The organism is Bacillus sp. SH7-1 (assembly GCF_008042405.1).
Lineage (GTDB): Bacteria > Bacillota > Bacilli > Bacillales > Bacillaceae_G > Bacillus_A > Bacillus_A thuringiensis_N.
Window position 1 is genome coordinate 344,619 of the sequence record NZ_QNUD01000005.1, and the last position, 82,808, is coordinate 427,426.

An 82,808-nucleotide genomic window follows, 5' to 3' on the forward strand; every position below is an offset into this window, starting at 1 on the left:
GAGTGGACAAGAGCTTCGTCTTGGTGAAAAAATTGCTACTCGATTGGCTCATAAGTAAAGAAAAGATTTTATAACTGTAAGCAAGAGTTATGGACAAAGATGCTTAATGATGAAGTTCCCGAGATGGGAGTACTTGTTTATTCGAGAGCCATCGCAGGATGGCTCTTTTTACAAGTTAGCTAATTAAAAATTCACTTTATATGTAATTAAGACGATTTGACCAGCTTGTCCTCTAATGAGCGTCTAATAATTTCTTGTTTTATAAGTAAAATGAAGTCGGGATTTAATTTTAGTTCTTTTGCTTTATAATAAGACTCAGTGAGTAACTCAGTAGATAACTGTTCCATATGCTTTGTTTTCAAGGTGAGTCACCTCCTAATAATATAAGGATTGATTCGTTGTTGCATTTAATGTACCAAAAAAATATGACAGTCACAAACGAGTGGTTATCCACATACCTAGGTGGATAAAATGTGTATAGATTGTTAGTAAATTCCAAATTCACTGAAAAATTAATGTGGAAAATGTGTACAATCTTATCCACAGGTTAAATATCGAAATATGTTGTCGAAAAATTTTTATGAAAACTCCTCAAAGAGGTGAAAGAAATTGAAGCTATTTTTACCAAATGAATATGTGAAGAATGTATATCATGTTCAACCAGAAGATTTGAAAAAACGTGGAATTAAAGGCGTTATTACTGATTTAGATAACACTTTAATTGAATGGGATCGTCCAAATGCAACGCCGCAACTTGAAGAGTGGTTTTTGAAAATGAAAGAGCTAGGCATTCAAGTAACGGTCGTTTCAAATAATAATGAGCAACGAGTAAAAGACTTTGCTGATCCATTAGGTATTCCATTTATTCATAGTGCGCGTAAACCATTTGTTCGTGCATTTAAGCGTGCGATGCAAGAGATGCACCTGCAACCAGATGAAGTTGTAGTAATTGGGGATCAGTTACTAACAGATGTTTTAGGTGGAAACCGAGTGGGACTTCATACAATTTTAGTTGTACCGGTAGCACAAACGGACGGATTAGTAACGCGCTTTAATCGGAAAATTGAACGAAGAATTATGAAAAACATGAAGAAAAAAGGTTTAATTAACTGGGAGGAATAGAGTTTGACTGAAACAATTAAATGTATTGGTTGCGGTGTAGAAATTCAAACAGAAGATAAAAATGAAGTAGGATATGCTCCGGCCTCATCTTTAGAGAAAGAACAAGTAATTTGTCAACGCTGTTTTCGTTTGAAGCATTATAACGAAATTCAAGATGTATCATTAACAGATGATGATTTCCTACGTATTCTAAATGGAATTGGAAATTCGGATGCGTTAGTAGTTAAGATTGTAGATATTTTTGATTTTAATGGTAGCTGGTTACCTGGCTTACATCGTTTCGTCGGAAATAATAAAGTATTACTTGTTGGGAATAAAGCGGATTTAATTCCTAAGTCAGTAAAACATGATAAAGTAAAGCATTGGATGCGTTATAGTGCAAAGCAGCTAGGATTAAAGCCAGAAGATGTCTTTTTAATTAGTGCAGCGAAGGGACAAGGGATTGCTGAGCTGGCAGATGCTATTGAGTATTACCGTGGCGGAAAAGATGTTTACGTTGTTGGATGTACGAATGTAGGAAAATCAACATTTATTAATCGTATGATTAAAGAATTTAGTGATGAGACTGAAAATGTAATTACAACATCTCATTTCCCTGGAACAACGCTTGATTTAATTGATATTCCATTAGATGAAGAATCTTCTTTATATGATACGCCAGGTATTATTAACCACCATCAAATGGCTCATTATGTTGGAAAAGAAAGCTTAAAGCTTATTACACCAACAAAAGAAATTAAGCCGATGGTGTTCCAATTAAATGAAGAACAAACATTGTTCTTTAGTGGACTGGCACGTTTTGATTATGTAAGTGGTGGTCGTCGTGCATTTACTTGTCACTTCTCGAATCGTTTAACAATCCATCGTACAAAGCTTGAGAAAGCAGATGAATTGTATAAAAATCATGCTGGGGATTTACTAAGCCCACCAACACCAGAAGAATTAGCAAATATGCCAGAGCTAGTGAAATACGAGTTTAATATTCGTGAACCAAAAACGGATGTTGTATTTTCTGGATTAGGATGGGTTACTGTGAACGAACCAGGAGCAAAAATTGTTGCACACGTACCAAAAGGAGTAAGTGTTTCATTACGTAAATCTTTAATTTAATATGGAGAGGGATTTATGAAACAATTATATGGTGTAATCGGAAATCCAATTGGACATTCATTATCACCCGTTATGCATAACGATGCATTTGAACACTTGAATATGGATGCCCATTATCAGGCGTTTCTTGTTAAAGAGGAAGTGCTAGGGGAAGCAGTAAGAGGTTTAAAAGCATTAGGTATTTCAGGATTTAATGTAACAACTCCGCACAAAGTTGCTATTATGGATTATTTGGATGAGACTGACCCGCTAGCAAAACAAATTGGTGCAGTAAATACAGTGGTTCATAAGGATGGAAAATTGATTGGCTACAATACAGATGGAATTGGTTTTGTCCAAGCACTGCAGTCAATTAGTAGTGAACCACTTCAAGAGAAACGTATTTTATTGATTGGCGCAGGTGGTGCTAGTCGAGCTATTTATTATTCTCTTGCTCATGTAGGTGTGAAAGAGATTGATGTAGCTAATCGTACAGTAGATAAGGCGAAAGAACTTATTGCTGCATGTACGGCTACTGTTCATTCTGAGGCTTTATCGTTAGAAAAAGCCTCAGAAGAACAAGGGAATTATGATATTATCATTCAGACGACAACAATAGGTATGCATCCACGCGTTGAACATACGCCATTACAAATTTCTTCGTTAAAAAAAGGAACGATTGTATCAGATATAATCTATAATCCATTTGAAACGAAAATTTTATGTGAGGCAAAAGAGCAAGGTGCAGTGATTCAAAATGGTATTGATATGTTTGTTTATCAAGGGGCGCTTGCATTTGAAATGTGGACAGGGCGTGTACCGAATATCGATAGAATGAAACAATTAGTTATAAGAAAGCTTGGAGGCTAACATATATGTTAACAGGAAAACAAAAAAGATTTTTACGTGCACAAGCACATCATTTAACACCAATTTTTCAAGTAGGAAAAGGTGGAGTAAATGAAAACATGATTAAACAAATCGCAGATACTTTAGAAGCTCGTGAGTTATTTAAAGTAAGTGTGCTACAAAACTGTGAATTCGATCGTCGTGAAGTTGCAGAAGAACTTGCAAAAGGCGCACGTGCTGAAATCGTTCAAGTAATTGGAAGTACAATCGTTTTATACAAAGAATCTAGAGAAAATAAGCAAATTAAGCTTCCTCGATAAAAAGACAAGCATATGCTATTTTTATCGCTAGTGCGTAATGATGTAGAGAGCGAAACCAATTGAACTTTTATTAACAGTAAACTCTCTTCGAATAGAAATGAAGAGAGTTGCTGTACGTAAAAGGAAGGGGCGTTTCTTTTGAGGAAAATTGGCATCATTGGCGGTACATTTGATCCGCCACATTATGGGCATTTGCTAATTGCAAATGAAGTATATCATGCTTTGAATTTAGAAGAAGTATGGTTCTTACCGAACCAAATTCCACCGCATAAACAAGGGCGGAATATTACAAGTGTAGAAAATCGCTTACAAATGTTAGAGCTTGCGACTGAGGCAGAGGAACATTTTTCTATTTGTTTAGAAGAGCTAAGCAGGAAGGGCCCATCTTATACGTATGACACTATGTTACAATTGACGAAGAAGCATCCGGATGTGCAGTTTCACTTTATTATTGGTGGAGATATGGTTGAGTATTTACCGAAGTGGTATAACATTGAAGCGTTACTTAATCTTGTAACGTTTGTTGGGGTTGCAAGACCTGGTTATACATTGTGTACACCTTATCCTATCACCACTGTGGAAATTCCGGAGTTTGCAGTTTCTTCATCTTTATTGCGTGAGAGATATAAAGAGAAGAAAACATGTAAATATTTACTTCCTGAAAAAGTACAGGTATATATCGAGAGGAATGGGTTGTATGAAACGTGAGAAAGCACTTCATATTGTCAAACAACAAATGCATGAAAAACGTTATATACACACAATTGGTGTAATGGAAACAGCAATTGAACTTGCTAAGTTATACGGTGTGGATGAAAAAAAGGCTGAAGTTGCAGCTATATTCCATGATTATGCGAAGTGTAGAGCGATTTCAGAGATGGAAGAGATCATTAAAAGTGAAGATTTGCCGAAAGATTTACTTTGTTATAACAAAGAGTTATGGCATGCACCTGTTGGGGCATACTTAGTAGAAAAAGAAGTCGGCATTACAGATCCTGAAATCCTGCAAGCTATTACATATCATACAAGTGGTCATGAGAAAATGACGATGTTAGATAAAGTAATTTATGTAGCTGATTACATTGAGCCTGGGCGAAAGTTTCCGGGGGTGGAGGAAGCTCGCAAACTCGCATATACGGATATAGATCAAGCTTTATTATTTGCGTTAAAGAGAACAATTCAATTTTTAATGGAAAAAGATCAAACGATTTACCCATTAACATTCCAAACATACAATGCAGTTATCAAGGAGGAAATTAGTAAATGAAAGATAAAGATTTATTAGTATTAGCAGCAAAAGCAGCTGATGATAAGAGAGCAGAAGATATGGTTGTCCTAAATATGCAAGGTATTTCACCAATTGCAGATTATTTCATTATTTGTCACGGTAACTCAGATAAGCAAGTGCAAGCAATTGCACGTGAAATTAAATCAAAAGCACATGAGTTCCAAATCGACGTACAACGTATGGAAGGTTTTGACGAAGCACGCTGGGTGTTAGTTGACCTTGGAGATGTAGTTGCCCATGTATTCCATAAAGATGAGCGTAATCACTATAATTTAGAGCGTCTTTGGGGCGATGTGCCGCGTGAAGATATTACAAACGAGCTAGACCAATGAAATACGAACAATTTGCATTGTTGTACGACGAACTAATGAATGATGTTCCTTATGATAAATGGGTGGAATTCACAGAGGAAAGTTTACAGCAAGCGGATATGAAAGAGGCGAAGATTCTTGATGTAGCATGCGGTACTGGTAATGTAACACTTCCGCTTGTACAAAAGGGTTACGATTTAATCGGTGTCGATCTTTCAGAAGAAATGTTAACGGTCGCTCAGCAAAAACTAGGTGGGGAAGGATATTTTATTCCTTTTTACCAACAAGACATGCGAGAGCTTGATGTTCCGGGTGAGTTTGACTGTGTAACTATTTTTTGTGATTCATTAAATTATGTATTGCAAGAAGATGGAGTGCAAGAAACATTTCGAAGAGTGTTTCATCATTTACGTCAAGATGGTTTGTTTTTATTTGATGTACATTCTTTATATAAAATACATCATGTATTTCAAAATGAAACATACACAGTGAATGGAGAAGAAATATCTCTTATTTGGAATTGCTTCCCTGGTGAAGAATCAAATAGTGTAGAACATGATTTAACATTCTTTGTTCAAGATCCAGAAGAAGATGTGTACCATCGTTTTGACGAATGTCACGTGCAACGTGCATATCCGGTTGAAGAGTTAACGAAATGGCTTGAAGAGGCTGGTTTTACAGTGCTTCGTGTAACTGGTGACTTTGAGCGACTTGAAGTTACAGAACAAACAGAGCGTATTTTCTTCATGGCGAAGAAAAACGGATAAAACAAAAGCAACCGAGAAGGTTGCTTTTGTTTTGTAAAGAAGCTGTAATTTTAGTTCTAGGATAATAAGAGGATGATATACGTGAAGTGTGAAAATGCTAGTTTAAGTGAAAATGTAATGTAAAAAATTTAGTGTTTATAAAAAGGATTTGGAATGGCGATGACGTATTTATTATGTGTGTTTATTGAATTGCTGATCAACACATTTTAAATCTTCATCAAATTTCTCATGTGTCCGCTCGATTAATTTATGAAACATATCCCCAACATGTTCTTCTAAAACCCGAATACCTTCTCCTGTAACGCCGCCTTTAACACATACTTTTTCTTGTAAAGTAGGCAATGTGAAAATCTCTTTTTCGAGTAGTTTCCCCATTCCAACGACCATTTCACTTACTAAAGTAGTGGCTTCTTCATGTGTAATATTTGTTTTATCTACAGCAGCGTTAATGAAACATTGTAATAAATAACTAAAGAATGCAGGGCCGCAGCTTGCTATATCAGATGAAACGCGTGTTATATCTTCTTCTATTACAAGGGGAGTAGAAATGTTTTTGAATAGGCGAAATAGTTTTTGTTGCCACTCTTCAGAGCATTTACTTCCGAATGTAAATAGTGATGCGCCAGACAGGGCGCGGTTTGTAATGCTCGGAATAATACGTGCAACGTGGCAAGGTACAAGTGTCTCTAATTGTGATGGAGATATTGGACTTGTGATAGAAACTAAGCACTTTTCATCAGAAAAATGTTCAGCATATTTTTGTAGGATTGGATATATATCTATCGGCTTTACGCAAATAAAAATAAGGTGTGATCGTTCGATTACTTCATCAATAGTTTTGGCTATATGAACAGAAGGGTATTTTTCCTTTATATGATATGCTTTGGCGGGCGTTCGATTAATGATTGTAAGGCACGAAGGTTTGACAGCACGGGTTTCTAAAAATGCATCGATTAGTATATTCCCCATGTTCCCTGTCCCTATAATTCCTATGTTCAATGTTTCATCCCTCCTTCGTAACAGCTTTCTCCTAAACAATATGAATGATGTTATAAATTTATGATTAGAGGTGTAAAATGATGTGGGATTTTCCGAAGAAATGGTTAGGATTAGTAGCTATTATTGGACTTGTACTTTTTCTTCTTTTCTGGAAAACGAACCAGCATACAGAACGATCAGTCATTGCGACGGATGTGCAAACGAAAGAGATAGAGAAAAAAAGTAAACCGAAAGTATCGGATACAAAGCAGCAGAAAAAAATAATTATAATTGATATGAAAGGAGCTGTTGTTAAAGAGGGCGTGTATGAAATGAAAGAAGGGGACCGGGTCAAGGATGCTATTGAAAAGGCAGGTGGTTTTTTGCCCGAGGCAGATAGGAAGAAGGTAAATTTAGCGCAAATGGTACAAGACCAAATGATCCTTTATGTGCCGAATAAAACCGAACAGGTGCAAGAAGGAGCTGCTGTTTCAAAGGAGGAGGGGAAAGTGCAAATAAATGCAGCTTCTAAAGGGCAACTTGAAAAAATTACAGGCATCGGTTCTAGGAAAGCAGAAAGTATTTTGAAATATCGTGAGGAACATGGTCCGTTTCAGAAAATAGAAGATTTGTTAGAGATTGATGGGATTGGTGTGAAGTCTCTGGAAAAAATAAAAGATCAAATTATTATTCCATAAAAGATTGACGAAGTTTTTCTTCATTCGCTACACTACAAGTAGACAAAAAAGTAGGTGAAAAATATGGAGCGAATTTCATGGGATCAATATTTTATGACACAAAGCCATTTACTATCTTTGCGTAGTACATGTACAAGGCTTGCGGTAGGAGCGACAATTGTTCGTGATAAACGAATTATTGCTGGTGGATATAACGGTTCAATTAAAGGTGGTGTACATTGTATAGATGATGGATGCTACGTCATTGATAATCATTGTGTTCGTACAATTCATGCGGAAATGAATGCTTTATTACAATGCGCAAAGTTTGGTGTGAAAACGGAGGACGCAGAAATTTACGTTACGCATTTCCCTTGTTTACAATGCTGTAAGGCAATTATTCAAAGTGGTATTACAGCAGTTTATTATGCACAGGATTATAAAAATCATCCGTATGCCGTAGAATTATTTAAAAAAGCGAATGTAACAGTGAAGCACGTTCCACTAGAATATGATATTGCAGCGCTAGAGGATCAAAAGCGTCATATGGAGTTAAAAGAACTATTTGCATCTTTAGAAAAAGAGAACTTATCAATGGAAGAATTACAACATGTATTCACGAAAGCAAAAATGATGCTATAAGGAGTGAGTATGAGTTGCATGGACAATGGGGCTATGTTGCAATCTCATTTATAATAGGGATTGCAATCGCCTTTTTCTCTTCGGTTGTACTGCTGACGTGTTGTTTCGTTTTTTATGTTTTCTTTTGTTTATATCGTACTTCGCATAAAACCTTCTTTTTTTGTATTATAGCGTGTTTTAGTGGCGCTATGTACACTACGTATGTTCAAGAGCAAAACAAGCCTCTAGGAGATCCCTACGGACTTACAAGAGGGGTGATACAAAGTACACCTCTTATTAACGGGGATCGCTTATCATTTCAAGTTGAAGATCAGAATAAAAATATAGTGCAATTAAGTTACAAAATTAAATCAGCCTTGGAAAAGAAACAACTGCGACGATTACATGCAGGAGTATCATGTATATTCGAAGGTGAGAGAAAAGAACCGCAAATAGCCCGTAATTTTCATGGTTTTAATTACCGTGATTATCTGTATAGGCAAAATATTCATTTCACATTTGATGCTACATATATTTCTGAATGCCATAAAACATCATTGTCACTTGTGCAATGGATTCTTCTTTTGAGACAGCAAGTAATCTCGGGAGTTACAGAACTGTTTCCAGAGCAATCAGGTGCTTTTATGAATGCGTTAGTATTTGGTGATAGACAACAAATGACATTTGAAATTGAAGAGCAATATCAACAATTTGGTCTTGTACATTTGTTGGCGATTTCAGGATCGCATATCGTATTGTTAATGGTGATTGTGTATTTTATTTTGCTAAGAAGTGGTGTGACGAGGGAGCTAGCAACAGTATGTCTTATCTTCTGTATTCCTATATATATGATTTTTGCAGGAGCATCACCGTCTGTTATAAGAGCTTCTATAACAGGAGTTTTGATGTTGATTGCTTTCATGTGTTCTCTCCGTTTGTCTAGCTTCGATGCTTTAAGTATAACGGCTATATGTATGCTTATATATGATCCATATCTTATTTATAATATTGGGTTTCAATTTTCTTTTGTTGGTAGTTTTGCTTTACTTTTGTCTGCCCCGTTTTTGCTAGAGAGTAGTAATGGAGTGATCCGAAATTCTATTTATATTTCTCTTATTTCACAGCTCGTTAGTACTCCAATTTTGTTATATCACTTCGGTTATTTTTCTCCATATAGTATTTTTCTGAATATCCTATATGTTCCGTTTTTATCCCTTGTTGTATTACCGTGTAGTATTGTTATTTTGGTATGTATACCAATCATTCCATTTCTTGCAAAAGGACTTGCGAATGTACTATCAATAGGTTTGAATCTTTCTAATGATTTTTTAATTTATTGTGAAAACTTATCATATACCTGCCTTAATTTCGGGCAAACACCTATACTTCTTGTAGCTCTATATTGTGTGAGTATAGTTAGTATATTGATGGTTTGGGAAAGGCGAATATCGAAGGGGATTATGTTTATAGCTTCAGGTATATTTCTTTTTATTTGTACATGTCATTATGTATATCCGTATTTTCGGGAAAGCGGAAGTGTTACATTTCTTGACGTTGGACAGGGAGATGCAATATTAATTCGCCTCCCGTACGATAAAGAGATTTACCTCATTGATACCGGTGGAACAATTCGTGTAAACAAGGAAGAATGGCAGCAGAAAAAGCATGAATTTTCAGTTGGAAATGATATTTTAATTCCCTATTTACAAAAGGAAGGTATTAAAACAATCGATAAATTAATCGTAACGCATGGAGATGCGGACCATATAGGTGCTGCGGAAGAGTTATTATCAAATATAACCGTAAAAGAAGTTGTATTTGGCCGAAAGCAACAAGATGCAGTATTAGAAACAGTAATAAAGAAAAAGGCGTTAGAAAAGGAAGTGAAAATAAGGGAAGTGGGAGAAGGGGAGAGTTGGAGCGTAAATGAAGCGGAATTTTTTGTACTAGCTCCAGCGGGAAAAGAAAGAAGTGAAAATAACGCTTCAATTGTAATATGGGCAAAATTAGGAGGGATAACGTGGCTGTTTACAGGTGATTTAGAAGAAGAAGGAGAGAAGGTTTTAGTAGCTACGTACCCAGATTTACGGGCGGATGTTTTAAAGGTTGCTCATCATGGGAGTAACACGTCGTCTATAGTGCCTTTTCTGAGCGCCGTACAGCCTAATGTAGCGATTATTTCTGCCGGTGAGCGTAATAGGTATGGGCACCCTCATAAGGAAGTTATAGAGCGTTTTGAGAAGATGGGGATTGAAATATGGCGCACGGATAAGCAAGGTGCTATTTCCTATATTTTTAAAGGGGAACACGGAACCTTTCATAGCAAAATCACATATGATGAAACACATAATAGATAAAAAGAAGACTGCCGGTAAGCAGCAGTCTTTAAGAACCAATAAATTTAATAACAGTTGCAATGATGAAAAGTGTTGCGAAAAAACCAAATGAGACGATAAATCCTACCCCTGAATCAATAGCGTCATTGCGTTTACTTTGAACGTTTTGTTCAAAATCATTCATTTAGAATCCCTCCCCAACATTCCACTTTAGTATAAAATATTGTCAGAAAAAAATCTACAATTTCCATATGAAGAGGAATCGAGTGTTTTTACTACTTTTAAATCAGGAAGTAACGTGAGTTTTTTGTTTCCAAGCATGTTAACAGTTGGCACTTATACTCGGATTTTTATTGTGAATAATAAAGGGAAGGTGATTACCGCACACCAATAAGAAACCCGGGGCTTATTGCGTGGCGTTTAATATAAATAAAGGGACGGGGTTATACAGCCCGTTCCTTTGTACTTGTAAAACAAAAGCTAGGGCATTAGTATAAATATATATTGCCAAGTTAGGGAGTAGGAAAAAGTATGAGTAGTGATATACATAAAAAGATTAAAAAGAAGCAGTTTGCTCCGTTGTACTTACTGTATGGAACGGAAGCGTTTTTTATAAATGAAACGATAAAGCTTATTACAACAGAAGCGCTTGAAGAGGAAGATCGTGAGTTTAATGTTGTGACATATGATTTAGAAGAAGCGTATTTAGAAGATGTGGTTGAGGATGCACGTACACTTCCTTTTTTTGGAGAACGTAAAGTGCTATTAATAAAATCACCACTATTTTTAACTTCACAAAAAGAAAAGTTAGAGCAAAATATAAAGATTTTAGAAGAATATATTGGGGAGCCTTCTCCATTTTCTATTCTTGTTTTTGTTGCGCCTTACGAAAAACTGGATGAACGAAAAAAAATCACAAAATTATTAAAGAAAACATCGGATATAGTAGAAGCAAATGCGATGCAGGTGCAGGATGTTCAGAAGTGGATTGTTGCTCGTGCAGATGAAGTGCATGTACATATTGATAATGCAGCTGTTAGTTTGTTGTTAGAGCTTGTAGGAAGTAATGTAACGATGTTGGCTAAGGAAATGGACAAGTTAACTTTATATGTCGGTATGGGCGGAGAGATTACACCGAAACTTGTTGCCGAGCTTGTGCCAAAATCAGTTGAACAAAATGTGTTTGCTTTAACAGAAAAAGTTGTGAAAAAAGATATCGCGGGTGCGATGCAAATTTTGGATGGATTATTTACGCAGCAAGAGGAACCGATTAAATTGCTTGCGTTATTGGTAAGTCAATTCCGCTTGCTGCATCAAGTGAAAGAGTTACAGCAACGTGGTTATGGACAAAATCAAATTGCTTCTCATATTGGAGTGCATCCATATCGTGTAAAGTTAGCGATGAATCAAACGAAGTTTTTCTCTTTTGAAGAACTAAAGAAAGTGATTATAGAATTAGCGGAAGCTGATTATAGTATGAAGACAGGAAAGATGGATAAGAAGCTTGTGCTTGAGTTTTTCTTAATGCGGTTAAATCATATGTGATGATACGAAAAAAGTTCACGTTACTTGGTAACGTGAACTTTTTTGTATATAAAAAAACGACCCAAATGGATCGTTTTTTAAACGCCTTACGCGTTTACTTGTTTCGCTAAGCGAGATTTTTGACGAGCTGCAGCGTTTTGGTGGATAAGACCTTTACGAGCTGCTTTGTCAAGTTTTTTAGAAGCAGTTTTGAAAGCTTCTTTAGCAGTTTCAAGATCGTTATTAGTAACTAAAGCTTCTACAGTTTTAACAGCAGAACGCATGTCAGACTTGATAGAAGCGTTATGTGCACGACGCTCTTCGCTAAGTTTAGCGCGTTTGATAGCAGATTTGATGTTTGCCATACTTTTCACCTCCCTGGTGCAATCGAATGACTCGATTCTTACATAGAACAAGTGATATTCTATCAAACGGTGAAGAGAATTGCAATAGTATATCAATGAAATTTCACGTAAAGGAAAGAATGACCTTATATAACTTTGGGAAATCTAACGATATTTACTATGAATTACGGAGGAGATACGATGAAAGAACCATTAGATTTAAGTAAATATAGCGTTAGAACTGACCTTGCTGTAGAGGCGCATCAAATGTTGCAAGAGCGCCAAGAAGAACAAAATGGAATACAAGGAGTTATTGTAAAAGAGAGGGAAGAAGAAGGTGTTACCATTACAAAAGTAACAATTGATGAAGTTGCGTCTGAATCGATGGGTAAAAAACCTGGAAATTATTTAACGCTTGAAGTACAAGGTATACGTCAACAAGATACGGAACTGCAACAAAAAGTAGAGCGCGTTTTTGCGAAAGAATTTTCTTGTTTCCTAGAAGAGGTTGGTGTTACCAAAGAAGCGAGCTGCTTGATCGTCGGTCTTGGGAATTGGAATGTAACACCAGATGCACTTGGACCGATAGTTGTAGAAAATGTATTGGTAACGAGACATTTGTTTCAATTGCAGCCTGAAAGTGTAGAAGAAGGGTTTAGACCTGTTAGTGCAATTCGTCCTGGGGTAATGGGGATTACAGGAATTGAAACAAGTGATGTTATTTATGGGATTATTGAGAAGACAAAGCCGGACTTTGTAATTGCAATTGACGCGTTAGCTGCCCGTTCTATTGAACGAGTAAATAGTACGATACAAATTTCTGATACGGGAATTCATCCTGGATCGGGTGTTGGGAATAAACGTAAGGAACTAAGTAAAGAAACATTAGGAATTCCTGTTATTGCTATTGGTGTTCCGACTGTAGTTGATGCCGTTTCGATTACAAGCGATACAATTGATTTTATTTTGAAGCACTTTGGAAGAGAGATGAAAGAGGGACATAAGCCATCAAAATCTTTATTACCTGCGGGATTTTCATTTGGAGAAAAGAAAAAATTAACAGAAGAAGATATGCCGGATGAAAAAAGCCGAAATATGTTTTTAGGTGCTGTAGGTACGTTAGAAGATGAAGAGAAGAGAAAATTAATTTATGAGGTGCTATCCCCTCTTGGTCATAATTTAATGGTAACCCCAAAAGAAGTAGATGCTTTTATAGAGGATATGGCAAATGTAATTGCAAGTGGTTTAAATGCAGCGTTGCACCATCAAATTGACCAAGAGAATACAGGGGCATATACACATTGATGGGAAGGGCTGATAGTAGTTTAAGCCACTTTACGCTTTTGTGTATATGTAGCGCAATCTTATGCTTGCTTATGATGATAGCAGGAGTTGCGCTTGCTAATCATGGCTTGAAAAGTATGAAAGGTTATCAACAACTGTCGTATGAACAAATAGCTCATATGACTGGAACAGAGGGGGCGGATGCTGAATCGGAAATTTCGGGAAGTTCGTTTTCAACAATTGAGAAACAAAAACAATTAGAAAGTTTAAGGAGTTTTAATGTCGTAGAAGGAATTGGTATGGCGATAGCAAGTGTTGCTTATGAAATGACAAAGTTTGGGACAGATATAGTTGTTGGGAAAGTGAAAGAGATTTTTAGTTAAGAGTAGCAGCAAGAACGGTTGTCTTATCGTTTCGTACGACAGCCGTTTTTTAATTTGAAAAAGGTTTGTCTCTTATGGTTTGTTCGCATAAGATATAGATAGAATGATTTGTATCGTAAGCAGCACGAGTTTTCATTGAATCTTTGCTGCTCTATTGATATAATCAGTGCTAGTGTATATTGGCGAGACTATTAGGAGTTGAGAACATAGATGAATAAAGAAGAAAGAGCAAAAAGACAATCCAAAATTCGTAATTTCTCTATCATTGCTCATATTGACCACGGAAAATCAACGTTAGCAGACCGTATTTTAGAGAAAACAAACGCGTTAACACAACGTGAAATGAAAGCTCAATTGCTTGACTCTATGGATTTAGAGCGTGAGCGTGGTATTACAATTAAATTAAACGCAGTACAATTAAACTATACAGCAAAAGACGGTGAAGAATATATTCTTCACTTAATTGATACACCAGGGCACGTCGACTTTACGTACGAAGTATCACGTAGTTTAGCGGCTTGTGAAGGCGCAATTCTTGTAGTGGATGCAGCACAAGGTATTGAAGCGCAAACATTAGCGAACGTATACTTAGCACTTGATAATAATTTAGAGATCTTACCGGTTATTAACAAAATTGACTTACCAAGTGCAGATCCAGAACGCGTACGTCAAGAGGTAGAAGATGTAATTGGTTTAGATGCATCAGAAGCTGTACTTGCTTCAGCAAAAGCTGGGATTGGTATTGAAGAAATTTTAGAACAAATTGTTGAGAAAGTACCAGCACCAACAGGTGATTCAGAAGATCCGTTACAATGTATGATTTTCGACTCTTTATATGATCCGTATCGCGGTGTAATTGCTTATATCCGTGTTGTAAATGGAACGGTAAAAGTTGGCGATAAAGTACGTATGATGGCAACTGGTAAAGAATTTGAAGTAACAGAAGTAGGTGTGTTTACACCGAAGACTACGCAACGTGACGAGTTAACAGTAGGTGATGTAGGTTTCTTAGCAGCATCGATTAAAAATGTTGGTGACACACGTGTTGGTGATACGATTACACACGCGAAACGCCCAGCTGCAGAGCCGTTAGCAGGTTATCGTAAATTAAACCCAATGGTATTCTGTGGTTTATATCCGATTGATTCTGCGCGTTACAACGACTTACGCGATGCGTTAGAAAAGTTAGAGTTAAACGATTCTGCACTTGAGTTTGAACCAGAAACATCTCAAGCGCTAGGATTTGGTTTCCGCTGTGGTTTCTTAGGACTTCTTCACATGGAAATCATTCAAGAACGTATTGAACGTGAATTTAAGATTGATTTAATTACAACAGCGCCAAGTGTTATTTATAAAGTTTATTTAACAAACGGTGAAGATGTTATTGTTGATAATCCATCTAATATGCCAGATCCACAGTCTATCGATCGTGTAGAAGAGCCGTTTGTGAAGGCTTCAATTATGGTTCCGAATGACTATGTTGGAGCTGTAATGGAAATTTGCCAAGGTAAACGCGGAACATTTATTGATATGCAATATTTAGATGAAACACGTGTTACATTAACGTATGAAATCCCGTTATCAGAAATCGTATATGATTTCTTCGATCAGTTGAAATCAAATACGAAAGGGTATGCATCATTTGATTACGAGTTAATTGGTTATAAACCATCTAAACTTGTGAAAATGGATATTCTTTTAAATAATGAACAAGTGGATGCTCTATCATTTATCGTACACCGTGATTCAGCGTATGACCGTGGTAAAGTAATCGTAGAAAAATTAAAAGAATTAATTCCGAGACAACAGTTCGAAGTGCCGATTCAGGCGACTATCGGGAACAAAGTTGTAGCGCGTTCTACAATTAAGGCGATGCGTAAAAACGTACTTGCAAAATGTTACGGTGGTGACATTTCTCGTAAGCGTAAACTTCTTGATAAGCAAAAAGAAGGTAAAAAACGTATGAAGTCTGTTGGTTCTGTAGAGGTACCGCAAGAAGCGTTCATGGCTGTACTGAAAATGGATGACAACTAATATTTACTTGTTATATAAAAAAAGAAGCCGTTTATACGGCTTCTCTTTTTGTATCATTACTTTTTAGACATCTGAGTATCTCTCAATTACAATAGTGAGAGATGCTTTTTAGTTCATACAGAGTTAGGAGTTTGTTAATGTCCGAAAATATTCGAAAAGATATTCATGAGAAGATACAAAATGGTAATTTTAATTGTGAAAAGGAATTGACCCTTTCTATTATTAGCGGGAAGTGGAAAGTTGTGATACTGTGGCATCTTGGTGTAGAAGGGCCGCATCGTTTTAGTGAATTACAACGATTATTCCCAAGCATTTCTCATAAAGTTTTGTCGAACCAATTAAAAGAGTTAATGGAAGATGGGATTGTTGATCGAACAGTATACCCAGAAATTCCTCCACGAGTGGAGTATTATATGACGGAATTAGGCATGTCGCTTTTACCAATCGTTGAAATGATGTATGATTGGGGAAAAATGCGAATGGAACAAATTCGTAATACGTTAGAGAAGTAAAGAACCCTCCCGAGTGCGGAGGTTTTCTTTTTAGAAAGGTAGGAGTTATATTTGGTACAAGCTGCATATATTCATATTCCGTTTTGTCAGCATATTTGTCACTATTGTGATTTTAATAAAGTGTTCATTGAACGCCAACCGGTTGATCAATATTTAGAGTATTTAGAGAAAGAAATAATAAACACGGTTCAAAAAGTGCCGTTTGATAGTATGAAAACGATTTTTGTTGGTGGGGGAACTCCGACAGCGTTAAATATGGAACAGACAAAAAAGCTACTCGATATTATTAATCGTCGTTTGCGTCCGTTTGCTCCGAATTGTGAATTAACATTTGAAGCGAATCCAGGTGACTTACCGAAAGAGAAGTTAAACGTATTGCTAGAAGGTGGAGTGAACAGAATTAGTTTTGGTGTGCAAACATTTCGAGATGAACTGCTTGAGAAAATTGGACGCAAACATACAAGGGAAGATGCCTTTGTAGCGATTAGAGAAGCACAGGAAGTAGGCTTCAAAAATATTAATATAGATATTATTTATGCTTTGCCAGGACAAACGATAGAAGACGTAAAGGAAACATTAGATATTGCTTTTACGCTTGGTGTACAACATTTCTCGGCATATTCATTAATTGTGGAACCGAAAACAGTGTTTTATAACTTAATGAATAAGGGGAAATTACGTCTTCCAGGTGAAGATCACGAAGCGAAAATGTACGAAATGGTAATGGATGAAATGGAGAAACATGGTTATAAGCAGTATGAAATTAGCAATTTCTCAAAAGGTGATAATGAAAGTAGACATAATCTCACATACTGGAATAATGAAGAGTATTATGGCTTCGGAGCTGGGGCTCATAGTTATGTAAATGGAGAGCGTATCCAAAATGTAGGGCCACTGAAGCAATATTTCAAGAAAATTGATGAAACGGATTTTCCATATTTAGACGTCCACGCAGTGACGGAGAAAGAAAGAATGGAAGAAGAACTGTTCTTAGGGCTTCGAAAAACAAAAGGTGTATCTAAAATGGCGTTCCAAAAGAAATTTGATATGGAGATGGATCAAGTTTTCGCGAAGCAGTTGCAAAGTAATCAAGAACAAGGGTTGCTTGAAGAGAGAGACGGATACGTGCGTTTAACACGAAAAGGAAAATTATTAGGGAATGAAGTGTTCCAGTCATTTTTGATTGATTAAATAAATGTTCTATAAACGTGAAAAAGTTTCATTATTTCGTGACGTTTCCGTTGACAATTGAATGTCAATTTTGGTAAGTTATTAATAGATTTAGCACTCGAAGACAAAGAGTGCTAACAGAGGTGATGATGAGATGCTTACGGAACGTCAGCTCTTAATTTTACAAACAATTATTGATGACTTTATTGGATCAGCGCAGCCGGTTGGTTCTAGAACGTTGGCTAAAAAAGATGAAATTACATTTAGTTCAGCTACTATTCGAAATGAAATGGCGGACTTAGAAGAATTAGGTTTTATTGAAAAAACGCATAGTTCTTCTGGCCGTGTTCCTTCTGAGAAGGGATACCGATTTTATGTAGACCATCTTTTAGCGCCGCAAAACTTACCGAAAGCTGAAATTGTACAAATTAAAGATTTATTTGCTGAAAGAATTTTTGAAGCGGAAAAAATTGCACAGCAATCGGCTCAAATTCTATCAGAACTTACGAATTACACGACCATTGTTCTTGGGCCGAAGTTAAGCACAAATAAACTTAAAAATGTACAAATTGTGCCGCTTGATCGTCAAACTGCAGTCGCTATTATTGTAACTGATACAGGGCATGTACAAAGTAAAACGATTACCGTTCCGGAATCTGTTGATTTATCAGATTTAGAAAAAATGGTTAATATTTTAAATGAAAAGCTATCTGGTGTACCGATGGAAGAACTGCATAATAAAATCTTTAAGGAGATTGTTACAGTTTTACGTGGGTATGTTCATAATTACGATAGTGCAATAAAAATGTTAGATGGTACATTTCAAGTTCCGTTATCGGAAAAGATATACTTTGGAGGAAAAGCAAATATGCTTTCGCAGCCAGAGTTCCATGACATTCAAAAGGTTAGATCTTTACTTACCATGATTGATAATGAAGCCGAATTTTATGACATTTTGCGTCATAAACAAGTCGGGATTCAAGTGAAGATTGGTAGGGAAAACTCTTCGACGGCTATGGAGGATTGTAGTTTAATTTCTGCAACATATTCGATCGGCGAAGAGCAACTTGGAACAATTGCTATTTTAGGTCCTACGAGAATGCAATATTCTCGTGTAATTAGTTTGTTACAGTTATTTACGAGACAATTTACTGATGGACTTAAAAAGTAAATGAGAGTAATACATTCGCTCAAGTGATGAAATTTTCATTGCTGTGTGTAATATATAATGCTTAGGTAATCATGCTATGCATGATACCTAATACCTTTTAAGGAGGTGAATATTGTGGAAGAGCGTAACGAACAAGTGGTAGAAGAAGTAAAAGAAGCGCAAGTTGAAGAAGCTGTCACGCCAGAAAACAGTAAAGAAACTGTAGAAGAAAAAAGTGAGGCTGCTCTTTTACAAGAAAAAGTAGATGAGTTACAAGCGAAACTAACGGAAACGGAAGGTCGCACATTACGTCTACAAGCTGATTTTGAAAATTATAAGCGCCGTGTCCAAATGGATAAACAGGCTGCTGAAAAATATAGAGCACAAAGTCTAGTTTCAGACATCTTGCCAGCTCTTGATAATTTTGAAAGAGCAATGCAAGTGGAAGCGACTGATGAGCAAACGAAATCCTTATTACAAGGTATGGAAATGGTGCATCGTCAATTGTTAGAAGCGCTGACTAAAGAAGGTGTGGAAGTGATTGAAGCTGTTGGTAAACAGTTTGATCCTAATGAACACCAAGCTATTATGCAAGTGGAAGATAGTGAATTTGAATCAAACGCGGTTGTGGAAGAATTCCAAAAAGGTTATAAACTAAAAGACCGTGTGATTCGCCCATCAATGGTAAAAGTAAATCAATAATTTACATAAAACTAGGAGGATTCGCCATGAGTAAAATTATCGGTATTGACTTAGGTACAACAAACTCTTGTGTAGCTGTTATGGAAGGTGGAGAACCAAAGGTTATCCCAAATCCAGAAGGAAACCGTACAACACCTTCTGTTGTAGCTTTCAAAAATGAAGAACGTCAAGTTGGGGAAGTTGCAAAGCGCCAAGCAATTACAAACCCAAATACAATCATGTCTGTTAAACGTCATATGGGTACAGACTACAAAGTAGAAGTTGAAGGTAAAGATTATACACCTCAAGAAATTTCTGCAATCATTTTACAAAACTTAAAAGCTTCTGCTGAAGCATACTTAGGTGAAACAGTAACGAAAGCTGTTATTACAGTACCTGCATACTTCAACGATGCAGAGCGTCAAGCAACGAAAGATGCTGGTCGTATCGCTGGTTTAGAAGTTGAGCGTATCATTAACGAGCCAACAGCAGCAGCACTTGCTTACGGTTTAGAAAAACAAGACGAAGAACAAAAAATCTTAGTATATGACTTAGGTGGCGGTACATTTGACGTATCTATCCTTGAGTTAGCAGACGGCACATTCGAAGTTATTTCAACTGCTGGTGACAACCGTCTTGGTGGAGATGACTTTGACCAAGTTATTATTGACCATTTAGTAGCTGAATTCAAAAAAGAAAATAACATTGATTTAAGCCAAGATAAAATGGCACTTCAACGTCTGAAAGATGCAGCTGAAAAAGCGAAAAAAGATCTTTCTGGTGTAACACAAACACAAATTTCGTTACCGTTCATTAGTGCTGGAGCTGCTGGTCCATTACACTTAGAATTAACATTAACAAGAGCGAAATTCGAAGAGATTTCAGCAGGTCTTGTTGAAAGAACGTTAGAGCCAACTCGTCGTGCATTAAAAGACGCTGGTTTTGCTCCAAGTGAATTAGATAAAGTTATCCTTGTTGGTGGATCTACTCGTATCCCAGCTGTACAAGAAGCTATTAAACGTGAAACTGGTAAAGAACCATATAAAGGTGTAAACCCTGATGAAGTTGTAGCATTAGGTGCTGCAGTTCAAGGTGGCGTACTTACTGGTGATGTAGAAGGCGTACTATTATTAGATGTAACTCCACTTTCTTTAGGTATTGAAACTATGGGTGGCGTGTTCACGAAATTAATCGAGCGTAACACTACAATTCCAACAAGTAAGTCACAAGTATTCTCAACAGCTGCTGATAACCAACCAGCAGTAGACATTCACGTATTACAAGGTGAGCGTCCAATGTCGGCTGACAACAAAACATTAGGTCGTTTCCAATTAACAGACCTTCCACCAGCACCACGTGGTATTCCACAAATCGAAGTAACATTCGATATTGATGCGAACGGTATTGTTAACGTACGTGCGAAAGATTTAGGAACAAGCAAAGAGCAAGCTATTACAATCCAGTCTTCTTCAGGTCTTTCTGATGAAGAAGTAGATCGTATGGTACAAGAAGCAGAAGCAAACGCTGACGCTGACCAAAAACGTAAGGAAGAAGTTGAACTTCGTAACGAAGCTGACCAACTTGTATTCCAAACAGATAAAGTTGTAAAAGATTTAGAAGGTAAAGTGGATGCGGCTGAAGTTGCAAAAGCAACAGAAGCGAAAGAAGCATTACAAGCTGCGATTGAGAAGAACGAGCTTGAGGAAATCCGTGCGAAAAAAGACGCTTTACAAGAAATCGTACAACAATTAACTGTTAAATTATACGAGCAAGCTCAAGCAGCTGCAGGGCAAGCAGAAGGTGCGCAAGGAGCACAAGATGCTGGCGCGAAGAAAGATAATGTAGTAGACGCTGAGTTTGAAGAAGTAAAAGAAGATAAGTAATAATAAATAAGTAAGATGACAAAAAGTCAAAGTCAAGCGTGCCTTGGCTTTGACTTTTTTCACGAATGAGAAGGAATGTGTGAGGATCTTAAGTTTTTTATTTTGCATACTGTAAGTGAGGAAACTTTGTTGCAAAGCACTTTCTTTCGGTGTTAAAATTACGTTTATGTGAAAGATTCGGGGGTTGTAAATTTATGAGTAAACGAGACTATTATGAGGTCCTTGGACTTAGCAAGGGTGCTTCAAAAGATGAAATAAAAAAAGCGTATCGTCGTTTGGCTAAAAAATACCATCCAGACGTAAGTAAAGAAGAAAATGCAATTGAAAAGTTTAAAGAAGTACAAGAAGCATACGAAGTATTAAGTGATGATCAAAAGCGTGCGCAATACGATCAATTTGGTCATGCTGGTGCAAATCAAGGTTTCGGTGGCTTTGGCGGCGGAGGAGACTTCGGCGGTGGCTTCGGTTTCGAAGATATCTTTAGTTCATTCTTTGGCGGCGGTGGCGGCAGACGTCGTGATCCAAATGCTCCGCGTCAAGGTGCTGACTTACAATATCAAGTCACTTTAGATTTTGAAGAAGCTATTTTTGGTAAAGAGTTAAATGTCGAGATTCCAGTAGAAGATCCATGTGATACTTGTAAAGGTAGCGGAGCAAAACCGGGAACTTCAAAAGAAACATGTAAACATTGTTCAGGGTCAGGTCAAGTAAGTGTAGAACAAAATACACCGTTTGGTCGTATTGTAAACCGTCAAGCTTGTGGTCATTGTTCAGGGACTGGTCAAATGATTAAAGAAAAATGTACGACATGTCATGGTTCTGGTAAAGTTCGTAAACATAAAAAAATCAACGTTAAAATTCCAGCGGGTATTGATAACGGTCAACAAATTCGTGTATCTGGAAAAGGTGAAGCGGGTGTAAATGGCGGGCCAGCAGGAGATTTATATGTTGTTGTTCATGTAAGAAGTCATGAATTCTTTGAGCGCGAAGGAGATCACATTATTTGCGAAATGCCATTAACGTTTGCGCAAATGGCACTTGGTGCTGAAGTAGAAGTTCCTACTGTTCATGGGAAAGTGAAGCTGAAAATTCCAGCAGGAACACAAACAGGAACAGAATTCCGCCTAAAAGGAAAAGGTGCTCCGAACGTACGTGGATATGGTCAAGGAGATCAATATGTAGTCGTGCGTGTTGTTGTACCGACGAAATTAACATCACATCAAAAAGATTTATTACGTGAATTTGCAGGACAAGAAGAGCAGGATGATAGTTTATTCGGAAAGCTTAAACGTGCTTTCAAAGGGGAATAATGGAAATAAAAAATGGAGTTGGTAAATTGTGAAATGGTCAGAAATTAGTATTCATACAACAGAAGAAGCAGTAGAAGCTGTCTCTCATATTTTACATGAAGCTGGTGCTAGTGGAGTTGCGATTGAGGACCCGGCGGAGTTGACGAAAGAGCGCGAGCAACAATATGGTGAAATTTATGCATTGAACCCAGATGAATACCCGGCGGAAGGTGTGTTAATAAAAGCATATTTCCCGCAAACGGATTCTTTACATGAAACAATTGCAGGTGTAAAATCATCTATTGATGTGCTTCCATCTTACGACATCGAAATTGGTACTGGAAATATTACCGTTAACGAAGTCAATGAAGAAGATTGGGCTACTGCTTGGAAAAAATATTACCATCCAGTACAAATTTCTGATACATTCACAATTGTACCGACGTGGGAAGAATATACACCATCTTCTCCGGAAGAAAAAATTATTGAATTAGATCCAGGTATGGCGTTTGGAACAGGAACTCATCCAACAACAACGATGTGTATCCGTGCTTTAGAAAAAACAGTACAGCCAGGTGACGCTATCATTGATGTAGGAACAGGTTCTGGTGTACTGAGTATTGCAGCAGCAAAACTAGGTGCGTCTTCTGTTCAAGCATATGATTTAGATCCCGTTGCGGTTGAAAGTGCAGAAATGAATGTACGTTTAAATAAAACAGATGATATCGTATCTGTTGGACAGAATAGTCTTTTAGAGGGTATTGAAGGTCCTGTTGATTTAATCGTAGCTAACTTATTAGCAGAAATTATTCTTTTATTCCCTGAAGATGCAGCGAGAGTTGTGAAGTCAGGCGGATTATTTATTACATCGGGCATTATTGCTGCGAAGGAAAAAGTAATTTCTGAGGCGCTAGAAAAAGCTGGATTTACAATTGAAGAAGTGTTACGAATGGAAGATTGGGTAGCAATTATTGCACGAAATGCGTAATATAGATTTTAGTCTATAATGAAAAGGAGAGTCTCTCACTATAAGGTGAGGGACTTGCCGTTTGTTATATGAAAAATGATAACGTTTCGTTCTTTTCGTAAGTATTGACTTACGAAAGGAACGAAACTCTACTAAGGTGATTATATGCAACGTTATTTTGTAGAAGAGAAATATGTAAATGAGACAAGTATTCGCATTGTAGGTGATGACGTACATCATATCGCAAGAGTGATGCGTATGTCAGCTGGTGATCACATTTATTGTTGTGTAAACGGAAAAACAGCAGTGTGTTCAATTGATGAAATTACCAGTGAATTTATTAATACGGCTATTGTAGAATGGGTAGAGGCGTCAAGTGAACTTCCTGTTTTCGTGACGATTGCAAGTGGACTGCCAAAAGGAGACAAGCTAGAGTTAATTTTCCAAAAAGGAACAGAGCTTGGGGCAGCTGCATTCTTACCATTTCAAGCATCTCGCTCTATCGTAAAATGGGATGCGAAAAAAGCTGATAAAAAAGTTGAGCGTTTAAGAAAAATTGTGAAAGAAGCTGCGGAACAATCACATAGAAGTGAAGTTCCAGAAGTACATGCTCCGGCATCGTTTAAACAATTACTTTCAATGAGTGGTGAGTATGATGTTTGTCTTGTTGCTTACGAAGAGGAAGCAAAACAAGGCGAGAAATCTAATTTTGCGAAAGCTTTAACGACGATGAAACCAGGTCAAAAGCTATTGATTGTATTTGGCCCAGAAGGCGGTTTAGCTGAGGAAGAGATTACAGCGCTTCGTGAACATAAATTTGTACCATGTAGTTTAGGACCAAGAATTTTAAGAACAGAAACGGCGCCGTTATACGCGTTAAGTGCTGCTTCGTATCATTTTGAATTGATGGGGTGATGATCAATGTCAACTGTTGCGTTCCATACGTTAGGTTGTAAAGTAAACCACTATGAAACAGAAGCCATTTGGCAATTGTTTAAACAAGGTGGTTATGAAAGAACAGAATATGAAAAGAAAGCTGATGTATATGTTATTAACACATGTACAGTAACGAATACTGGGGACAAAAAAAGCCGTCAAGTAATCAGACGTGCTGTGCGTCAAAATCCAGATGCAGTTATTTGCGTAACGGGATGTTATGCACAAACATCTCCAGCTGAAATTATGGCGATTCCAGGTGTGGATATTGTAGTTGGTACACAGGATCGTGAAAAGATGTTAGGTTACATCGAAGAATTCCGTAAAGAGCGTCAACCAATTAATGCTGTCCGCAATATTATGAAAACACGTGTGTACGAAGAACTTGATGTACCTTATTTCACGGATCGTACACGTGCGTCTTTAAAAATACAAGAGGGTTGCAATAACTTCTGTACATTCTGTATCATTCCTTGGGCGCGTGGTTTAATGCGTTCTCGTGATGGAAAAGAAGTTATTAAACAAGCACAGCAATTAGTAGATGCAGGCTATAAAGAAATCGTATTAACGGGTATTCATACAGGTGGATACGGTGAAGATATTAAAGATTATAATTTAGCTGGGTTACTTCGTGATATGGAAGCGGAAGTAGGCGGATTAAAACGTCTTCGTATTTCTTCTATTGAAGCGAGTCAGATTTCAGATGAGGTAATTGAAGTGTTAGATAAGTCTGAAGTAGTTGTACGTCACTTACACATTCCGTTGCAATCTGGATCTAATACTGTATTAAAACGTATGCGTCGTAAGTATACGATGGAATTCTTCCAAGAGCGTTTAGATCGTTTGAAAGAAGCGTTACCAGGTCTTGCGATTACATCAGACGTAATCGTTGGTTTCCCAGGTGAAACAGAAGAAGAATTCATGGAAACATACAATTTCATTAAAGAGAATCGATTCTCTGAGTTACACGTGTTCCCTTACTCAAAACGTACAGGAACACCTGCAGCACGCATGGAAGATCAAGTTCCTGAAGATGTGAAGAACGATCGTGTTCACCGTTTAATTGAACTATCTAATCAATTAGCGAAAGAGTATGCGTCACAGTTTGAAGGCGAAGTACTTGAAATTATTCCAGAAGAGCAATTTAAAGAGGGCGACCGTGAAGGGTTATATGTAGGTTATACAGATAACTACTTGAAAATTGTATTTGAAGGGTCAGAAGAATTAATTGGTAAACTAGTGAAAGTGAAAATCACGAAAGCTGGTTATCCATATAATGAAGCGCAATTTGTTCGTGTTCTTGAAGATGATGTGAAAAAAGAATCAGCAAGCGCATAAAGTAAAACTTTAATCAGCGTGGGATTCATTCCCCGCTGATTATTAGCCCGCACCAATCGGGCTTTTACGGGCAGCCCAATCCCCACCTAATTTCTTTGTTTTCGCTGAATTTTGAGGTGGGGGTCTTACTGCCCGGCAAATAGCGGGGTAAAAAAGCATGCAAACGGAAACAATTTGCATGCTTTCTTTTTTTAGTGGATACGTTAAGTACCGAAAATGTATGAAATGAGTAGGTGTTTCGTACATTCCTGTATGAAAAAAGGTGTAATGACAAAAATATAGTTGTCTTCAGGTAAAAGAATAACAGCTATCTGCATAGTTTTTGAAAAAGGAAGAGCATCTATTCTTCTTTTATTCTGCCAAATAGTTGACCTGAAGTGATAAAATGTATTATAATCGTAAAAGACATGCTGAAGAAGTGTTTCTTTTTGCATGCTGAAGTTAGTATGTAAGTGTGATGTTTCGGAGGGAGGGAAAGAGAATGTCAAAAACAGTCGTTCGTAAAAACGAGTCTTTGGAGGATGCACTTCGCCGTTTTAAAAGATCGGTTTCTAAAACTGGTACACTTGCTGAAGCAAGAAAGCGCGAGTTTTATGAAAAACCAAGTGTAAAACGTAAGAAGAAATCTGAAGCGGCAAGAAAGCGTAAATTCTAAGAGAGGGTGTAAGTTATGAGTCTTCTCGGTCGTTTAAACGATGATATGAAACAAGCGATGAAGAATAAACAAAAAGAAAAATTAACCGTCATTCGTATGGTTAAGGCTGCTTTACAAAATGAAGGTATTAAACTGCAACATACTCTTACTGAAGAAGAGGAATTAACAGTTTTAGCTCGTGAAGTAAAACAGTATAAGGACTCCCTCCTTGAATTTAAAAAAGCTGGTCGTGAAGACCTTGTTGATAAACTGCAAAGTGAAATTCAGATTTTAAGCGCATATTTGCCAGAGCAATTAACGGAAGAAGAATTAGCGAATGTAATTAAGCAAGTTATTTCTGAAGTTGGTGCTACTTCTAAAGCAGATATGGGTAAGGTGATGACTGCTGTTATGCCGAAAGTAAAAGGTAAAACAGACGGATCACTTGTGAATAAGCTGGTTATCCAGCTATTAGCATAAAAAAACGTCTCATTTCGTATGAGACGTTTTTTTATGCTTTTTTTCAGTTTGGACGTGATATTACAAGCTCTTTTTTCATACATATGGGATGAGAGGGGGTCTTTTGAGATGAAAAAATTAGAACAAATGAAGAATTGGTTAACGAAGCAAATAGACCTGCCAGTGGATGTGCTAATGGATCTACCTCGGATCACGCTTGTTGGGCAAGTGCATATCTATATAGAAAATCATCGAGGTTTATTAGTGTTTTCAGATAAAGAAGTAAGATTGTTGTTAAAGCATGGTCAATTATTAATTAAGGGGCAGTCCTTTGTTATTAAAACAATCCTTCCGGAAGAACTTTTGCTGGAAGGGATAATTGAGCAAGTGACATTTTTAGAAGACGAAAAGAAAGGGAAGTGAGGGAAACTTCCGTATGTGAAGTTTTTCTTCTTTATTCTAACGATTTGACCCTACTATTTATGGACAATAAAACTTTGTATTTCATTTTCGTACGAGCTATTTTGCTAATTAAAGTGAAAAGTAGTGTGTCTACTTTTGGAAAGGTAGTGAAGGCAGTAGATGAAAAATAAATGGTTTATAAAGTGGCTTGGATATGTAAAGGTACGAATTGAAGGTAGAGGAGCGGAACGGTTCGTTAACGAATGTGTACGTAGAAATTTATTAGTTTGGGACGTTAAGAAGATTGCTGATGAAACGTTAGTTTTTTGTATGTTATTACGAGATGTGAAAAAAATCAAGCCGATTTATAGAAAAAATGAATGTAAATTATACTTTATTGGACGTTATGGTTTTCCTTTTTTGAATAAGCGCTTAATTAAAAATAGTGGATTCTTAATTGGTTTTTTAATTTTCTTTTTTGGCATGATTGCATTATCAAATATGGTTTGGAAAATTGAAATTACAGGAGCGAAACCTGAAACAGAATATATATTGATGAAAGAATTGGACAAAATGGGTATTAAAAAAGGAAAATTACAATTCCAAATGCCTAGTGTAGAAGATGTACAACGTCATTTGACAGACAATATTAATGCGATTACTTGGGCAGGACTAGAAATAAGGGGAACGACGTATCACTTTAAAATTGTTGAAAAAAATGAACCGAAAAAAGAAAAGGAACAAAGACCGCAAAATTTAGTGGCAAAAAAAGAAGCGATTGTTACAAAAACATTTGTTGAAGTAGGAAAACCAGTCGTTCTAAAAAATGATCATGTAGAAAAAGGTCAGCTTCTCGTATCGGGGGTATACGGTAATGAGGAGAGTCAGACGATTGTTTCGGCGAAAGGTATTGTATATGGAGAAACGTGGTATACATCAAATGTGAATGTGCCACTAAAGACACAATTTCAAGTATATACTGGCAATACGTATAATGAGCATTATCTTAAATTGGGGAGTACGAAAATAAAAATATGGGGATTTCGACATGATAAGTATAAACGCTCCCGTACGGAAAGTGTAAAGCATGATGTGAAATTATTTGGTTTTACACTACCGATTGCATACGAAAAAGATATAGTGCGAGAAGAGGAAGAAGCGAACCGGGAATATACAGAAAAACAGGCAATGAAAGTAGCGAAAGAGATGGCTGAAAAAGAACTAAAGAAAAAATTGGATGAACATGCTATGATTGTAAGTGATAAGATTTTGAGTAAAGAGGTTGAGGCGGATCAACTAAAAGTCACATTGCATTATACTGTGATTGAAAATATTGCAGAGCCACAACCAATATCCGAATCCGATATTCAAGGAGACTGAGTAATGGCAGAACAATTAGTAGAAATGAACCAACAATTGGAAAATACTAACGAAGCAATCGCTCTTTTTGGAGTCAATGATGCTCATTTAAAAGTAATTGAAAGGGAACTGAATGTATCGATTGTAACTAGAGGTGAAACTGTTCATGCATCTGGAGCAGTTGAAACTGTGACACTCGTAGAAAAAATCTTACAGCAATTACTTGTTGTTATTCGAAAAGGTGTGTCAATTACAGAAAGAGATGTTGCGTATGCAATTCAGCTCGCACAACAAGGGAAAATTGCTCAATTTGAAGAGTTATATGAAGAAGAAATCTTTAAAACGGCAAAAGGTAAATCCATTCGTGTAAAAACAATGGGGCAAAGAAGATACATTCATGCAATGAAGAAGAATGACATTGTATTTGGAATTGGACCTGCTGGGACGGGGAAAACATACCTAGCTGTAGTAATGGCTGTGAGAGCTTTAAAGCAAGGGTATGTAAAGAAAATTATTTTAACGAGACCGGCTGTAGAAGCAGGCGAAAGTTTAGGTTTTTTACCAGGCGATTTGAAAGAGAAGGTAGATCCGTATTTACGTCCGTTGTATGATGCCCTGCACGATATTCTTGGACAAGAATATACGCAGCGTATGATGGAGAGAGGTGTAATTGAAATTGCGCCTCTTGCTTATATGAGAGGGCGTACGCTGGATGATTCATTTGTTATTTTAGATGAAGCGCAAAATACAACGGGTGCACAAATAAAAATGTTTTTAACAAGATTAGGTTTTAGTTCTAAAATGGTTATTACGGGAGATCCTTCACAAGTAGATTTACCAAAAGGGGTAAAATCAGGGCTTTCGCTAGCTTCTAACATTTTATCTGGTGTATCAGGTCTTTCATTCATTACATTAGAACAAACGGACGTTGTGAGGCATCCACTGGTGCAACGCATTATTGAGGCATATGATAAAATGGAATGATCCTATTTGTCAGGGTCATTTCTTTTTGTATTAAGGTTGGCGAACGGCACATTTTTTACTATCATAAAAGATAAGAGAAATAAACTATAGGTACTGGTGTATAAAAATGTTACCTAAAAGTATTGTTGGCTAGAAGAAATGAAAGCTATAAATAGTTTCACTTTATTTCTGGAGAGGAGAAGGTATTGAAATCATGTTAAGATCTCAAGAAATTTCTAAGTGGTTTCGTAATTTACAACATTCGAAAAAACTAAGTTGGATTTCTTACGTTTTATTAGGAGCAGTGCTGTTCTTTGCGCTTATGAATAATGTGAAACCAGAGCAATTAGATGTTGATATGTATTCTATTGCGAAAAAAACAATTCACTCTCCTATTAAAATTGAAGATAAGGTTATAACGGACAGAAAAAAACAAGAGGCCGCTCAAAAAGTCGGGGATCAATATACATATAGAAGTGAATATAAACAAAATAGAGTAGATATTGTAAATGATGTTTTTGCCAAGGTGAATGAAGTAATTCAGGAGATGAAAGCTGCTGGACCTGAAGAGCAAAAAAAGATGACCGATGCTAATAAATTAGAAAAGTTGAAGAAGAAGTTGCCATCTAATTTAACAAAGGAATTATCTGATGAGAATTTACTATACTTTATTAATTCAGAACCGGATCAATTAGAATTAGCAAAGAACGCGGCTTTAACGTCTGTTAGTGTTATTATGGGCGGAAATATCAAAATGTCCGAAGAAATAGCAGCAAAAGAGCGATTTGTTAATGAAATGAAAAGCCTTAATGTGAATAGCGGATTGAAGGAAGCTGTTAATGCGCTAGGATCATATGCGATTACAGCAAATTATTTTTATGATCCGGCTGTAACGAAAGAGAAGAAGAAAGCGGAAGAGGATTTAGTCCCACCTGTTTATATTCTTCAAGGACAAGTTATTGTTAGAGAAGGCGAAACAATTTCAAGTGATATGTATAATCAGTTGAAATTAGTCGGTTTATTAGAGAAAGGTAATAGTTTTCAGCCTTATGTTGGATTAGCGGTGCTCATTGGTGTGTTACTATACTTTATGCATAAGCAGTTTGAAGTATTTTTACAGCGGAAAAGAGAAGATAGACCGTATATTTTAGCGTATATTACAATTTTGTCTATCACGATTGTTTTAATGAAAATTATTAGTTTGTTTCAAAAGCTTGAATATGCAGGAATTGCGTATGTTGTCCCGGTTGCGATGGGAACAATACTTGTAAAACTAATGATTGGCGATCGATTTGTATTTTTAACAAGTATGATTTTTTCTGTGTGCGGAAGTATTATGTTTAATGAAGGGGTAACAAGTACACTGAATTATAGTGTAGGTATTTATGTGTTACTAAGTTCATTATCAGTGAGTATTTTCTTAAGAGAAAAAAATCGTCGTACGATGATTTTGCAAGCTGGTATACTCGTTTCTATCTTAAATGTAGTCGTCTTGGCGGCGTTATTATTATTACGTAATGGGAATTTTTCACCTCTTGAAATTGGTACGCAATTATTAATGGCTTCACTTTCAGGGATTATCTCTTCCGTTTTAGCTATGGGGATATTACCTTATTTAGAAAGTGGGCTTGGAATTGTATCAAGCATGAAGCTTATGGAACTATCAAGTCCGAATCATCCGCTTTTGCGTAGAATTTTGTTAGAAGCACCAGGAACATATCATCATAGTGTAATGGTAGCGAATCTTTCTGAAGCTGCTTGTGAAGCAGTTGGAGCAAATGGTGTATTAGCGCGTGTAGGGGCATATTATCATGATGTAGGAAAAACAGTACAACCGCAATTCTTTATTGAAAATCAGATGGGAATTGAAAACCCGCATGATAAATTAGATCCTGTGACGAGTAAAGAGATTATCATTGCTCATGTAACAGATGGAGTAAGAATGCTCGAAGAATACCATATTCCGCAAGAAATTATTGATATTGCTGGACAACATCATGGTACAACGCTCCTTAAATATTTTTATTATAAGGCGATTAAAGAAGATAAAGAAAAATATACAGAAGAGATGTTCCGTTATCCGGGATCAAAAGCAACTTCTAAAGAATCGGCAATCGTTGGTATCGCTGATAGTGTTGAGGCGGCGGTGCGTTCTATGAATCATCCAACGCCAGATCAAATTAATAATTTAGTACAAAGTATTATTAAGGATCGCCTGCAAGATGGGCAATTTAGTGAATGTGATTTGACATTTAAGGAACTACAAATCGTTGGACGAACGTTATGTGAAACGTTAAATGGTATTTTCCATTCGCGTATTACATATCCGGAACCACCGGAAGAGAAGGAGAAAGAATGAGCTTATTAATTGATTTTATTGATGAAACAGAAGAAGTGAAAGAAGAATATGTGAATTTAATTCGTGAGATATTAGGAAAAGCAGCTCAAATGGAAGAAATAGAGGATGGTGCGGAGTTATCAGTGACATTTGTAGATAACGAACGCATTCGCGAGATTAATCGTGATTACCGAGATAAGGATCAGCCTACTGATGTCATTTCCTTTGCTATGGAAGAAATGGGAGAAGGGGAAATGGAAATTGTAGGTGTAGAGATGCCACGTATGTTAGGTGACCTTATTATTTCTATTCCGAGAGCGAAAGAACAAGCTGAAGAGTATGGACATTCTTTTGATCGTGAACTTGGCTTTTTAGCATTACATGGCTTTTTACATTTACTTGGTTATGACCACGTGACAGAAGAGGATGAAAAAGAAATGTTTGGAAGACAGAAAGAAATTTTAGATGCATTTGGATTAGGGCGATGAAAAAAGGAAAACTTATAGATAGTTTTGGGTATGCTATAGCAGGTGTATTCTTTTGTCTTCGTCATGAACGAAATATGAAAATTCATTATTTAGCCGCAGTCATTGTTATATGCTGCGGCTTTTATTTCCATATTACGAAAGTAGAGTGGATGGTATTACTTATTGTAATAGGAATTGTAATGAGTTTAGAGATGGTAAATACAGCTGTGGAAAAAACAGTAGATTTAGCGACTACCGATATACATCCGTTTGCGAAAATTGCAAAGGATGTCGCAGCGGGAGCAGTTTTATTGTTTGCTATAATAGCTGTTATAATTGGTGCTATTATCTTTTTACCGTATGTGGTATAGTTGCATTCCAAAGTTTTTATTAAGCTTTGGAGGTGCCGTAAAGGCCTTTAATAAGAGAGTGTATCTATTCACAGCTGTGAACAGGAAGGATGCGGGAATATGAATAGTAAACAATTAATTCAAGAAGCAATCGAAGCGCGTAAACAAGCGTACGTACCATATTCTAAATTTCAAGTAGGTGCAGCATTATTAACACAGGATGGAAAAGTATATCGTGGATGTAATGTTGAGAATGCATCATATGGCCTATGTAACTGTGCAGAAAGAACAGCTTTATTTAAGGCGGTTTCTGAAGGAGATAAAGAGTTTGTAGCTATCGCGATTGTGGCGGATACAAAGCGTCCAGTACCTCCTTGTGGAGCATGTCGACAAGTTATGGTAGAATTATGTAAACAGGATACGAAAGTATACCTGTCAAATTTACATGGTGACGTTCAAGAGACAACAGTCGGAGAATTGTTACCAGGAGCATTTTTAGCGGAGGATTTACATGAATAGAAAAGGTTATAAATCAGGTTTTGTCTCTATTATTGGCAGACCGAATGTTGGGAAATCTACATTTTTAAATCGTATTATCGGCCAAAAAATTGCTATTATGAGTGACAAACCACAAACAACTCGTAATAAAATTCAAGGCGTATATACAGAAAATGATTCACAAGTAATTTTCATTGATACACCAGGAATACATAAACCTAAACATAAACTAGGTGACTTCATGGTGAAGATGGCTCAAACGACATTAAAAGAAGTTGATATCGTTCTGTTTATGGTCAATGCAGTCGAAGGATTTGGTCGTGGTGAGGAATTCATCATTGAGAAGTTAAAAGAAACGAAGCAACCAGTATTTTTAGTCATTAATAAAATTGACCAACTTCATCCAGAACAATTATTAGAGTTAATTGATCAATACCGCAAACTACATGAATTTGCAGAGATTGTACCGATTTCTGCATTAGATGGTAATAATGTGGACGCTTTAATTGGAACCATTAAAAAGTATTTACCAGAAGGGCCACAATACTACCCAGATAATCAAGTAACGGACCATCCAGAGAGATTTATTATTGCAGAGCTTATTCGTGAGAAAGTACTACATTTAACACGTGAAGAAGTACCGCATTCTGTGGCTGTTGTTATCGATGCAATTCAAAAACGCGAAGGCGGGGCAGTTTATATCAACGCAACGATTGTTGTTGAACGTCCGTCGCAAAAAGGAATTATTATCGGAAAACAAGGGAAGATGTTAAAAGAAGTTGGTAAGAGAGCTCGTTTTGATATTGAAGCATTACTTGGTTCTAAAGTATTTTTAGAAGTATGGGTAAAAGTGCAAAAAGATTGGCGCAATAAAATGTCTCAGCTTCGTGACCTTGGTTTCCGCGAAGACGAGTACTAAAATAGGGTAAAGCTGTAATCAGCGGATGTTTTGTTCATCCGCTGATTATTGGTTTTATGAGTTTTAATAAATTAGGAAAAATTTTTCTCACATGAAAATGGACAAAATGGGTCAATTTAATAACAACAAAGGAAATTGGTTTATAGGCTACGCTTATTGAGAAAGGTGGATTCTTATGCTAGATTTTACCTGGAAGTTTTTCTCCAAAACAGGAAGCATTGAAACGTATTTGCTTTTGAAAGAAATGGAAAAAGACGTAAACGATGAGATGGATCAACATGAAGAGGAGCTAGCGCATCTAGACTCTCCAATTTCTTGACCCGTTTTGTTCAAACCTTGGATGGTGACGAACATGTTTCAAAAAGTTGAGGGCATCGTTATCCGTACGACAGATTACGGAGAAACGAACAAGATTGTTACAATATTCTCAAGAGAACTTGGTAAGGTAAGTGCAATGGCAAGAGGAGCGAAAAAACCGAAAAGCCGGTTAGCATCTGTTTCGCAACTTATGACACATGGTCATTTCCTTATACAAATGGGATCTGGACTTGGAACTTTGCAACAAGGCGAGATTATTTCAAATATGAAAGAAATTCGCGAGGATATATTTTTAACTGCTTATGCATCATTTATTGTTGAGTTAACTGATAAAGCAACAGAAGATAAAAAACATAATCCATATTTATTTGAGATGTTATATCAAACGTTGCATTACATGTGTGAGGGTGTTGATTCAGAAGTATTATCATTAATTTATCAAACGAAAATGCTTCCGGTATTAGGGATGCGCCCGTACTTTGATACATGTGCGATTTGTCATCAAGAAACAGATTTTGTCGCCTTCTCTGTCCGAGAAGGCGGTTTTCTGTGCTCGCGTCATGCTGAGCAAGATCAGTATCGTATACCAGTGGGAGAAGCTGTTCATAAATTATTACGTCTTTTCTACCACTTCGATTTACATAGACTTGGCAATGTATCAGTGAAGGATAGCACAAAAAAACAAATGCGTTTAGTGTTGAATACATATTATGATGAATATTGCGGGATTTATTTGAAATCAAGACGTTTCTTAGAACAACTTGATAAGTTTCAAATATAATTTGGGGCCGTATATGGTCCTTTTTACATCCTATCTTTTTCGAATAGCATATTTAGTATATAATATTTAAGAGATAGTATAACTTTTTTCGTTGTGCATTAAAGGTGGTGATTATCATAGAGCTGAATAAACGGCAGGAACATATCATTCAGATTGTAAAAGATCACGGTCCTATTACAGGGGAGTCAATTGCTGCGCAATTGGGATTAACACGTGCAACGCTAAGACCAGACTTAGCAATTTTAACGATGGCTGGTTATTTAGAAGCGCGTCCACGCGTAGGTTATTTTTATACGGGAAAAACTGGGGGACAGCTATTATCTGAAGCTGTTAAGAAAATTAAAGTACAAGATTATCAATCTAGACCAGTTGTAATTGATAAAAATGTATCAGTATACGATGCAATTTGTACGATGTTTTTAGAGGATGTAGGTACATTATTCGTTGTAGATCAATCGACTCTATTAGTTGGTGTTGTATCTCGTAAAGATTTATTACGAGCTAGCTTAGGAAAGCAGGATTTAACCTCTCTTCCGGTTAATATTATCATGACAAGGATGCCAAACATTGCGATGTGTCGTAGAGAAGATTCTTTATATGATATTGCGATGGAATTAATAGAAAGACAGATTGATGCGATGCCAGTTGTAAAAGATACGAAACAAGGTTTAGAAGTGATTGGACGAATTACAAAAACAAATATTACACGTGCGTTTGTAAACTTAGTAAATAACGAATAAGTGTAATTTGTTTAAAGTGAGGTAATGTAATGGATAATAAAATCGTATATGTCGTATCTGACTCTGTCGGAGAAACGGCTGATTTGGTTGTTCGAGCAGCAATGGGGCAATTCCCATTTGCTCCTGATATTAGACGTGTACCGTATGTAGAAGATACAGGGACATTAAAAGAAGTGATTTCGATTGCTAAGAGCAATCAAGCGCTTATTTGTTTTACGTTAGTAAAACCTGACATGCGTCAGTATTTAGTGACAGAGGCTGCAAAAGAAGGCGTAGAGGCGTATGATATTATCGGACCTCTAATCGATCAAATTGAAGAAATTACAGGGCAAGTGCCGAGATACGAGCCGGGTGTTGTTCGTAGATTAGATGAAGAATATTTTAAAAAGATTGAAGCAATTGAGTTTGCTGTAAAGTATGATGATGGTAGAGATGCGCGCGGTATTTTAAAAGCGGATATCGTGTTGATTGGGATTTCGCGTACATCAAAAACGCCACTTTCTCAATATTTAGCGCATAACAAACGTTTGAAAGTTGCCAATGTACCACTTGTACCAGAAGTGGATCCACCTGAGGAATTATATCAAGTGGCAAAAGAAAAATGTTTCGGTTTGAAAATTACGCCAGATAAGTTGAATCATATTCGAAAAGAGCGATTGAAATCACTTGGACTAAGTGACGGTGCAACATATGCCAATATTAATCGTATTAAAGAAGAAATTGATCACTTTGAGAATGTAGTTGGTAAAATAAATTGTCAAGTAATTGATGTATCGAATAAGGCGATTGAAGAAACAGCTAACATTATTGTGAATGCAGTGCAAAACCAAAAAATGTTTTAGCACATTTACCAAAGGTGAATGTGCTTTTTTCGCTCGTGAGAAACACAATGCCTGTTGATTTCGTAATAGATTATAGCAGAGTGGTTATACTTATATTCTTCTGTCATTTTATTATGTTAAAGGTAAGGTTTCGTTATCCTGAAATAGAAGATGAAAAAATAAAGGGATATGTAGCGTAGTTGAAGAAAATATATTATAATAAAAAATTGTGATAAAAACCTATATTTTACGTTTAGACTTTAATTTTTCAGAATAAACTAGGGATAGGATTTACGAAAAGACATGTAATTACGTTAAATCGACAAAATCTATACAAGAAAACGCACATTATGGAAGGATTCGCAGAAGGGATGTAGAATACAGAAATATGCAAAACATCAAGATCGTATGAGTTGATGCAGATGCATATCCTGTGAAGGCTGAAAATTGTGCAAGCTGGAACGAAATTTCATGTCGAAATTTTGTTTGTCACATCGTATGCTCATCGTTTAAGGAAGCGGCAAGGGAAATTGGATCTATGCAGATACTGAATAAGCTAAAGTTGATTTCTTTATATGTATCAACATGCAAAAGAAACAGATCGCGTGATCACATAGTATATAGTGCTTGCTAGTCTTCTTGTAAAAAAGTGCGTATGTATTGTCTCTAGGAGGTACATTTGTAATAGATGAGCAAATGGATACAATTTTATATAGTAGGTACGTATCTGCGAAGTTGCGCAGAAAAGGTCTGCAAAATCGTTTGATAACGTGATCGACAACACTTTCTAATAAGTTTAGAAAAATATTGTCGAATTATAAAGGAATTTTTAAATTTATATCGAATACAAATTACGACACGGAGATGGAGTTATGGGGAACAGAATTCCCGAAGAAGTTGTTGAACAGATTCGGACGTCATCCGATATTGTAGAAGTGATTGGTGAATACGTTCAACTTAGAAAACAGGGGCGTAACTATTTCGGCCTTTGTCCATTTCATGGTGAGAATTCTCCTTCATTCTCTGTTTCATCTGATAAGCAAATTTTTCATTGCTTCGGATGTGGAGAGGGTGGAAATGTATTTTCCTTTCTAATGAAAATGGAAGGACTGGCTTTTACCGAGGCTGTTCAAAAGCTAGGTGAAAGAAATGGAATTGCGGTTGCAGAGTATACATCAGGGCAAGGACAACAAGAAGACATATCTGATGACACTGTCATCATGCAACAAGCTCATGAACTTTTGAAAAAGTATTATCATCATTTATTAGTAAATACAGAAGAAGGAAATGAAGCACTTTCGTATTTGTTAAAACGTGGTATTACAAAAGAGATGATTGAGAAGTTTGAAATTGGTTATGCGTCACCTGCTTGGGATGCAGCAACGAAAATTTTGCAAAAAAGAGGTTTATCGCTGTCAAGTATGGAACAAGCTGGTCTTCTCATAAGAAGCGAGAAGGATGGTAGTCATTATGACCGCTTCCGTGGAAGGGTTATGTTCCCGATCTATACGTTACAAGGTAAAGTGATAGCGTTTAGTGGAAGGGCGTTAGGAGATGACACTCCGAAATATTTAAATAGCCCTGAAACACCGATTTTTCACAAAAGTAAATTGTTATATAACTTCCACCAAGCGAGGCCGTTTATTAGAAAACGTGGACAGGTGGTCCTTTTGGAAGGATATGCTGACGTACTAGCTGCAGTAAAAAGTGGTGTGGAAGAAGCTGTTGCGACAATGGGAACAGCTTTAACTGAAGAACAAGCAAAACTTCTGCGACGTAACGTTGAAACTGTTGTTCTTTGCTATGATGGTGATAAAGCAGGGCGAGAAGCGACGATGAAAGCAGGGCAATTATTGTTGCAAGTTGGTTGCCAAGTGAAAGTTACATCCTTGCCAGATAAGCTTGATCCTGATGAATATGTGCAACAATATGGGACAACTGCTTTTGAAAATCTTGTGAAATCAAGTATAAGTTTTGTTGGTTTTAAAATAAATTATTTGCGTTTAGGGAAAAATTTGCAAGATGAGTCTGGCAAAGAAGAGTATGTGAAAAGTGTTTTAAAAGAGTTATCGTTGTTACAGGATGCGATGCAGGCAGAATCATATTTGAAGTCATTATCGCAAGAATTTTCGTATTCAATGGAAACACTTTTGAATCAATTGCACCAATATCGCAAAGAACAAAAGGTACAGCAAAAACAAGTAAAGCAGGTTTCTAAGCCGTCTCAAATTGTTCAAACAAAACCGAAGTTAACAGGTTTTGAAAGGGCAGAAAGAGAAATTATTTACCATATGTTGCAAAGTCCAGAAGTGGCTGTTCGTATGGAATCCCACATAGAAGATTTTCATACAGAAGAACATAAAGGGATTTTATATGAACTATACGCATATTATGAAAAGGGAAATGAACCTTCAGTCGGAACATTTTTAAGTTGGCTCTCTGATGAAAAGTTGAAAAATATTATCACTGATATTTCGACGGATGAATTTATTAATCCAGAATACACAGAAGAAGTGTTGCAAGGCCATTTGGAGACGCTTAGACGTCATCAAGAAAAACTTGAAAAGATGGAAATCATCTTCAAGATAAAACAAATGGAAAAAACAGATCCTGTAGAGGCTGCTAAATATTATGTAGCATATTTACAAAATCAAAAAGCGAGAAAATAGCTTTTTTGATAAATTTTTAGTATAATGAATGTTTGTATCTCGCGTAAGGAGGGGAACAGATGGCTGACAAACCAGCTCGTTCTAAACAAATTGAAACTGAAATGACCCTTGAGCAAGTGAAAGAACAACTCACTGAGCTCGGAAAAAAACGTGGCGTTCTTACATATGAAGAGATTGCAGAACGCATGAATGGATTTGAAATTGAATCCGATCAAATGGATGAATACTATGAATATTTAGGTGAACAAGGGATTGACTTAGTTGGCGACAATGACAACGACGAAGGCCCTAATAATCGCCAAATAGCAAAATCGGAAGAAGAATTTGACCTCAATGATTTAAGTGTACCACCAGGGGTTAAAATTAACGATCCTGTTCGTATGTATTTAAAAGAAATTGGTCGTGTAGACTTACTATCTGCAGAAGAAGAGATTCGACTTGCAACGCGTATTGAAGAAGGCGATGAAGAAGCGAAACGTCGTCTTGCAGAAGCAAACTTACGTCTTGTAGTAAGTATTGCGAAGCGCTACGTGGGCCGTGGTATGCTTTTCTTAGACTTAATCCAAGAAGGGAATATGGGTCTAATTAAAGCGGTTGAAAAGTTCGATTATCGTAAAGGTTTCAAATTTAGTACGTATGCAACTTGGTGGATTCGCCAAGCAATTACACGTGCGATTGCAGACCAAGCAAGAACAATTCGTATCCCAGTTCATATGGTTGAAACGATTAATAAGTTAATTCGTGTACAACGTCAATTATTACAGGATTTAGGACGCGAACCATCTCCTGAAGAGATTGGTGAAGAAATGGATCTTGCTCCAGAAAAAGTACGCGAAATCTTAAAAATTGCACAGGAGCCAGTTTCTCTTGAAACACCGATTGGTGAAGAAGATGACTCCCATTTAGGTGATTTCATTGAAGACCAAGAAGCAACATCGCCTGCGGACCATGCAGCGTATGAATTGCTAAAAGAACAATTAGAAGATGTGTTAGATACACTAACAGATCGTGAAGAAAATGTTCTACGTCTTCGTTTTGGTTTAGATGATGGACGAACTCGTACGCTTGAAGAAGTTGGGAAAGTATTCGGCGTAACGAGAGAACGTATCCGTCAAATTGAAGCGAAAGCACTTCGTAAATTAAGACATCCAAGCCGTAGTAAGCGTCTTAAGGATTTCTTAGAATAGGCTACCTTTAAGTTTACTTCACCTTTGTGAAGTAAACTTTTTTATTTTGTTAATTTTTGTTAAACTTTAGCTATCGGCAACGATTACAATTTCTTGTAATTTATTTTACAGAATTGTCTTTTGATTTGCAAATGCTCATTTTTCGATTTTTCGATTAATTTTGTTTATTCTATACAAAAATATATGTAGAAAAGTGAAAAATATGATGAGAAACGTTAATAATTATCGAAATAATAAGCGATATAACAATAAAAAACAATAAACTGAATTTATGGAATATTTTTAACGATTAGTAGTTTACTCTTTTCTGATAGAGCGTTTTCAAGTACAATGGAAATAACTGAATCATCTAACTATTTAGGGGTATAGAGGGGGGAGAAGAGATATGAAACGTAATCCGCTGATTCCGTTCGCTCTTATTGCAGCATTGGGTATTATCGTTATGTTTGTATTTTCATTTGAGGGGCTAAATAAATCTAAAGAGTTAGCTGATGCAAAAAATGGCGGGAAGCCAGCACAAACAGCATCAAAGCCAGAGGATATTGTAAAGCAAAGCTGTACGAGCTGTCACGGTGATCAGTTACAAGGGGCGGTAGGACCTAATTTACAAAAAATTGGTGGGAAACTTTCAAAGGATGAAATTAAAGAAATTCTTTCGAAAGGAAAAGGAAATATGCCACCGAATATAGTTCCAGCTGATCAAGCCGCTAAAGTAGCTGATTGGTTATCGAAGAAAAAATAAAGTTCCGTATTACAAGCCTTTTGCTTATGCAAAGGGCTTGTTTTTCTATATTTTCTAAAATACGATGAATGATGGAGATGTGAATTGTTGTTATGGGCTTGCAACAACTACTATAAATTCATTATCATGGAGACAGACTGACAAGAGAAGGAGTAATGGAAATACATGAATGAAGTAAAGCTTTCAAAACGATTAGAAGAAGTTGTGCGTGAAATACCAGAAGGATCTACAGTTGCTGATATTGGATCGGATCATGCGTATTTACCGTGTTATACAATTATAAATAATATTGCTACAAAAGCAGTTGCAGGAGAGGTTGTAGATGGACCATTTCGCTCTGCGCAAGCAACTGTAGCTGAAAGTGGCTTACAAGATAAAGTAGATGTGCGTAAAGGGAATGGATTAGCTGTTATCGCGCCAGGAGAAGTAGATGTAATTACGGTTGCCGGAATGGGCGGAGCGTTAATTCGTGATATTTTAGAAAGTGGTAAAGAAAAATTAGAAGGTGTAACACGTTTAATTTTACAGCCGAATATTGCAGCGCATCACATTCGTGAATGGTTTATTGAGAATGGATGGGAGCTTATCCATGAAAAAATTGTAAAAGAAGATGGGAAAATTTACGAGATTTTAGTAGGGGAACGAGGAAATATCACGGTTCCTTATTCTGAAAATAAACAGGCTGAATTGTTTATGGGACCATTTTTAATAAAAGAAAAAAGTGAAGCTTTCGTTGAAAAGTGGGAAGGAGAATTAAAAAACTTCCAAAATATTTTAAAGCAGTTAGAACGTGCGGCTGATTCTGAAGAAACAAAAGCGAAGCGTGCGGAAGTAGAAGCGAAAATGAAAATGATAGGGGAGGTTTTATCATGAGTAAAATTCCAAATGGCCATGAAATTATTTCTTTATTTGAAAGTATGTATCCGAAACATTTGGCGATGGAAGGAGATAAGATTGGCCTGCAGATTGGAGCGCTTAATAAACCCGTGCAGCACGTATTAATTGCGTTAGATGTAACGGAAGAAGTTGTGGATGAAGCAATTCAATTAGGAGCGAATGTCATTATTGCGCATCACCCTTTAATTTTTAACCCGCTAAAAGCGATTCATACAGATAAGGCATATGGGAAAATTATTGAAAAGTGTATTAAAAATGATATTGCCATTTATGCAGCGCATACGAATGTGGATGTTGCTAAGGGCGGGGTAAATGATTTACTTGCTGAGGCGTTAGGATTGCAAAATACAGAAGTTTTGGCACCGACATACGCTGAAGAAATGAAAAAAATCGTTGTGTTTGTGCCAGTAACTCACGCGGAAGAAGTACGAAAAGCATTAGGAGACGCAGGTGCTGGTCATATCGGCAATTATAGCCACTGTACGTTTAACAGCGAGGGTACCGGTACGTTTGTACCTCAAGAGGGAACAAATCCTTATATCGGGGAAACTGGGCAGTTAGAACGCGTAGAAGAAGTGCGAATCGAAACGATTATTCCAGCTTCACTACAGCGAAAAGTGACTAAAGCAATGGTAACGGCACATCCATATGAAGAAGTGGCATATGATGTGTATCCACTTGATAATAAAGGTGAAACGTTAGGGCTTGGAAAAATAGGCTATTTACAAGAAGAAATGACACTCGGACAGTTTGCGGAACATGTAAAGCAATCATTAGATGTAAAGGGTGCACGAGTTGTGGGGAAATTAGATGAAAAAGTGCGTAAAGTAGCTGTACTTGGTGGCGATGGTAATAAATATATCAATCAAGCTAAATTTAAAGGAGCAGATGTATATGTAACAGGTGATATGTATTATCATGTTGCTCATGATGCGATGATGCTCGGTTTAAATATAGTTGACCCAGGACATAACGTTGAAAAAGTAATGAAGCAAGGTGTACAAAAGCAATTACAAGAAAAAGCGAATGTAAAGAAACTCAACGTACAAATTCATGCTTCGCAGTTACATACAGATCCATTTACATTTGTATAAGAAATAAAAACCGTTGCTCATATAGGCAACGGTTTTTATTATTGTTCTTTTTTCACTTTTACACGAGGTAATATTTTTTGTAACGGTACTTTTCGAACTCTCTCCCATGTAGCGGGATTCATTGGATCATACTGCTCTAAGAAAGCAATAACTTCTTTTGTAATTGGTGTTGGAGTAGAAGCGCCTGCTGTAACAGCTACGTTTTCTACACCTTGTAGCCATTCTAATTTGATTTCACTTACGTCTGCAACGCGGTATGCTTTCGTACCAGCGATTTCTTGTGATACTTGTGCTAAACGGTTTGAGTTGTTACTTTTCGGATCACCAACAACAATTGTTAAGTCTGCAACATCAGCTTGTTTAGCAACGGCTTCTTGGCGAACTTGAGTTGCTAAACAAATTTCCTTATGGAATTCAGCTGTTGGGAATTTCTTCTGAATGTCCTCCATTAAATGTTGAACATCCCATTGACTCATCGTTGTTTGATTCGTAACTAAAATTTTATCCGTTGGGATTTCTAATGTTTTTAAATCATCAGCTCTTTCGATAAGATGAACGATGTCAGGTGCAATACCGACCGCGCCTTCTGGTTCTGGATGATTTTTCTTGCCGATATAAATAACATGGTAACCTTCAGCTTTTTTTGCTTCAATAAGGTCATGTGTTTTTGTAACATCTGGACAAGTGGCATCAATTGTTGTTAAACCTTTTTCTTTTGCACGTTGTTTAACTTCTGGAGAAACACCGTGTGCAGTGAAAATAACAGTACCAGAATCGATTTTATCTAAAATCTCTAATCGACTTGGACCGTCTAATGTAATGATGCCATCTTCTTCGAATGCATCTGTTACATGTTTGTTGTGAACGATCATACCTAAAATATAAATAGGTCTTGGTAATGATGTATCTAATGCGGCGTTACGTGCAATAACCATCGCATCCACAACACCGTAGCAATAACCACGAGGGGAAATTTTAACAATTTTCATATGAGTAATCCTCTCCTTCTAAACAAGGGATACTTTTGTGCATAGTCTTTTACATTATAAAGGAGGAGTGGATAGAAAACAAAGGATTGTTACACATACAGTTTTGGTTTTGTTGCTATTTTTTGAACGGGCTCCTCTCGTACTTCTTTTTCTATGGCTGGTTCAATCACTATTTTTTTTCTTTTTCTTTTTTTGTGTGGAGGAGGTGAAGTTGCTACCTCAACCTTTTCTGTCAAATCTTCAGTTTGATCTTCGGCTGGATCTTCTTCCGTACTTTTTCCAGAGGTGAGGATTTTAACAATGCTTGGTAGGTTACGCATAATGGGACCGTACTGTTCGACGACAGGACTTACAGATTGAACGACTTGGGATACTTTTTCTATATTGTTTATCATATTAGTTGGATTCGAAATTAAATTTGCAAAAAAACTGCCTATACCGCTGCTTGATGCTGCTGTAGTTGCTGCACCGCCGCGCGTTTCATTTGATTCATACATTTGAGGGGGGATCATTTGCTCGGGATGCTGCTGCATGTATGGTTGATATTGCTGTTGATATTGCTGTGGGTATTGTTGTTGATATCGCTGTTGGTATTGTTGTTGATATTGCTGTTGGTATTGCTGTTGATATTGGGGTGGCGGTTGCTGGTGTTGGTGCATCATTGGTGTCTGCCCTTCTATTTGTCGATAAGGCGGAACCATTTGCATGAAAGATTCGGTTGGATCGTGTTTTTTAAAGAGTTTAGCAAGGAACCCTTTCTTTTTTTGTGCCATCGGTGGTAGTTGTGGAATTGGATATGGTGTATAAGGTCGTTGGCCTGGATTCGGATACATTTGCCTTGTGGGAGATTTTGGAAACATGTGAGAAATCCTCCTTTCTTCAGTTAGGTATATACACATACAATATGCAATAAGAGGGAAGAAGGTTAGTTTTTGAATTAAAAACCTAAACTAAAGATGGATTTTACTTGTAGATTTCGATATAATGTAGACTTGACTGATTTGTGCGCGCAGTAGAAATTTAGAAAGAAGGTGTAACTTATGACACAACAAACTTTTACACAGTATGATTTTAAACCATTTTTAATAGATGCAGTTCGTGAACTACGCTTTACAGAGCCGACAGGAATTCAACAGAAAATTTTCCCGGTCGTGAAAAAAGGTGTAAGTGTAATTGGACAATCCCAAACAGGTTCTGGGAAAACACATGCATACTTACTTCCTACATTAAACAGAATTAATCCAAGTCGTGAAGAAGTACAACTTGTTATTACAGCGCCTACTCGTGAGTTAGCACAACAAATTTACGAAGAAATCGTGAAATTAACAAAGTTCTGTGCGGAAGATCAAATAATTACAGCACGTTGTTTAATTGGTGGAACTGATAAACAACGATCAATTGAAAAGTTGAAAAAACAACCTCATATTGTAGTTGGAACACCAGGACGTATTAAAGACTTAGTAGAAGCACAAGCGCTATTTGTTCATAAAGCAAATACGATTATTGTCGATGAAGCAGACTTAATGCTTGATATGGGATTCATTCATGATGTAGACAAAATTGCAGCACGCATGCCTAAAAACTTACAAATGCTAGTTTTCTCTGCAACAATTCCTCAAAAACTAAAACCGTTTCTGAAGAAATATATGGAGAATCCAGAGCACATTCATATCAATCCAAAACAAGTTGCGGCTGGAAATATTGAGCATTATTTAGTACCTTCTAAACATCGTAACAAAATCGATTTAGTGAATAAAATGTTGCTACAATTTAAACCGTATTTAGCAGTTGTTTTCACGAATACGAAGAAGATGGCGGATCAGGTTGCTGACGGATTAATGGAACGTGGTCTAAAAGTTGGACGAATTCACGGAGATTTATCACCGCGTGATCGTAAAAAAATGATGAAACAAATTCGTGATCTTGAATTCCAATATATTGTTGCAACTGATTTAGCAGCACGTGGTATTGATATTGAAGGAATTAGTCATGTTATTAACTACGAACTTCCATCAGATTTAGATTTCTTCGTTCACCGCGTTGGAAGAACGGCACGTGCAGGCCATTCAGGTATTGCAGTGACAATTTATGATCCAGCAAACGAAGAAGCGTTAGATAGTTTAGAAAAACAACGTAATATTGAGTTCAAGCATGTAGATTTACGTGGAGATGAGTGGGCGGATTTAGGTGAGCGTCGTCGTCGTAAGAGCCGTAAAAAGCCAAATGATGAACTTGACGTTATGGCAACAAAAGTTATTAAAAAGCCGAAAAAAGTAAAACCAAACTATAAACGTAAACTTGCAACGGAACGTGACAAAGTGAAGAAAAAATATAGCAATAAAAAAAGATAAGGGATTTCCCTTATCTTTTTTTTACCCAGCTATTTGCGAGAGTCGTAATCAATATGGATAGAAAATATTGATTACAGTTTCACTGAATCCAGCCAATTTAAATGAAGAGTATAGTCTGTTTAAATAGTCATATGAATTTGTGTAGTGCGTTTTTTGTGAACAAACAATTCACTACATATTTCTACAAATTATGCTATCATTAAATCTATTGTATATTGAAGAGGTGATTGTATGTTAAAGATTGGATCTCATGTTTCCATGAGTGGTAAGAAAATGTTATTAGCAGCAAGTGAAGAGGCTGTTTCATACGGTGCAACGACGTTTATGATTTATACAGGTGCACCGCAAAATACAAGAAGAAAACCAATTGAAGAATTGAATATAGAAGCAGGAAGAAAACATATGGAACTAAACGGTATTGAGGAAATTATCGTACATGCGCCATATATTATTAATGTCGGGAATACGACGAAGCCAGAAACCTTCCAATTAGGTGTGGACTTCCTTCGCATGGAAATTGAAAGAACATCGGCATTAGGTGTGGCGAAACAAATCGTTCTTCACCCAGGTGCGCACGTCGGTGCAGGAGCGGATGCTGGTATTCAACAAATTATTAAAGGGCTTAATGAAGTATTAACGCCAGAGCAGACGGTTAATATTGCGTTAGAAACGATGGCAGGAAAAGGAACAGAGTGCGGTCGTAGCTTTGAAGAAATTGCAAAGATTATTGATGGTGTGAAATATAATGAGAAGCTATCTGTATGCTTTGATACGTGTCATACGCACGATGCAGGATATGACATTGTAAATGACTTTGACGGTGTATTAAACGAATTTGATAAGATTGTCGGTATTGATCGTTTGCAGGTACTGCATATTAATGATAGTAAAAATGTACGCGGCGCAGGAAAGGACCGTCATGAAAATATCGGTTTCGGTCATATCGGTTATAAAGCGTTGCATCATATTGTGCATCATCCGCAGTTAATGCACGTACCGAAAATTCTTGAAACGCCATATGTAGGTGAAGATAAGAAAGATAAGAAGCCGCCATATAAATTAGAAATCGAAATGCTGAAAAATGGTACTTTTGATGAAGGGCTTCTTGAGAAAATTAAAGCGCAATAAGCAATAAGGAGGGGACTTTCCCCTCCTTATTTTAGTAGTTGCTGAAATAAAGTATTTACTTGTTGGGCAGTAGCAGGGGAGGTTACTTTTGCAATTTGTTTTAAGAGCTCTAGTCGTTCGTCATTATCGTAAATATTAATATTCTTTCCTTTCATAAGTACAACAATTTGATCAGCTTGTGCAGTCGTAATGGAAACTTTATATTCTTTACTATATTTCAATAACTCTTTTGTAGAAATATGATTCAATTTTTTATTTACAAGTTGTTTAATGAGGTTCATCGAGTTATCCTCCTTCACACGTTCTTCTATCGAAATATATGAGTACGTAGCTTGTACATATTCGTATAGAGTTTCTTTTTTCATGAGAAAAAGAAGCGTATGTTATAATAAAAGGACAAAACTATAGAAACAGATTATAGGGAGGACTTATGGAGCAAAAGCAACATCGAAAAGAAAGTGTTATCCATCTTATGTATCGTTTAGTTATGATTATTTTTGGGGCAGCATGCGCGGCGGTAGCGATTGAACTATTTTTAATGCCAAATAAAATTATTGATGGTGGAATTATTGGTATTTCTCTTATATTAGATTATCTTACTCCTAATATTTGGTGGTTAAGTTTTTCTACTTTAGTCGTTATTCTCAATATCCCATTTATGTATTCGGGTTATAAGCAAATCGGAAAAACGTTCATGCTATCTTCGGCGTTCGGTATTGTAGCTTTAGCGTTTATTGAATCAACGTTACATGCTGTTCCGCCATTTACAACAGAGCCAATTTTAGCGACAGTGTTTGGTGGTCTTATTTTAGGTCTTGGTGTAGGGCTCGTTATTCGTCATGGTGGATCAATGGACGGAACAGAAATTATGGGTATTTTATTAACGAAGAAATTACCTTTTTCCGTTGGCGAATTTGTAATGTTTGTGAACTTATTCATTTTTGCGTGGGCAGCATTTGTATTTGGTGTTGAACAAGCTATGTATTCTGTTATGACGTACTATATCGCATTCAAAACAATTGATACAGTCATTCAAGGTTTAGATGAAACGAAAGCAGTTTTAATTGTATCAGATCAATATGAGGAAGTATCAAATGCGATTTTACATCGTCTTGGCCGTGGAACTACAAAGCTTGTAGCGAAAGGTGGTTACACGGATAAAGAAAAAGAAGTTATTTATGCCGTTGTAACGCGTCTGGAAGTGACAAAGTTAAAATCAATTGTGTATGAAATTGATGCGAATGCATTTGTTACGATTATGAGTACACAAGAGACAAACGGTGGTAAGTTTAAATCGGCCATTCACTAAAAGATTAATTGTAATATTTTTCGAAAGCAGAGAATTTTTCTCTGCTTTTTGTTATAATAGTAAGGTTTCTTGAAAAAGTAGATATATTTTATGCAGATTGGTTTACAACTATAATAAGCTGTACTATAATTCAAATAGATATAAATCGGAATCATTCTGAATTAAAATAGGTGAGATGCTATGAATAATGTATTAGAAATAGAAGGATTGTCATTTCGATATGAAGATCGAAATGTGTTAGAAGATATTAATTTGCAAGTTCCGAAGGGAGCTTTTTTAGGTTTAGTTGGACCAAATGGTTCTGGGAAATCAACCTTGTTAAAATGTTTATTAGGCGTTTTAAAGCCGAAACAGGGAAGTATTCGTTTGTTTGGTGTTGATAGTAAGAAGTTTAAAGAATGGAACAAAGTTGGTTATGTATCGCAAAAGGCAAATAGCTTTAATTCTGGTTTTCCGGCAACTGTTTTTGAAGTTGTATCAATGGGACTCGTTTCTAAAAAAGGGCTGTTTCGCTTTTTTACGAAAAGCGATAAGGAAAAGGTAGAAAAAGCGATTGCTGATGTAGGAATGAGTGAGTTTCAGGGGCGTAATATCGGAGAACTTTCTGGTGGACAGCAACAGCGTGTATTTATTGCTCGTGCGCTCGTTAGTAATCCTGAATTACTTATTTTGGACGAGCCTACTGTTGGGATCGATGTGAAGAATGTAGAAAGTTTTTATGAGATATTAGAGGATTTAAACAAAAGGTTAGGAATCACATTAATTCTCGTTACGCATGATATGGGAGCTGTTACCGAGAAAGTAACGCATGTTGCATGCCTAAACCAACATCTACATTTCCATGGAAATGTAGAAAAGTTCCGAGAGTTAGAAGATGCAGAAATGTCCGTTTTATATGGACACCATGTTCATCGTTTAGAACACGAGCATGAGCATCACGGGAGGATATAATGATACAAGATTTTTTACAATATGACTTTTTACGTAACTCTTTATATGCAGGGATTTTAATAGGACTTGTTGCACCGCTTATCGGTGTATTTGTTGTCATTCGCCGTATGTCACTTATTGCAGATGCATTAAGTCACGTGACATTATCGGGTATTGCTGCAAGTTTATTACTAGAAAAAACAATTTTCACAGGGGGATTTTTAAATCCGTTATATATGGGGATGATTTTTTCTATTGGTGGGGCGTTACTTATTGAAAAATTACGTACTGTATATAAACATTATCAAGAATTAGCGATTCCAATTATTCTTTCAGCAGGAATGGGGATTGGTGTTATTTTTATTTCACTTGCAAATGGATTTAACACAGATTTATTTAGTTATTTATTTGGTAGTGTAAGTGCTGTAACAAGTACGGATTTAATAATCATCGGCATTGTAGCAATTGTTGTTATTGTAACGATTACTCTATTATACAAAGAGTTATTTTTACTATCGTTTGATGAGGAATACGCTGTATCAACCGGTTTGAGTGCAAAGTGGATTCACTTTATTTTCATTATATTGGTTGCGCTTGTCATTGCAGTATCAATGCGTGTAGTAGGGGTTCTTCTCGTATCATCGTTAATGACGCTACCAGTTGCAGCGAGTATTCGTATTGCTAATGGATTTAAACAAACAATTTTCTTTTCCATTTTATTTGGTGAAATTGCAGTAATTGGTGGAATGTTTGCTTCGTATCAACTTGATCTAGCACCAGGTGGTACAATTGTTATGATAGCAGTTCTTATTTTAATTGGTGCGATTTTATGGAAGAAGAAAAAAACTGCATAAAGTAGGGATAGATATGAATCTAACAGAAGCTTTACGCCTAATGAAAGATAAAGGATACAAACATACTGGGAAAAGGGAAGAAATGCTCAGGTTATTTGCAGCTCACAATCGTTATTTAACGGCGAAAGATGTTTTAGAGCATATGAAGGATGATTATCCAGGTCTTAGCTTTGATACAATATATCGTAACTTAACGGTGTTTGCTGAAATTGGTGTTTTAGAACAAACAGAATTAAATGGTGAAAAACATTTTCGTTTTACATGCTCTATTATGGAACATCATCACCATTTTATTTGTTTAGATTGCGGGGGAACGAAAGAAATCACTTCCTGCCCGATGGATTTTATGAATAAAGATTTTAACGGTTATGAAGTAACAGGTCATAAGTTTGAAATATACGGCCGTTGTCCAAAATGTGCAAAGTAAAAGCTCGTCAGTTATATAACTGACGAGCTTTTTTACATAGGAAAAAGGTTGCTCACCAACATTGTGGGCAACCTTTTTTTTATTGTTCTTGTGCTTCTTTTTCTTTTTCTCGTTCAGCAGCCATTTCAGCAGCAATTACGTCGATTTCTTTTTTCAGTTCTTCTACCATTATCTCTTCTGGTACTTTACGAACAACTTGCCCTTTGCGGAATAATAGACCTTCTCCACGTGCACCGGCAATACCGATATCAGCTTCACGAGCTTCACCAGGACCATTTACAGCGCAGCCAAGTACTGCAACTTTAATTGGTACTTGCAGTGTAGAGATGTATTCTTCCACCTCGTTGGCAATGCTAATTAAATCAATTTCAATACGACCACAAGTTGGACAAGAAATAAGTGTTGCTGCATTAGATGCAAGGCCGAATGACTTTAATAGTTCACGCGCAACTTTTACTTCTTCAACTGGGTCAGCACTTAATGAAATACGTAATGTATTTCCGATACCTTTATTTAAGATTGCTCCAAGACCAGCGGCGCTTTTTACAGTTCCGGCAAATAAAGTTCCAGATTCTGTAATACCTAAATGTAATGGATAATCAAAAGCACGTGCAGCTTTTTCGTATGCTTCAATTGCTAAATTAACATCAGAGGCTTTCATAGATACGATAATATCGTGGAAATCTAAGTCCTCTAAAATTTTAATGTGATGTAAGGCGCTCTCAACCATACCATCTGCAGTTGGGTATCCGTATTTTTCTAAAATGTGACGCTCTAATGAACCTGCGTTTACACCAATACGGATTGGAATACCGCGTTCTTTTGCTGCATTTACAACAGCTTCTACTTTATGGCGACGACCAATGTTACCTGGATTGATACGTACTTTATCAATGCCGCCTTCAATTGCTTTTAAAGCAAGGCGATAATCAAAATGAATATCAGCAACAAGTGGAATGTTGATTTGTTTTTTAATATCAGCAATAGCATTTGCTGCGCGTTCGTCTGGAACAGCAACACGCACGACTTGACAGCCAGCTTCTTCTAAACGTTTAATTTCAGCAACTGTTGCTTCAACATCATGTGTTTTTGTTGTTGTCATACTTTGTATAATTAATTCATTATTACCGCCAATTGTTAAATTACCGACTTTAACTGGACGTGTTTTTGTACGATGAGTCATTTCATTCACGAATAGATCGCTCTCCTTATAAAAGAAGTTTCTTATTTAGTCCCTTATATCAATGATAGTATACGTGATACAGGGCTACAGAAACCGAAGTGCTCGGTTTCACTTTTACTATTGTATCAGCGCCTTTATGTAATTGACAAGGATTAAGTGATTGCTTATTGATATAAAGGGAATTTATAAGACTTTCCAATTTGTATTTTTGTAGCAGATGTACTTTTGTTTAGTTCTTTAAAGTCATCAATTACCTTTTCAATAGAAGGGATTTTTTTCTTGTTAATTTGTTCAGTGATAGAAAGAACTGTCTCACCTGTTTTGACTTCAATTGTTTTATAAGTTGCATTTGTTTCTTTTTCTGCTTTGTTCTCTTTATTTTGTTTTGTATTTGTACTTTCTTGTTTTATCGTTTGGGCCGCATTTGTTTTTTTATATGAACTTAACATCGGTAAAGTGCCGATTTTTATATCGTAATAAAATATATAACCAAGAACAAGCACGAATAAGAATATACCTAATCTCTTCATATTCTTCACTCCTTTGCTAGGAATATATGCTTGTCCAAAAAAAAAATGCCTATTTAGGCATTTTTTTCGGTCTTATTTTTCTTTCGGTTTTGGAACTTCTTTAATCGTTAAGTATAGAACAATTAAAACAACTGCGATATAAATGAATGTTGAACCAGGTACAACGATTTTGAATAAATCCATAATCATAAAGAAGATTGTTGGAATTGTGTAGCTGTAAGCAGTTAACGTCCATACTTGCTTATAAGATAATTTACGTTGACCACTCATAGCAGAACCTATAAACGCAAGTAAAGTAATTCCTAAGAAAGTAATAAACAATTGGAATAGGTATACTAACACGCCGATAACGGCTAGTAAAATTGGATAAATACTATCGAATACAGAAATGAAATCTTGCAAATCTTTTTTCTCAAGAGATGTCCCTAATAAATCATTATAGGAGTATGTTTGGGTTTGACCATTTCCTATAGAAACTACTTTATCTTTCAAAATAAATAAACCAGTTTTATTTTGATATTTTTCGATATCTGTTGTATTTGGATCAAATACGAAAAGAGCATCTCCCTCTTCTTTTTGAATAGGTTGTTCAATATCAGCTTTTAGTTCACCATTTTCGATTTTAAAATCAGGTAAATCTTTTTCAATTGCTTGATTTACCATGGTAACACTATCTTGGATAAAGCTACCGTAAAAGAATGTTCTTGGAATAGTAGTGATTAGACAAAGTAGCATAATATACAAAATGGTTTTTCCGATTTTTTGAAAACGGAATAGCGCCATATCTTTAGGCGAATATACGCTTTTGGCTAATTGGGTAAATATGGACATAGATTCACTTCCTTTATGTATGTATAAAATCATTGTAACGTAGGAATCTAGGGAATCTCAAGATATATTATATTTACATATAGTGGAGATAACTAAATTTCTTTTATTAATTTTCTTCTTTTAAATGAGAAAAATACAATTGACACTTTTCTTTTCTATATGGTAAATTTATCTTACATTTCTTAAAGGATATATCCGATAGGAATTCCTTTATTTGAAGTATTGTTACATACATAATTGTGGACCCTTAGCTCAGCTGGTTAGAGCAGACGGCTCATAACCGTCCGGTCGTAGGTTCGAGTCCTACAGGGTCCATATCCATTTCACATGTTTATTATGTCAGCAGGAAGCTTCCTTGTAGAAGGGAGCTTTTTTTATGAAATATATGAGCATTTTAATTGAAAAGAAGTGGGAATTTTGCTACTTTAATGATAGCAAGACAATGTGATTTATTTGTTTGCACCCTATGGCAATTAGGGTAGAATGAAGTTGTATGTCACTTAAGTGGCAATACATAAACTGGGAGGAATATAACAATGGCAAAACACGAATTACCAAATTTACCTTATGCGTATGATGCTTTAGAGCCTCACTTTGACAAAGAAACAATGAACATCCATCATACTAAACACCATAACACGTATATCACAAACTTAAACGCTGCTTTAGAAGGTCATGCAGAATTAGCTGACAAAAGCGTAGAAGAATTAGTTGCAAACTTAAACGAAGTACCAGAAGCAATCCGTACAGCAGTACGTAACAATGGTGGCGGACATGCTAACCACACATTCTTCTGGACAATCTTATCTCCAAACGGCGGCGGACAACCAGTAGGTGAACTTGCAACTGCAATTGAAGCGAAATTCGGTAGCTTCGATGCATTCAAAGAAGAATTCGCAAAAGCTGGCGCAACTCGCTTCGGTTCTGGTTGGGCTTGGTTAGTAGTAAATAATGGTGAGTTAGAAGTAACAAGCACGCCAAACCAAGATTCTCCTCTAACTGAAGGTAAAACTCCAGTTATCGGTTTAGATGTTTGGGAACATGCTTACTACTTAAATTACCAAAACCGTCGTCCAGACTACATCGGTGCATTCTGGAACGTTGTAGATTGGAACGCTGCTGAAAAACTTTACCAAGAAGCAAAATAATTGTAATAACGATAAAAAAAGCTAGGAGAGTGCTCCTAGCTTTTTTCTATGCTTTCCTTTTACATAATTGAGCTTGTCTTTGGAAGACTAGAACATGAAGTAAAGGAGAGTTGTGTATGAAGTGGAAACATATAATTGGTGACGTTGAAGTGAATCGGGATTTAGTGTTATTGCTCCTTATTGGAGGTTTATACACGCTCGCAATTTCTTTATCGAATACGTTTGTTAACATTTATTTATGGAAACAAACACAAAATTATGTGAATCTTGGCTTGTATAATTTGGCCAGCGTTGTATTACAGCCTCTCACATTTCTTATAGGTGGGAAATTAGCGAAGCGTATTGATCGCTCAATCTTGTTAAGAATAGGCGTAGGAACGTTAGCGATTTTTTTTATCGTTGTTTTAGTAGCCGGAAAAAGTGCTTCTCACTATATTTTATTAATGGGGGCTCTTTTAGGAGTCGGATATGGTTTTTACTGGCTCGCGTTTAACTTATTAACATTTGAGATTACAGAACCAGAAACAAGAGATTTCTTTAACGGGTTTCTTGGACTTCTTACATCCTTCTCTGGCATGATTGGACCGATAGCAGCTGGATACACAATTTCGCGTATGGAAAAATGGAGTGGCTATACGGTCATATTCTTTCTTTCATTAGTGCTATTTGCAATTGCTGTTGTTTTAAGCTTTTTTTTATCTAAGAGAGAATGTGAAGGTAGCTATGAGATCACGCAAGTTTTGAAAGAGCGACGAATTGATAAAAATTGGGGAAGAATTACACGTGCTCATTTTTTCCAAGGATTGAGAGAGGGAACATTTATTTTTGTTATTTCAGTATACGTGTACTTAGCAACCGATAGTGAGCTCGCATTAGGAAAATATAGCTTAGTGAATTCTGCTGTATCATTTGTATGTTACTACTTAGTCGCTCGTATGTTAAAGAAAGAGTGGCGAAAAAAAGCAATTTTACTTGGAGGCATTATTTTATATGCGGTTGTATTTTTAGTTATATTTAATGTTACATACACAAAATTACTTATTTATGCAGCATGCATTGCGATTGCATACCCTATTTTACTCGTTCCGTATGGATCGATGACATATGATGTAATTGGTAGAGCGAAAAATGCGAGAGAGTGGCGTGTAGAGTATGTAGTTGTCCGAGAATTATGGTTAAATGCTGGAAGAATTTGTTCAGTATTAAGTTTTTTATGTGCTGTATTATTCTTTCCGCCTGAAAAGAGTTTACCTTTTTTACTATGTATTTTAGGTGCTGGACATTTTCTTATTTATTTTGCAGTTAAAAATGTCAAATATGATGAGGGAAATGCGGGGAAAACAAGTGTTGTAGCGCAAGGAACCACGCAGAACCAAACTGAACCAGAAGGTTAACTTCTGGTTTGTTTTATGCTAGAATAGAAAAAGATGTAAGACAGCAGTGAGGACACCTGTACGAGGGTGTCCCTTTCACATTACATAGCTGTTGGTAGAGGGGGTTTGTATGAGCAAGAAGCAGAAACAACAAAAGAAAAAGACTCACGTTCCTTTTCGGTTAAACGTGCTGTTTTTCTGCGTGTTTTTAATGTTCTCCGCGGTTATTGTAAGGCTTGGATATGTACAAATTGTTCGCGGTGAGGAATATAAGAATGAAGTGGAGAGGAAAGAGAACTCGACGATAAGTAATCCTGTACCACGTGGGAAAATATTTGACCGTTATGGGCGAGCTGTAGTAGATAATGCAGCTGTTCGTACGATTACATTTACAAAAATGAAAGGATCAACTGCAGAGGCTCGTTTAGAAACAGCGAAGAAGCTAGCAGATTTGATTGAAGTACCGACAGATAAATTAACTGATCGCGATAAAAAAGATTATTGGCTTGCTATTCATAAAGAGGAAGCCAAAGAAAAAATTACGAATAAAGATCGTCAAGAGTTGAAAGATAAGAAAATTGACGATAAAGAATTAGATGAGCGTCAACGAAATCGCGTGACAGAAGAAGAAGTGAATCAATTATCCGCAAAAGATTTAGAAATATTAGCGATTAAAAGCAAAATGGACGGCGGATATGCAATGACACCACAAGTCATTAAGAAGGATGCAACAGATAAAGAATATGCGATTATTAGTGAAAAGTTAGCGGAATTGCCAGGAGTAGATACAAGTGTCGATTGGGAACGAAAATATGCATATGATGGTGATTTGTTCCGAAGTGTACTTGGTGGTGTAACAACTTCTGATGAAGGCTTACCGAAAGAGCGTTTAGATTACTATCTTGTCCGTGATTATAATCGAAATGACCGCGTAGGGAAAAGTTATCTTGAGCAGCAATATGAAGATAGCCTGCACGGTACGAAAGCAGAAGTGAAAAATATTACAGATAAAAACGGTAATATTTTAGAAACGATTAATGTATCAAAAGGGCAAAGTGGTAATGACTTGAGCTTAACAATCGATATGGAATTACAAAAGCGTGTAGAAGAAATTATCACGAAAAATTTATTGAGATATAAAGGCGGACAACCTCTTTTAGATCGTGCATTCGTTGTAATGATGAATCCGAAAAATGGTGAAGTTTTATCTATGGCTGGGAAACAGTTAGTGAATGAAAATGGCGAAACGAAAGTACAAGATTTCGCATTAGGAACGATGACAAGTTCATATCCGATGGGATCGACTGTAAAAGGTGCGACAGTACTTACGGGGTATCAAACAGGCGCGATTAAACCGGGTTCCTCTCAACTCGATGAACCAATCGTATTGAAAGGAACACCGAAGAAATCTTCTTGGAAGACGATGGGATATATTAATGATCTGACAGCATTAAAAATGTCTTCTAACGTATATATGTTTAAAACAGCGATGAATATCGCAGGTGTTCAATATGTGAGAGGTGGTACGTTAGATATACCACAAAAAGCATTTGATACGATGCGTTATTATTTCGGACAGTTTGGACTTGGTGTGAAAACAGGTATTGATTTACCGAATGAATCAGCCGGCCAAACAGGTAGAGGAAATCAGCCAGGTTTCCTATTAGATTTATCAATTGGACAGTATGATACGTATACACCGCTTCAATTAGCACAATATGTTTCAACAATTGCAAATGGTGGTTACCGTATGCAGCCGCAAGTTGTGAAAGAAATTCGTCAACCTTCAGTGAAACAAGACGAAGTTGGAAAAGTTGTTCATTCAATGGAACCGAAAGTACTAAACCGTATTGATATGCCTGAATCACAAATTAAACGTGTTCAGGAAGGATTTAGACAAGTATTTAACGAATCTGGTGGTACAGCTGCGAAATACTTTACAGGTGCACCATATAAAGCTGCTGGTAAAACAGGTACAGCTCAAACTGTGTATGGCGGAGATCAAGAGATTGGTAGAAAGGCAAACGGTGAGCGTAAAGAGACATATAACTTAACTTTAGTAGGTTATGCGCCACTTGAAGATCCTGAAGTAGCATTTTCTGTTGTTGTACCTTGGGTAGATGATAAATCAGGTATTAACGGTTATATTAGTCGTGACATTATGGACGCGTACTTTGATTTGAAAAAGCAAGAAAATGGTGAAGCTTCAACAGATGAAAAAGACAATAAAAAGAAAAATAAAAATGTAGATCAAGATGATGAATAAAAAGATTGTAAAAAAAGCACACTAACTGAAAAGTTAGTGTGCTTTTTTTTATGGTTCATGCATACGTTTTAATAAAGTGGACAAGCATATAATAATATCGAAAAATTAAGAGGCTTCACAAATGATACGTATGCATATCCTCTAGAGGATAATTGTTTTATAGACCAATCATCAATGAAGATGCACAGTGGCTACGGATTAAAATTTTACTTAATGTTGATTCTTGTGGAACTTTACAAAACTTTTACAAACAATTAAAACCGAATTAATAGTTTAGCAGTATTCTTATATCTGTAATCCTGTTATTTCCGGTTACTTCTAGGAGGAAGAACACGTGAAATGGATAAGTGCATCGATTAAAGTTTTCATGCTGTCGACAAGTTTCCTTTATGTTGGCACGGCTACTGCATTTGCTGTGAATGAAATGGGAGAAGTGAGAGTTGATGGATCCTCAACAGTTTTTCCTATTATAGAAGCAGTAGCGGAGGAATATACAAAGGTGCATCCGAACGTGAAAATTTCCATCAGTGTTTCTGGAACAGGAGGAGGATTTAATCGTTTCAGTAAAGGAGAAGTGGATATAAATAATGCTTCGAGAGTAATGAAACAAGTGGAAGAAAATGAAATGAAGAAAAACTCCATTCAGTTTACACCGTTCGAAGTAGCTTACGATGGTCTTACGATCGTTGTGAACCGCCAAAATAATTGGGTAGACAATATGACGGTAGACGAGTTACGTCTATTGTGGAGTGAAGATGAAAGCGAAAAGCGATGGTCACAAATTCATTCATCATGGCCACGTGAACAGGTGAAGTTTTATGCGCCAGGTGTAGACTCTGGTACGTATGATTATTTTCAAAATGTCATCTTACAAAATAGTCGCATTGTAAAAAAAGTCTCTTTGTCTGAAGATGATCAAGTTATTATGCAAGGGGTAATGAATGATAAAAATGCCATTGCTTTTGTAGGATATGCTTATTATATGGCCAATCGAGATAAGGTGAGAGCAATCAAAGTGAATGGTGTACTTCCGACGAAAGATACCATTCAATCAGGTAAGTATAAGCCATTATCTAGGTCGCTATTTGCTTATGTGAATGATGCATCTATCCGAAATAAAATGAATGTAGCAAATTATATTGAGTTTATGATTCGGCATGTTGGTAATCTCGCCGAAGAGGTAGGATATGTAAAATTACCAAAAGAAAAATACAATGAACAGCTGCGGATGTTAACAGAAATAAAAAGGTAATGTCAGGGTGGAAAGGGGTTTTCATCTTTGGCTTATAATGACAAAAGTCAAATTACATTTTCTGTACAACATTTGATTGAAAGAAATACAAAACAAAGAAAAAAAACGCAGCGAATCAATCGAATAGTTCCGTTATTACTAAAAATAATTGCTAGCGTATCTATTGTGACGACACTTGGAATTATTTTTACGTTAGCAAATGAAACAATGATGTTTTTTCAAAAAATACCATTACACTCCTTTTTGACGGAGAAAGAATGGTTACCTTTTTTTGAAGATCCTAAATTCGGTATATTACCACTTATATGTGGAACGGTCCTTGTAACCGCAATCGCCATGCTCGTAGCAATTCCTATCGGTTTAGCGTGTGCTGTATTTTTAAGTGAATATGCTTCAAACAGTGCAAGGAAAGTATTAAAACCGATGTTAGAACTATTAGCAGGTATCCCGACAATTGTATATGGTTTTTTTGCATTAACAGTTGTCACACCGCTTTTACAACGGATTATACCAGATTTACAGTTTTTTAATGCGATTAGTCCAGGTATTGTTATTGGGTTTATGATGATACCTACAATTGCATCTCTGTCTGAAGACGCAATGAGAGCTGTAGCGAAAGGAACGAAAGAAGCTTCGTTAGCACTTGGAGCAACTCGGTTTGAGATGGTAAAACAAGTCGTGTTTCCTTCGGTTTTTACAGGGATTATGTCAGCGATTATATTAGCCGCTTCCAGGGCAATCGGTGAAACAATGATAGTTGTAATTGCAGCGGGATCCACACCGAATGTATCGCTCGATCCGACACACTCTATTCAAACGTTAACAGCCTATATTGTGCAAGTGAGTTTAGGTGATGCTCCACATGGAACAATTACTTATTACAGCATGTATGCTGTAGGTGCAACGTTATTCTTTTTTACTTTTATAATGAACATCATTTCGCAGTCTATTATGCGCCGCTTTAGGAGGCTGACATAATATGCGAATGTTGAATCATAAAAAAATACAAGAAAATATGGCATCACGTTTTTTAAAAGATCGAGTTTACAAATTGTTATTTTATATAGCAATTTTGTTTTCAATAGTAATACTACTTATTTTGCTTTTTCAAATTTTTGAAAAAGGTATAAGTTACCTTTCGTTAGATTTCTTTACAAACTTCGCTTCGCGTAATCCGAAAGAAGCTGGGATTGCTGCAGCTTTGTCAGGAACAATATTATTTATGAGTATTGTTATACCAGTCTCCTTTATATTTGGAGTCGGAACTGCTCTTTATTTAGAGCAATATGCGAAGGAATCTATATTTAAAAAGGTAATAGAAATTAATAATCAAACGTTAGCAGGTGTACCTTCCGTTGTATTTGGATTACTTGGCTTAACTATTTTTGTATATGCTCTTCATTTAGGTGAGAGTATCATTGCGGCTGCACTGACGATGAGTTTACTCGTCTTACCGACAGTTGTTGTAGCGAGTCAAGAAGCGATACGATCTGTACCAAGTTCATTATTAGAAGCTTCTTACGGATTAGGTGCTACGAAGTGGCAAACGATGTATCAAATTGTATTGCCATATGCTTTCCCAGGAATTATAACGGGTTGTACGTTAGCGATATCGAGGGCGATTGGAGAAGCGGCACCGTTATTAGTTATCGGGGCACTTGCATTTGCAAATTATGTTCCATTTAGTATGTTTGATAGATTTACAGTTTTACCAATTCAAATTTTTAATTGGATGAGTAGACCGCAAGAAGAATTTCAGTATGTAGCAGCTGCTGGGATGATTGTTTTGTTAGGTTTGTTGCTCTTTATCAATATATTTGTCCTATGGTTACGAAATCGAAAATAAGTTGGAAATGGATGAAAGGGGAATTCAAATGGTAGCAACAGTAGTAAATGTACAGGTGAAAAACGAGGAGAAAATCGAGACTGCGCCAAAGAAAGTAGTATTTGATACGAAAAACTTAAATTTATGGTACGGAGAAGACCATGCTCTAAAAGATATTAACTTAAGCATTCATGAGAATGAAGTTACAGCAATTATCGGGCCAAGTGGTTGTGGTAAATCAACGTACTTAAAAACATTAAATCGTATGGTAGAGCTAGTACCGATCGTACGAACTACAGGTGTAATTGAATATAGAGAGCGCAATATATTTGATAAAGCGTATCCAGTTGAAGAATTAAGAACACATGTAGGAATGGTGTTCCAAAAGCCAAATCCATTTCCGAAATCTATTTATGAAAATGTAGCATATGGCCCGAAAATCCATGGTGTTCGTGACAAGAAAACGTTGGATGAAATTGTTGAAAAAAGTTTACGTGGAGCAGCGATTTGGGATGAGTTAAAAGATCGTTTGCATGATAATGCATACGGTTTATCCGGTGGACAGCAACAACGTCTATGTATTGCACGTTGTTTAGCGATTGAACCAGACGTTATTTTAATGGATGAGCCAACATCAGCACTAGATCCAATTTCAACATTAAAAGTAGAAGAATTAATTCAAGAGTTAAAGAAAGATTTTAGTATTGTTATCGTAACGCATAATATGCAACAAGCAGCACGTATTTCAGACAAAACCGCCTTCTTCTTAAGTGGGGAAGTTGTGGAGTATACAGATACAAACAAATTATTTACGACACCTTCAGATAAGCGTACAGAAGATTATATTACAGGCCGATTTGGTTGATATCACTAGCAAGGCTAAGAGCCAATGCCCTCTTAACGGAGGGCATTTCTTATTTTACCTCATTTCGATAGAGAAGTAATACTTCTCCTATCTTAAGGATTATTACATGTAGGCTAGATAGGAGATTTATATATATAATGGCACATAATATTGAGGGGGAAGAAACAATGGTAAGAGAACAGTTTCAATGTGATTTAAAAACATTACAGCAAAAGGTGATTGAGCTTGGCGAACTAGCGAGAGAAGCTTTATTGCTTGCTATGGAAGGTCTTCATAAAAAGGATGTAGAGAAAGCATTAGAGGTAATAGATGGTGATTATCGTATGGATACTTTAGAAGAGGAAATAAATGACCTTGCGCTTATGCTTATTACGAAGCAGCAACCTGTAGCAAGTGATTTAAGAAGGATTTTCATTTCAATTAAAACAGCGACAGATTTAGAGCGTATTGCAGATCATGCTGTTAATATTGCGAAATCAACAATTCGCCTAGGGGAAAAAGAAGTGGCTGTTAGTCTGCACAATCTTGATGAGATGTTTACAATTGCAAATAAGATGTTACAGTTAGCGTTAGAAGCATATGAGCAAGAAAATTTAACTTTTGCGAAACAAATTGCCGAAATGGATGATTCTGTTGATGAAATATACGGGAAAGCAATTCGTGAATTTATATCTTCAGTTCCAGAACAACCAGAGGCAATTACACAAATTACACAATTATCCTTTGTAGCGAGGTATATTGAGCGTGTAGCAGACCATATTACAAATATTGCTGAAAATGTTTTTTATTTAGTAAAAGGAAAGCATTACTTATTAAATGAATAAAGAAAAAAGCAGGTGAAACATCACCTGCTTTTTTTTGTCAAAACATGACAAAAAAAGCTCGTTGTTTCCTTTAGTTTATGATGATAAGATGTATCATAATATAATGGAAAAAATAGGACATATATGTTGTTCGCTTAGTAAGTAATATTTTACTAAGTTAATAGTAAGCGCTTTCTTTAGGCGTTTAAAAGGTACATGTATATAGGGAGTTTTACCGCCTGTCAAAGCACGAGTGGTCAGGGCTCATAATCAGTGCGAGAGGAACAAACCCCACACTGATTAAAGTTTTATTTTATACTGCTAGTTAATGCGGGGTAGATAATATACATATCGTATATGAAGTTACTGAACATTATATAAGTGGAGGCTGAAGTATATGAAGGGGGTTATTTTAGCTGGAGGAAAAGGACGACGCCTTAGACCATTAACATGTAATACTCCAAAGCCGATGTTGCCATTATTAGAAAAGCCAGTTTTGGAATACAATATTGAATTATTACGTCAGCATGGTATTCGTGACATTGCAATTACTGTTCAATATATGAGTACAGCCATTAAGCAATATTTTGGTGACGGTAGCAAATGGGGCGTTAACTTGTACTACTTTGAAGACTCTCCTCCGCTTGGAACTGCAGGGAGTATTAAACAAGCGGAAAAATTTTTAGATGAAACGTTTGTTGTCATAAGTGGAGATGCGTTAACTGATTTTCAATTATCAGAAGGAATTACGTTTCATGAACAAAAGAAAAGAATGGTAACTATGTTTGTAAAAGAAGTAGAAAACCCACTCTCATTCGGTTTAGTTGTAATGAACAAAGAACAAGAGGTTACACGATATATAGAAAAACCGAGCTGGAATGAAGTGGTCTCTAATATTGTGAATACAGGTATATACATTATGGAGCCAGAAATTTTTTCTTACATACCGCCCCGGAAATTTTTTGATTTCAGTCAAGATGTGTTTCCGTTATTAGCAAATAAGAACGCATTATTTGCATATTTGTCAGAAGGTTATTGGTTAGATATCGGTACATTTGATCAATATCGTCAAGCACAATTTGATTTGTTAACGAAAAAATTGCAAGTACCTATTCCTTACACAGAAGTATTGCCGATGGTATGGATGGGAGAAGGCGTCACGATTGGAAAAGGAACGAAAATTCACGGCCCTTCTTTTATTGGAGAAGGAGCAAAAATTGGTGCAGGAGCTATAATTGAACCGTACTCTATTATCGGGAAAAATAGTATTGTTTCAAGTTATTCTCATCTTCAAAAAAGTATTGTTTTTGCAAATGCGCACATTGGGAAGTATTGCGAGCTATTGGAAACGACAATAGGAGAGCATACAATAGTTGAAGATGACGTTACACTGTTTCAAAAAAGCATTGTAGCGGATCATTGCCATATAGGGAAAAGTACGGTAATTAAGCAAAAGGGGAAACTATGGCCATATAAGGCAATTGACAGCTATTCGATAGTAGGATCGGCTGGTGTTCAAGAAAGTGAAAAGAGTGCAGGATGGTTGCAAAAAAGTCGCATTGTAGGAAGAGGTAATGTTGAGATTACTCCTCAATTTATTGTAAAGGTTGCGATGGCGTACGGATCCCTTTTTGCTAAAGGAGAAAGTATATTAATCGGGAGTCAAGAACATGTAGAAACGACTTCTTATAAAAATCTCTTTCTTCATGCGATTCATGGTATTGGGATTCATACGATGGAATGCAAAGAAATGAACGAGTCGCTTTTTCAGTATAGTATCCAGGACTTGCAATGTGCAGGTGGGGTTTTCATTCAAGTGGAAAATGAAAAAGAGGTTGTTATAAAGTTGTATGGTAAGGATGGGGTACAATTAACGTATAAGCAGCAAAAAGCGATAGAACAAGTATATATGTCTGAGTCGTTTTATTACGCTTGTGAGAAGCAAATGGGACGGAATAAGCTAGTCCACGTTTCTTTACATGATTATATAGAGGCTGTATTAGAACGCATTGATATTGAAAAAATACAAAAACAGAAGTTTCATCTTCTTATTAATAAAAGAAATGATATGTTACAACATTTACTTATGCTCTTTTTGCAAAGGCTCGGATGCACAGTTACGTGGATTTATGCGGGCGAGCAAAAGGATCATGTGAAAGCCTTGATGAAATCAAGTAAAGCAAATATGGCACTTATGTTTTCGGAGCAAGGAAATTATTTCGAGTTATATGATAATCATAGTAATATTTACCAAGGTACAGATTTTGAAGAGGTAGATATTCCAGATCTATTACTTGAATCGGCAGGAAGTATTTACCCAATGTCTTTGAAATTAGGAGAATGTTACCTTCTATTTTATACGCAGGATGAAAAGAAGTCGTTTCAATCGAGATGGAAGAGAGATATTTTATATCGAATAGGAAAATTATTTGAGCTAATAGCATTGCAGGGAAAAACATTTCTCAGCATAGTAGAGCAATCGCCTCCACTTTATTTACTGTGTGATGAAGTTGTATGTTCATGGAATGAAAAAGGGAAAGTAATGAGGAAATTATTAGCTGATATGGAAAGAAAAGAAGAAGGTATATTTGAAGGAGTACAGTTCAAATATACCGAAAAAGAGTGGTCTTATATCGTTTCTGACACAAAACAACCGAAATTTTTAGTGTATTCGCATGCTAGAAACCCAGTAATAGCAAGGGAAAACATGAAAAATCTTATAGAAAAAATTAGACAATATCAAAAGGTGTAGAATTTTTATTTTAAAAGTGGTATTATAGTATAGTCTGATTTAAGTTATTAGTACTGGAGGGAAATAAGAATGCGTGTGAATATTACTCTAGCATGTACAGAATGCGGAGATCGTAACTATATCTCAAAGAAAAACAAACGTAACAACGCTGAGCGTATCGAGCTTAAAAAGTATTGCAAGCGTGACAAGAAGTCTACGTTACACCGTGAAACAAAGTAAGCAGTAGGAATATTTTCCTACTGTTTCTTTTTTTATTCGATTCCTTTGTTAAAAGTGATACACTATCATCATAGAGTAAAGTGTCACTGTAAGGGGGAAAGATGTGTGAAAGAAGAGAAAATACGTTTGCGTAAACAAATAATAGAACACATGAATTCTTTATCAGAAGAACAGTATGCAACTTTATCAGAGCAAATTGCATTTTCGTTGTATGCCCAAAAAGAGTGGGCTGAGGCTAAAATAATTGGAATTACTCTTTCAATGGAAAATGAAGTGAATACATATCCTATCATCGAAAAAGCTTGGGAAGAAGGAAAGAAAGTTGTTGTTCCAAAGTGTAACAAAGGAACGCGAACGATGTCTTTCCGACAAATTAGTAATTTTGATCAATTAGAAACAGTGTATATGAATTTACGTGAGCCGATTCCAGCGCTTACGGAAGAAGTGAATGCGGATGAAATTGATCTTCAAATCGTACCAGGCGTAGTTTATACAGAGCGAGGAGAGCGAATTGGATATGGCGGTGGCTATTATGATCGTTATCTCGTGCATTATAAAGGGAAAACGCTATCATTAGCTTATGATTTTCAAATGGTAAAACATATTCCAGTAGAGCCATTTGATAAAAATGTCGAAAAAATTATTACAGAAAAAGGAACAATGGTTATAAATGGGCTTGTATAGACAAATAAAAATTGACGAGTCTTTTTCTTCTTGATTATAATAAAATATGTGAACGTTTTCTTATTATAATTTTTTATAGTAAGTGAGCATAGAGGGTGATGAAATGATATCTATTTATGATATTCAGCAATTGCTAAAGAAATTTGGTACGATTATTTATACGGGTGATCGAATTGCAGATTTACAATTAATGCAAGATGAATTGCGTGAATTAAATCAATCACAGCTAATCGATCCACAAGACTATCAAACAGCTTTATTTTTATTGAAGCAAGAAATTCAAAAAGAGCTAAATAAGAATTAGATAAAGGTAGGTAAGCAACATGGAAGAGAAATGGTTAGTTGGTGTTGACCTTGGTGGTACAACGATTAAATTAGCATTTATTAATGTGTATGGTGAAATTTTACATAAGTGGGAAATCCCTACGAATACAAATGAGCAAGGAAAACATATTACGCTTGATGTAGCGAAAGCTATTGACAAAAAGTTAGAAGAGTTAGGTGAATTAAAAAGTAAGTTAATCGGCATTGGTATGGGAGCTCCTGGTCCTGTACACGTGGCGTCTGGAATGATTTATGAAGCGGTTAATTTAGGATGGAAAAACTATCCGTTAAAAGATTTATTAGAAGTAGAAACAGGATTACCTGTTGTTATTGATAATGATGCAAATTTAGCAGCGCTTGGTGAAATGTGGAAAGGTGCTGGTGAAGGAGCAAAAGATTTAATTTGTATGACACTTGGAACGGGTGTTGGCGGCGGTGTAATTGCCAATGGTGAAATTGTACACGGCGTAAGCGGTGCTGCTGGTGAGATTGGACACATTACAGTCGTTACAGAAAATGCTTTCCCATGTAATTGCGGGAAGTCTGGTTGCCTAGAAACAGTAGCATCTGCAACGGGTATTGTACGTGTTGCTATGCAAAAAATACAAGAGACTGATAAAGAGAGTATTTTACGTTCTATGTTAGCAGAAGAAGGGCGTATTACATCAAAAGATGTATTTGAAGCACATGGACAAGGTGATGAACTAGCTGGTGAAGTAGTAGAAAAAGTAGCTTCTTATTTAGGATTAGCTGTAGCGAACCTTTCTAGCACGTTGAACCCAGAGAAAATTGTTATTGGTGGAGGCGTTTCTAAAGCTGGAGATGCACTACTAGAGCCAATTCAACGTTATTTCGAGCAATATGCTTTCTCACGTGCTGTAAAGAGCACGAAGCTAGCTATTGCAACACTTGGTAATGATGCAGGTGTTATCGGAGGAGCGTGGCTTGTAAAAAAGCACAAATACGAAGCGAAGATGATATAAGTTGTGAACTATGAAAAGAGGAAGGGGAAACCCTTCCTCTTTTTGTGCGAAATCTTGATGAAGAATAACATGTAAATGAATTAAGCTGCTGGTGGGTACCCGTTATATAGAACAGTCATGATTGTAAACCATCCGAAAACGAGTACAGTTGCAATTGCAAAGCCGCCCGCGAAAAAATTCTTTTCGCGAAGTGTTCTAAGCGTAGCAAATACAGCTAACAGAGTGACAAGCGTAAAAATAATAACAAGGCCCATACAATATCCTCCTCTGTCTACCCATTCCTTAATATGAGTTTTTGGAATATTTACTCTTTTATATTGTACATGTTTTAAAAATGATTGTCGAGATAGCATCCTTTCTTTTCCTAAGAGAAAAAAATGTTGTATCATTGAAAGTAAGTTTAATAATTGGAGGAGATTTTCATATGAAATGGATACAAATGCCGTTAGGCCCATTACAAACAAATGCTTATATTTTAACGAATGATCAAAATGAGTGTATTATCTTTGATCCTGGTCATGAAGGAGAGAAGCTTGTTACATATTTACAAGAAGAACAATTAAAGCCACTAGCTGTTTTATTAACACATGCTCACTTTGATCATATTGGTGCTGTTGATGCGGTAAGAGACGCTTTTCATATTCCTGTGTACGTACATAAAGAAGAAGCAGATTGGTTAGGCGATGCAACTGTAAATGGCTCTCAAATTTTTATGATGAATCGCAGCATTACAGCAAAACCAGCAGATCATATTATTGATACAGAAGGTGTATTAGCAATTGGTTCATTTAATTTTGAAATTTTTGAGACGCCAGGACATTCTCCAGGCAGTATTTCTTATTATTGTAAAGAGGCGAATGCTGTATTTTCTGGAGATGTATTGTTCCAAATGAGCATCGGAAGAACGGATTTACCTGGTGGGAGTTTTGCTGAATTGATTGGAAGTATTGAAGAAAAATTATTTGTGTTACCAGATGAAACAGCGGTTTTATGTGGACATGGTCCAGAAACAAGCATTGGTTTTGAAAAAGAAAATAATCCATTTTTACAGTAAGGGGTCATTATGGGGATGGAGCTCATTTTTAGAAAATGGATGGAAAAAGAAAAGGATTATTCGATTTCATATAGTACATATATGAACCTTGCGTTATACGCAGAGGAACATGGCTATTATATGAAAGAGCGTGAAAAAATTGGAAGACAAGGGGATTTTTTTACAAGTAGCAACGTATCCTCTGTTTTTGCAAAGACCTTTGCTAAGTTTTTTATTCGTCTTGTTGAAAATGGTGAAGTTAATCCGAATATTTGTGAGATTGGTGGGGGAACAGGAAGGTTTGCCTATGATGTTTTACAAGAATGGAAGCAATTATCTCCGGAAACCTTTATTGATTTAAACTATTCAATGATTGAAATGAGTCCTTTTCATAGAAAACTACAGCAGAAAAATCTTGGTTCGTTTTCTAACGTGTCATATTATACGTCGCATAGTGAAATGGGAGAATCGTTCGAAGGGATTCTTTTTTCGAATGAGTTATTTGATGCATTCCCTGTTGAAGTAATTGAGAAGAGAAATGGAATATTGAATGAAGTACGTGTTACGTACACAGAGGAAGGGAAACTTGCAGAAGTATGTAGACCGTTACATAAAAGAATTGGTCGATACTTATTGAAATATAATATTCATCTTGCAGAAGGTCAGCGTTTTGAAGTGCCGATTGTGATGGAAGAGTATATAAAAGAAATTGCGAAATGGTTTCAACGAGGTGTATGTATTACAGTTGATTATGGATATACAAAAGAAGAATGGATGCATCCTGCACATCAAGAAGGAAGTTTACGAGGGTATTACGAGCATAAGTTAATCCGTAATCCTTTAGCACATCCAGGTGAAATGGATCTTACTACTCATATTCATTGGGACGAACTGAAAGAGATGTTTAGCCTGCAAGGTATGAATACGGCATGGCATAAGAAGCAATCTGAGTTTTTGTTAGCAGCAGGAATATTAGACCAGCTTACAAATCACCAAGATAGGAATCCTTTTTCTGAAACTCAAAAACAAAATCGAGCAGTTCGTTCTATGATTTTGAGCGGAGGATTAGGGAGTGCATTTGATGTTGTTATACATACGAAACATATGCAACAGTTACACTTGGATCGGTATTTAAAAATATAAAAAACAAGACACAGAATATTTCTGTGTCTTGTTTTTTAATACGACTTATGTAGTATCATATATTTCCTCTCATGATATATATTTATATTAAAGATATGAGATGAAAAATATAAAATACGTCCTTTTTCTCTGTTTATTAGTCCCTAACCTAATAATACACGAACGAGCTGAATAATTGTCTCGTTTTCTACTTTGTAATAAATTTCCAATCCTTTTCTTTCACTTGAAACGATTTTAGCACTCTTTAACTTTGCTAAATGCTGTGAAATTGTAGATTGTGGCATGTTTAAGCCAGTGTACATTGTAGAAACGTTGCTTGGACCACGTTCAATTAATCCTTTTACAATACATAAGCGAACAGGATGAGCAAGCACTTTCAATAATTCTGCATTGCTTTCATATAGTTCTATTTCTTTTTGAAAGGTTTCTAACATGTTCTTTTCCACCTCCGTGTGAGCTGTTATACCATATTATTCATACCAAAAATTTAAAGAAAAGAAAACAGTTGTTGCAGAAAAAAAGTCCTAAAGTAAAGAAATTGTAAGAAAAGAGACCCTGATGTAAATAAAGTAGATGATTTAGCACGGTTTTGTAAAATGACATTTTTGGGTGAAAATTTCGATGCGTTTTAAAAATTGAAAGATATAGATATATTTGTAACACAATCTTATCATGATTTTCTTATTCTTTCAAATGAATATACAAAATTTTTAAAATAATATGACAAAGGAATTATAATAATATATATAGAATATAAAACAGGTTAAAAAGAAAAGAAGCTGAATATAATCAGCTCCTTTATGGTGATAGCAAAATATTTGAGCATAGCTGATAAATCTTAGAATTACCAAGAAATTAGTAATGTATTCTAGCCTTCTTCTTTTATCAACTTTAAAAATCTGTGGTTCCATATATTCTCATAAAAATCAATTGTCTCTTTTGCGGACATAAATGGATTATTTAACGTAGACGTTGCTTTCTGTACCATGAAGTTTTCGTATCCTATCCCGTGGGCAAATTTTATCGTAGCGTCCATACAGTATTCTGTTTGGGCACCACAAAATTCAATGCGCTGTACAGATAATTGGTCTAAAATTTCTTTTAAGTTTGTTTTATAAAATGAATTTGCATGTGTTTTTCTTACAAAAAAATCTTGTTCTTGAACATCTAGATCAGCATGAATAGCCCAAGGTTCTCTTTCAGGTACTAAATCATCATCACAATGTTGAACGAAAATGATTGGTTTGTTTGATTTTCTGTATGAAGAAATTCTTTTATTTACTTTTGTAAGTAAATTTTGTAAATCGAATAAATGCTCTTCGCTATAACATACTCCATTTTGTAAATCGATAACGATTAAAACATCTGCATAAGTATCCATTATTTTTGCCCCTTTTATTTCTTAATATATCAATTAATTTATTACTTGGAAATGGATGGTGCCCTATTGTTTTTTTATGAACTATACGAAAAGTAAAAAGTATACTCGAAAACATAAAAAGAAGATATGAAAATTTAATTTCATATCTTCTTTTCTTTCTATGCATTTACAGGCTCTTCCACATAAGAAAGGGCATTTTCAAAATCGGATATTAAATCATCAACATTTTCAAGGCCGACAGATAAACGAAGTAATGAATTAGAAATCCCTCTTTCATCACGAGCTTCTTGCGACAGTGCTGCATGTGACATTTTAGCTGGGTAGGAAAGGATCGATTCGACAGCACCTAAACTAACTGCAAAAACAGGTAACTTTACTTTTGATAGAAATTGGCGGAGTGCGTCTTCTGATTGTAAAGTGAAAGATAGGACAGCTCCGGCTGATGTAGCTTGAGATTGTTGAATATCAAATCCGAGATGTGTTTGTAAGCCAGGATAATAGACGTTTTGAACTTTAGCATGCTCTTGTAAATAATGTGCAATTTTATTGGCATTTGTAGCTGAATGCTCAAGACGTACATGCAATGTTTTTAGACCGCGAAGCACGAGAGAACAATCTTGAGGTCCTAAAATGGCGCCGAATGCATTTTGTAAAAATCCAATTTTTTGAGCAAGTTCGGAATCTTTTACGACCGCTAATCCGGCAGTAACATCACTATGACCAGCAATGAACTTTGTAGCACTATGAAGAACGATATCTGCTCCAAGTTCAAGTGGTTTTTGGAATAGTGGTGTCAAAAATGTATTATCAACAAAGGTAAGAGCGCCAATAGATTTTGCAAGCTTAGAAACAGCGCGAATATCCGTTACCTTTAAAAGTGGGTTAGAAGGTGTTTCTACATAAAAGAGTTTTGTATTTTGTTTAATGTTTTGCTGTATTTCTTCTAAATTGGTCATATCAACAAACGTATGTGAAACACCGTAACGGGAGAGAACCTCAGTTATCATTCGGTAAGTGCCTCCGTATACGTCTTCTGAAATGAGTACGTGATCACCTTGTGAAAGAAGGAGGAATGCAGTAGAAATTGCTGCAATGCCTGATGCAAATGCGAATCCCTTTGTTCCACCCTCTAATAAAGTAATGATATCTTCAAGAGCTTCACGAGTTGGATTTCCTGACCTGCTATAGTCATATTTCCCGAACGTATCTACATCAAACTGATGGAATGTTGATGTGTTATAGATGGGAACGTTAACAGCTCCTGTTTGTGAGTCATGTTTATATTGGTTGTGTAGTAAAAGTGTATCTATAGAATAACTCATATTCTTACACCTTCTTTTACAAGTTTAATGGCTTGCTGTAAGTCTTGAATTAAATCGTTACTATTTTCGATGCCAACGGAAAATCGAAGAAGACGATTACATACACCGTTTGCTGTTCTGATTTCTTCAGGAATATCAGCGTGTGTTTGTGTTGCTGGATAAGTCATTAAACTTTCAACACCACCGAGACTTTCAGCAAATGTGATTAAGGATAAAGATTGTAAGAATGGATTAATCCATGTTTCATCTTTAAGACGAAATGAGATCATGCCGCCTCTTCCTGGATAAAATACATCTGTTACCCCGTCCTCATCATTTAAATAAGCAACAACTGCTTTTGCATTTTCTTCATGTTGTCTCATGCGAAGAGCTAACGTTTTCATACCACGAATTAATAGCCATGAGTCAAATGGGCTTAAGACCGCACCAGAGGCATTATGATAATGAGCGATTTCCTCACAAAGTTCCTTTCCTTTTGCAACGACTAGTCCGCTTAGGACATCGTTATGTCCTCCTAAATATTTCGTTGCACTATGAATTACAATGTCGGCACCTTCTGTTAATGGCTGCTGTATATAAGGCGTGTAGAATGTGTTATCTACAATAAGAAGTAGTCCGTGTCTTTTCGCTACAGTTGCGACAGCGGCAATATCAGTAACTTGCATTAATGGATTTGTCGGAGTTTCTATGAAAATAGCTTTCGTTTCAGTTGTGATAGCTTGCTCAATTTGTTTAATAGATTGTGTATTTACGTATCTACATCGAACGTTCCACTTTTTTTCGTGCTCAGAAAATAATCGATAAGTGCCCCCGTATAAATCTTCAGATACAATAAGTTCGTCTCCGGAGCGGAATAGGGAGAGGACGAGGAGAACAGCTGCCATCCCTGAACTACAGGCATAACCTTGTTCACCGTATTCTAAATCTGCAATTGCCTGTTCTAAAAGGCCGCGAGTTGGATTGCCAGTTCGTGAATAGTCAAAGCCAGTAGATTTGCCAATTCCTTCATGACGATAAGCGGTTGAGAAATAAACAGGTGGGTTAACCGTTCCTGTTGTAGTTTCGCTACGATTTCCGATTTGTGCTAGTTTTGTTTCGATAGTTGACATGTGAAAATTCCTCCTTTTTAAATTAACAATTAAGTGAATGTAAAATAAAAAAAGCCTTCTAAGAAGAAGGCTTTCGGTTTGAATAGAGTCTTCTTCTCATCTGTCAAATCTTTCACAATTTGCTGGAATTAGCACCTTATTAACAAATGTTAATGGTTGCTGAGGCGTCATAGGGCCAGTCCCTCTACCTCTCTAGATAAGAATGTTCGTATGAAATTTTATTATGTTTTTAACTTTACAACAAAAGATAATTGAATTGCAACTTTATTTTAAATAATTTTTATTTTTCCGCAACTGTCATTGACTTTTGCATTTATGCGTGCTAAATTTATTAAAAAATTAACAAACATTGTTAAAAGGGGAACGTATTTCCTTTTAGCTACATAAATAAAATAATAAAGACAACTCTTATTGAGAGCGGTGGAGGGAAAGGCCCTGTGAAACCCGGCAACCTTCAAACGAAATGTTTGAAACGGTGCTAATACCTGCAAAACGAATGTTTTGCATAATAAGAGGAGGAACAATTATGTCCCCCTCTTCAAAGTGAAGAGGGGGTTTTTATATTGATAGAAATGAGGGAGATTTGTGAAAGTACTAGATTTATTATCAAAAGGAATTGTAATAGGTGATGGTGCGGTTGGGACGTTATTACATTCACATGGTTTGCAAAGTAGTTTTGAAGAATTGAATATATCTGATCCAGATTTAATTATATCGATTCATAAGCAATATGTAGCTGCTGGGGCAGATGTGATTCAAACAAATACGTACGGAGCAAATGAAGCGAAATTACGTATGTATGGTTTAGAAAATCAAGTTACTGAAATTAATAGAGCGGCAGTAAAATTGGCGAAAGCATCTGTGACAGATAGAAATGCAATTTTAGGAACAATTGGCGGTATGAAACATATTGGAGCCGTTACAACTACTGATATGGAAAGAGAATTTATGCTACTTGAGCAGGCAAGTGCATTACTAGAAGAACAGGTTGATGGACTGCTATTAGAGACTTTTTATGATGAGTTTGAATTACTTCATGCTGTTCAGGTGTTACGAAAACAAACGAACATTCCAATTGTAGCCCAATTAGCGTTACATGAGGCAGGTACGACTCAAAATGGAAATGATGTAAATGAAATATTAAAACGGCTTTTAGATTACGGTGCAAATGTCGTTGGATTGAACTGCCAACTAGGGCCACTTCATATGACGGAAGCTTTTAAAATGATATCGATTCCGCAAAATGGTTACTTGTCAGCATATCCGAATGCAGGTCTCCCAAATTATGTGGAGGGACGTTACGTATATGAGGGGAGTCCAGCTTATTTCGAAGCGATGACACCGAAATTTATTGAGCAAGGCATTCGGTTATTGGGTGGTTGTTGTGGCACGACTCCAGAACATATTGAAAGTATGAAACGTGCCATTCTAAATGTTACGCCTGTAATAGAAAAAGATACGATTCAAAGACCAAAAGTAGTTCATACACACGAGAAACGTTCGAAAGCTCATGTCACTTTAGCAGAGAAAGCAAAAAAACAAACGACAGTAGTAGTAGAATTAGATCCCCCGAAAACGTTAGATACGCAGCGTTTTTTTGAAGGAGCAAGAGCATTGAAAAGAGCTGGAGCAGACGCTATTACTCTAGCAGATAATTCATTAGCATCGCCTCGCGTTTCGAATATGGCAATGGGAGCGTTATTAACGAAGCATGATATTCCAGTATTGACGCATTTAACGTGTAGAGACCATAACGTCATCGGGCTACAATCTCATTTACTAGGCTTATCAGCATTAGGTATGGAGGAAGTGTTAGCTTTAACAGGTGATCCAGCACGCGTCGGTGATTTTCCAGGTGCGACTTCTGTATATGATTTGTCCTCTATCGAGCTCATTAAAATGATTAAAGAAATGAATGATGGGCGCTCTATTTTAGGGAAATCAATAGGTCCAGCAACAAGGTTTTCAGTGGGAGGGGCGTTTAATCCGCATGTAAGACATTTAAAAGCAGCGGTTAAGCGAATGGAACGGAAAATAGATGCTGGAGCGGAATACTTCTTAACTCAGCCGATTTATGATATCGCGTTAATTGAAGAAGTATATGAAGCAACAAAGCATTTGGAACAACCTATTTTTATTGGGATTATGCCATTAATAAGCAAACGGAATGCAGATTTTCTTCATTTTGAGGTGCCGGGTATTACACTTCCTGAAGAAATAAGAGAGAGAATGGATGGACATGAAACGAAAGAGGCAGCAATTGAGGAAGGGATTCGCATTTCACAAGAATTGATCGATGCGGCGATGAAATATTTTAACGGCATTTATCTTATTACACCATTTCTCAAATATGAAATTACAGAACACCTTGTTAAATATGTGAGAGAAAAGCAAGAAGTGAAAGAAGGTATTAATTGATGAAATGTATAGAAGAGAAATTACAAAATAACATTTTAATATTAGATGGTGCAATGGGAACAATGATCCAGCAAGAGGACTTAACAGCGGAAGATTTCGGAGGTGAAGAGTACGAAGGCTGTAATGAATATTTAGTAGAAACAAGACCAGATGTTATTTTAAAGATTCATAAAGCTTATATTGAAGCCGGAGCGGATATTATTGAAACAAATACATTTGGGGCGACAAATATTGTATTAAGTGATTATGCGTTGTCTCATTTAGACGAGGAGCTAAATGAGAAGGCAGCGAGTTTAGCAAAGCAAGCTGTTATAGAAAGTGGGAAGGAAGTATATGTTGCGGGAGCAATGGGACCGACAACGAAAGCGATTAGTGTTACTGGTGGTGTGACGTTTGAAGAACTAATTGAAGCTTATACACGGCAGGCAAGAGGATTGCTGAAGGGAGAAGTTGATGTATTACTCGTTGAGACGAGTCAAGATATGCGTAACGTGAAGGCTGCTTATATTGGAATTCAAGCAGCTTTTGACGAACTAAATAAAATTGTACCTATCATGATTTCAGGAACAATTGAACCGATGGGAACGACTCTGGCTGGTCAAACAATTGAGGCTTTTTACTTATCGGTAGAACATATGAAGCCGTTATCTGTTGGATTAAACTGTGCGACTGGTCCGGAGTTTATGAGAGATCATATTCGTTCACTATCTGATTTGTCGGAGTGTTACATTTCTTGTTATCCAAATGCAGGTCTTCCTGATGAAGATGGACATTATCATGAATCTCCATCTTCTCTCGCTGAAAAAGTGAAGCGATTTGCTGAAGAAGGATGGGTTAATATTATCGGTGGTTGTTGTGGCACAACACCAGAACATATAAAAGCAATGAAATCTGCGTTAGATTCGCTTAAGCCGCGTGAACATCATGAACGAGAAGGGCATGGGGTTAGTGGATTAGAGGCACTGCAATATGATGATTCTATGAGACCGTTATTTGTAGGTGAAAGAACGAATGTTATTGGGTCACGTAAATTTAAAAGATTAGTAGCAGAAGGGAAATTTGAAGAAGCTGCTGAAGTCGCAAGAGCACAAGTGAAGAAAAATGCTCATATTATTGATATTTGTATGGCAGACCCGGACCGGGATGAAATAGAAGATATGGAAAACTTCTTGGCGGAAGTTACGAAAGTGTTAAAAGTACCGATTATGATTGACTCAACAGATGAAAATGTGATGGAGCGAGCTCTTACTTATATTCAAGGAAAAGCTGTTATTAACTCAATTAATTTAGAAGATGGAGAAGAACGATTTAAAAAAGTGACACCGCTTCTTCAGAAATATGGTGCAGCTATTGTTGTAGGAACAATTGATGAAGATGGTATGGCAGTAAGTGCGGAACGAAAACTTGAAATTGCGAAAAGAAGTTATGAGTTATTGACGACGAAATATGGTATACGCCCGTCAGATATTATTTTTGATGCACTTGTATTTCCGGTAGGTACAGGTGATGAAGAATATATTGGCTCAGCGGCAGCGACGATAGAAGGGATTCGCCTTATTAAAGAAGCGTTACCAGAATGTTTAACGATTTTAGGTGTAAGTAACATATCATTTGGTTTACCACCAGCTGGACGCGAAGTATTAAATTCTGTCTTTTTATATCATGCAACGAAAGCAGGATTAGATTACGCGATTGTGAATACGGAAAAATTAGAACGGTATGCGTCAATTCCTGAGGAAGAAAAGCGTCTTGCAGATGCATTACTTTTTGAAACGACGCAAGAGACGTTAGAAGAATTTACAAATTTTTATCGCGCAGCAAAAAAGAAAGATATCGTTATCCAAGAAACATTAACTCTTGATGAGCGACTAGCAAATTACATTGTAGAAGGTACGAAACAAGGGTTACACGAAGATTTAAGCCTCGCACTTACAGAAGGAAGAAAACCTTTGGATATTATTAATGGCCCACTTATGACAGGAATGGATGAGGTGGGACGATTATTTAATAATAATGAGCTTATCGTTGCTGAAGTATTGCAAAGTGCTGAAAGTATGAAAGCTGCTGTAAGTTATTTAGAGCCACATATGGAATCTAGCGATAGTGCAAAAAAAGGGAAAGTATTATTAGCAACTGTAAAAGGTGATGTGCATGATATTGGGAAAAATCTCGTTGAAATTATTTTAGCAAATAACGGATATGAGATTATTAATTTAGGAATCAATGTACGTTCGGATCGAATTGTTCAAGAAGTACAAGAAAAGAAGCCTGATATTATAGGCCTTTCTGGTTTGTTAGTAAAATCGGCTCAACAAATGGTAACGACTGCAGAAGATTTAAAAGCGGCAGATATTGATATTCCAATTGTTGTAGGAGGGGCAGCGTTAACGAGAAAGTTTACAGATAATCGCATTTCGCCATCCTATAAAGGGCTCGTATGTTATGCGAGTGATGCGATGACGGGGCTTGATATTATTAATAAGCTTCAAAAAGAAGAAGAGCGTGAGAAGATGAAGCAGGACAAAAAGGAACGTCATCTTCATATCGTAACAAAAGAAGAGAAGAAAGTAGAAATTCCAGCAGTAATTGAACCATTACCGAAATCAGAGGTTATGGTGCCTGATTCAACAAAACGAATTGTATTACGAGATGTTCCTGTTTCACATCTCGCACCATTTCTGAATAGACAAATGCTACTTGGACATCACCTTGGGTTAAAAGGAAGTGTGAAGAAGCTTTTGCGAGAGGGAGATAAAAGAGCACACGAATTAAATGATTTAATAGACGAATTATTGCAGGAAGGACAATCTTGGTTAAAACCAAAAGCGGTGTATCAATTTTTCCCAGCGCAAAGTGACGGACAAAATATTGTAATATATGATCCAGAAGATCATACGCGTGTCATAGAGCGTTTCACATTCCCGAGACAAGGAAAAGCACCATATCGTACTTTAGGTGATTATTTAAGACCAATTGGAGATGAAATGGACTATGTTGCTTTCCTATCTGTTACTGTTGGGGAAGGCGTTCGGGACATCGCTGAAGAGTGGAAGGCGAAAGGTGATTATTTACGCAGTCATGCCATTCAATCGTTAGCGCTTGAACTAGCAGAAGGACTTGCTGAAAAAACACATATGCTCATTCGCGATCGCTGGGGTATTCCAGATTCGCCAGAATTGACGATGGAAGAACGCTTCCGTACGAAATATAGAGGGATACGCGTGTCCTTCGGTTATCCAGCATGTCCAGAACTCGCAGATCAAGAAAAGCTATTTCGCTTAATTCATCCAGAGGAAATAGGTATTTCATTAACGGAAGGATTTATGATGGAGCCAGAAGCATCTGTAACGGCTATGGTATTTTCTCACCCCGAGGCCAGATATTTTAGTGTATTATAGTCTAGAAGGGGGAGACGTATGAAAAAAATAGTCTTTACAGGTGGCGGTTCGGCAGGACATGTAACACCTAATTTAGCCATCATTCCACATTTACAAGAACAGAATTGGGATATTTCTTATATTGGTTCTCATCAAGGAATTGAGAAAACGATTATAGAAAAGGAAGGCATTCCGTACTATAGTATTGCCAGCGGAAAGCTACGCCGTTATTTTGATTTGAAAAATATAAAAGATCCTTTTCTTGTAATGAAGGGTGCTATGGATGCGTATGTAAGGATTCGAAAACTAAAACCGGATGTGATTTTTTCAAAAGGTGGTTTCGTATCTGTACCAGTCGTAATAGGCGGATGGTTAAACAGGGTACCTGTTTTATTACATGAATCTGATATGACGCCAGGACTAGCAAACAAAATTGCGCTCCGTTTCGCTTCGAAAATATTTGTTACATTTGAAGAAGCTGCGAAACATTTACCGAAAGAAAAAGTAATTTATACAGGATCTCCTGTACGTGAAGAAGTAATAAGGGGAAATCGTGAAAAAGGTTTAGCGTTTTTAGGTTTTTCACGTAAAAAGCCAGTTATTACAATTATGGGAGGAAGTTTGGGCGCAAAGAAAATTAATGAAACGGTTCGAGAAGCGTTACCAGAACTTCTAAAAAAGTATCAAATTGTTCATCTTTGCGGAAAAGGTAATCTTGATGAAAGCTTACAAAATAAAGAAGGATATAGACAATTTGAATATGTACATGGAGAACTGCCAGACATATTAGCGATAACAGATTTTGTTATTTCACGTGCGGGCTCTAATGCCATTTTTGAGTTTTTAACATTGCAAAAGCCAATGGTTTTAATTCCGTTATCGAAATTTGCAAGTCGTGGAGATCAAATATTAAATGCAGAGTCTTTTGAAAGACAAGGATATGCTTCCGTATTGTATGAAGAAGATGTAACTGTGAATTCTCTTATAAAGCATGTTGAACAGTTATCTCATAATAATGAGATGTATAAAACCGCATTAAAAAAATATAATGGAAAAGAAGCGATTAAAACAATCATTCACCATATTTCAGAGGCATGATGAAAAAATCATGTCTCTTTTAGTAGGTTGAAAGATTCCAAGAAACGGTGTTTTTATGTTACAATAACAAATGGTTAGTAGGGAAATTCCAATTAATGAAGCGTGAAAATACGAATGGATTAGGAGTGACTGTGTTGGAGCTAAGTCTCTATGAAAATACTGCACTTATTATATGCTTTGTGTTGTACGTTGGTAGTGTTATTGTTTATATTTCAAGGAAATTTTCGCAAGAAAGAGAGCTTGAAAAATCAGAGATAACAGCTGAACTAGAAATGTTAGCTGATGAAAGTTATAAAAAGCAAAAAATAAAAGAAGATCATGAAGCATCCCATCATTTAAACGCAAATAAGTTTTAAAGATGGGGATTTTTTTTGGGGAAGTCGTTTTTATTATATATAGCAAGTAACGCTAAAACGGAGTTTCCCGTACATAAAGAAGGAGTGTATATAAATGAATTTTTATATCGCCTCGGGATTCGAAAAGAAACACCTTGTACGTTCTATAGCAAATGAACTGAAACATGCAGGTTGGCATCATACATATGATTGGACAAGAAACGAAAGAGCAGTAAATCAAGAACAATTAAGAGAAATTGGTCTGGCAGAAAAGAATGCTATCAAAGAAGCGGATGTCTTTTTACTTATATTAGATGGCGGAAACGGGAGTCATACAGAGTTTGGAATGGCGATTGCGCTAGAGAAAAAGATATATGTATATCATGAAGGAAACCCGCTCCAAACAACGTTCTATCATTTGCCAGAAATAAATATTTTTGAAGGAGATGCAGCTGAGTTTGCATCGTATGTTATGAATCATGTGAAATAATAGTAATTACCTAAAAGGTTATAAAAGCGATCTTTTGGGTACAGTGATGATAAGAAAAAGTATATAAAGGAGTTACATCATATGAAATTAGAAAATGGATGGGAAACGAGTTTTTTAGAAGTTGTACAAGGTAGTGAATTTAAGAAAGATGCACTTCTTAGTCAATTGCTTTGTGAGGATAGTGAAGAAGTTGAGGAGCTTGTTGATGATTATGGTTATGAAGAAATCATTGACCGTGAACATGATGATGAATTAGCTGATATTTTAGGAGAAGAACTTTTTAGTGAGATGGAACGACACGTATTCTTATCTTCACAGCCAGAAGAAAAGCTTATTTCATTCGTAAATGGATTAGGTTTTCATGTGTTAGATTGGATTGTTCTTCTTGAAACAGAATTTGGTATTGATAGTGCACACTTTACGTCGGACGCCGTGAAAATGTTAGAAAAGCGTTTTAGACAATTTCCATACATAGAAGATAAGACAATTTTTGATATGACATTTGGAGAAGCAATGGATGTACTAGAATCCATTACAGGATTACAACTGAAGGAAAAGATGAACGTATAATGTAAAAAAAGAACG

Annotated in this window: 86 protein-coding genes, 1 tRNA gene and 2 riboswitches (1 of these 89 only partly in view); of the genes, 72 read left to right on the forward strand and 15 right to left on the reverse strand. The window is 36.4% G+C overall.

The features are described 5' to 3' along the window. Positions 1 to 58, forward strand: the final stretch of a protein-coding gene (locus tag DN390_RS05105) for a phosphatidylserine decarboxylase (protein WP_097950526.1). Its footprint begins 731 nt before the window's first position; 58 of the gene's 789 nt are visible here — the last part of the coding sequence; its start codon lies beyond the left edge, outside the window; the stop codon is at positions 56 to 58. A gap of 148 nt (positions 59 to 206) precedes the next feature. Here the strand turns inward: DN390_RS05105 and sda are convergent, their stop codons facing one another. Beyond that, positions 207 to 362, reverse strand: coding sequence for a sporulation histidine kinase inhibitor Sda (sda, locus tag DN390_RS05110; RefSeq protein WP_000850094.1), 156 nt, complete (start codon positions 360 to 362; stop codon positions 207 to 209). Positions 363 to 609: 247 nt separating this feature from the next. On the opposite strand from sda, the gene DN390_RS05115 reads away from it, so the two are divergent. The 8 genes from DN390_RS05115 to DN390_RS05150 all read left to right on the forward strand — a co-directional run bounded on the left by DN390_RS05115 (position 610) and on the right by DN390_RS05150 (position 5,746). Next, complete coding sequence (locus DN390_RS05115) at positions 610 to 1,122, forward strand: YqeG family HAD IIIA-type phosphatase (RefSeq protein WP_063222906.1); 513 nt, start codon at positions 610 to 612, stop codon at positions 1,120 to 1,122. Positions 1,123 to 1,125: 3 nt separating this feature from the next. Continuing rightward, positions 1,126 to 2,232, forward strand: coding sequence for a ribosome biogenesis GTPase YqeH (gene yqeH / locus DN390_RS05120; protein WP_060632327.1), 1,107 nt, complete (start codon positions 1,126 to 1,128; stop codon positions 2,230 to 2,232). 15 nt (positions 2,233 to 2,247) lie between these two features. Next, a complete protein-coding gene (gene aroE / locus DN390_RS05125) occupies positions 2,248 to 3,081 on the forward strand; it encodes a shikimate dehydrogenase (protein WP_147806743.1) in 834 nt (277 codons plus the stop codon). A 5-nt stretch (positions 3,082 to 3,086) separates the two neighbouring features. Next, on the forward strand, positions 3,087 to 3,380 hold the full coding sequence (gene yhbY / locus DN390_RS05130; protein WP_000955224.1) for a ribosome assembly RNA-binding protein YhbY: 294 nt from the start codon (positions 3,087 to 3,089) through the stop codon (positions 3,378 to 3,380). Between the two features lie 138 nt (positions 3,381 to 3,518). Then, positions 3,519 to 4,088, forward strand: a complete 570-nt coding sequence (gene nadD / locus DN390_RS05135; protein WP_147806744.1) for a nicotinate-nucleotide adenylyltransferase — start codon at positions 3,519 to 3,521, stop codon at positions 4,086 to 4,088. Next, complete coding sequence (gene yqeK / locus DN390_RS05140; RefSeq protein WP_097950529.1) at positions 4,078 to 4,647, forward strand: bis(5'-nucleosyl)-tetraphosphatase (symmetrical) YqeK; 570 nt, start codon at positions 4,078 to 4,080, stop codon at positions 4,645 to 4,647. The genes nadD and yqeK overlap by 11 nt, the downstream gene beginning before the upstream one ends. Continuing rightward, complete coding sequence (gene rsfS, locus DN390_RS05145) at positions 4,644 to 5,000, forward strand: ribosome silencing factor (protein WP_147806745.1); 357 nt, start codon at positions 4,644 to 4,646, stop codon at positions 4,998 to 5,000. The genes yqeK and rsfS overlap by 4 nt, the downstream gene beginning before the upstream one ends. Continuing rightward, a complete protein-coding gene (locus DN390_RS05150) occupies positions 4,997 to 5,746 on the forward strand; it encodes a class I SAM-dependent DNA methyltransferase (protein ID WP_060632323.1) in 750 nt (249 codons plus the stop codon). The genes rsfS and DN390_RS05150 overlap by 4 nt, the downstream gene beginning before the upstream one ends. Positions 5,747 to 5,917: 171 nt before the next feature. On the opposite strand, the gene comER is transcribed toward DN390_RS05150, so the two are convergent. Beyond that, the gene (gene comER, locus DN390_RS05155) at positions 5,918 to 6,745 is read right to left on the reverse strand and encodes a late competence protein ComER (RefSeq protein WP_060632322.1); all 828 of its coding nucleotides are present in this window, start codon (positions 6,743 to 6,745) and stop codon (positions 5,918 to 5,920) included. Between the two features lie 77 nt (positions 6,746 to 6,822). On the opposite strand from comER, the gene DN390_RS05160 reads away from it, so the two are divergent. The 3 genes from DN390_RS05160 to DN390_RS05170 all read left to right on the forward strand — a co-directional run bounded on the left by DN390_RS05160 (position 6,823) and on the right by DN390_RS05170 (position 10,379). Further along, positions 6,823 to 7,422, forward strand: coding sequence for a helix-hairpin-helix domain-containing protein (locus tag DN390_RS05160; protein ID WP_098264640.1), 600 nt, complete (start codon positions 6,823 to 6,825; stop codon positions 7,420 to 7,422). 63 nt (positions 7,423 to 7,485) lie between these two features. After that, complete coding sequence (locus DN390_RS05165) at positions 7,486 to 8,043, forward strand: ComE operon protein 2 (RefSeq protein ID WP_060632320.1); 558 nt, start codon at positions 7,486 to 7,488, stop codon at positions 8,041 to 8,043. Between the two features lie 14 nt (positions 8,044 to 8,057). Next, positions 8,058 to 10,379 carry a DNA internalization-related competence protein ComEC/Rec2 gene (locus tag DN390_RS05170; protein WP_147806746.1) on the forward strand — a complete coding sequence of 774 codons (2,322 nt, stop codon included), beginning with the start codon at positions 8,058 to 8,060 and terminating at the stop codon, positions 10,377 to 10,379. 28 nt (positions 10,380 to 10,407) lie between these two features. On the opposite strand, the gene DN390_RS05175 is transcribed toward DN390_RS05170, so the two are convergent. Continuing rightward, positions 10,408 to 10,542: a YqzM family protein gene (locus DN390_RS05175; RefSeq protein ID WP_000997609.1), complete on the reverse strand. Its 135-nt coding sequence runs from the start codon at positions 10,540 to 10,542 to the stop codon at positions 10,408 to 10,410. Between the two features lie 347 nt (positions 10,543 to 10,889). Between DN390_RS05175 and holA the strand changes: the two genes are divergently transcribed. Further along, on the forward strand, positions 10,890 to 11,903 hold the full coding sequence (holA, locus tag DN390_RS05180; protein WP_060632318.1) for a DNA polymerase III subunit delta: 1,014 nt from the start codon (positions 10,890 to 10,892) through the stop codon (positions 11,901 to 11,903). Between the two features lie 86 nt (positions 11,904 to 11,989). Here holA and rpsT read toward each other — a convergent pair whose 3' ends face one another. Then, entirely contained in the window at positions 11,990 to 12,247 is a 258-nt protein-coding gene (gene rpsT, locus DN390_RS05185; protein WP_060632317.1) for a 30S ribosomal protein S20, read from the reverse strand. A gap of 180 nt (positions 12,248 to 12,427) precedes the next feature. Here rpsT and gpr point away from each other — a divergent pair, with 180 nt between their 5' ends. From gpr to DN390_RS05345, 31 genes are all read left to right on the forward strand, one after another. Then, positions 12,428 to 13,531 (forward strand): GPR endopeptidase, encoded by a 1,104-nt coding sequence (gene gpr, locus DN390_RS05190; RefSeq protein ID WP_147806747.1) that lies wholly within the window; start codon positions 12,428 to 12,430, stop codon positions 13,529 to 13,531. Continuing rightward, entirely contained in the window at positions 13,528 to 13,893 is a 366-nt protein-coding gene (locus DN390_RS05195) for a YqxA family protein (protein WP_147806748.1), read from the forward strand. Before gpr ends, DN390_RS05195 begins: the two co-directional genes overlap by 4 nt. 210 nt (positions 13,894 to 14,103) lie before the next feature. After that, the gene (gene lepA, locus DN390_RS05200; protein WP_060632314.1) at positions 14,104 to 15,927 is read left to right on the forward strand and encodes an elongation factor 4; all 1,824 of its coding nucleotides are present in this window, start codon (positions 14,104 to 14,106) and stop codon (positions 15,925 to 15,927) included. A 137-nt stretch (positions 15,928 to 16,064) separates the two neighbouring features. Beyond that, entirely contained in the window at positions 16,065 to 16,439 is a 375-nt protein-coding gene (locus DN390_RS05205) for a winged helix-turn-helix transcriptional regulator (RefSeq protein WP_001293536.1), read from the forward strand. Positions 16,440 to 16,490: 51 nt separating this feature from the next. Next, positions 16,491 to 17,630 carry a radical SAM family heme chaperone HemW gene (hemW, locus tag DN390_RS05210; RefSeq protein ID WP_097950535.1) on the forward strand — a complete coding sequence of 380 codons (1,140 nt, stop codon included), beginning with the start codon at positions 16,491 to 16,493 and terminating at the stop codon, positions 17,628 to 17,630. Between the two features lie 133 nt (positions 17,631 to 17,763). Next, a complete protein-coding gene (gene hrcA, locus DN390_RS05215; RefSeq protein WP_147806749.1) occupies positions 17,764 to 18,780 on the forward strand; it encodes a heat-inducible transcriptional repressor HrcA in 1,017 nt (338 codons plus the stop codon). Positions 18,781 to 18,894: 114 nt separating this feature from the next. After that, positions 18,895 to 19,461, forward strand: coding sequence for a nucleotide exchange factor GrpE (gene grpE, locus DN390_RS05220; RefSeq protein ID WP_147806750.1), 567 nt, complete (start codon positions 18,895 to 18,897; stop codon positions 19,459 to 19,461). 26 nt (positions 19,462 to 19,487) lie between these two features. Then, positions 19,488 to 21,323, forward strand: coding sequence for a chaperone protein DnaK (gene dnaK, locus DN390_RS05225; protein ID WP_097950538.1), 1,836 nt, complete (start codon positions 19,488 to 19,490; stop codon positions 21,321 to 21,323). A gap of 194 nt (positions 21,324 to 21,517) precedes the next feature. Next, positions 21,518 to 22,633 (forward strand): chaperone protein DnaJ, encoded by a 1,116-nt coding sequence (dnaJ, locus tag DN390_RS05230; protein ID WP_063222922.1) that lies wholly within the window; start codon positions 21,518 to 21,520, stop codon positions 22,631 to 22,633. Positions 22,634 to 22,661: 28 nt separating this feature from the next. Further along, positions 22,662 to 23,600 (forward strand): 50S ribosomal protein L11 methyltransferase, encoded by a 939-nt coding sequence (gene prmA / locus DN390_RS05235; protein ID WP_060632308.1) that lies wholly within the window; start codon positions 22,662 to 22,664, stop codon positions 23,598 to 23,600. 144 nt (positions 23,601 to 23,744) lie between these two features. Continuing rightward, on the forward strand, positions 23,745 to 24,494 hold the full coding sequence (locus DN390_RS05240) for a 16S rRNA (uracil(1498)-N(3))-methyltransferase (RefSeq protein ID WP_016086239.1): 750 nt from the start codon (positions 23,745 to 23,747) through the stop codon (positions 24,492 to 24,494). 6 nt (positions 24,495 to 24,500) lie between these two features. After that, on the forward strand, positions 24,501 to 25,853 hold the full coding sequence (mtaB, locus tag DN390_RS05245; protein WP_000108686.1) for a tRNA (N(6)-L-threonylcarbamoyladenosine(37)-C(2))-methylthiotransferase MtaB: 1,353 nt from the start codon (positions 24,501 to 24,503) through the stop codon (positions 25,851 to 25,853). A 481-nt stretch (positions 25,854 to 26,334) separates the two neighbouring features. Beyond that, on the forward strand, positions 26,335 to 26,508 hold the full coding sequence (gene rpsU / locus DN390_RS05255) for a 30S ribosomal protein S21 (protein WP_000048061.1): 174 nt from the start codon (positions 26,335 to 26,337) through the stop codon (positions 26,506 to 26,508). 15 nt (positions 26,509 to 26,523) lie between these two features. After that, on the forward strand, positions 26,524 to 26,967 hold the full coding sequence (locus DN390_RS05260; RefSeq protein WP_060632306.1) for a GatB/YqeY domain-containing protein: 444 nt from the start codon (positions 26,524 to 26,526) through the stop codon (positions 26,965 to 26,967). Positions 26,968 to 27,075: 108 nt separating this feature from the next. Beyond that, positions 27,076 to 27,369: a sporulation protein YqfC gene (gene yqfC / locus DN390_RS05265; RefSeq protein ID WP_147806752.1), complete on the forward strand. Its 294-nt coding sequence runs from the start codon at positions 27,076 to 27,078 to the stop codon at positions 27,367 to 27,369. 159 nt (positions 27,370 to 27,528) lie between these two features. After that, the gene (gene yqfD, locus DN390_RS05270) at positions 27,529 to 28,728 is read left to right on the forward strand and encodes a sporulation protein YqfD (RefSeq protein ID WP_060632305.1); all 1,200 of its coding nucleotides are present in this window, start codon (positions 27,529 to 27,531) and stop codon (positions 28,726 to 28,728) included. Positions 28,729 to 28,731: 3 nt separating this feature from the next. Further along, the gene (locus DN390_RS05275) at positions 28,732 to 29,691 is read left to right on the forward strand and encodes a PhoH family protein (RefSeq protein ID WP_016086243.1); all 960 of its coding nucleotides are present in this window, start codon (positions 28,732 to 28,734) and stop codon (positions 29,689 to 29,691) included. 193 nt (positions 29,692 to 29,884) lie between these two features. Then, positions 29,885 to 32,029, forward strand: a complete 2,145-nt coding sequence (locus DN390_RS05280) for an HD family phosphohydrolase (RefSeq protein ID WP_097950543.1) — start codon at positions 29,885 to 29,887, stop codon at positions 32,027 to 32,029. Continuing rightward, a complete protein-coding gene (ybeY, locus tag DN390_RS05285) occupies positions 32,026 to 32,496 on the forward strand; it encodes an rRNA maturation RNase YbeY (protein WP_147806753.1) in 471 nt (156 codons plus the stop codon). Before DN390_RS05280 ends, ybeY begins: the two co-directional genes overlap by 4 nt. Next, positions 32,493 to 32,846, forward strand: coding sequence for a diacylglycerol kinase family protein (locus DN390_RS05290; RefSeq protein ID WP_060632302.1), 354 nt, complete (start codon positions 32,493 to 32,495; stop codon positions 32,844 to 32,846). The genes ybeY and DN390_RS05290 overlap by 4 nt, the downstream gene beginning before the upstream one ends. Before the next feature lie 99 nt (positions 32,847 to 32,945). After that, entirely contained in the window at positions 32,946 to 33,344 is a 399-nt protein-coding gene (locus DN390_RS05295) for a cytidine deaminase (RefSeq protein ID WP_001086294.1), read from the forward strand. Then, positions 33,337 to 34,242 (forward strand): GTPase Era, encoded by a 906-nt coding sequence (gene era, locus DN390_RS05300; protein ID WP_048531222.1) that lies wholly within the window; start codon positions 33,337 to 33,339, stop codon positions 34,240 to 34,242. The genes DN390_RS05295 and era overlap by 8 nt, the downstream gene beginning before the upstream one ends. A 175-nt stretch (positions 34,243 to 34,417) precedes the next feature. Then, the gene (locus tag DN390_RS05305; RefSeq protein WP_000883924.1) at positions 34,418 to 34,561 is read left to right on the forward strand and encodes a YqzL family protein; all 144 of its coding nucleotides are present in this window, start codon (positions 34,418 to 34,420) and stop codon (positions 34,559 to 34,561) included. A gap of 33 nt (positions 34,562 to 34,594) precedes the next feature. Beyond that, positions 34,595 to 35,341, forward strand: a complete 747-nt coding sequence (gene recO, locus DN390_RS05310) for a DNA repair protein RecO (RefSeq protein WP_060632301.1) — start codon at positions 34,595 to 34,597, stop codon at positions 35,339 to 35,341. 107 nt (positions 35,342 to 35,448) lie between these two features. Beyond that, the gene (locus tag DN390_RS05315; protein WP_000583758.1) at positions 35,449 to 36,081 is read left to right on the forward strand and encodes a transcriptional regulator CcpN; all 633 of its coding nucleotides are present in this window, start codon (positions 35,449 to 35,451) and stop codon (positions 36,079 to 36,081) included. 29 nt (positions 36,082 to 36,110) lie between these two features. Further along, positions 36,111 to 36,923 carry a pyruvate, water dikinase regulatory protein gene (locus DN390_RS05320; RefSeq protein ID WP_060632300.1) on the forward strand — a complete coding sequence of 271 codons (813 nt, stop codon included), beginning with the start codon at positions 36,111 to 36,113 and terminating at the stop codon, positions 36,921 to 36,923. An 851-nt stretch (positions 36,924 to 37,774) separates the two neighbouring features. After that, a complete protein-coding gene (dnaG, locus tag DN390_RS05325) occupies positions 37,775 to 39,571 on the forward strand; it encodes a DNA primase (protein ID WP_060632298.1) in 1,797 nt (598 codons plus the stop codon). Between the two features lie 59 nt (positions 39,572 to 39,630). Continuing rightward, entirely contained in the window at positions 39,631 to 40,758 is a 1,128-nt protein-coding gene (gene rpoD / locus DN390_RS05330; protein ID WP_000764060.1) for an RNA polymerase sigma factor RpoD, read from the forward strand. 385 nt (positions 40,759 to 41,143) lie between these two features. Beyond that, positions 41,144 to 41,500 carry a cytochrome c550 gene (cccA, locus tag DN390_RS05335; RefSeq protein ID WP_060632297.1) on the forward strand — a complete coding sequence of 119 codons (357 nt, stop codon included), beginning with the start codon at positions 41,144 to 41,146 and terminating at the stop codon, positions 41,498 to 41,500. A 165-nt stretch (positions 41,501 to 41,665) separates the two neighbouring features. Further along, a complete protein-coding gene (locus tag DN390_RS05340) occupies positions 41,666 to 42,373 on the forward strand; it encodes a tRNA (adenine(22)-N(1))-methyltransferase (protein ID WP_147806754.1) in 708 nt (235 codons plus the stop codon). Beyond that, complete coding sequence (locus DN390_RS05345) at positions 42,370 to 43,491, forward strand: Nif3-like dinuclear metal center hexameric protein (RefSeq protein WP_147806755.1); 1,122 nt, start codon at positions 42,370 to 42,372, stop codon at positions 43,489 to 43,491. Before DN390_RS05340 ends, DN390_RS05345 begins: the two co-directional genes overlap by 4 nt. A 38-nt stretch (positions 43,492 to 43,529) precedes the next feature. On the opposite strand, the gene DN390_RS05350 is transcribed toward DN390_RS05345, so the two are convergent. Both DN390_RS05350 and vrrA read right to left on the reverse strand, forming a co-directional pair. Then, a complete protein-coding gene (locus tag DN390_RS05350) occupies positions 43,530 to 44,480 on the reverse strand; it encodes a 4-hydroxy-3-methylbut-2-enyl diphosphate reductase (RefSeq protein WP_000706673.1) in 951 nt (316 codons plus the stop codon). A gap of 89 nt (positions 44,481 to 44,569) precedes the next feature. Further along, positions 44,570 to 45,340, reverse strand: a complete 771-nt coding sequence (vrrA, locus tag DN390_RS05355; RefSeq protein WP_147806756.1) for a VrrA/YqfQ family protein — start codon at positions 45,338 to 45,340, stop codon at positions 44,570 to 44,572. A gap of 180 nt (positions 45,341 to 45,520) precedes the next feature. On the opposite strand from vrrA, the gene DN390_RS05360 reads away from it, so the two are divergent. Beyond that, complete coding sequence (locus tag DN390_RS05360; RefSeq protein ID WP_060632293.1) at positions 45,521 to 46,831, forward strand: DEAD/DEAH box helicase; 1,311 nt, start codon at positions 45,521 to 45,523, stop codon at positions 46,829 to 46,831. A 231-nt stretch (positions 46,832 to 47,062) separates the two neighbouring features. Continuing rightward, the gene (locus DN390_RS05365) at positions 47,063 to 47,959 is read left to right on the forward strand and encodes a deoxyribonuclease IV (RefSeq protein ID WP_000912460.1); all 897 of its coding nucleotides are present in this window, start codon (positions 47,063 to 47,065) and stop codon (positions 47,957 to 47,959) included. A 26-nt stretch (positions 47,960 to 47,985) separates the two neighbouring features. Here the strand turns inward: DN390_RS05365 and DN390_RS05370 are convergent, their stop codons facing one another. Next, positions 47,986 to 48,240 (reverse strand): DUF2624 domain-containing protein, encoded by a 255-nt coding sequence (locus DN390_RS05370; RefSeq protein ID WP_097950552.1) that lies wholly within the window; start codon positions 48,238 to 48,240, stop codon positions 47,986 to 47,988. A 149-nt stretch (positions 48,241 to 48,389) separates the two neighbouring features. On the opposite strand from DN390_RS05370, the gene DN390_RS05375 reads away from it, so the two are divergent. The 4 genes from DN390_RS05375 (at position 48,390) to DN390_RS05390 (ending at position 51,479) form a co-directional block, all read left to right on the forward strand. Further along, complete coding sequence (locus DN390_RS05375; RefSeq protein WP_000435966.1) at positions 48,390 to 49,268, forward strand: YitT family protein; 879 nt, start codon at positions 48,390 to 48,392, stop codon at positions 49,266 to 49,268. Positions 49,269 to 49,448: 180 nt separating this feature from the next. Next, positions 49,449 to 50,219, forward strand: coding sequence for a metal ABC transporter ATP-binding protein (locus DN390_RS05380; protein ID WP_063222937.1), 771 nt, complete (start codon positions 49,449 to 49,451; stop codon positions 50,217 to 50,219). Next, positions 50,219 to 51,052: a metal ABC transporter permease gene (locus DN390_RS05385; protein ID WP_000613823.1), complete on the forward strand. Its 834-nt coding sequence runs from the start codon at positions 50,219 to 50,221 to the stop codon at positions 51,050 to 51,052. The genes DN390_RS05380 and DN390_RS05385 overlap by 1 nt, the downstream gene beginning before the upstream one ends. Positions 51,053 to 51,065: 13 nt before the next feature. Beyond that, positions 51,066 to 51,479, forward strand: coding sequence for a Fur family transcriptional regulator (locus DN390_RS05390; protein WP_001054512.1), 414 nt, complete (start codon positions 51,066 to 51,068; stop codon positions 51,477 to 51,479). A gap of 79 nt (positions 51,480 to 51,558) precedes the next feature. Here the strand turns inward: DN390_RS05390 and ispG are convergent, their stop codons facing one another. The 3 genes from ispG to DN390_RS05405 form a co-directional block, all read right to left on the reverse strand. Beyond that, positions 51,559 to 52,662 carry a flavodoxin-dependent (E)-4-hydroxy-3-methylbut-2-enyl-diphosphate synthase gene (gene ispG, locus DN390_RS05395; protein WP_140350543.1) on the reverse strand — a complete coding sequence of 368 codons (1,104 nt, stop codon included), beginning with the start codon at positions 52,660 to 52,662 and terminating at the stop codon, positions 51,559 to 51,561. Between the two features lie 164 nt (positions 52,663 to 52,826). Continuing rightward, positions 52,827 to 53,192 (reverse strand): hypothetical protein, encoded by a 366-nt coding sequence (locus tag DN390_RS05400; RefSeq protein WP_147806757.1) that lies wholly within the window; start codon positions 53,190 to 53,192, stop codon positions 52,827 to 52,829. Positions 53,193 to 53,264: 72 nt separating this feature from the next. Further along, a complete protein-coding gene (locus DN390_RS05405) occupies positions 53,265 to 54,023 on the reverse strand; it encodes a DUF1189 domain-containing protein (RefSeq protein WP_016086261.1) in 759 nt (252 codons plus the stop codon). Positions 54,024 to 54,264: 241 nt separating this feature from the next. Here DN390_RS05405 and DN390_RS05410 point away from each other — a divergent pair. The 14 genes from DN390_RS05410 (at position 54,265) to glcK (ending at position 68,517) form a co-directional block, all read left to right on the forward strand. Next, positions 54,265 to 54,338, forward strand: a tRNA-Ile gene (locus DN390_RS05410). Positions 54,339 to 54,559: 221 nt separating this feature from the next. Beyond that, the gene (gene sodA, locus DN390_RS05415; RefSeq protein ID WP_002173480.1) at positions 54,560 to 55,171 is read left to right on the forward strand and encodes a superoxide dismutase [Mn]; all 612 of its coding nucleotides are present in this window, start codon (positions 54,560 to 54,562) and stop codon (positions 55,169 to 55,171) included. Positions 55,172 to 55,287: 116 nt separating this feature from the next. Continuing rightward, complete coding sequence (locus DN390_RS05420) at positions 55,288 to 56,565, forward strand: MFS transporter (protein WP_060632288.1); 1,278 nt, start codon at positions 55,288 to 55,290, stop codon at positions 56,563 to 56,565. Positions 56,566 to 56,674: 109 nt separating this feature from the next. Beyond that, positions 56,675 to 58,810, forward strand: coding sequence for a peptidoglycan D,D-transpeptidase FtsI family protein (locus DN390_RS05425; protein ID WP_060632287.1), 2,136 nt, complete (start codon positions 56,675 to 56,677; stop codon positions 58,808 to 58,810). Between the two features lie 334 nt (positions 58,811 to 59,144). Next, positions 59,145 to 60,062, forward strand: a complete 918-nt coding sequence (gene phoX / locus DN390_RS05430) for a phosphate ABC transporter substrate-binding protein PhoX (protein WP_060632286.1) — start codon at positions 59,145 to 59,147, stop codon at positions 60,060 to 60,062. Between the two features lie 27 nt (positions 60,063 to 60,089). After that, positions 60,090 to 61,040, forward strand: coding sequence for a phosphate ABC transporter permease subunit PstC (pstC, locus tag DN390_RS05435; protein ID WP_147806758.1), 951 nt, complete (start codon positions 60,090 to 60,092; stop codon positions 61,038 to 61,040). Position 61,041: 1 nt separating this feature from the next. After that, complete coding sequence (pstA, locus tag DN390_RS05440) at positions 61,042 to 61,908, forward strand: phosphate ABC transporter permease PstA (protein WP_060632284.1); 867 nt, start codon at positions 61,042 to 61,044, stop codon at positions 61,906 to 61,908. A gap of 28 nt (positions 61,909 to 61,936) precedes the next feature. Continuing rightward, entirely contained in the window at positions 61,937 to 62,752 is an 816-nt protein-coding gene (gene pstB, locus DN390_RS05445; RefSeq protein WP_060632283.1) for a phosphate ABC transporter ATP-binding protein, read from the forward strand. A gap of 167 nt (positions 62,753 to 62,919) precedes the next feature. Then, entirely contained in the window at positions 62,920 to 63,576 is a 657-nt protein-coding gene (phoU, locus tag DN390_RS05450) for a phosphate signaling complex protein PhoU (RefSeq protein WP_060633183.1), read from the forward strand. A gap of 376 nt (positions 63,577 to 63,952) precedes the next feature. Continuing rightward, entirely contained in the window at positions 63,953 to 66,307 is a 2,355-nt protein-coding gene (locus DN390_RS05455; protein ID WP_147806759.1) for a sugar phosphate nucleotidyltransferase, read from the forward strand. A 69-nt stretch (positions 66,308 to 66,376) separates the two neighbouring features. After that, positions 66,377 to 66,526 carry a 50S ribosomal protein L33 gene (rpmG, locus tag DN390_RS05460; protein ID WP_001265616.1) on the forward strand — a complete coding sequence of 50 codons (150 nt, stop codon included), beginning with the start codon at positions 66,377 to 66,379 and terminating at the stop codon, positions 66,524 to 66,526. Between the two features lie 105 nt (positions 66,527 to 66,631). Next, positions 66,632 to 67,210 carry a 5-formyltetrahydrofolate cyclo-ligase gene (locus DN390_RS05465; RefSeq protein ID WP_098264634.1) on the forward strand — a complete coding sequence of 193 codons (579 nt, stop codon included), beginning with the start codon at positions 66,632 to 66,634 and terminating at the stop codon, positions 67,208 to 67,210. 103 nt (positions 67,211 to 67,313) lie between these two features. Beyond that, the gene (locus tag DN390_RS05470; RefSeq protein WP_000623706.1) at positions 67,314 to 67,514 is read left to right on the forward strand and encodes a YqgQ family protein; all 201 of its coding nucleotides are present in this window, start codon (positions 67,314 to 67,316) and stop codon (positions 67,512 to 67,514) included. A 19-nt stretch (positions 67,515 to 67,533) separates the two neighbouring features. Continuing rightward, on the forward strand, positions 67,534 to 68,517 hold the full coding sequence (gene glcK / locus DN390_RS05475; RefSeq protein ID WP_000391706.1) for a glucokinase: 984 nt from the start codon (positions 67,534 to 67,536) through the stop codon (positions 68,515 to 68,517). An 80-nt stretch (positions 68,518 to 68,597) separates the two neighbouring features. Here glcK and DN390_RS05480 read toward each other — a convergent pair whose 3' ends face one another. After that, positions 68,598 to 68,771, reverse strand: a complete 174-nt coding sequence (locus tag DN390_RS05480) for a DUF2759 domain-containing protein (protein WP_000524850.1) — start codon at positions 68,769 to 68,771, stop codon at positions 68,598 to 68,600. Between the two features lie 170 nt (positions 68,772 to 68,941). Between DN390_RS05480 and DN390_RS05485 the strand changes: the two genes are divergently transcribed. Further along, on the forward strand, positions 68,942 to 69,571 hold the full coding sequence (locus tag DN390_RS05485) for an MBL fold metallo-hydrolase (protein ID WP_060632280.1): 630 nt from the start codon (positions 68,942 to 68,944) through the stop codon (positions 69,569 to 69,571). A 9-nt stretch (positions 69,572 to 69,580) separates the two neighbouring features. After that, entirely contained in the window at positions 69,581 to 70,693 is a 1,113-nt protein-coding gene (locus DN390_RS05490) for a class I SAM-dependent methyltransferase (RefSeq protein ID WP_147806760.1), read from the forward strand. A gap of 143 nt (positions 70,694 to 70,836) precedes the next feature. On the opposite strand, the gene DN390_RS05495 is transcribed toward DN390_RS05490, so the two are convergent. The 4 genes from DN390_RS05495 to metI all read right to left on the reverse strand — a co-directional run bounded on the left by DN390_RS05495 (position 70,837) and on the right by metI (position 74,505). Beyond that, complete coding sequence (locus tag DN390_RS05495) at positions 70,837 to 71,127, reverse strand: ArsR/SmtB family transcription factor (protein ID WP_000894375.1); 291 nt, start codon at positions 71,125 to 71,127, stop codon at positions 70,837 to 70,839. Between the two features lie 434 nt (positions 71,128 to 71,561). Beyond that, positions 71,562 to 72,074, reverse strand: a complete 513-nt coding sequence (locus tag DN390_RS05500; RefSeq protein WP_060632278.1) for a cysteine hydrolase family protein — start codon at positions 72,072 to 72,074, stop codon at positions 71,562 to 71,564. Between the two features lie 158 nt (positions 72,075 to 72,232). After that, on the reverse strand, positions 72,233 to 73,396 hold the full coding sequence (gene metC / locus DN390_RS05505) for a cystathionine beta-lyase (protein ID WP_147806761.1): 1,164 nt from the start codon (positions 73,394 to 73,396) through the stop codon (positions 72,233 to 72,235). Continuing rightward, positions 73,393 to 74,505: a cystathionine gamma-synthase/O-acetylhomoserine thiolyase gene (gene metI, locus DN390_RS05510; RefSeq protein ID WP_060632276.1), complete on the reverse strand. Its 1,113-nt coding sequence runs from the start codon at positions 74,503 to 74,505 to the stop codon at positions 73,393 to 73,395. The genes metC and metI overlap by 4 nt, the downstream gene beginning before the upstream one ends. A gap of 93 nt (positions 74,506 to 74,598) precedes the next feature. After that, positions 74,599 to 74,708: riboswitch (SAM riboswitch) on the reverse strand. 202 nt (positions 74,709 to 74,910) lie between these two features. Then, positions 74,911 to 75,020: riboswitch (SAM riboswitch) on the forward strand. A 70-nt stretch (positions 75,021 to 75,090) separates the two neighbouring features. On the opposite strand from metI, the gene DN390_RS05515 reads away from it, so the two are divergent. From DN390_RS05515 to DN390_RS05540, 6 genes are all read left to right on the forward strand, one after another. Then, positions 75,091 to 76,923: a bifunctional homocysteine S-methyltransferase/methylenetetrahydrofolate reductase gene (locus tag DN390_RS05515; protein WP_147806762.1), complete on the forward strand. Its 1,833-nt coding sequence runs from the start codon at positions 75,091 to 75,093 to the stop codon at positions 76,921 to 76,923. Next, entirely contained in the window at positions 76,923 to 80,321 is a 3,399-nt protein-coding gene (metH, locus tag DN390_RS05520) for a methionine synthase (RefSeq protein ID WP_147806763.1), read from the forward strand. Before DN390_RS05515 ends, metH begins: the two co-directional genes overlap by 1 nt. Before the next feature lie 18 nt (positions 80,322 to 80,339). Next, positions 80,340 to 81,398 (forward strand): undecaprenyldiphospho-muramoylpentapeptide beta-N-acetylglucosaminyltransferase, encoded by a 1,059-nt coding sequence (gene murG, locus DN390_RS05525; protein ID WP_147806764.1) that lies wholly within the window; start codon positions 80,340 to 80,342, stop codon positions 81,396 to 81,398. Between the two features lie 95 nt (positions 81,399 to 81,493). Then, on the forward strand, positions 81,494 to 81,754 hold the full coding sequence (locus DN390_RS05530; RefSeq protein ID WP_000817964.1) for a DUF3966 domain-containing protein: 261 nt from the start codon (positions 81,494 to 81,496) through the stop codon (positions 81,752 to 81,754). Positions 81,755 to 81,848: 94 nt separating this feature from the next. Next, complete coding sequence (locus DN390_RS05535; protein WP_097950567.1) at positions 81,849 to 82,223, forward strand: nucleoside 2-deoxyribosyltransferase; 375 nt, start codon at positions 81,849 to 81,851, stop codon at positions 82,221 to 82,223. 81 nt (positions 82,224 to 82,304) lie between these two features. Continuing rightward, the gene (locus tag DN390_RS05540; RefSeq protein ID WP_060632271.1) at positions 82,305 to 82,793 is read left to right on the forward strand and encodes a hypothetical protein; all 489 of its coding nucleotides are present in this window, start codon (positions 82,305 to 82,307) and stop codon (positions 82,791 to 82,793) included. The last annotated feature ends 15 nt before the right edge of the window (positions 82,794 to 82,808 follow it).

What these genes read in the sequence shown, in the direction of transcription:
- aroE (WP_147806743.1), top strand. Translation starts at nt 2,248, where the DNA reads ATGAAACAATTATATGGTGTAATCGGAAATCCAATTGGACATTCATTA.
- yhbY (WP_000955224.1), top strand. Translation starts at nt 3,087, where the DNA reads ATGTTAACAGGAAAACAAAAAAGATTTTTACGTGCACAAGCACATCAT.
- yqeK (WP_097950529.1), top strand. Translation starts at nt 4,078, where the DNA reads ATGAAACGTGAGAAAGCACTTCATATTGTCAAACAACAAATGCATGAA.
- rsfS (WP_147806745.1), top strand. Translation starts at nt 4,644, where the DNA reads ATGAAAGATAAAGATTTATTAGTATTAGCAGCAAAAGCAGCTGATGAT.
- DN390_RS05150 (WP_060632323.1), top strand. Translation starts at nt 4,997, where the DNA reads ATGAAATACGAACAATTTGCATTGTTGTACGACGAACTAATGAATGAT.
- DN390_RS05160 (WP_098264640.1), top strand. Translation starts at nt 6,823, where the DNA reads ATGATGTGGGATTTTCCGAAGAAATGGTTAGGATTAGTAGCTATTATT.
- DN390_RS05165 (WP_060632320.1), top strand. Translation starts at nt 7,486, where the DNA reads ATGGAGCGAATTTCATGGGATCAATATTTTATGACACAAAGCCATTTA.
- DN390_RS05175 (WP_000997609.1), bottom strand. Translation starts at nt 10,542, where the DNA reads ATGAATGATTTTGAACAAAACGTTCAAAGTAAACGCAATGACGCTATT.
- holA (WP_060632318.1), top strand. Translation starts at nt 10,890, where the DNA reads ATGAGTAGTGATATACATAAAAAGATTAAAAAGAAGCAGTTTGCTCCG.
- rpsT (WP_060632317.1), bottom strand. Translation starts at nt 12,247, where the DNA reads ATGGCAAACATCAAATCTGCTATCAAACGCGCTAAACTTAGCGAAGAG.
- gpr (WP_147806747.1), top strand. Translation starts at nt 12,428, where the DNA reads ATGAAAGAACCATTAGATTTAAGTAAATATAGCGTTAGAACTGACCTT.
- lepA (WP_060632314.1), top strand. Translation starts at nt 14,104, where the DNA reads ATGAATAAAGAAGAAAGAGCAAAAAGACAATCCAAAATTCGTAATTTC.
- DN390_RS05205 (WP_001293536.1), top strand. Translation starts at nt 16,065, where the DNA reads ATGTCCGAAAATATTCGAAAAGATATTCATGAGAAGATACAAAATGGT.
- hrcA (WP_147806749.1), top strand. Translation starts at nt 17,764, where the DNA reads ATGCTTACGGAACGTCAGCTCTTAATTTTACAAACAATTATTGATGAC.
- dnaK (WP_097950538.1), top strand. Translation starts at nt 19,488, where the DNA reads ATGAGTAAAATTATCGGTATTGACTTAGGTACAACAAACTCTTGTGTA.
- dnaJ (WP_063222922.1), top strand. Translation starts at nt 21,518, where the DNA reads ATGAGTAAACGAGACTATTATGAGGTCCTTGGACTTAGCAAGGGTGCT.
- DN390_RS05240 (WP_016086239.1), top strand. Translation starts at nt 23,745, where the DNA reads ATGCAACGTTATTTTGTAGAAGAGAAATATGTAAATGAGACAAGTATT.
- mtaB (WP_000108686.1), top strand. Translation starts at nt 24,501, where the DNA reads ATGTCAACTGTTGCGTTCCATACGTTAGGTTGTAAAGTAAACCACTAT.
- rpsU (WP_000048061.1), top strand. Translation starts at nt 26,335, where the DNA reads ATGTCAAAAACAGTCGTTCGTAAAAACGAGTCTTTGGAGGATGCACTT.
- DN390_RS05260 (WP_060632306.1), top strand. Translation starts at nt 26,524, where the DNA reads ATGAGTCTTCTCGGTCGTTTAAACGATGATATGAAACAAGCGATGAAG.
- yqfC (WP_147806752.1), top strand. Translation starts at nt 27,076, where the DNA reads ATGAAAAAATTAGAACAAATGAAGAATTGGTTAACGAAGCAAATAGAC.
- yqfD (WP_060632305.1), top strand. Translation starts at nt 27,529, where the DNA reads ATGAAAAATAAATGGTTTATAAAGTGGCTTGGATATGTAAAGGTACGA.
- DN390_RS05275 (WP_016086243.1), top strand. Translation starts at nt 28,732, where the DNA reads ATGGCAGAACAATTAGTAGAAATGAACCAACAATTGGAAAATACTAAC.
- DN390_RS05280 (WP_097950543.1), top strand. Translation starts at nt 29,885, where the DNA reads ATGTTAAGATCTCAAGAAATTTCTAAGTGGTTTCGTAATTTACAACAT.
- ybeY (WP_147806753.1), top strand. Translation starts at nt 32,026, where the DNA reads ATGAGCTTATTAATTGATTTTATTGATGAAACAGAAGAAGTGAAAGAA.
- DN390_RS05290 (WP_060632302.1), top strand. Translation starts at nt 32,493, where the DNA reads ATGAAAAAAGGAAAACTTATAGATAGTTTTGGGTATGCTATAGCAGGT.
- DN390_RS05295 (WP_001086294.1), top strand. Translation starts at nt 32,946, where the DNA reads ATGAATAGTAAACAATTAATTCAAGAAGCAATCGAAGCGCGTAAACAA.
- era (WP_048531222.1), top strand. Translation starts at nt 33,337, where the DNA reads ATGAATAGAAAAGGTTATAAATCAGGTTTTGTCTCTATTATTGGCAGA.
- DN390_RS05305 (WP_000883924.1), top strand. Translation starts at nt 34,418, where the DNA reads ATGCTAGATTTTACCTGGAAGTTTTTCTCCAAAACAGGAAGCATTGAA.
- recO (WP_060632301.1), top strand. Translation starts at nt 34,595, where the DNA reads ATGTTTCAAAAAGTTGAGGGCATCGTTATCCGTACGACAGATTACGGA.
- DN390_RS05320 (WP_060632300.1), top strand. Translation starts at nt 36,111, where the DNA reads ATGGATAATAAAATCGTATATGTCGTATCTGACTCTGTCGGAGAAACG.
- dnaG (WP_060632298.1), top strand. Translation starts at nt 37,775, where the DNA reads ATGGGGAACAGAATTCCCGAAGAAGTTGTTGAACAGATTCGGACGTCA.
- rpoD (WP_000764060.1), top strand. Translation starts at nt 39,631, where the DNA reads ATGGCTGACAAACCAGCTCGTTCTAAACAAATTGAAACTGAAATGACC.
- cccA (WP_060632297.1), top strand. Translation starts at nt 41,144, where the DNA reads ATGAAACGTAATCCGCTGATTCCGTTCGCTCTTATTGCAGCATTGGGT.
- DN390_RS05340 (WP_147806754.1), top strand. Translation starts at nt 41,666, where the DNA reads ATGAATGAAGTAAAGCTTTCAAAACGATTAGAAGAAGTTGTGCGTGAA.
- DN390_RS05345 (WP_147806755.1), top strand. Translation starts at nt 42,370, where the DNA reads ATGAGTAAAATTCCAAATGGCCATGAAATTATTTCTTTATTTGAAAGT.
- DN390_RS05350 (WP_000706673.1), bottom strand. Translation starts at nt 44,480, where the DNA reads ATGAAAATTGTTAAAATTTCCCCTCGTGGTTATTGCTACGGTGTTGTG.
- vrrA (WP_147806756.1), bottom strand. Translation starts at nt 45,340, where the DNA reads ATGTTTCCAAAATCTCCCACAAGGCAAATGTATCCGAATCCAGGCCAA.
- DN390_RS05360 (WP_060632293.1), top strand. Translation starts at nt 45,521, where the DNA reads ATGACACAACAAACTTTTACACAGTATGATTTTAAACCATTTTTAATA.
- DN390_RS05365 (WP_000912460.1), top strand. Translation starts at nt 47,063, where the DNA reads ATGTTAAAGATTGGATCTCATGTTTCCATGAGTGGTAAGAAAATGTTA.
- DN390_RS05370 (WP_097950552.1), bottom strand. Translation starts at nt 48,240, where the DNA reads ATGAACCTCATTAAACAACTTGTAAATAAAAAATTGAATCATATTTCT.
- DN390_RS05375 (WP_000435966.1), top strand. Translation starts at nt 48,390, where the DNA reads ATGGAGCAAAAGCAACATCGAAAAGAAAGTGTTATCCATCTTATGTAT.
- DN390_RS05380 (WP_063222937.1), top strand. Translation starts at nt 49,449, where the DNA reads ATGAATAATGTATTAGAAATAGAAGGATTGTCATTTCGATATGAAGAT.
- DN390_RS05385 (WP_000613823.1), top strand. Translation starts at nt 50,219, where the DNA reads ATGATACAAGATTTTTTACAATATGACTTTTTACGTAACTCTTTATAT.
- DN390_RS05390 (WP_001054512.1), top strand. Translation starts at nt 51,066, where the DNA reads ATGAATCTAACAGAAGCTTTACGCCTAATGAAAGATAAAGGATACAAA.
- ispG (WP_140350543.1), bottom strand. Translation starts at nt 52,662, where the DNA reads ATGACTCATCGTACAAAAACACGTCCAGTTAAAGTCGGTAATTTAACA.
- DN390_RS05400 (WP_147806757.1), bottom strand. Translation starts at nt 53,192, where the DNA reads ATGAAGAGATTAGGTATATTCTTATTCGTGCTTGTTCTTGGTTATATA.
- DN390_RS05405 (WP_016086261.1), bottom strand. Translation starts at nt 54,023, where the DNA reads ATGTCCATATTTACCCAATTAGCCAAAAGCGTATATTCGCCTAAAGAT.
- sodA (WP_002173480.1), top strand. Translation starts at nt 54,560, where the DNA reads ATGGCAAAACACGAATTACCAAATTTACCTTATGCGTATGATGCTTTA.
- DN390_RS05420 (WP_060632288.1), top strand. Translation starts at nt 55,288, where the DNA reads ATGAAGTGGAAACATATAATTGGTGACGTTGAAGTGAATCGGGATTTA.
- DN390_RS05425 (WP_060632287.1), top strand. Translation starts at nt 56,675, where the DNA reads ATGAGCAAGAAGCAGAAACAACAAAAGAAAAAGACTCACGTTCCTTTT.
- pstA (WP_060632284.1), top strand. Translation starts at nt 61,042, where the DNA reads ATGCGAATGTTGAATCATAAAAAAATACAAGAAAATATGGCATCACGT.
- pstB (WP_060632283.1), top strand. Translation starts at nt 61,937, where the DNA reads ATGGTAGCAACAGTAGTAAATGTACAGGTGAAAAACGAGGAGAAAATC.
- phoU (WP_060633183.1), top strand. Translation starts at nt 62,920, where the DNA reads ATGGTAAGAGAACAGTTTCAATGTGATTTAAAAACATTACAGCAAAAG.
- DN390_RS05455 (WP_147806759.1), top strand. Translation starts at nt 63,953, where the DNA reads ATGAAGGGGGTTATTTTAGCTGGAGGAAAAGGACGACGCCTTAGACCA.
- rpmG (WP_001265616.1), top strand. Translation starts at nt 66,377, where the DNA reads ATGCGTGTGAATATTACTCTAGCATGTACAGAATGCGGAGATCGTAAC.
- DN390_RS05470 (WP_000623706.1), top strand. Translation starts at nt 67,314, where the DNA reads ATGATATCTATTTATGATATTCAGCAATTGCTAAAGAAATTTGGTACG.
- glcK (WP_000391706.1), top strand. Translation starts at nt 67,534, where the DNA reads ATGGAAGAGAAATGGTTAGTTGGTGTTGACCTTGGTGGTACAACGATT.
- DN390_RS05480 (WP_000524850.1), bottom strand. Translation starts at nt 68,771, where the DNA reads ATGGGCCTTGTTATTATTTTTACGCTTGTCACTCTGTTAGCTGTATTT.
- DN390_RS05485 (WP_060632280.1), top strand. Translation starts at nt 68,942, where the DNA reads ATGAAATGGATACAAATGCCGTTAGGCCCATTACAAACAAATGCTTAT.
- DN390_RS05490 (WP_147806760.1), top strand. Translation starts at nt 69,581, where the DNA reads ATGGGGATGGAGCTCATTTTTAGAAAATGGATGGAAAAAGAAAAGGAT.
- DN390_RS05495 (WP_000894375.1), bottom strand. Translation starts at nt 71,127, where the DNA reads ATGTTAGAAACCTTTCAAAAAGAAATAGAACTATATGAAAGCAATGCA.
- DN390_RS05500 (WP_060632278.1), bottom strand. Translation starts at nt 72,074, where the DNA reads ATGGATACTTATGCAGATGTTTTAATCGTTATCGATTTACAAAATGGA.
- metC (WP_147806761.1), bottom strand. Translation starts at nt 73,396, where the DNA reads ATGAGTTATTCTATAGATACACTTTTACTACACAACCAATATAAACAT.
- metI (WP_060632276.1), bottom strand. Translation starts at nt 74,505, where the DNA reads ATGTCAACTATCGAAACAAAACTAGCACAAATCGGAAATCGTAGCGAA.
- metH (WP_147806763.1), top strand. Translation starts at nt 76,923, where the DNA reads ATGAAATGTATAGAAGAGAAATTACAAAATAACATTTTAATATTAGAT.
- murG (WP_147806764.1), top strand. Translation starts at nt 80,340, where the DNA reads ATGAAAAAAATAGTCTTTACAGGTGGCGGTTCGGCAGGACATGTAACA.
- DN390_RS05530 (WP_000817964.1), top strand. Translation starts at nt 81,494, where the DNA reads ATGAAGCGTGAAAATACGAATGGATTAGGAGTGACTGTGTTGGAGCTA.
- DN390_RS05535 (WP_097950567.1), top strand. Translation starts at nt 81,849, where the DNA reads ATGAATTTTTATATCGCCTCGGGATTCGAAAAGAAACACCTTGTACGT.
- DN390_RS05540 (WP_060632271.1), top strand. Translation starts at nt 82,305, where the DNA reads ATGAAATTAGAAAATGGATGGGAAACGAGTTTTTTAGAAGTTGTACAA.